A 110,764-nucleotide genomic window follows, 5' to 3' on the forward strand; every position below is an offset into this window, starting at 1 on the left:
GGACCTCATGCGTACCACTGCTTTACGCACAGCGCTTTCGGCCGTCTTGCTCGCTCTCGCCGCCGGCTGTGGCGGTACTGATACCCCACCAGCCGCGACCCCAACGACACCAACGGTTCAGGCGACGAGCTCGCCGATGCCAACACCGGCCGCGTCCCTGGCACGATCGGTCTTCGCGATCAAAGCACCAGACTCGCTCGGTGGCCGTAAGAAGCTCACCGACGCTACGCACACCCAGCTTGTCTCCCAGACAGAAGCGACGATCAAGTCAAGCAGCACGGGTCTCGCGACCGCTGTCGTTGGCTACTACGGCACCGCGGACCCGGCTAAGAACAAGATGTACATGTTCGGGGCGACGATGACGTTCACCGTCGACTCCTTCTCGTTCGCGCGCAGCCTCGCCGACATCACGAACACCGCCGGCAAACTGACCAATATCCAGAAACCGGCTCAAGGCGACCTGGGCGGCACGGCGGAGTGCGGGCAAGTCACGATCGAGAAGATGCCGACGGCGGTGTGCGGCTGGTACGTGGACAAGCACATGGTGTTTGTCATGTATTACAACCACCAAGTCGGCGACCTTGTCGCAGAGCTGCCTAAGCTGCGGGCCGAGATCGAAGTCGCTGCGTGACCAGAGCCTCGCGCGAGGCATGGTCAGCGAAACGAGTGGTTTCGGGGAGACGGTAGCGCGGGGCTAGCTCAAGGGTGAGCGCGACCGACGTGTCCAGGTCGATCAGATGCCCAGCGGAGACGAAGACAGGCTTGACGCCGGGCTGTGTGCGCACGGCACGGCCGACGACTTCGCCCTCGTGCACGAGATCGGCGGTCGCGCCACGCTGCGGCGCAGGTTCACTGAACGTCCCCACGAAGGCGGTCTTCCCCACGCCGAAAGCCGCGATCCCTGTCACCACCCCGAGATGGCAGGCCAGGCCGAACCGGCGCGGATGGGCGATGCCGTAACCGTCACACACGAAGACGTCGGGAGTGACCGTCAGTTTCTTCATCGCCTCTAGCAGGATGGGCACTTCGCGAAAGCCCAGAAGGCCTGGGATGTAAGGGAACTCGGCGGCTCCGGCGACGGTCACCAGCTCGGCCAGCTCCAGCGACGGGAACGCGAGCACGGCGATCGCCGCCACCAACCGGTCGTCACCGACGGCGTAGGACACGTCCACGCCGGCGACCAGCTCCGGCGGCCTTGCCAGCCCTGTGCTCACGTCAACCCGCTCGCGCAGCGACTCTTGCAACGCGACGGCTTCGCTCTCGTTCACAGCGCCAAACCTAGCGCGGCTCATGCGCCATCCTCTGCGCGGCCTTCGCTCCTGCGACGCGACGTCTTCGCCCTCGTTCTCATCGCGGCTCACGCATACGCAGCCTTCGCTCCTGCGACGCGACGTCTTCGCCCTCGTTCTCATCGCGGCTCACGCATACGCAGCCTTCGCTACCGCCTGTGCTTCCTATTGCGAGGTTCGTGTAGGCGCTTCATCGTGATCCACAGCCACGGGCGTGATCGACATCCCCGGAGGCGTGATCCACAGGCGGTTTGATCACGTCCCAGGGGATGTGGATCACGCGTCGGGGCAAGCACGGACGATGGCGGGTGAAAGTCGGCCGCCCGCGTGGGCGTGGTCAGTTAAGGTCAATCACGTGCGGGTGCTGGTGCTGAATTGTGGATCGTCCTCGGTCAAGTGGCGTCTGTTCGACGGCGAAGCCGCGCTGGCGGGTGGTCTCGTCGAGCGGGTCACCGACCACACGACGGCGCTGCGCCAGATTCTGGGCGAGGTCACTGACGTTCAAGCCGTCGGGCACCGCATGGTCCACGGTGGACTGCGGTTCAGCGCCCCGGCGCTCATTGACGACGAGGTCGTGGCCGCTGTTACCGAGCTGATTCCGCTGGCGCCGCTGCACAATCCGCCAAACCTGGCCGGGGTGAAGGTCGCCCGTGAGCTGATGCCCGGCATCCCTCAGGTCGCTGTCTTCGACACAGCGTTCCATCGCACGATCCCGCCCGTGAACGCGACCTACGCGATCGATGCGGCGACCGCGGCCGAGCACGGCATCGTGCGCTACGGCTTTCACGGCACGTCACATGCTTACGTATCAAGGAAAACCGCCGCCTTGCTCGGCAAGGATCCGGCTCACGTCAACGTGATCACCCTGCATCTCGGCAACGGCGCGAGTGCTTGCGCCGTCAAGGGTGGCCGCAGTTTCGCCACGTCCATGGGACTGTCGCCGTTGGAGGGACTCGTGATGGGCACCCGCAGCGGTGACATCGACCCGGCCATCGTCTTTCATTTGCACCGCGTCGCCGGGATGCCACTGGACGCTATCGAAACCATGCTCAATCGTCAGAGCGGACTGCGCGGTCTGTGCGGCGACAACGATATGCGGGAAGTCCTGAAGCGCAGAGAGTTTGGCGACGCCAGTGCCGCTTTGGCCTTCGACGTCTACACCGCCCGGATCAAGCAATACGTGGGGGCTTACTACGCCTTGCTTGGCCGGGTGGACGCGATCACGTTCACGGCCGGCGTCGGCGAAAATGCCCACGAGGTCAGGGTCGCCGCACTGTCCGGATTGGACAGACTGGGCGTCAGCGTTGAGCGTGACGGCAAGGGCGTGATCTCTCCACCGGGGGCCGCGGTAGCGGTCTGTGTCGTGCCCACTGACGAAGAGCAGGAGATCGCGACCCAGACCGCCGCCCTATTAGCGTGAGTGGTCGAGGACAATCTTGCCAAAGACGTCGCCACCGTTGAGGCGCTCAAAGGCGGCCCGTCCCTCGGTGAAGCCGTAGACACCGTCAACGATCGGGCTGATGCCCGTGCTCACGACCAAATCGAGCAGATCGGCGAGCTCCTGCCTAGTACCCATTGTTGATCCAATGATTTCTTGTTGCAGGAAGAAAACGCGGCGCAGGTCGACCGTGGCCTGGTGTCCTGAAGTGCTTCCGGACACGACGATGCGGCCACCGGGCTTCGTGCTCTTGACCGAGTGGTCAAACGTGGCCGCGCCGACGGTCTCGATCACGACATCCACCCGCTCGGGCAGCCGTGCACCGGACTCAAAAGCTTGGGCCCCAAGGGCTTCGACGCGCTCGCGCTTGTCGGCGTCGCGGGAGGTCACGTAGACACGAGCGCCCATGGCGTGGGCCAGAACGGTCGCGGCGGTGGCTACGCCACCTCCCGCTCCCTGCACCAGCACACTGCCTTCCTTGGGCAACCGCCCCCTGGTCACCAGCATCCTGTAGGCGGTCAGCCAAGCGGTGGGAAAGCAAGCGGCGTCGGTGAACGACATCCCGGCGGGCTTGGGCACGACATTGCGCTTGGGCACGGCAACCAGGTCGGCCAGCGTTCCCGGATGCTTCTCGGACAGGAGCGTCCGCTTTGGATCAAGGGTCTCGTCTTCACCCTCGCCGATGACGGCGTGCACCACTACCTCGTTGCCATTGGCGTCGATGCCCGCCGCGTCACAGCCCAGGATCATGGGGACCTGTTCCTCGCTGAGCCCGACCCCGCGCAGCGACCACAGATCGTGGTGGTTGAGCGCACTCGCCTTGACCTGAACGATGGTCCAGCCCTCGGGAACCTGCGGTTCGGGCCGCTCCCCGACCACGAGACCGGCCAGTGGGTCATCAGGGTTGATCGATGAAGCGTAGATCGCGCGCATCCCTGACGCTAACATTCGGCGGGCCCGTGCAACCCCTGGCACGGGTGTGACGTATATGGCGTGAGCTGAAGGGAGACCGCATGAGCTGGGAGTCTGATTTTGCCGAGTATTTCAGCGTCCGGGCTGTCTCATTACGCCGCGTCGCGTATGGGCTGTCCGGGGACTGGCACTTGGCTGAAGACCTGACTCAACACACGTTCTTGCAGCTGTATCGCCACTGGAAACGGCTGGATAAGTCGACGCTCGACGCCTATTCCAGGAAGACGCTCGTGAATGCGTTCCTATCGCACAAGCGGTCACGCAAGCGTGAGCAAATGATGGCTGAGGTGCCGGATCAGGCCGTGATGGCGGCGCAAAGCGCCGGTTTGGAGTTGCGGGAGGCACTAGACCTGCTGCCGCCCAAGCAACGCGCGCTGGTCGTGCTACGCCACCTGGAGGACATTTCCGTCGCTGAGGCTGCCGAGCTGCTGGGCATCGCTGAGGGAACGGTCAAGAGTCAAACCGCCCGCGGCCTGGACAAGTTGCGTGCCGCGCTACGGACACCAGCATTCAATGGGGACCAGTCATGAAAGATGATCTGCAACGTTTCGTTCAGGATGGCGAACCGCCCATGGGGCTAAACGCTAACGCCATCATCAGCAAGGGCCGCCGGCAACGGCACGTTCGCCTCGGCTTGGGCCTAGGCACGGGCGCTCTCGCCAGTGCGCTCGCCTTTTCCAGCATCTTTCTCCTGCTTCCGCCCGGCGGAGAGGGCACACCCCCGTTTGGCTTCCCCACGCCTTCGCCGTCGTCTTCTGGTGCGGTGTGTGCGCTGCCAGCGGTGATTTCGACAGCGTCGCCTGACCCCACCATTTCCGTGCCGCCGGGAAACACGGCAGACGAGCTGAAGATCCGGCCAACCTATGACTTCAAGGCCTGGGCCTCGGGCACGGGCAGCGACCTGAGCTGCTTCATGTATGGCTGGATGAAAACACAGCTGCCGCAGGCGGCCGCGGTGCCGGACAAGCCGTGGAATGGCGTGCCGCCTTACGGTTTCGCCGCGGTCACCTCGGATGGCAAGGTGCGCTACGAGTCAGAGACACACGTCGGGGGTGGGCGGTTGTTCGTGACCGTTTGCCACGAGTCGGACTTCCCCCGGCCAGCAGACGTGCCGCAGACCGGGTTCGCCCACCGCGTCGAGTCTTTCGATGACGGGGCCTTCTTGTTCTACGCGTGGACAGGCACCACGTTTTTCCAGGTCGCGGGCAGCAGCCCGGTCACTCCGGAGATGTTGCTGGGCTTGGTTCAAGCTCCCGAGATGGACGCCTTTAAGTAGCCTTCGTGGTTTGCAGGATGAGCGACGCGACCAGATCGGGGGCGTCGCTCATCGGCACATGCCCACAGTTGGGCAGTGTCTCGTGACGGGCCTCCGGCAGCTTCTCAGCGGCTCGGGAAGCTTGATGTGGCAAGAAAATCCAGTCCTTCGCTCCCCAGGCGACCGTCACAGGAACCGTTGGCGTCCCGCCGAACTGGTAGTCCACGGAAGCTTTGACGACGGACTGATAACCCTTGCCCCGCCGCATCGCTAGAGCGTCTTCGTAGACACGTTGCAGCGCAAGACGATCCGGGTAGGCAACGATGGGGCCGAAGGACAGCTTTCTGATCAGTGACGTGCGCAGCGCCACCTTCATGACCGGACCGGGCAGGAAAGTGTTGTAGCGCATGGAAGTCAGGATGCGCAGGGCGCGTCTGCGCTCGGGCTCGTTGTAGAAGCCAGCGGGCGAGAACGCGGTGGCCGAGGATACGAGGCCGGCAGCGGCGAGCTCGAGCGCGATGGCGCCGCCGAGACTGTTGCCGGCCACGTGCGGCTTGTCGAGCCCTTCCTGCGCGAAGTATTCCCCCACCCGGGCGACGGTCTCGGCCATGCCTTGGGGCATGCCACCGTCGGGCACCGGTGACTTGCCGAAGCCGGGCAGGTCGATCGCGATCACCTCGTGATGCGGGGCGAGAAGATCTAGTACCGGCTCCCACGCCTGCCACCGGTGCCCGATGCCGTGGATGAGCACTAGCGGCGTACCACTTCCCGCCTTGTGCGCGTTAACCAACACTGTGCCTCCCAAAGGACCGGCCGAGCCCACGCACTTCCTCTTCCATCTGCGGCACCAGGTCTTTACCCGCGCTGCGGGTGATGAGGCGGTCGCCCAAGCCGCTGAGCACCACGGTCCGCAGCGCTTGCATCAAGCCGATGGAACGGGGGATGAACACCCGCCGCTTGCGCTTTTCCAGCGCTTTGACGATCGCCGTGGCGCACTCTTCCACCGAGATTTCCACCGAAGCCGGCCACGGCATCTTCTTGCGCGCGTGGCGATAACTCGGCAGGTCTTCCTTGAAGCCGCGTACCAGATCGGTGTTGATCCAAATTGGATGCGCTGTGCCCACACCGATGCCCAGGTGTTTGGTTTCCAGCCGCAGCACGTTGCCGAACTGTTCCACGCCGGCCTTGGACGCGCAGTAGGCGGCCATTCCGGGCAGAGCGGTGAACGACGCGGCAGAGGCGATCAGCAGGGCATAACCCTTGCTGGTCTTCAGATGTGGCAGCGCCGCGCTGACGGTCCTGATGACGCCGTTGAGGTTGATGTCGATGGTGCGCACGATGGCCTCGACCGGGCATGTGTTCACGGTGCCGATGTTGGCCACGCCAGCGTTGGCCACGAGGTAGTCGATGCCGCCATAGGCCTCCACCGTGGACGCGACAGCCAGGTCAAGGCCGGCCTGATCGGTCACGTCACACTCGAACCAGTGCGCGTTGAGCTCTTGGCCCAATGCTTTCAGGCGCTCGGGCTCTAACCCAGCCAGCGCGACTTTAGCGCCTCTCGCGGCGGACAGTCTCGCGACCGCTTCACCAATGCCGCGGGCCGCGCCCGTGACGAAGACGGTCTTACCTTGCAGGGGTGAGTTCACGGCTCGCTCCAACGGGCGAATAGTCTTTGGCACGGAAACGCTTGAGCCGCAAGCGGAAAGTCGTGACGAATCCGGGCCACAGGGTCGAGTTGCGTCCAGTGGCGTCTAGATACCAGCTTTGGCAGCCGCCCGTGGACCACACGGTGCCTTCCATTTTGCGGTCCACTTCGAGCGAGTCGCGCAGCTGAGCGTCCGGAGTGGGCTCAATCGCGTGAATCTTGTTGCGCCGCATGTACTTCAGCGCCTTGATGATCTGGTTGAGCTGGCTCTCGATCTGGATGACGACCGAGGTGTGACCGAGTCCTGTGTTGGGCCCGAGCAGGAAGAACAGGTTAGGGAAACCAGCGACCGTGGTGCCGAGATAGGCCCGCATGGTCGGATCCCACCGCTCGGCCAGGGTCTTGCCGTCACGGCCGCGGATGTGGTGCATCACCGGCATATCCGTGACGTGAAAGCCCGTGCCCAGGATGATGGTGTCCGCTTGGTGCTCAGAACCGTCAGCGGCAACGACCCGGTCTGGCTTGATGTGCGTGATCGCCGACGCGACAAGGGAAACGTTTGGCTTGCTGAACGTCGGCCACCAGTCATTGGACAGCAGCACCCGCTTACAGCCCAGGACATACTTCGGCGTCAGCTTGGCTCTTGTCACCGGATCCTTGACGTCTTTCTTGAGCGTCGCGAGCGCGATCTTCTGGCCGAACTTGTTCACCCTCGGGTGGAAGAAGCCAACTCCCATGAGTTCCCGGGTCCAGTAAAGGACTCCCCGGGTCAGACGTTGTGCTCCGGGGACATGGCGGTAAACGAAACGCTCCGCTTTGGTGATGCGGCGCGACATCCGGCGCATCGTCCACGCCGGTGTCCGCTGAAACACGGTGACGTGACCGGCTTTGGGCTGAATCGCTGGTACGAACTGAATCGCTGACGCTCCCGTGCCCACGACAGCGACGTTCTTTCCCGTCAGGTCATAGTCGTGCTGCCAGCGGGCCGAATGAAACACCTTGCCCTGGAAGCTGTCGAGCCCAGGGATGTCGGGAATGGACGGTTCGCTCAGTGGACCGGTGGCCGAAATCAGCACGCGCGCACGGTATTCGCCCTGCGACGTTTGCAGCACCCACTGCTGCTCCGCCTCATCCCACGCGGCGTTGGTGATGGCGTGGCCACAGCGCACGTGCGGGCGTACACCCTGGTGGTCTGCGGTTTTCAGGAGATAGTCCCAGATCTCCTGCTGCCCGGAGAACGTGTCGGACCAGTTGGGGTTGAGGGCGAACGAAAACGAGTAGAGGTGCGAAGGCACGTCGCAGGCACAGCCTGGATAGGTATTGTCCCGCCACGTTCCGCCAATCTCGTCCGCCTTCTCAAACACGAGGAAGTCGGTAAACCCTTTCTGCCGCAAGCGGATGGCGGCACCGAGCCCGCCAAAGCCGGCCCCAATGATGGCGACATCGGTGTATGTCATACTCGCACTCCTCGAACGAGAACCCCGCCCCACGGATCAACTTCGGCCAGCCGCAGCGATATGCCGCCAAGCTTGACGACGCGCACCCCATTGCGCAGCAACGCCACCACCGCTTCGTGCGGCTGAATCCGCCCGCTGACATGAACCTTGCCGTCGACCGGCTCAACCCGCTCGGTCAGCTCGACATCGACTTCGTATTCGCCGTGCGCACTTTCCAGTAAGAGCTTCATGTCCGACGCTCGCCGTGGTCCAGACCGTCCCTCCCACGAGGGCCGGCGACGGCTGCGGAGCAGCTTCGGCGCCGCACGATAGGACAGCGCGAAGCACCTTCTTTTTCTCCGCGCGTCCCAAGCTCGCCGGTCATGGTGCCGCCCTTTCCGCCGGCGCCGCGAAGCTGGCCGGCATATCAGCTGCGGCTTTCACACCCTCGATGCCGTGCCATAGCAACGTGGTTAGGTAGTCGGTGAGGGCCTCGCGGCGCATGGGCCGGTTGCGTGCCATCCACCAGTCGCCCACGGTTTGCACGAGCCCGACGATCCCGACCGCCCATGGCTCGGCCGGCCCGGCGTCGAGCCCGAGGGCGCGCAGCCGGTCACCGATCACCCGCGACAGTCCAGTCGCGACAGTCTGCGAAGCGCCGTTGATGAGGTGATGCACGCCCGGGACGTCGGCTTTCATGAGGCAGCGGTAAAGCTCGGCCTGATCCTCGATCGCCCCGAGGTACGCGTCGATGGTGGCCGCGATCAGCTCCCGTTCCTCGCGAACGGACTCGATCGCCGGCGTCACGACCGCGAGCACCTGCTGTGCCACGAATTCACCGACCGCCAGCCAGAGCTGGGTTTTGTCCGCGAAATAGCGGTACAGCACCGGTTTGCTGACCCCGGCGACCTTAGCCACCTGGTCCATGTCCACCGAGGGTCCATAGTGGACAGCCGCCTCGATGGCGGCACCAATCAGCTCAAGCCGGCGATTCTCGCGATGCTCGGCCCATCTCTGTTTTCTGGCATTGACTTGCACGATACTTTTCGTAACAGTTACGAGAAGTAACGTCAAGGGAGGACGACATGATCCCTCGGGAGCAAACCGCGGAACGGCTGCTCCAGGTCTCACTGCGCAACCAGTACGACCCCCTGATAGACATTGATTGGGATGCCCCGCTCGACCCGGACAGGTTCTGGATTCCGCCCACGCGAAGCAGCCTTTATGGCACGTCCTTGTGGGACGGTCTCACCCACGCGCAGCGGGTGGAGCTGACCAAACACGAGGTGACCAGTGCCGCGTCGGCAGGGCTGTGGTTCGAAACGATCCTGATGGAGATGCTGATCAGGTTCTACTACGACGCCGACCCGACGACACAGCACGCGCAATACGCCCTGACCGAGGTCGCCGATGAGTGCCGGCACAGCATCATGTTCGGGCGGCTGATCTCGCGTGCGGGCACCCCGGTCTATCCACCGTCCAAAGTGGACCATGCGCTCGGCAAGTTCTTAAAAGCCACCGCTACTGGACCGCACATGTATGCGGCGATCCTCATCGCCGAGGAAATCCTCGACGCGTTCCAGCGTGAAATCATGAGCGACGAAACGCTACAGCCCTTGATCCGCATGGTTTCCCGGGTTCACGTGATCGAAGAAGCGCGTCACATCAAGTTCGCCCGCGAGGAACTGGTTCGCCAGGTCGAAGCGGCCGGACCGGTGCGCTTGGCTTACTCGCGCGTTGTCATCGCAAGAGCGGCATACTCCGTGGCCACCCGTCTCGTGCATCCCCAAGCCTACGAAGCGGTCGGCATCCCGGCAGCAGTCGGTTCCAAAGCCGCCCGAGCGAACCCACACTTCCGCTCCACCCTGAAATGGGCGGCCTCGCGCATCACGCCAACGTTATTGGAACTAGGCCTGATCGGCGGCCCCAGCCGTCTCCTATGGACCCGCGCCGGCCTGCTCTAACCCTGTCCCTACCCCGCCTGTCCCTACCCCGCCTGTCCCTACCCCGCCTGTCCCTACCCCGCCTGTCCGCCTCTGCCCCTGTCGGCCTTGCCCCTGTCGCTGTCCCCGCAACTGCAACTGCCCTGTGCCTGCCTCTTGCAACTGCCCCTGTCCCTGCCTGCCCTGCCCTACCTCTGTCCCCGCAACTGCAACGCCCCTGCCTGCCGGCATCGACGTTGCGCGGCGCGGCGCCTCGCTGCAGGGCTCTACTTGGAGCCTCACTTAGTCGTGATCCACAGCCCTACCCGAGATCCACATCCGTTGAGACGTGATCGAAAAGCGGTTTGATCACGTCTCACGGGATGTGGATCAGCAAAGGCCCGGGATGCGCGGAGAAATCAAAGCGCTCCGCGCCGTCCCATCGTGCGGCGCAGCAGGCAGGATCGCGCGGCGCAGCACGGCAGGGATGCGCGGACATGGCGGCCTCGCGGGAGGGACGGCCGAGACCACGACGGACGTCGGAAATAGAAAGGCTCTTAACGGGCCCGGATGACGCCTTCGCGGACCGCGGTGTCTGCCACGGCGGCCGCTACCGCGGGAGCTACCCGCGGATCGAGCGCGCTGGGCACGATCGCCTCTGGCGAAAGCTCACCCGACACGACCTCGGCGATCGCCGTCGCTGCGGCGATCTTCATGCCCTCGGTAATCCGGGTCGCGCCAGCGTCGAGTGCGCCACGGAAGATGCCCGGGAACGCCAGCACGTTGTTGATCTGATTGGGATAGTCGCTGCGTCCCGTCGCCACGATGGCCGCGTATTTGCGCGCGATGTCGGGATGCACCTCAGGCGTCGGGTTGGCGAGGGCGAAAATCATCGCACCGGGCGCCATGAGAGCCACGTGTTCTTCGGCGATCGTCCCGCCGGACACCCCGATCAGAACGTCGGCTCCGGCAAGAGCCACGCCGATGTCGCCGGTGCGCCCGCCGGGGTTGGTGATATCCGCCAGCGAGGCTTTGACCGAGTTCAGATCTGACCGTCCAGAGTGGACGATGCCTTTCGAGTCCACGACAACGATGTCGCCCACGCCAGCGGCCAGCAGAATCTTCGTCACGGCGACGCCGGCGGCACCGGCACCAGACACGACGATGCGGAGATCGACGAGCTTCCTGTCCAAAACGTGGGACGCGTTCTTCAGCGCCGCGAGCACGACAACAGCCGTGCCGTGCTGGTCGTCGTGGAACACCGGGATGTCGAGTTCTTCGATCAGCCGCTGCTCGATTTCGAAACAACGCGGTGCGGAAATGTCTTCGAGGTTGATCCCGCCGAAGCCGGGCGCGAGCGCCTTGACCGTGCGGATGATTTCCTCGGTGTCTTTGGTGTCAAGGCAAATCGGCACCGCGTCGACGCCGCCGAAACCCTTGAACAGAATGGCTTTGCCCTCCATGACGGGCAGTGCCGCTTTGGGGCCGATGTCACCGAGGCCAAGCACCGCGGTGCCGTCGGTGACGACCGCGACGGTGTGACCTACCCAGGTGTATTTGTGGACCAGCTCAGGCTGCGCGGCAATCGCCTCACACACGAGGGCTACGCCCGGGGTGTAGGCAAGCGACAGATCGTCTCGGGTGGACAGTGGCACGGTGCTGGAAACGGCCATCTTGCCGCCTTCGTGCCTTGCGAATGCCGGGTGTTCCACCCGCCAAACGATACGCCCGGAGCTTCGTAAAACAATCGAGCTGTGCAAGTGTTCACTTGCTGGGACGGAAAAATCGTGGATTCGGCCAGTACCGGCAGACCACCCGGCCGATCACCTCCGCTGCGCCAAACGTCCTGGAATCGTCCGTCGCGAATTCGTTGTCCCCTTGCACCCACCACCCGCCGTCATGTGGGCGGACTGCCCGTTTCACCACGAGGAGTCCGGGGCGTGCGCGAAAATGGGCCACGACGATGTCACCCGGCCTGATTGGACGCCCACCGTGACGCACGAGCAGCATGTCGCCGTGTCTGAGCGTGGGCACCATAGACGGCCCGTTAACCAGCACGGCGAAGAGCGGGAGTAGGGTCGGCACGGGATCATTGTGCCGTCAGATCTTTATGGAGGATCCTCATGAGCTTGTTCCGTCCAAGCATTGTCGCTAACGCACACTGCGACCTGCCTTGTGGCGTTTATGACCCGGCCCAGGCCCGCATCGAGGCTGAGTCGGTCAAAGCAATCTGCGAGAAGTACCAGGCGAACACGGACCCCGAGTTCCGTACCCGCGCCTTGATCATCAAGGAGCAGCGTTCAGAACTCGTCAAGCACCACCTTTGGGTGCTGTGGACCGACTACTTCAAGGCTCCGCACTTCGAGAAGTACCCGCAGCTGCACCAGCTGTTCAACGAGGCGACCAAGCTCGCGGGGGCCGGCGGCTCCAAGGGCCAGGCCGACCCAGCGGTCGCTGAGCAGCTCCTGTCGAAGATTGACGAGATCGCGAAGATCTTCTGGGAGACCAAGCAGGCATAACAAGCCAGTAACTGAGGCGGCCGGCAAGCGTATGCACCGGCCGCCTTGGTTTACGCTCGGTATTGGTGAGCCAGCAAATTATTCCGAGGGAACCGGCATCAGAGGTCGATGACGTGGTCGCCGTTACTGTGCCCGCTGATGGCGGATGGCTGGGCATACTGCGCACTGCGACCGCTGGCCTGGCCGCACGCCTCGGGTTCCCGGGCGACAAGATCGAAGATCTGCGCATAGCCGTCGATGAGGCATGCGCCATGCTGCTCGTGCTGACCCCCACTGACGGTGACCTGACGTGCCGGTTTGAGATAGGTGCCGAGACGCTGACCGCTGCCGTGTCCGCGCCGTTGCGCGAGGGTGCCAACCTTCCCGATCCGTCGTCGTTCGCCTGGCGGGTCATCCGCGGGCTGACCGCTGACGCGAGTGCCGGCCAGGTCAACGGCGTCGCGACGATCCGGCTAACGGCTGCCCTTCACAAATAGCGCCATCTATCTAAAGTGGACGCGTGACTGATGCCCCTCCTGCTCACAAGAGCGTCTTTCGTGGACTGTTAGCGCACTTTGCCTGGGAAGCGATCCTTTTCCTCCTGGTCGCGGTCGCCGCGGTGGGCACCTTCCTGCGCAGTGAGCCAGGAGCGTACTTCTGGCTCGCCCTAGCGACCGCTGGCGTGACGGCTAGCGCCTTGGCGCTGTCGTTTCGTACGGCGACACCGAACCTGGCCGTTCCCTCGATAGCCGCGCTGACAGCGGCGATTTACGCCGTGCTGTCCAGAGAGGACTGGCCCGGCATCGCCGCCGGTGCGATCGCGATCCTGGCCGCAGGAGTCCTCGGAGTGCTCCTCGGCGTCGTCGCTGGCCTCACCTCGGCTCCTGGTTGGGCGGTCTCGCTTGGCGGCATCGCGATCAGCTCTGCCGTTTTCATGAGTCTTGTCGGTACGCGTGGCGTCATCGTTCCGGCCGTCGGCCGCCCTGGCACCGCGACGGCTATTGGTTTTATGGCGATCTTTGTGATCGGGTCGCTGGCGGGTGGCGTGCTCTTCGCGATTCGGGCCGTCCGGCGAACCCTGAGCGCCAACCGCGTTAGTGAGGACCCAGCACATTTCCGGGTCAAGAAGCTCATCGGCGCCCTAGCCGGATTCACGGGTTCGAGTCTTCTCGCCGCCGTCGCCGGCCTCATGATGGCGGTCACTCAGGGCGGGGTCTTCGGCAACGCCAGCTGGCAGCCGCTGCTTGTGGCCGCTGCCGTCGTCTTGATGGGTGGCGTCAGTGTCTTTGGCCGCCGGGGTGGCATCGCGGGCGTGGTCCTGGCGACCATGCTGCTCGCGTTTCTTCCGATGGCACTGGGCTTGGAAGGGCCTTCTGAGTGGCGGCTGTTCGGCCTGCCTGCCGTGTTCATCTTCATCGGCCTGATCGTGGGCTTCGCCCTGGAGAAGATGGGCGGCCGCGAAGACTAGGCGAGCGCTTCGCTTGTCGGCTGGGCCATCAACGTCACGACGGTCGCGACCAGGACCGCCGCGAGGATCCAGCCGGCGAGGGTTAGCCCGCCAGTGATCATGTAGTACGCCGGTGCCGCCAGCAGCAACTCAAGCGCGAGTGCGATGCCGCGTGCCGCGAGCTTGCGCTTAGCCAGGGCGCGCGCCGTGAACGCCAGACCCGCCGTATAGGCCACGCAGAACACAGTGACGTAGATCGCCAGCGACTGGCTGTCAGCCGTGGAGAACAGGTCCCAATAGATCAGCAATGCGGCCAAGGCAGCGCCCGCGAGCGCCTGAGCAGCGAGCAGGCTAACGGCGATACGCAAGGTGGCGGGCATGGCGAACACGATAGATTGCCCAGCATGCGCGGGCTACTCGTGGTCAACCCGAAGGCCACCACCACCTCTGCGCGCACCCGGGACGTGCTGGTGGGTGCGCTGCGCAGCACGATGGACTTGACGGTCAGCTTCACTCGCCGCCGTGGGCACGGTCACGCCCTAGCCCTTGAGGCCGCGAAGGACGGGATCGACGTCGTGGTCGCGCTCGGCGGGGACGGGACCATCAACGAGGTGGTTAATGGCCTTATGGGGGTACCAGTTGAGCAGCGCCCCAAACTGGGTGTCGTCCCAGGAGGCTCGACCAACGTCTTCGTCCGCGCGCTCGGGCTGCCCCGTCACCCGGTCGAAGCGACTGGCGTGATCTTGGATTGTTTGCGCGATAACCGCAGCCGTGAGATCGGGCTCGGCCGAGCCGACGATCGCTACTTCACGTTTTGCGCAGGCATAGGCATCGATGCAGCCGTCACCCGCAGGGTGGAACGTGCTCGCCACAAAGGACGACGGGCCTCTCCAATGCTCTATGCGCGCTCATTCTTCCGTGAATACGCATTCGAGGCCTTCAATCGCACTCCCGCGCTGACGCTGGCTCCGGCCGGCGAAGAGCCGCTATCTGGGCTAGCCACCATCATCGTTCAGAACACGGCACCGTGGACTTATGTCGGCGACCGCCCCATTCAAGCCAGCCCAGAAGCGTCCTTTGACGAGGGTCTAGACGTGCTGGCGCTTAAGGCGATGCGCCCGCCGGGCACTATCCAGACGGTCACCAAAATGCTGTCCAAGCAGACCGACGGATACGGAAAACAGGTAGTGCTGCGACACGACTTGTCGGAGTTCGTCGTTAGCTCCACCACACCCCAGGCATTTCAGCTTGATGGCGATTATCTAGGCGACCGGGAAAAGGTGAAATTCAGCTCTGTTCCAGCGGCTCTCCGAGTAATCTGCTAAAGGAACAGGAAATACGCTGGAATCATTACATGGAGCCTTAGCGCGGTTACTCACCGTCGCAACCTTGGCCTCGGGGTAACGCCTGGTGATCCGGACAAAACGGCCGTGAGCTTGCTCACCCATCCGTCCTAATTTCTGGCACCCCCCTTGACATCGGCGGAGTTCGTGAAAGCATTCACAAGCGTACGAACACGAACTTCATTTGAGTAAGCGCGTCCAGGCTCTTGGTAGCGGTCCGTAATTATTCGATCGCATCCAAATCGCTTCCCACGCGTTCGCCATACAGAGAAGTCGAAACGTACTACAGACCACCAGTTAGCAATTCATTTACCGCGAAGCAACGTAAGAGGAGTGTGTCCCGCCATGGACTGGCGTCACCGTTCTGTCTGCCGTGATGAAGACCCGGAGCTGTTCTTCCCCATTGGGACGTCAGGCCCTGCGATTCTTCAGGTGGAGCAGGCCAAAGCGGTGTGCCGGCGTTGTTCGGTCAGCGACGAGTGCCTGAAGTGGGCCCTCGAATCAGGCCAAGACGCTGGTGTCTGGGGTGGGATGAGTGAAGAGGAACGGCGTGCACTCAAGCGCCGTGGCGGCCTCCGGGTTCGCCCCCAAACTGTGGGACTCTGAAGCTTCCCGCCACATCTACCGCGAAAAAATCGAGCAGGCCCCGGCTATGTCGCCGGGGCACTCTCGTTTTTAGACACTCTTTCAGCTTCCGTCCCTCCCCCTTTGACAAGCCCTTCCTTTTCGTGTCCGCTGTCACTCGCCGGCCGCTTCGCTTGTCTGTCAACGATCTTGGCGCGTGATCCACATCCCGACAGGAATGGCCGATTGGGCTGTGGATCACATGCGAATCCCTTGCACGGGCGAGCGGGCAGCGACGCTGAATAAAACGCAACGCGGACGAACGTCCAATGCGGAGCGGCGAAACTGGCCCTGACGCGGATGGCTAGGCGCGGGTGAGGAGGGCCGCGTCGATGCGGTCACAGATGAGCTGGGCCAGGGGCCAGGAGGCGCCGAGAGGCGGAGCCGAAAAGGCGGCTCCGGCGGAACGGGCCGAGGCGACCACGAGGTCGTAGAGCTTTCCGGGCGCGAGGAAGTAGGACGCCACCCCGACGCGGCCGGGCAGGCAGCGCACGGCCTCGGCGCCGGACGGGACGGCGCCAGCGGCATAGGCGACGCGGCACGGCACGTTTAGCCGTGCTGACAGCGCCGCTGCGACCTCGTCGATACCTGCCCTGGCAGAAGCGACACGGGTGCCGGCCGCCGCGAGGACGAGCGAATCAAACGGTTCAGCGGGAAGCCGCTTCACCAATGCGTCCACTAGCGCGGGTGATCCCAGGGTGTCCGTGATGGTGCAGTCGAAGCCAGAAACCTGAGCGGGCAAGTCAATCGAGCCGTGGTAGGCGTTGGTCAGCAGCAGCGGAACCACAACGGCCGGCTCGGTAAGAGAAGCCAGCACGGAAGCCGGTGATGGCGACGTGTGCTCCAGGAACGCGGTCCGCACGTCGAGCCCTGGACGGACCGCGGCAACGGTCCGCGCCAGGGCACGCGTCACGGAAGCAGCCCGTGGATCACGGGAGCCGTGCGCTACCAAGACAACGTGATCAGGCATGCAGGCCACATTCGGTCTTGTCGAACATCGCCCAGCGTCCGGCACGGGCGTCCTCACCCGGCAGGGTGCGCCGCGTGCACGGCCAGCAACCGACCGAACCGTAGCCCTGCTTGAGCAATTGGTTCACTGGCACGTTGTGGCGGGCGATGTAAGCGTCCACATCGGACTCGGTCCACGCGGCCAGCGGGTTGACCTTCACCTTGGAACGCGCGTATTCCCAGTGCACCACAGGCGTGCGGGCACGCGTCGGCGACTCATCGCGGCGCAGTCCAGCGGCCCAGGCGTCGTACCCCGAAAGGGCGTCTTCAAGGGGCTTGACCTTGCGCATCGCGCAGCAAGCGTCGGGGTCGCGGGAAAACAACCGCGGCCCGAATTCGCCGTCTTGCTGCCCGACCGTCTGCGGCGGCTGCACCGAGCGGACCGTCACCGGAATGCTGCGCGTCACCTGATCGCGGACGCGCAATGTCTCGGGGAAGTGCAATCCGGTGTCGAGGAAGACGACCTCGATGCCGGGCACGACACGGGAAGCGACGTGAGCCAGCACCGCGTCAGCGAAGGAACTCGTGACACAGAACTTCTCGCCGAACGTGCCCGCTGCCCACTCAATGATCTTCTCCGCGGACGAGCCTTCGAGGTCTTTGCCCGCCCGCGTTGCGATATCGATTAGTTCATCAGTCTCGACTAGCATGATCACTCCCCAGTAATCCAATGAACTTCACGGAAAAGACTCGACGGCACGCGCGGCACTCCCAGGCGCCATGCGTTTCCCCGTGCGGGAACAGGTTTTCGTCACCGCAATAGGGGCAGTAGTAGGGAACGAACCGGCCATCGGAGCTCACGTCAGGGCCTCCCTGCGGTCAGCCCTGCCGCGAGGCACTAGCCACCCTGCGACATTTGTGCCCTCGCGCAAGCGCCCGGTCATCGCAGTGCTTCTTCGTCAGCGCGCAGGACCCAGTCGGCAAAGGACTCGTGGAGGTCTTTGCGTTCGGCTAGGTAGCGCGTCGCCAGTCGCTCGGCATATTGCGGCAGCTCTGCCGCCGTTGTCTTCAGCCCGCGCAACTTGCGGCCAAAGCCGGGCGTCTGCCCCTGCGCCATCGACAGTCCCCCGCCGAGGTGCACTTGGAAGCCCTCGACCAGGTTGCCGTTGGCATCCTGAACGAGCTGTCCTTTAAGGCCAATATCTGCCACCTGGGTACGCGCGCACGCGTTCGGGCATCCATTAACGTTGATCGAGATCGACCCATCGATCGAGCCCAGTGTTTTCTCCAGGTGTGCGATCGTGGCTGCTGCTGTCGCTTTGGTCTCGACGATGGCGAGCTTGCAGTACTCAATTCCGGTGCAGGCCATCGTGTCCCGGCGCCACCCTGACGGACGGGCCTGCAGCCCGATCGCGTCCAATGCGGACACCAGTGAGTCGACCTTGTCGTCGGCGACGTCGAGCACGAGCAGTTTCTGGTACGGCGTGAGCCGCACCCGGTCAGAGCCGTGAGCCTCGGCGATGTCGGCGACCTGGTTCAGGATCGCTCCACTGACCCGGCCCGCAACCGCTGCCACACCAACGTAATTCAGCCCGTCGCGCTGCTTGTGCACGCCGATGTGATCGATCGTGTGCTTCGGCAGCTCCGGCGCGGGACCGTCCACAAGCGACCGCTTGAGGTATTCCTCCTCTAGCACCTGGCGGAACTTCTCCACACCCCAGTCGGCCACGAGGAACTTCAGCCTTGCACGGGCACGAAGGCGGCGGTAGCCGTAGTCGCGGAACACGCGGCAAACCGCGGCCCACACCTCAGGCACCTCAGCCAGCGGAACCCAAACGCCCAAACGCTTGGCCAGCATGGGATTCGTGGAAAGTCCCCCACCGACCCACAGGTCGAAGCCGGGACCGTGCTCGGGGTGCACGACACCGAGGAACGAGATGTCGTTCGCCTCGTAGGGAACGTCAGCCAGCCACGAGATCACGGACTTGAACTTGCGTGGCAGGTTCGACAGCGTTGGATCGCCCACGTAGGTGTCGACGATCTCCTGGATCGCCGGGGTCGGGTCGATCACTTCGTCTTTGCTGATCCCGGCGACGGGGCTGCCGAGAACGACGCGGGGCGTGTCGCCACACGCCTCCGTTGTGGACAGACGGACCGCCTCAAGCTCTTTCCAGATCTGGGGGACGTCCTCGACGCGTACCCAATGGTATTGAATGTTTTGGCGATCGGTGATGTCGGCGGTGTCCCGGGCGAAGCGCTCGGAGATGGAGGCGAGCACCCGCAGCTGCTGCAGGTCGAGCTGACCACCGTCGATGCGAACGCGAAGCATGAAGTATTCGTCGTCGAGCTCGTGCGGCTCGAGGATCGCGGTGCGGCCGCCATCGATGCCGGGCTTGCGCTGCGTGTAGAGGCCAAACCAGCGGAACCGGCCGCGCAGGTCAGCGGGGTCGATCGAGGCGAAACCGCGATGCGCATAGATGTTTTCGATGCGAGCCCGCACGTTGAGCGGGTTGTCGTCCTTTTTGCTGCGCTCGTTCGGGTTGAGCGGCTCGCGGTGACCGAGCGCCCACTGTCCTTCACCACGGCGGGTTTTTGGGGCTGCCATGTGCAGCGTCCCTTCTGAATGAGGGGACACGCATCGATCGCGCTAGAGATTTCTAAGCGTCATTGCTTCCGGCGCGAGATGCGCGCCCGATCGGATGAACGAACGGGGCGGCTGATCAGCCAGCCGGACAGATGGCGCTGCGGACACGGCCAAAGTCAACGTGACGACGCATCGTCAGCGCGACATGGTGGCCGGAAGTCATGTGAACACAATGCCACGGGCCTACGACATCAGGCCAGTGTGTCATCGCTCTCTCTTAGCTAGTGGGACGAAGAGCACAGCTTCAGTGCCGCCCCCATCACGGTTACGCAGCTCGATGGTTCCGCGAAGCTCTCCCGTGGTCAGAGTGCGGATGATCTGCAACCCGAGTCGCTTGTTTGTTGCCGGATTGAAGTCAGGAGGTAAACCGCGTCCGTTATCGGCCACGATCACATTGAGGTCTTTCTTTTGCCTGTCGACCTTGACGACGACCTCGCCGGCCTGGGAACCGCCCTCAAACCCGTGCTCAACAGCGTTAAGCAGCAGCTCGTTGAGCACCATGACCAGCGGTGTGGCGATCTCGGCCGGGAGCTGGCCGAAGCTGCCTTCACGTCTGGTGAACACGGGACTCTCGGGTGCCGCCACCTCCGCCGCGGCCGTCGCGACGCGGTCGACGATGCCGTCGAACTCGACGACTTCATCGGCGGACATGGATAGCGTCTCGTGCACGAGGGCGATGCTGGCGACGCGGCGCACGGATTCTTCAAGTGCGGCACGGGCTTCCGGCGCGGCGACTCGCCGGGCCTGGAGCCGGAGCAGCGCGGCAACCGTCTGGAGGTTGTTCTTCACCCGGTGGTGGATCTCGCGGATCGTCGCGTCCTTGGTGATCAGCGCCCGGTCGCGCCGCTTCACCTCGGTGATGTCACGGGCGAGCACCAGCGCTCCGATCGGGACACCCGCTGGCATGAGCGGCAACGCTCGCGTTAGGACGGTGGCGGTACGCGCTTCGACCTCTTTACGCGGTGGAGCGTCGCCCCTGAGCGCGGCCAGGATGCGGGCGGCGCACTCGGAGCCCTCCAGCGGGTCGTCGCTCAGGCGGTTGAACAGCGCCGCGAGATCCTCGCCCACGAGGCTCGCCGAGAAGCCAAGGCGCCTAATCGCGGACTGGGCGTTAGGGGACGCATAGGTGACCTTGCCCGTTGCGTCCAGGCGGATCAGCCCGTCGCCCACGCGTGGAGCCGAAGTGGTCTCACCCTCGTGCCGGGGCGGCGGGAACGTGCCGTCAGCGATCATCTGCGCTAGATCGTCTGCGGTAGTCAGGTAATTGAGTTCGAGCTGCGACGGTGTGCGTGCCGTGGACAGGTTCGTGTCCCGTCCCACCACCGCGACCACGTCCCCGGACTCACCGTCAGCGCTGCGTCTTCTGACAGGAACCGCCTCATGACGGGCGGGCGTGTCGCCGTACCAGACGGGATCGCCCTCGCGCCAAATCCGCCCCTGCGTCCGCGCCACCTCAAGGTGCGCGACCTCAGCGCCGTTGGCCAGCTTGCCGACCTGATCGTCCTGATAAGCCGTGGGTGCCGTGGTCGGGCGCACCTGCGCCACGCACACGTAGGCGCCATCGCCAGCCGGCACCCACAACAACAGGTCAGCGAACGACAGGTCGGAGATCAGTTGCCAATCACCGGCCAGCCGCTGGAGGTGGTCGATGTCGACCGGGCCGAGGCTCGTATGTTCCTCGACGAGTTCCTTCAGGGTCGACGGTTTCACCCTCACATTGTGGCAGTGACCTTCTTTAGTCCGCGTGGAGCATCTGGATCTTCGCCTTTCGCGAGCGCTAACGAGAGCGCCAGCTGCTGCAACGGCAGGATCTCCAGGAGCGGCGAGAACCGTTCGTCCACGCTGGGCACCGCTAGCGCGCCCCCTGGACCGACCGTGACCACGTCAGCCCGCTGATCGTGCAAGCGCTCCAGCACCGGCTTCATCGCCTCGCCACCGCGGCCGCTATTCACGAACGCGAGCACAGGCACGTCTGGGTCGGTCATGGCCAAGGGCCCGTGCAGGAGGTCGGCACCCGAAAAGGCCAGGGCCGGCAGGTAGGACGTTTCCATCAGCTTCAATGCCGCTTCGCGGGCTGAGGGGTACGAGTAGCCGCGCCCAGTAGTCACCATGCTGCGTGCGAAGCGGTAGCGCTGCGCTTGCGCGGTAGCGTCGTTGCTTTCCAGCGTCTGCCGGGCGAGCGCGGGGATCTCGGCGAATTCCTTGACCGGGACACTGCCACCGTTCTTGATGCCCTCAATAAGCAGCAGGAGCGCGAAAAGCTCTGCGGTGTAAGTCTTTGTGGCCGCGACCGCCCGCTCGTGCCCGGCGGACACGTCAATCGACAGCTCGGCCGTCTGCACGAGTGTCGACTCTGGATTGTTCGTCACGGCAAGCGTTAGCGCGCCCGACTCCCGCGCCACACGCAGCACCTCGGTCAGGTCAGGTGATCCACCGCTCTGCGAGACACCGACGACAAGGGCGTGCGACAAATCCGGGCGTGCCCCGAAGACAGTGATCGCGCTCGGGCTAGCGAGCCCGGCAGCGAGATTCAGCCGAATCTCCGACAGATACGTCCCGTAGAGCGCCGCGTGATCAGACGTCCCACGCGCGGTGAACACGACGTGCTGTGGCTTGTGCTCGATAACAGCCTTCGCGACCCTCTCGATCGCCGTGATGTGCGCTGGTTCCAGCAGCGTGGCGTAGACGTCGGGCTGCTCGGCAATGTCAGCGGCCATCCCGGCGCCGCGTTCATTTCTGTTTGTCACGTGCGCAGTCTTGCACGCTAAAGCGTGATTCAGCAAGTTATCGAGCACAAACGCGCACGACTCTCGCGCGATGACACCCTATTCGCACCGATCACGTGAGCGATCCCTGCCTTGCCAGGCGGGCCGTCCTGCCAGTCCCTTCCGGCGCGGTCCCGCCAACGCACCTGCCTGACGCCTGCTCCCTTTGGCGGACTTAGTCGTGATCCACATCCCCATTGCTGATCCACATCCCACGGGACGTGATCAAACCGCTCGTTGATCACGTCTCAATGGATGTCGATCACGCTCTGGGATGTGGATCACGACCAGGGCAACCAAGCGCCCCGGCAAATCAGCAATCCGGCAACGGGAGCGTGGCCGAAGCAACCGCCCGGAAAGCAAGCGCCCGGTCCTCCAGGCGGGAAGGACCGGGCGCTTGCGCGTTAACGGGTGAGCTATTCGGCCGGTGCCATGGCGGCTGTTTCGCGCAGCGGGACCTCTTTGACGAACCAAGCCAGCACGGGGATGAAGACCGCGAACGCCAGCGCCCACCAGAACAGCCCAGAGGTGCCAAAGGCGATCGCGTGCGTGATCGCTTCGCGCATGGGCGCCGGCAGGGCAGACAGCATCGCAGGATCAAAGCTGCCACCGCTCTGGGCGACCATGGCTGTCGCGGCGGGGCCGGAAGCCGCGATGTCTGCCTCCATGCGGGAGGTGAAGACGGCGCCAAACAGCGCCACCCCAAACGAACCGCCGATCGACCGGGCGAAGGTCGCCGTCGAGCTAGCCACGCCCATGTCCTTCATCTCGACACTGTTCTGCGAGATGAGCAGCGTGGTCTGCATGAGGAATCCCATGCCCAGCCCCAAAACCACCATGTAGATCGTGGACTCGACCTTGGAGGTGTCATTGTCCAAACGCGTCAAAAGCAGCATGGCCAGCACCATGATCGTGCCACCGATGATCGGGAAGATCCGGTAGCGGCCCGTCTTTGCGATGATCCGTCCAATCACGACGGAGGTCACCATGACGCCCAGCATCATCGGAAGCAGGAGCAGTCCGCTATTGGTCGCTGAGGCTCCCTGCACGGTCTGCTGATAGAGCGGCAGGAACGACACCGCCCCGAATAGGCCGAAGCCGACGAGGAAACCGATCGTGCTGACGAGGCTGAAGTTGCGGTCCTTGAACAGTTTCAAGGGCAGTACCGGTTCGGCGACGTTCATCTCCACGACGACGAACAGGATCGTGGTGATGACCCCGAGCGCGGCCAGGCCCAGAATCTGAGCGCTCAGCCAGGCGTATTCCTTGCCGCCCCACGTCGTGATCAGAACGATCGAGGTGATCGCGATGGCGAGCAGCCCGGCACCCAGCCAGTCAATCTTGTGCTCGGTCCGCTTGCGCGGCAGGTTCAGGAAGGCGATGAGGATGAACAGCGCGGCGCCGGCGATCGGGATGTTCATATAGAAGATCCAGCGCCAGGAGGCGTGGTCGGTGATGAGGCCGCCCACGAGTGGTCCGGCGATCATCGACAGGGCCATGATGCCAGCCATCTGGCCTTGGTATTTCCCACGTTCGCGCGGTGAGACGAGGTCGCCGATGATGGCGAACGCGCCCACCATGAGACCGCCAGCGCCCAGGCCCTGGAACGCCCGGAAGTAGATCAGCTGGCTCATCGGGTCGAGCATGTTGTTCAGCCAAGTGAACTCGCCCGCCGCGCCCGAGAGCATCGAGCCGAGGATGAACAGGACGATCGAGCTGAGGAAGATCCGCTTGCGGCCGTAGAGGTCGCCGAGCTTTCCCCAGATAGGCGTCGACACGGTGGTGCCCAAGACATAGGCGGTGACCACCCAGGACAGTTTGGACACTGCCTCAAGGCCGCCGAGCTCACCGAGAATCTTCGGCATCGCGGTGCCTACGACCATGTTGTCGAGCATCGCCAGCATCATGGCGAGCATCAGACCTGGTAGAACGATGTTTAGCTTGTTAGCTCCGGTGGAGCTTGAGGTTGGGGCTGCCTCAGCAACAGCGGTCACGGCTAGACTCCCTACGCTTACTTGCCGACCGGCTAGACGCCTTACTAGCCGTACGGTAAGCTACTTACTAACCGGCCGTCAAGTAGAAAAGGACGACCATGGCGGATGACACTCGCTCCCGGATCCAGGCGATCGCCCTCGACCTGTTCAGCGAACAGGGCTATGACGCGACCTCGCTGCGCGAGATCGCCGAGCGCTTAGGCGTCACCAAGGCCGCCCTCTACTACCACTTCAAGAGCAAAGAAGAGATCGTCGAGTCACTCACGAGTGACCATGTGAAAAGGCTCGACACCTTGCTCGAGTGGGCCGAGGGCAAAGAGCCAACGCAAGCGTTTCGCATCGAGTTTCTGCACCGCTATATGGACAACCTCAACGCCAGTCAGCACCTGAAGATCATGAAGTTCATCCAGCAGAACCAGCCCGCCATGAAAAACATGGCCAACGCCGCGAAATGGCGGGAGAGCCTGCACAAGATGGTCAGCGTGCTCGCTGGCGAGAAGGCCAGCCCGACCGAGCGCATGCGCATGGGGCTCGCGCTGTTCGGCTTGCACGCCTCAGCGATGCTGCTGCCAGAAGGTGAAGTGTCCGAACAGGACCGTCGTCAGGCCGCGCTCACGGTGGCGGAGGAACTCATAACTGGCAGCGCAGGCCGAGCAGACTGACACCGTCCATGGGCGACCAGTCAAGCGACGGTTCACGCACGAAACCCAGTCGTTTGTAGAGGCGCTGCGCATCGACGGCGAAGTCACGCACGCAGATGACTACCGCTTCGCAGCCAAGGTCAGCGGCGCGGGTCAGGCAGCCTCGCACGAGCGCTTCACCCACGCCCCGGCGCTGCGCTGACGGTGCGACGGCCAGCATCCGGAACTCGGCCTCCCCAGCACGCGAGAGCTCGGCGTATTCACTGCCAGGCAAGACGAAAAGCACGGCGCCCACGACAAGGCCGCCGTCCTCACAAACCAGGATCGTCCCCGCGTCGGCGCGCGACACCACATCGCGCAGCACGGGTTCATACGGGTGATCAGCGGAGGTCTGGCCGTCTCCGCGATAGGCGGCGACGGTGAGTTCACCGATCGCCGCGTAGTCGGGCTCAGACGCGACGCGTACCCGCAAATTATTCAATGATGGCAATGAGGTCGCCTTCCTGGACCACATCTCCCTCGTGCACCTTGACCGTCACGACGCCATCGGCTTCGGCGACGACCGGGATCTCCATCTTCATGGATTCGAGGATGACCAGGGTGTCGCCGTCTTCGACCGTGTCACCGTCGGACACGACGACCTTCCAGACGTTCGCCACCATCTCAGCACGGATCTCTTCAGCCATGGTGTGTATCCAACCACGGCCGTGTACGCGAGGACGGTTAACCCGGCTCGCGGCTAACTTCGACCTCGACGACCAGCTCGGATAGCTTGGCGCGCAGGCGAGCTACGAGTTCGGCGGGTGCGGTTTCGCGACCGCAGCAGCGGGCGACGAGTGCCTTTACTTCGGTTTCGATGCCATATTCCCGAAGGCAGGGCGAGCACTCATCAAGGTGCTGCTTGATGACCGTCCGCCGGTCTTCGGAGCACTCAAGATCGAGGTAGAGGTATACCTCTGTCAGGACTTCCCGACAGTTGACCTCGTCATGCGCGTCAGTCATTGATCGCCTCCCGGGAAAGGCCATGTTCGATGGCATATCCCTCAAGAAGCTTGCGCAGATTGCGGCGCCCGCGGTGCAGGCGTGACATGACCGTCCCGATCGGGGTACCCATGATGTCGGCGACCTCCTTGTAAGAGAAACCCTCCACATCAGCCAGGTACACCGCAAGACGGAACTCTTCAGGAAGTGACTGCAGCGCTTCCTTGACGTCGCTATCTGGCAGGCGCTCAAGCGCTTCAGTCTCTGCTGACTTCAGGCCCGATGACGTGTGTGACTCGGCCTCGGCGAGCTGCCAGTCCGTGATCTCGTCGGTCGGCGCCTGAACGGGCTGGCGCTGCTTCTTGCGGTACGAGTTGATGAAGGTGTTGGTCAAGATGCGGTAGAGCCACGCCTTGAGGTTGGTGCCTTCCTCGAACTGGTGGAAAGCGGCGAAGGCCTTAAGAAAGGTCTCCTGAACCAAGTCTTCGGCGTCGGCCGGGTTGCGCGTCATGCGCAGGGCGGCGGCATAGAGCTGGTCAACGAACGGCATCGCGTCACGCTCAAACCGGACGCTGCGCTCGTTTGCGCTCTCAGTGCTCGTCACTCGGGCAACCGCCTTCTGCGACCGAGGCGGCCGCTGAACCGAGGTTACCGAGGAGATCACGGGGGTCTCGACCCGGGGCGCCGGGAGTGCCGCGGGCCAGTCGGGGGCGCTGAGCAGCTTTTCTATCGTCTGGACGGCTGAGTTTTCCGCCCCTCGAGCCACACAGCGTGTTCCGGTTCGCACCATTGCCACCTCTCGCTAGCCTGAGCAGACCGTCGATCCGGTCAATGGAACACAGCCCAGCCTGCGAGCATTCCGAAGCGTGTCCTTGGTCACCCCAAGGAGGACAAGAACGTGACCACCGCGGCCGTCACGGCGTTAAGGTCTTTCCGCAGGTCATGGCGGGCGCCGGGGATGATGGTGACCTGAACTCCCTTTGTTGGAGAAGGGACACCAAACGGGTCGCTATCGCCATTGACGACCAATGTCGGCACCCCGGTCAAGAGCTCGCTGGCTCTTGACTTCTCCGGCTTGCCCGGTGCGTGCAACGGAAACGCGAGCGCCACGATTCCCACTGCTTTTGATAGAGCGGCCGTGCGGCAGGCGACCCGCGCGCCCGACGACCGTCCACCCACGACAAGCGGCACCTTCGGCTTCAACGCGGCCATGACGGCAAGCCAGGCTTCGTCGAGAGCGGGCGCTGGAGCGGGCGCGCGGCGCCCGGCGACACGGTAGGGCTGCGTCACCATCGCTACGGCGACTTTGTTCGCCAGGGCGGCCTCACGCACGGCGACCAGATCCGGCGCGTCCACGCCTCCGCCAGCACCATGACCTAGTGCCAGCAGGAGACGTGGCTTGCCTTTGGGTTCGAACCGCTCGACCATCGCATCACCGCGCGGCGTGGCAATCTTCATGACCTGTGATTACCAGCCTTCGCGGATTTTCAGCAGGAGGCGCGCACGGGCTCGCGTGTGATCAGCAGAGTGTTGCTGTCCATGCCCTCAAACGACTGAGCGGTCCGCTGTCCGGGAAGACGGCGGGCGACCAGCTCTCCGTTGGAGACGATCAATTCCGGGCCGGGAATGTGTTCTGTGAACGGCTTTTCGTCTGGCTGCTCATCTGTGCGCCAGGCGACGAGCATGGCCCGCCGTTCGCGGGCGGTCGTGCCGCCCCACACCCCGTGGCAGTCGCCGACGCTAAGCGCCCATGCCAAGCAAGCCCCGGCGACGGGGCAGCTGCCACACAGTCCAATCGCGACATCCGCCGGTGCCATCGGCACAGGGAAAAATGTCTCTGGATCAACGGTTTGGCACACACCCTTTGTGCGCCAGGCGTTGTCATGCTTTTCGGTCACGGCACGTACCAAACGCGGGTCGCGGCGAGCCGCTGCAACCTCTTGTGGACGTGGAACACGCGCCCGGGTCAAATTCCCCACCTCCCCCGTGGGTTTGACTACACATTTCGGTAGCCAAACTATTACTCCTGGTGCCGGCCACGCTGAGCGATCATTGCTGCTCAACAGTTCCGACGTTGTTGCTTACCGCATCTTGACTGACCGAGACAAGGGGTATCAAAGTTTTGGTGTCACAAACCGCACCTAATCGGTACATATCTCAAAACAAAGTTTCCTGATTCTTAACCAGAATTGGTGCAACCAAATCGGGCCCATCGTTTCGGACATTGCCGATGGCCTGGCCAACTGCCCGGATTTCGATGCGCGAAATGTATGAAGAATCAACAGGCAGCAACAGTTCTGGGCCGGCCTCAGCCGTTAGCCATTCCTCCCACCGATCCTCTTCCAGAAGCAGTGGCATTCGGTGATGCACCTTTGTCAATTCGCCAGCCGCCGGCATCGTGACGATCGTCGACGACAGGCCGTGCCGGTTATCGGCCCACAGCCCGGCGAACACCACCCCTTCGGGCAGCGTCATGAAGAACGGCTTCTTATCAACCCATTCAAACCAACCATCGGCTGGTACTAGACACCGCTTTTCGGCGAACGGACGGGCATAGGCACGGGCGGTCTGAAGGGTCTCGCTGCGGGCGTTAATCATCCGCGCGCCGGCCCGCGGGCTGTCAGCCCACGAGGGCAGCAGCCCCCAGCGGGCGACGCTAATGCGGCGCTGGCCCTCGGCAACCCGGACGATCGGGGCGGGATCGGTCGGGGCGAGGTTGTAATCCGGAGCGAGCACGTCATCGGTTTCATCGAAGGCTGCGAATAGTTTGCTGAGGTCAGCCGAAGACCTTGTTGTCGCATAACGCCCGCACATGGCCTCACCCTAGACTGTGGGGGTGACGACCAAGCTGGTGCCATGGAATGCCCCCACCGCTGGAATGCCGGTGAACACTGACGTTCGCCTGCCTGGATCGAAGTCCATTACAGCCAGGGCGCTGGTGATCGCGGCCGCTTCGGTCGGACCGTCCACTTTGCACGCTCCGTTACGCGCACGCGATACCGAACTGATGGCCGCTGGTCTTCGCGCGATGGGCGCGCATGTCTCCACAATGGACGATGAGCGCTGGGAGGTTCGCCCGCGCCCGCTGCACGGCCCGGCACATATCAACGCCGGGCTGGCCGGCACCGTGATGCGTTTCCTGCCACCACTCGCGGCACTCGCCAACGGCGAAGTGACCTTCGACGGAGATGAATACGCCCGCAAGCGGCCGATGGGGCCGCTGCTGAAAGCGTTGCGGGAGTTAGGTGTTAGCCGCATCGACGCGTCGGAGACCGACGGCATGCCGTTCACGATTTACGGCGAAGGCCGCGTTCGTGGCGGTGAGGTCGTCGTCGACGCGTCGAAGTCCAGTCAGCTCGTGTCCGGGCTGCTGCTTAGTGGCGCTGACTACGACGAGGGACTGATCGTCCGGCACGTCGGCAAGCCCGTGCCCAGTGCACCGCATCTGCGGATGACCGTGCAGATGTTGCGGGCCGCTGGGGCGGCGGTCGATGACAGCGTGGCGGATCTGTGGCAGGTGGCACCCGGGCGCCTGATGGGCCGCGCCTGGCAGATCGAGCCCGACCTATCCGGTGCGGCACCGTTCTTCGCCGCGGCACTCGTCACAGGTGGCCGCGTCACGCTCACCGGCTGGCCAACGAGCAGTGTGCAGCCCGTCGACCGCGTGCGCGAGCTGTTTACCGCCATGGGCGCCAAGGTAACCCGGGGCGAGGCGGGGCTGACCGTCGCCGGGACGGGCCAGATCCACGGGATCGACGCCACGCTGGGCGATGTCGGTGAGCTGACGCCAGTGATCGCCGCGCTCGCGACGCTCGCCGACGGGCCATCGAATATCCGTGGAGTGGGCCACATCCGCCACCACGAGACGGACCGCATCTCGGCGCTCGCGCACGAGCTGTCCGCGCTCGGTGCCGACATCACCGAACACGAAGACGGGCTGACCATTAAGCCGAGGCCGCTGAGCGGTGCTGTGTTCCAGACTTACGCCGACCACCGCATGGTGCACGCCGCTTCGGTGATCGGGCTGCGGGTGCCGGGCGTCAGTGTCGATGACGTTTCGTGCACCTCAAAAACTCTTCCGTCGTTTCCCAGTTTGTGGGAGTCGCTGGCCGGTAAACCTGAAAGCGGAGCGGAGGGCTGAGAGGCGAAAAAGCAGCGGGACTACGACGAGGACGACGTTCGGGTGCGTGCCACTCGAACGTCCCGTTCGCGTCCCCGCACGCGGACTCGCCCCCGCCACGATGACGCGGTCGTCGGCTTCGTGGTCGCGGTCGACCGGGGCCGCTACACCGTCGTGGTGGATGACGTCTATGTGACCGCCATGCGCGCACGCGAGCTTGGCCGCAAATCCGTCGTGGTCGGCGATGACGTGGCCCTCGTGGGAGACGTGTCCGGTGCTGACGGAGCGCTTGCCCGGATCGTGCGGATCGAGGAGCGCCGGTCCGTCCTGACCCGCACGGCAGACGATGACGACACCACTCCCGAGGGCCGTCTCGAACGCGTGGTCGTGGCCAACGCCGACCAGCTGGTCATCGTCAGCGCCCTGGCCGATCCGCCGCCGCGCACCGGGTTCATCGACCGTTGCCTAGTTGCCGCCTACGCCGCCGATATCGAGCCGTTGCTGTGCCTCACCAAGGCCGACCTAGCGGCGCCGGCGGAGATCCTCGACTACTACTCGACCCTCGAAGTACCACATGTCCTGATGGGACCGGACACGGAGCTGACGCCCTTGCTCAAAGAGCTGCGGGGAAAGGTCTCGGTCTTCGTCGGGCATTCGGGTGTGGGAAAGTCCACATTGGTCAACCGGCTCATCCCCAGCGCGCATCGGGCCGTGGGCGTGGTGAGCGCGATCGGCAAGGGACGGCACACGTCCACGAGCGCGGTGGCGTTGCGCCTGCCGGAGAAAAAAGAGTCGTGGATTATCGATACCCCCGGCGTGCGCAGTTTCGGCCTGGCCCATGTCTCAGCCGACGATGTCCTGCACGGCTTTCACGACCTCGTTGACGGCACGGCCGCGTGCCCGCCGATGTGTGAGCACCTCGGCGGAGAGTGCGCTTTGGACACTTGGGTGGCTGAGGGACACGCCGACGCGCGCAGGCTCGCAAGTTTCCGGCGCCTGCTCGCTTCGCGCGATCAGACGTCGACGTAACCGCCTGAGCGCCAGTAGACCCCGTCTTCCCGTGAGAGCAGTGCGGCATCGATGAGATAGCGCCGCAACGACACGGGATCGTGCTCGTAGAAGGCCCGCAGCACGGCATTGACCTCGACCTCTGTCATTCGCACGCCGGGCTCGAAGGCGGCGGCCAGATACTCCAAGAGGAGACGGCGTTTGCTCGCCTTTGCCGGGATGCTGACAATGCTGCCGTCATCGCGGATGAACGGTCTGAGAACCCGCGGTAGATCCATACCTGCGACCGTAGTATCCAGGGCAAGTGAGAATCGGCTAGGTTGTCGGCCATGGCCCGCCTTGATGACGACCTTGCGCTAGCCCATGTGCTGGCCGACACCGCTGACTCGATCGCGATGCAGCGGTTCAAGGCACTGGACCTCTACGTCGAGTCCAAACCAGACCTGAGTCCCGTTTCTGACGCCGACACCGCGGTGGAAAAGGCTTTGCGCGCGACCCTCGCCCGCACACGTTCCCGCGATGGCGTGCTCGGCGAAGAGTTCGGCAGCACGGGCGCTAACACCAACCGGCAATGGGTGATCGATCCCATCGATGGCACAAAGAACTACATCCGGGGAGTACCCATCTGGGCCACTCTGATTTCTTTGCTCGAAGGTGACACCCCTGTCGTCGGGCTCGTCTCGGCACCGGCGCTCGGACGGCGGTGGTGGGCGGCTCGTGGCCTAGGCGCCTTCGCTGGCCGCCATCAAGCCAACGCCAGCCCGATCAAGGTCTCGGGTGTGCGGCGCCTCGCGGACGCCTCCTTTTGCTATTCGTCCCTGGATGGCTGGGAGCAGACCGGGCGGTTGTCCTCGGTCCTCGATCTGATGCGCAAGACGTGGCGAAGCCGGGCTTATGGCGACTTTTACGGCTACATGCTGCTAGCCGAGGGCGCGCTCGACATCATGGTCGAGCCGGAGCTGATGCTGTGGGACATGGCCGCGCTCTATCCGATCGTCACCGAGGCTGGTGGCACCTTCTCTGATCTATCAGGGAGGGCCGGCGTCGGCGGTGGCTCAGCGGTCGCCACAAACGGACAGCTGCACACAGACGTGCTTGAGCGACTCACCCCTTCGGGTCTTCACGCTCTGTAATGAGAGTGATCCACGCAGTTACGCCGCTGGTGGGTGGGGCATAGTCGACCCGTAAGGGTTTAAGCTTCGGAGGTGTCTTCCTCAGGTTGGTGGTTTCTCGCTGCCATGATCGCCGCGTACGGCATCGCCAACCTGCTGCAATCCATCGCGGCGACGAGCACGAAGACCACCGAAACGCTTGACCCCGGTCTGCTCTTGCGCCTGTTTGGTAACCGAACGTATTTGGCCGGTCTGCTCTGCCAGATTTTCGGCTTCTTTTTTGCCCTCGCCGCGAGACGCGACTTGCCCCTGTTCCTAGTGCAGTCAGCCGTCACCGCGGGCTTATGCGTGACAGCCCTGCTCGGGGTGCTGTTGCTCAAGTGGAAGCTGCCCATAGCCGAGATCGCGCTTCTCACGCTGGTGGTGGTGGGCATTGGCGCGCTCGCGGGCGCCGCCGAGCCGTCGCGCGGCTCAGAGCTGGGCACCCTGGGCATCCTGCTTCTCGTCGTCGCGCTGGTGGTGATCGCGGGCTCCAGTGTCTTCGCGGCACGGCTCAAGGGCACGCTCGCCTCGGTCGTGCTCGGTTCCGTGGCGGGATTGTGCTTTTCCTCCGCCGCTATCGCGGCTCGCCCGCTCGCCGGCGCGCACACGATCATGGAGTTCCTGCTCAATCCGCTGCTCTATCTCGTGATCGCACACTCGCTGACCGGGCAGCTGCTGCTCGGCCTCGCGATGCAGCGCGGATCAACGAACGCGGCCGTGGCCGGGATGGACGCGGCTGGAGCCGTGCCCGCGGCGGTCATCGGGCTTGTTCTGCTGGGCGACCAAATCCGCCCCGGGATGGAATGGCTGGCCGCTGGCGGCTTCGTCGTCACCCTCGGCGCGGTCATCCTGCTGACGCGTTATGCCGAACCACAGCACGAACTCGTGGCAGAGCCAGCTCCTTTGCCGCTCAAATACCGGTCGGCCACGGTTCCTGGGCTCCCTGAACACGAGGCACGCGGCCTGGTCGAGATGCCCGCGGCGGCCGAGGCGTGCACTACTGGACGCACGCACGAGACGATCGCGCTGCCCTTTCCGCTCTCGCGCCCCGCGCCCGAGCCGGATCTGCTTGACGCCCTGACCGGCCCGACGCTCATCAGCGGCCACGCCGCCATCGCCGCCCAGCTCGCAACGGCTTCGGCGCAAGACGAGACGGCCGAGCACTCCGTCGTCAACGGCCGGTCCCCAGCTCACGACGTGACCGCGGAACACCCCGCGCTTAACGGACATTCGACCTACCTTCCTTCGCCCAACGGCAACGGCCACGGCTCCAACGGGCACTCCGTCCTTAATGGACAGTCCGCAGTCAATGGGCACGAAGCGCTTGACGAGCCGACCGCCGAATTCGCCCACACCGCCGGGAACGGGCACGTGACGAACGGCCACACAGGCGCCATCAACGGGCAGCGGCTGCCGCATCACTCGCCGGTCAACGCCGACTAATCCCAGCCGGGGCGGCTAAACGGGACTCCGGGACTTCACAAGCACGTAACCTTGTGCCTACGCTTCGATGGAAGCGCTCCCAATTCTGCCGCGCTAACGCTATGGCAAACGGGATGGGCGGGTGTTGCCGCACCCGCCCATCGGTCCGACCGCGTGCCATGGCATGGCCCGCGGCTTGCCCGGACAGGAGAATCGTAGTGTCCAAGAGAAAACTTGGGCTCATCCTTGCCGCCGTCCTCGCGGCATCAACGTTCAGTGCTATTCAGCCGGCCGCCGCCGCGCCGCCGTATAACTACGCCGAGGCACTACAGAAGTCGATCTGGTTCTACGAGGCGCAGCAGTCAGGCCCGAAACCCGCATGGAACAGGGTGTCCTGGCGCGGCAACAGTGCCGTGAACGACGGCAGCGACGTCGGCCTCAACCTGACCGGCGGCTGGTTCGACGCTGGCGACCACGTGAAGTTCGGCTTCCCGATGGCCAGCACGACGACCATGCTGGCGTGGGGCGCGGTCGAGTACCGCAGCGCCTACCAAGCCAGCGGCCAGCTCACGCACCTGCTGAACAACCTGCGTTTCGTCAACGACTACTTCATCAAGGCACACCCGGCACCAAGTGTCCTTTATGGACAGGTTGGCAGCGGCGGTCCTGACCACGCTTGGTGGGGACCAGCCGAGGTCATGAAGATGGCCCGGCCGTCGCACAAGATTGACGCGAGCTGCGGTGGCACGGATCTTGCCGCGGAAACCGCCGCCGCGATGGCGGCCAGCTCGATGGTTTTCCGGCCAACCGATCCGTCCTATGCGGACACTCTCGTCACGCACGCGACTCAGCTCTACTCGTTCGCTGACACGGTTCGTAAGAAGTACTCCGAGTGCATCACTGACGCCTCGTCCTTCTACAACTCGTGGAGTGGCTTCAACGATGAACTCGTGTGGGGCGCGATCTGGCTCTACCGGGCGACCAACCAGGCGAGCTACCTGACCAAAGCCCAGTCCTACTATGCCAACCTGGGCACCGAGCCGCAGTCTTCCACCCGCTCCTACAAGTGGACCCACGACTGGGACGACAAGTCCTACGGCTCCTATGTGCTGATGGCCAAGCTCACAGGACAGCAGCAGTACATCGACGACGCGAACCGCTGGCTCGACTATTGGACCGTTGGCGTCAACGGTGGGCGCATCACGTACTCCCCCGGGGGTCAAGCGTGGCTGCAACAGTGGGGATCACTGCGGTATAGCGCCAATACGGCCTGGATCGCTCTTCTGTATTCCGACTACGTCACCGACGCGACCCGCAAAGCCCGCTACCACGACTTTGGCGTCTCCCAGATCAACTACATCCTCGGGAGCAATCCGTCGAACCGTTCGTACATGATTGGTTTCGGTAACAATCCGCCGATCAACCCGCACCACCGGACCGGCCACGGCTCGTGGACGGACAGCCTGCAGAGCCCCACCAACAACCGCCACATCCTTTACGGTGCCTTGGTTGGCGGCCCTGGTGCCGCGAACGACACCTATGTGGACGATCGTGGCAACTTCCAGGCCAACGAGGTCGCCACCGACTACAACAGCGGACTGTCCTCGGCGCTGGTGCGCATGTATGCCGAATACGGCGGCACGCCGCTGGCCAACTTCCCGGTCACGGAACAGCCCGACGACGCTGAGATGTATGTCGAGTCCGGCCTCAACACGGCCAGCGGCAGCAACTTCACCGAGATCAAAGCGCTCGTCTACAACAAGTCGGCGTGGCCCGCTCGCGTGCTCAGCCAGGGCTCGTTCCGCTACTACTTCACCCTCGACGGCACGACCACGCCGTCGCAGATCTCGTTTAGCGCCGCCTACAACCAGTGCTCGACTCCCACCGGCCCCACCTTGGTAAGCGGAAACACTTACTACGTAACGATTTCGTGCGCAGGGCAGGCTATCGCACCGGCGGGCCAGTCCGACTGGCGGCGGGAAGTGCAGTTCCGCATCACGAGCTCCGGCACCTGGGACCCGGCCAACGACTGGTCCTACCAGGCCACGATGGGCCGAAACGCAAAGATCACCCTCTGGGATGGCGCCACCAAGGTTTGGGGTGACGCGCCAGGTGGTGGAGATGCCATCGCACCAACATCACCTGGTACTCCGACCGCCGGCACCATCACGTCAACCTGCGTGAACCTGTCGTGGAGCCCCGCCACCGACAACGTCGGCGTCACCGCCTACGACGTGTATCGCGGCACGGTGCTAGCCGGAACCACGGCGACCACATCGTTGCAGGTTTGCGGGCTGACACCGTCCACTTCGTACACGTTCACCGTGCGCGCACGGGACGCGGCTGGCAACGTGAGCTCAGCCTCGGGTCCGCTCACGGTCACGACGCTGGCCCCCGAACCCGATGCGGTCGCACCGACCGTGCCGGGAACCCCTGTGGCGTCAGCGATCACGTCCACATCAGCCACGCTGACGTGGACAGCTTCGACGGACAATGTTGGCGTGGTCGGCTACGACATCTTCACCGGCGGAACACAGGTCGGCACCTCAACGACCAACTCCTTCAATGCCACTGGTTTGACGCCTGCGACGGCTTACAGTTACACAGTCCGCGCACGTGACGCGGCGGGCAACCTGTCGGTCGTCTCCAGCCCCGGCACGTTCACGACACTGCCCACGGGCGGCGGCAGTTGCGACGTGTCCTATGTCGTGGAAAGCCAGTGGCCGGGCGCCTTTACCGGCAAGGTGGTCATCAAGAACACCGGAACGTCCACTATCAACGGCTGGACGCTACGGTTCGCCTTCCCCGCTAGCGGTCAGAGCGTCACCCAAGGCTGGTCGGCGACGTGGTCGCAGTCGGGAGCCAACGTTTCGGCCGTGAATCTGGACTGGAACCGTGTGCTCGCGCCGGGGTCTAGTACCCAAATTGGATTCAATGGCACCTGGTCTGGCACCAACCCGGAACCGGCGGCCTTCACCCTTAACAACGCACCTTGCACCATTAGCTAGTTTGTAAAACTTTGGCGGCGCTGGCTTTCTGAGCTAGCGCCACCTTCAGTTGTCGTGGTAAATATCTTCCACTGCTTCGCGATGCATGAAAATATCTCCCAACCCCCAGGAGAACCCATGCTCCGCATCCTCAAGCGCACCGCTATCGTGCTCGCCGGCACCACTGCCACCTTGCTCGCAGCTTTGGGCGGCCCAGCCGAAGCGGCCACGAAACTCACCCATTCCCAAGCCGCCACGCAGCTGCGCAACGCTGGAATCACCTGGTCGTCCAGCGGCAACTGCAGCGACCGCAACAACCCCACGTGCACCTCGTTTGAGCAGATCCGCCAGACCACGATCTCGGGGATCAAAACGCTCAAGAGCTCCAGCGGCTGTGCCATCAACGTCACCGGCGGCACCGAGACCGGTCACGCCGGCGGCACCTACAGCCATTGGAACGGCTGGAAAATCGACATCAGCAAGTACACCTGTGTCGGCAACTACATCCGCAACAACTTCACCTACGTTGGCTACATCTCCGGCTGGGGTTACCAATGGCGTTCAGGCGCTGGCAACCTCTACACCGATGAAGGCAACCACTGGGACATCTTGTATTACAACTGCGGCGGCTGCTGACCGTCCATAGTGGAGGGCCGCCACGTGAGCGGCCCTCCACCGCTCTCAGGTCGCGCAGATGATGTAGACGCGCGACCACCAGTTGCTGGCTTGCCCATTGCCTTCTTCAATGGCGACAACGACACCCTGGGTGAGATCGGCCGACGGGTAGATGCCGCCATAGATGACCTCGCCCTGGCCGCCGTCGATCATTCCGCCGAGGCCGTGGACCTTCTTGGTGCCGTTGCAGGCCACCCCAATCGCGTCGTCGGAGGAGTCGACCGGTGCCGAGGGGACAGACTTAAGTTCCAGTCCAGGCAACGGATTCGCGCAGACACCGTAGGCGAGGATCGTCCAGTTACCGGCGAATCCGGTCTCGTCTTCATAACCGGTCGCGGTAACACTGGTCAGCCCGGCGTTGGGATAGAACTCATCGATGATGACCTGGCCATCCCCGTTGAGAATCCTTGCTCCCGCACTGATCAGCTGCCTGCTGCCGGTGCATGTCGCCGTGGCTGACTTGAAGTCCGCTGAGCCAGACGCCGCGGAGAAACTGATGTATTCCAAGCCGGCCGGGGCGTTGCCGCAAATGGCATAGGCGTGCACGCGCCAGTTCCCCGCATACGTGCCGTGCTCCACCGCGGTCGCCACGAAGTCGTCGGTGTTTCCCAGCGCCTGCAAGCGGTTGAAGTGCACGAGCCGGCCGCCGCCTTCGAGGAAGCCACCGCCACCAAGCACCCGTGTGCCGTCGTCGCACGACGCGGTCGCTGACTTCTCCGATACGGAGTCAAGCGCGCTCTGGGCGCTTTTGAGTTCCATGCCGCCAACGGCTGACGCTGGCGTGGGTGCCAGCAGAGCCGCGGCCCCAGCCACGAAAGCGGCGAGCATGAGCCGTGATCGCATTGCGTTCTCCCATCTGTTGAAGCGTGTGCCAGATAGGAGACGGCTAGCTAGCCGGGGACAACACTTTTTCTCTAAGGTTCATTGCCATGGATCTGGAGGAGGCCTACAGGCTTTACGCTGACCGCCTCTTTACCTATGCCAGAGGCATTCTGGGCGATCACGACAGCGCCGCCGACGCCGTGCACGACACATTCGTGCTGGCCAGTCAGCGGTCGGGACAACTGCGTGATCCGGACCGGCTCATGTCGTGGCTCTACACGATCACGCGTCGCGAGGCGTTGCGGCACCTGCGCCGGCGCAGCCGGATCTTTCCTGTCGAGACACTTCCACCGGTGCCGCATGAGGATTCATTGTCAGATCTACGTCACGCTGAGCTAAGCGAATTGGTGTGGGCCGCCTACGGCGGACTTGTGGACAACGACCGCGAGATCATCGAACTGTCCGTGCGGCACGGACTGTCCTCAACGGACATTGCGACTGTCCTGGACATTTCTATCAAGCATGCAAATGCCCGGATCGCCCGCGCCCGGGCGCAGGTGAGCATTTGCCTTGGCGTCTTACTTGTCGCTCGCGCACCCCGGGTCTGCGAACCGCTCGCGGAACTCCTCGGCGACTGGGACGGCAAGCTCACCCCTTTGCTGCGCAAGCGATTGCACCGGCACATCGACAGTTGCGTGACCTGCAGCGGCCAGCGCCAGCGGCGCATGGATCCGGCTGCGATCCTTTCCGGGTACGCCGCGACGCCGTTCCTCGTCTACGTTGAGTCTTCCCGGCCACCCGCCCCGCCAAGGCGCGTGGGCAAATATGTCTTAGGCGCGACCGTCGTCGTGCTCCTCATCGGCATTCCGGCCGCACTGGCCCGTCCGCAATCGCCTCGCCCACCGGACATGCCAACCTCGATGACGAGTCTCGGCCCGTCTGCCGAAGCCACCAGCCGGCCTAGCGCGCTGCCACCCGTGCAGCCGTCGGCGCAGCCATCTCCTGATAAACCATCGCCCAAGCCGCCCGCCGCCTTCAACGTGACCGCGGGCATCGGCCTCAGGTGCCTATCCAACGGGCACTATTCGCTGACCGTCCAGGCGACATCCAACAGCCCAATCACTCAAGCGATCCTGTTGTGGCAAGCGGGTTCCGGGCCGATCTACTTCGACACGATGGACATCAAACCGTCCAAAGTGGAGGCCTCCGGCTCCGGCAGCGGACTGTCGTCGCTGAAAATCACGTGGTGGATAAAGGCGAATGGCGCTGATGGGTCCGTAGACCGCACCAGCGCCATCACTGAGAACAATCCCTGTGCCTAGCCGTTCGGGAACAGGGTGGCGAAGTCAGCGAAGGCCATCGCTACGTCTGACTGTGCCCAGAACCGGTGGTAGTTGAACGATGGTGCCGGACCGCCGTTGAGGAAGGTTTGCACCTTCGGGAAGTCCGGGTCGGCGCGGTAGAACGAGCGGATGTCCAGGAAGCTCTTGCCAGCGGCGACGATGTCACCGTTAGGCATGTCCCCGGTCCACGTGGACGGAACGTAGAGGCCCTGGCCCGTGCTCGAATTGTAAACGTCATCGAAGCGGGCGTAGTCGTTGCGCGTCTCCGTGGTGGAGATGCCCTTTGACTCAGCCTTCGTGTAAAGCGCGTCGATGATCGCCTTGCCCATGTTCTTGGCGGCCGTGTTGCCGGACTTAGCCGCGTAGAACAAAAGCGTGCGCGCCAAGGAGCCGGCGACGCCGACGTCCTGGCCCGTGCTCGTGACCGTCACGTGCAGGTTGGTGTTAGCGACCGGTGCCGACGGGTTCCACGTCGCCGGAGCACCCGTCCACGCCAGCTCGCTGGGCACCGCGAAGTTCGAGCCACTCGCGGTGGTGTTCGCGATCGCCCACGGCACCCACTTGTCGAGCAGTGCCTTAGCGGTCGTGTTGCCCGTGGCGTAGTAGAGCTCGGCCACGCGCTGCATCGACCAGACCTGCATACCGAACCACTGGTTCGATGGCGGATCATGGTAAACCGGCTTCACGTCATAGAACATGCCGTAGAACGTCGGTGTCCCCGCGGGAGGCTGGTTGTAGGCACCTTCCCAGCTGTTCGTCGCCCCGCCAGCGATGCCGCCCTCAGCGGACTGCAGCCAGGTGTAGAACTCCAGCTGCCGGTTGAAACTGTTCGTCCAGTCGGCGTTCGCGTTGGGAGACAACGGCTTGAGCGAGTTCACTTGCGTCAGCGCGTATGCGGCCATCGGGTTCTGGTAACCGAAGTGGTTGTGGCTAGAGCCAATGCGCCACGACCACGCCGAGGTGAGCCCGCCACCCCACGCGTAGTACCAAGACATCAGGTAATGCGCCGAGTCGCGTCCCGTACCAGCTGGGCAGGTTGAGGCGCCAACGCAGTTGCCAATGCGCTTGAAGTACTTGTCGAACATCGCGTAACGCAGGTAGTCACCCATCTTCGCCGCTTTGGCGATGGTGGAAGCGATCTGCGACTGCTGGCCCTGCTCGGTGGCCCATTGCAGCGCCCAGTAGGCGGCCTGAATGGCACGAGCGTCAGCGTCTGGCGCGTTGGTGTACTTCCACTGCGGCGCCGGTGCGCTGCTCTCCTTGATGAACAAGTCGAGGTAGCCGTTCGGCCCGCCGAAGCCGAGGTTGTCACAAGATGGCTGTGGCACGGTCTCCCACACCGACTCCTGCGGTCCTCTTTGGAACGTGTTGATGTAGGCAGGCCTGGTGGTGCCGTTGCCGCAACGGCCGAAGCCATAGGTGTTGTCGACGTCGAGCAGCCAGTGCATGCCGTAGATGTTGCCGTTGCCATAGGTGCTCGTCAGCTCACTGCGCAGTGGGTCAACGCCCACGGGCACACTGGGCTGCAGCTGGCTCGGGTAGGACGAGGGCTGGTTGAACTCAGCCGCATACTGAGGCGTGCCCGCGGCACCGGCGTTGGGCTGGTCCGTCGCGGACGGGATGATGTATTGCTCCATCGTCGTCCACGCTTGGTTGAACCGGGTCCAGTCCTGCGTGTGGCGGCCGTAGTAGGCCTCAAGCCAGAGCCAGTAGCTAAACGCCTCACTGGTCGTCTCGTGACCGTGGTCCGGTGCCTCGACGATCAGCGTTTCGATCGAGTGGTAAGGCACTCCCTCAGGCGAGAAGTAGCCGTTGGCGGGTGCCTTCATCTTGTTGTACTGCTCCAGGAAGCGTGCCGCGTACACGTTTCCGTCGTTCTCCGATTCCGTCGCCGTGATCGTGGCGGCGGTGTATCCGGTCGCGCTGGCCAGAATCGTCGCGCTGCCAGCCAGTGTGTCGGTGTCATCGGCTGCCGCGATGGTCGCGGTCTGGTTGGTGTTCCAGTTCGCCGTCGTGAACGTCAGCGTCGCCGGGCTGACCGTGATGTCGGTGTCGCCCGCGCTGCGCGCGAGAGCCACGATGACATTGGCCGTCGGGGCCGCCGAAAGCTTGACCCCCACCGTCGTAGAGCCCGCCTCGGGAACACTTACCGCCGAGGAGGTGACTTGAATAGACGGTGCCATTGACGGATCGACCACGACGGTGACTTGTGCCGTCGCCGTGCCGCCTTGGTTGTCGGTCGCCTTGGCCTGGAACACATATGTGCCCACCGGCAGCGCCGTCACACTGTGCGAGTAAGGCGATGCGGTGTCCGTGGACAGCAGCAGGCCGTCGCGGTAGAACTCCACTTTGGACACCGAGCCCGGTGCCGCGTCCGTCGCCGTCGCGTTGATGGCGAAGGAGGCGGGTGCCGTGTAGTGCGTGTTGTTGGCCGGGCTGGTGATGCTCACGGTCGGTGGCGTGTTAGCGCCCGTGCAGGGGACGCCGTTGATCGTGAACGCGTTCGGGTTACCAGTGAAACTGCCCGTCCACTTGCCATTGAAACCAATCGACGTCTGACCGCCGGTCCCGATGGTGCCGTTCCACGGCATGTTCGTCGCCGTCAGGGCTGTGGTGCCGGACCAGTTCGCCGACCAGCCTGACGTGAACGTCTGTCCACTCGGGAGGGTAAAGCCCAGCGACCAGCTGGTCCATGGGTCACCAACGTTTTTGATCGTGACGCTGGCAGTGAATCCACCCGTGGTCGGACCCTCGGTCCACGGGTTAGCGCCATACACGACTTCACATGCGGTCGCGGCGTGTGCTGGCCCCGCTTGGACGATGCCAATCGATACCAGGAGGCCGGTGATAGCCAGGACCGCGCGTTTCCTTGAGAACACAAAGAACTCCTCGCGCAAAGGGGAACGGGTTCTGCCCTACCCGTCGCGCGCGCTGGCTCCGGCCTCAGTGTGTCATGGAAGCGCTCCCACTGTCTACTTGCGAGCGCGATGAGTCGCGATCATTCCGGCCAGCATGACCGCGGCCCCAAGGAAAGTGAGCGCCTCATCAGCCCGGTAGCCCAAAAGCTTGATCGCGCCAACGAAGGCCACCACCGCGAGCAGACAGACAACCGCCTCAACGAGCGTGATTCCGCCTTGCTGATCAGGCGGGCCGAGCCGAAACAGCGTCTTTCGCCTGCGCTCGCGGTCTTCCTCGGGGCCGTTCATCGTGACCTGCATCGTGCCTCCTCGATACGACGGAAAGCACAAACCGGGGTGCCCTGTTTAACGGGCACCCCGGTCAGGTGTTACGTGATGTCCCGCTTCCGGGTGATCAAAGTGCCGATGACACCAAAGAACAGGCCGTAGCCGATAAGGACGAGCAGGCCGACCCACCACTTTGGCGCCGCCACGATGCCAGCGCCCATGAACGCGTCCGGCGAGATCATGACTTGCGAGGCGACGGAGGGCCAGCCGACCATGGCCTGGATGACCCAGTCCTTCTTGATCAGGTATTCGTAGACCAGGAACGCCGCGATCTGAACCGCTTGCGAGCCAATGACATAGGCCACGGCCCCGACGACCACAGCCGCGATCTGGCTGCGCAGAAGCACACCCAGGCCAACGCCAAGAATCCCCCACAGCACGAACGCCAGCAGGTTCATCAAAATGGGCCGTTGCACTTGCCATTCGCCCAGCTGAGCGCCGTATCCCTGGGAAGCGAGATAGGCCGCCCCACCACCAACGGAAACCGCGGTCGTAACCGCCCAGATGATGACCGAGAAGAACCCGATGGCGGCGAACTTCGCCAGGATCACCTTGGTGCGCTGCGGCGTCGTCAAGAACGTCGTCGTCGCCGTCTGATGGAAGAACTCGTTCGTCATCAAAATGGCGCCAAGAAGCATGATGAACAGCAGGATGAAGAACTGGCCCGACGTGTAAATCTGGGTCGCACCGTCGATCAGGATCTTGTCGATGTCGCGCGAGGCGAGGATCTCCTGCCGCATCCGCTCGTATTCCTCCGGCGGAACCTCCGAGGCCGGCGGCAACATCTGCTCCATCGGCATCTTCGCCGACCTCAGCCGGTCGCCTGTGTAACCAAACGTCCAGATGAGCAACATGAGGACGTTGAAGGCAAGGATGCTCAGCGCAAAGATCCACCACACATTGGTGGTGCGGATCTTCATCAACTCACTGCGGATCAGCCTCATCGGATAGCCGCCTTTCCCGCAGTCAGCTCCAGGAACACATCTTCAAGGTCGCGTCGCTCAGCCACGAGCTCGTGCAGCTCGACACCGGCCCGCAGGGCCGCGGCTCCCACCTCAGGGGCGGAAACGCCACTGAGCATGAGCACGCCATTGTCCTTGGAGAACTTGGCGTCTGGGCCCAGTGCCGCGACAAGCTTGTCGGCGTCGGGAGTCCGGACGCGAACTTGCTCGCTTGTGGACATTCCCTTCACTACGTCGTCGACCGCACCCTGAGCGACCAGCTTTCCGCTAGCGATGATCACGACATCGTCAGCGAGCTGTTCCATCTCACCCAGCAGGTGACTGGACACGAGCACGGTCCGGCCCTCGCTGGCGAAATGCCTGAGGAGATCACGCATCCAGCGAATGCCTTCAGGGTCAAGACCATTGGCTGGCTCGTCGAGGATAAGCGCGCTTGGGTTGCCGAGCATCGCGCTCGCGATTCCCAAACGCTGGCGCATGCCGAGCGAGTAGCCCCGGAACTTGCGCTTAGCGGCAGGGGTCAGACCCACTAGCTCCAGCATTTCGTCGGCGCGAGTCAACGGCAGCCCGGCAGCCGCGCACTGAATGCGCAGGTGATTACGGCCGCTGCGTCCCTTGTGCGCACTGGACGCTTCCAAGATCGCACCAACATGGCGGATGGGGTCAGCAAGATCGGCATAGCGTTGCCCGCTGATCGTCGCCGCACCCGAGGTGGGGGTCACCAGGTTGAGAACCATACGAAGAGTGGTGGTCTTACCTGCGCCGTTGGGGCCCAGGAAGCCGGTAACCCGGCCAGGCTGGACCGTGAACGACAGATCATCAACGGCTCGAACCCGCCCATAATGTTTGGTCAGGCCCGAGACGACGATCTGCCCGTCTGCGGTTGAGGTCATGCAGGGCAGGCTACCTGCTTAGTCAACCTCCTGCGGCGGAGCAGACTTCAGTGCCTCAGAGTGCAATATGGCATTCTGCGGTTCTACCGATCATCGACAGGCCTATCCATACTGAGAAAAAGTGGCGGCCCCCGGTGCCAGCCAGGTGCCGCCAGAGGTCTCACCCCTTGCGAGGAGGGTTATGACCGTGTGCCCGCTATCGTCTCGCAATCTCCACCCTCCTCGCAATGGCCGATCACGGAGGGATATGGAAGGAGATGAAGGTCTTCTACCGCGGGGAATTCGCGATCATTACCGATCAGGTGTATGAGTCATTTTCCCCTGTGCACCAATGGTTCCGGCTAAACGAACTGCAGACGATCCACATTGTGCTGGGCAAGTCAGATTCGCTGTCCCCAGCGCTCATTGGCGCGGCGGCACCCATCGCCGTGGTGACCTGGCAAGTCTCGGGCTCAGGCATGGTCGCCGCCATGGCCCTGGGTGTCTTGGCTGTCTCTTCTGGACTGTCGCGAGGCTGCCTGCGTGGCCGGGAGCATCCCCACGAGCTGCGCGCTCTGCACCAGGGGAAGATGGTTTGCCTCTTACGAACGACAGACACACGCACCCTTGGCCAGATCAGACGGGCTTTGATCAGGGCCATCGAAGGCTGACAAAGATTGTCACTGGCGTGTCCTGCCGCACCCGGTTGGGTGGGTGTAATCTCCTCCACTAGCTGCCATATGTCGTTTTGCTATTGCGCGATCTGCGGGAGCTAGTGGAGACGAAGGTCCGGCGATGATCTTCAAGAAGGCTGAATATGACCTCAGGTGAATCGCCGGCGGTCGCTCGGCGGCGGCTTCGACTCGCGTTGCGGAAGGCACGCGAGGATGTCGGCTTCACTCAAGGCCAGGTCGCCTATGCCCTCGATTGGTCACTGTCCAAAGTGCAGCGAATCGAGAGCGGAGACGTCGCCGTCTCGACCACCGATCTACTCGCTCTCCTTTCCTACCTTGGCATTGACGATGCCCAGGAAAAGTCGCAGTTGCAGGAGATCGCGAAGCGATCCCGCCGCAAGGGCTGGTGGGATGAGCCCGAGATCCGCGAGCACCTGAATTCCGCGACGCTGCAATATCTCGCGTTTGAGAACGAAGCGACCATGATCCGGCACTTCCACCCGACGTTGTTGCCTGGGCTCGTGCAGACGCCTGAATATGCCCGCCACATCATTGACTTTTGGCAAGACGAACTCAGCGAAGATATCCGGGCGGTCCGCCTTGAGGTGCGCATGCGCCGCCGTAAACAGGTGCTCGACCGGCCCGATCCGCCGGATTACCTTCTCGTGCTTGACGAATCGGTGCTGCTGCGTAGCGTCGGCAGCCCTCAGATCATGGCCGATCAGCTCGATGAGCTGGTGACACTCATGAACCGTCCAAACTTCACGGCACGGATCGTGCCGTTAGCCGCAGGCGCTCAGCTAGCGATGCTTAACCCCTTCATCGTGATCGACCTCGGCGACGAAGAAAACGCCATCCTCTATCGCGAGGCTTATCTCAAGGATGAGGTGGAACAAGCGCCGGACAAAATCCGGCTCTATCGCGGCCGCTTCGAAGACCTCTGGCAGGCGGCACTTACGCCAGAACAATCAATGGAACTCATTCGCCAGCACACCAAGGCGATGCGCCAGCGTGTTGGGGAATCCGGCTGAGGGACGCCAGGGCCGGCCATGAAAGGACACCAGTGACAACAGAACAGGCCGACGCGACAGGGTGGCTGCGCAGCACCTACTGCGAATCGAGCGCGTGCTTTGAGGTGAAGCGCGCAAACGCGGGCGTCGTCATTAGAAACTCGACCTACCCAGAGGGGCCGGTCTTACCGATATCGATGCCTTCATGGCGAGCGTTCATCGCGGGGGTGCGCGCTGGCGACTTCGATTCCTGAGTGACCACAACGTAACTGGCTGTGCCATTCACGCTGACAGGCCTTGTCACTGCGGTGTCGCGTCCATAACTCTTGAGGGGCAGACACACCTTGGGGGGTGGACAGGTTGAAGGCTGTGCCAGAAGATCTCGACTTCCGCAGGAGCACCTTCTGCGAGTCAAACGCCTGTGTTGAAGTAGCCGAGATGGACACGGACATCGTGGTCCGCCAATCTGAGCATCCCGATCGGCCGCTGGTGCTCAGCCGGCCGGAGTGGGAGGCCTTCAGATCGGGGCTGCTCGCGGGAGAATTCGACTTCTAGCAAGGAAACCATCGGCAGCCATGCCGGTGGTTTCACCTCGCGCGGCGATGTCGCTCCTTTGTGGACAGGTCTGGACTAGCCAATATCCGAACGGATGATGTATGGTCACCCCTAGCGGCGGACCTGCTGGCAAAACTGCTAGCCCTCCACCGCAGTGGTAGCACTCAAGAAACGGGTGCACCGGCTCGTATGGATGGACCTTCTTAACGGCGCCTACTTGCGCTTGGTCCCCACACGATTGGGAGCAAACAATGGCTCCGGTTCAAACCTCCTGCACCTCTGTGTCCATCGCGGACCATATGCCCATGGCTGCCCGTCTTGCCCGTTCCTTTGCCGGACGTGGCGAGGATCTCGATGATCTCACCCAGGTCGCCATGCTTGGCCTGGTGAAAGCCGCCAAACGGTTCGACCCCGAGCGTGGGGTCTCCTTCGCGCAGTACGCCTACCCCTGCATCCTCGGCGAGCTGAAGAAGCACTTCCGCGACTCTGCCTGGAGTCTTCACTTGACTCGCCGCATGCAAGAGCTGCACCTGCAGGTCAACAAGGCCACGGCCGCCCTGACCCAGCAGCTCGGACGCACGCCGGCTCCGGCCGACATCGCGACGCACCTCGGACTGACCGAAGAAGAAGTGCATGAAGGCCTCAATTGCGCCGCCGCGTACCAGACACGCTCTTTGGAAAGCCCGGTCTCCAGTGACGGCACCACGGCTGAGCTGGGCCAGCTCATTGGCAAGCACGACGAGCACCTTGAGTCGGTGCCCGACCGCTATGCCCTGCGCAAGCACATCAAAGAGCTGCCGGAGCGGGAGCAGAAGATCCTCCACTTGCGCTTCTTCGGCGACCTGACCCAGGGACAGATCGCCGAGAAGCTGGGCATTTCGCAGATGCACGTTTCGCGGCTGCTCTCCCAAAGCATCACCATCCTGCGGGGGCGGATGCTCGCCGAAGTCTGACATCACAAACTTGGCTGTACTTGTGCAAGAAAAGGACAGCCGATCGGATATTTTTGACGAACTCGTTTCGGAAACCTTGCGGACCCGTGTCTGGGAGTTCTAGCGTCTGATCACGCTCACCTCCAGAGAAACGAGTCCCTCGATGTCACAGAACATCGCACAACGTGCGGCCGCACTGGGGGTCGCATCGGCTGTGCTTCTCGGTGTGGCAGCCGCCCAGCCGGCGGCTGCCACATCTGGCACACCGACAGCTGTCACCCGGGCGGCGCTGGACCCGGCACTGTCCGCGGGACGGGGCGCGAGTGTTCGCTTCCTTGAACAAGAAGCGGAAAAGGCGGCGACCAACGGAACGGTGATCGGCCCAGAGCGGGCGGCGTATACGTTGCCGTCAGAGGCTTCGGGACGGTCGGCCGTCAAGCTCGCACCAGGACAGCATGTTGAGTTCACGTTGCCGAAGGCGGCGAACGCGATCACTGTCCGGTACAGCATTCCCGACGCCCCCAATGGCGGAGGCATCAAGGCGCCACTGGACGTCACCGTGAACGGTGGAGCACGCAGGACAATGACTCTGACGTCGGAGTATGCGTGGCTCTACAACCAATACCCGTTCTCCAATGACCCGAACGCCGATCTGCTCCATCCTGATTGGTGGGTCACCGAGTGTGCCTGCGTTCCGGCATCTACGACGCCGGCACCGGTTTTCGCCAAGCCCTTCCGCCCCAGCCACTTCTATGACGAGCAGCGTCTGTGGCTCGGCAAGAGCGCCAAGGCGGGAGACAAGGTTCGGCTCACCGTCCCAGCGGGAAGCAATGCCGCATGGACGGTTATCGACCTGCTCGACTCGGAACTCGTTGGAGCGCCACACCTTAACCCGCTTGCGGCCAACGTGTGGTTCTTCGGTGCTGACCCGACGGGCAAGCGCGACTCGGCGGACGCGATCGACCGGGCCATCGCTTTCGCGAAACGCCACCAGCTCAAGGTCTACCTTCCGCCAGGCACCTACCAGGTGAACCGGCACATCGTCGTCGATAACGTGACGATCGAAGGCGCCGGGAACTGGTACACGATCATCAAGGGCAAGCAAATCACGCTGCCCGAGCCGTTGCCGGATGGCTCCGTGCACACGGGCGTTGGCTTCTATGGCAAGTACGCCGCGGACGGTGGCAGCAGCAACGTGCACCTGTCCGGGTTCGCCATCGAGGGTGACGTTCGCGAGCGCATCGATGACGATCAGGTGAATGGCATCGGTGGTGCGATGAGCGACTCCACTATCGACGGCCTCTACATTCACCACACCAAAGTTGGCCTGTGGTTCGACGGTCCGATGACGAACGTCAAGGTCACGAACAACATCATCGTGGACCAGATCGGCGATGGGCTGAACTTCCACACCGGCGTCACCAACTCGGTGGCCGCCAACAACTTCATCCGCAACACCGGGGACGATGCCCTCGCGATGTGGTCACACAACGTGGAAAACGCGAACAACACGTTTGACCACAACACCATTCAGACGCCGGTGCTCGCTAATGGCATCGCGATCTACGGTGGCAAGGACATCACCCTGTCGGCAAACCTGATCGCCGACCCGATTCGTGAAGGCAGTGCGATTCACCTCGGGTCACGGTTCAGCGCCACGCCTTTCGCCGGAACCATCGCGGTGAAGGACAACACCACTGTCCGGGCTGGAACGTTCGAGCTGAACTGGAACATCGGCCTGGGTGCCCTGTGGATATTCGCCCTAGAGCGCAGCATCGAGGCGAATATCGAGGTCACTGGGGATCACTTCCTCGACAACACGTACAACGCGATCATGATGGTCTCCGACTGGCCGGTGAAAGACCTGTACTCCATTACGAACGTTCACTTCAAGGACGTGCGTGTGGACGGGACGGGCACGTCAGTGGTCAGCGCACGAGTCAAGGGGTCAGCGACGTTCGAAAATGTCGACGCCAGAAACGTTGGTGCCGTTGGCATCAACAACTGCGGCGCCTTCAACTGGCTGCCCACAGGCTCGGAGTTCGCACTGATCGATCTCGGGGGCAATGACGGAGGCGGAACCACGGGACCATGGTTCGGCTCCTGGCAACTCCCGAACACCATCACTTGTGATGACCGGCCGCCGGTGGTCGTGCCGCCGGCTCCAGCACCGTGGTGAGGTAACACCGCAAGAGCCCGGTTCGGATCACCCGAGCCGGGCTTTTACATGCGTGCCAAGGAAGTTGAGGAAGCCCTCCTGATCGGGATCGTCCGGCGTCGGCTGCACGATCAGGCTGGTCGCCCCGGCATCGGCCCACCGCCGCAAGGACGCCGCGAACTCATCAGCGTCACCGGTCGCGCAACGCTCGGCCAAAGAGTCGTAGCCCCACCCCACCCGTTCACGCTCCAGGCGGGCAGCGGCGTCAGGACCCGACGCGCCATGGATGTAGACCACGATCGGCAAATCTCCGGCCATCTCCCGCACCGCACGAGTCTGAGCGGGTGTCGTCCCTCCACTTAGGATGATGCCGTCGGCCGCTTCGGCGCACAGCGCAAGCGTTTTCGGGCCCAGACCGCCGGCCCAAATCGCCGGAGGTTCCGCTGGTGGCCAGTCCAGCTTGACGTTATCGAGCGTGACGTAGTTTCCGCTTACGGTGACGGGCTCGCCGCGCAACAAGGCACGCAGAGCGTGCAGGGATTCGCGCAGCAGCGTTAGCGGTGACGCGGCTCGTGCCCCCACTTGCCCCATCCACGATTGCACCCCGTGCCCGACGGCGATGTGCACCCGGCCGGGGAAAAGCCGGTGCAGGGTCGCGGTTTCCATCGCCGTCAGCGCGACGTTGCGCAGCGGGACGGGCAAAAGGCCAACGCCCACTTGAATTTCTTTCGTCCACGCGAGCGCTGGTCCCGCCGCCGCGATGCCGCTCTCTAGGAAGCAGTCCTCCCAGAGCCACAGTTCATCCAGGCCAGACTGGTCGGCGGCGACGGCGAACGACTTCAGCCGCTCCGGAGGCAACTGCGGGATGAACACGGCACCGAGTTTCGTCATGGTGCCCATTGTCAGCGATTGGCCGGTTGTCAGGGGGTGGGCTTATTCTCGGCAGTTATGAGTCTGGTTACAGCTGGTGTCGAACAGGAGCTTGAGCGCTATCGCGTGGAGCTGACCGGATATTGCTACCGGATGCTCGGTTCTGGCTTTGAAGCTGAAGACGCTGTCCAGGAGACCATGGTCCGGGCATGGAAGAATTTCGAGCGGTTTGAGGGCCGGTCTGCCCTGCGCTCCTGGCTATACCGCATCGCGACGAATGTCTGCCTCGACATGCTCGGCAGCGCACAACGCCGCGCTCGCCCGATGGAGCTTGGGCCGGCGTCCAACTCTCCGAACAGCATTGGCCCCACCTCACCCGAGGTCACCCCGCTCGCCGAAAACGTCTGGCTCGGGCCCGTGCCCGATAGCCGGGTGCTGCCCGAGACGAGCGATCCGGCCGACATGGCGGTGGCGCGCGAGACGGTCCGCCTGGCGTTTGTGGCCGCATTGCAGCACCTGCCGGCCAAGCAGCGGGCCGTGCTGATTCTGCGCGAGGTGCTGGCCTGGTCGGCTCAAGAGGTCGCCGAGCTGCTTGACACGACGGTCGCGTCGGTCAACAGCGCTTTGCAGCGCGCTCGCACCACGATCGCCGAGATCAGCCAGACCCCGGCCGAGACGCTCAAGCCGCTCGACAAAGACCAGCTCTCGCTGCTCGCGCGTTATGTCGACGCGTTCGAGCGCTACGACATGGATTCCCTAGCCACGCTGCTGCACGAAGACGCCACGCTGTCCATGCCGCCGCTGGCGCTTTGGTTCCGTGGCATCGCCAACATCCGCGATTGGATGCTCGGCACCGGAAATGGTTGCCAGGGCTCCAAACTGGTGCCGACAGTCGCGAATGGACTGCCGGCCTTCGGCCAATACCGCACGACGGGGCCGTGGGCGCTTATCGTCCTGGAGATCTCAAATGGCCGCATCGCCGGGGTGAACAACTTCCTCGACGTCGATCGTGTTTTCCCGCTGTTTGGCCTGCCCATGGAGTATGACCCCGCCCAGGCCAGTAAGGCTAAGGAGCAGTATCAGCTTTGGGCAGGCGGCTTCAATGCGTAGGAAGCTGTTGTGGCGAAGCGCGATCAGCTGCAGGCGGGCAAGCGCGTCGACGATCACTAGGTCGGGCTGATCGACGGCACCAACGTCGCATTCAACGAAGGGCCTCCGGTCGCCATCGAGAAGATCGATAAGCTGTTCGCACAGCTTGGGGATGTCCTCGCGGCGCACCGGAGGCAGGATCACCAGCTGCGCATCTTTATCCACACTGATTAGACGGGTCAGGCGATGCAAACTCATCGGTGCGAGATCTGGTGGGCTCGCCTTGATCAGCTTCTGCCCGCTCACCTGGCGATCCTGACGCCGGTTGAGCTTGAACGGCGGGAAAAACTGCACCGGCCAGCTGACCGCGAACGTTCCGCGCTCGGCGCCGCCCTGCTGCGCATCGCCGCCGGGGAGACGCTGGGGATTTCACCGCAGGACGTGCGAGTCCAGCGGCACTGCCCGACCTGCGCCAGCGAGTCGCACGGGCGTCCGTCCATTCCCGAGCTGCACGTTTCAGTGACGCACTCGGGGCAGTGGGCGGGGGTAGCTGTCACAGCCGCGGGCCCGGTCGGCCTAGATGTGGAAGAGGCTTCGGAGCGGCTGGAGTTCACGCCGATGCTGCGGATGGTCCTGTCCCCCAGCGAGCCGCCTCCGCCAGACCGCGATGGCTTCTTCGTCTACTGGACCCGCAAGGAAGCCATCCTCAAGGCGACCGGTGATGGCCTGCGTGAGTCGATGACCAAACTGACCGTCTCAGCGCCGGGCGAGTCACCTCGGCTGATCGATGCCGCCGGGCGCCCAGATCTGGTGGAGCTAACACAGCTCCACGATCTGACGCCCGGCGCGGGATATCCGGCCGCCGCAGCCGTGTTATCCCCATTCCCCTTATTAGTGAAGCAACGGTTTCTTACAGCTGAGTGACCCTGATCGCGTCGGCGATGACGAGACCGGTGCCCGCTGTCCACCTGCTCACGGCGATGACGTTGTAGTCGCCTGCCGCGAGGTTGAACGTGCCTATCGTTCGCCAAGTCCCGCCGCCGGACCGCTGGTCAACATAAACCGTTTGATTACCAGAGGTCGTGACGACGATGTAAGGCGCGGCGGTGTTGTAGCCGGGCAGAGCCGGATACCACACGTCGACCCGGTAGTTGGCCGTGGCGGGGAGATTGAACTTGTACCAGGCGGCGTCGCTGGCTGAAACCGGCTCGGCGTACCGGTAGTCCGCACCGTACTTCTGCGACGAGTACGTTGACGTGCCCCAGTTCGCTGACGCGCTGAACCGTCCCGCAGTGCCGTTGTCCACAATGGACGACGGTCCGGTCGGGCAGCCGTTGTCACTGGTCAGGTACTTCGAGTAGTAAGACCCCGGATAGGGCGCCAGCGAGACTCCGTTGATGCGGATCGTCTGCCCGACCCCGTTCAAGAGTTGCTCGTAGTGCTGGTGCGGTCCGCTTGAGTTACCTGTTGAGCCGGTGGTGCCGATCTGCTGTCCTTGTGCGACAGCGGCACCGTGGGCGACAGAGAACGCCGACAGGTGGAAGTAGTACGTTTTCCAGCCCGCTCCGTGGTCTATGACGATGTAGTTTCCGGCTCCGTTCGCCTCCCAATAGCGGAAAGCGGTGCCTGACGCGGAAGCCAAAACGGGTGCGCCGTTGGTGGCTCCGCCATCACTGCGCACGAAGTCGAGCGCCAGCCTGACCTCGGCCGAGTGATGTGAGTAAGTCCAGGTCTCACCGCAACGGAACGGTGCTTTGAAGTTGGGTGCCGCCATCGCTGGAGTGGACACGACGAACAGTCCACCTAAGACAGCGAGCAGGACGACCGCGAAACTTCGCAGCATTTTGTTTATATTCACGATTGCCTCCCGAAGTGGAAGCGCTTAGTGGGCACATCATGTGCTTGCACTTCGGGCCAAGGTGAACCCCTTCGGAGCCAACCGAAAGAGCCTGGTCAGATGCTGCGAATACACTTCACAGGCGCCGACCTGATGCGCACGAGGATCGCGTCCGCGCCCGATCCCATGTGGGAACTGACGCTGAGTTTGCATCAGTTGCGCAGCCCGAGTTCCCCTGTTTTCCGGGAGTGGCGGCGCAGCACACTGAAGCGATTACACAGCACAGGCGGGCTTGACTTGCTGCTGTCGCTGGTTCCGCAAACCGGCTATTTTCCGGACTTTCTCACCCCGGCCGAGTCGGGCAAAGGTTTCGGTGCGGCGCTCGATGCGATCCTGTCGACACCGAAAACCCGTCTGGCACATGAACTTTCGCTGCTGACACCCGCTAAGCCCGCGCCCAGCTGGGCCAAACAGCTCGCGGCCGGCGATCTCGACATTCTGCGGAAACTGGCCGAGGTGCTGCAGGTTTACTACGCGGCGGCGATCGAGCCCTACCTGACGGAGATCAGGGCCAGTGTTCAGATCGACCGCTCACGGCGTACCAGAAGCTTGGCTGATGGCGGATATGAACAGCTGCTGGCAGATATGCGCCCTACCTTGCGCTGGCACGGCTCAGTTATTGAAGCCGACTACCCGGGCGAGCAAATCTGTTACCTGAATGGCCGCGGCCTGCTGTTTGTTCCTTCGTTCTTCTGCTGGGGCAAGCCGATTACGTTGCGGGACAAGAGTTTGCCGCCGGTTCTAGTGTGCCCCGTTGACCGCGATGCCCGGTTCATGGCGCTGAACCTGTCCTCGCCTGCCCGCCGCACCAGGGAACCGCTGGCGGCGCTGGTCGGGCGCACGCGTGCGGCGGTGCTGACCACGATCGGCGACGGCTGCACGACCGGCGAGATCGCGCGGCGGCTGGACGTTTCGCTCGCCACGGCGAGTGAGCACGCGACGGTGCTACGTCAGGCCGGCCTAGTCGCCAGTGTCCGGGATGGAAACTCAACCGTGCACGTGTTAACACCGCTGGCCAGCACCCTCCTAACCGGACTGTAAGAATTTTACGGTGCGTTTGAACAATCCGTTAACTATTGACATGACATTTGTCGATGGCTCAAGATGTGGCACCAAACGTTGCACCTTCCCCTTCAGGAGGAACTCATGGTGCGCAAAATGGTCGCCTTGGCCGCCGCCATCGGCGGAATCATCATCCTCATCCCCGGCGTCGCCCATGCCAGCACGGACTACGGGCCAGCCGCCTGGGTGCCGGCCCACTCGGCGAACTACACCGTGGCCAATCGCGAGAGCAGCCACAACATCAACTACGTGGTCATCCACACCACACAGGGGTCCTACAACGGGACCATCAGCTGGATCCAGAACCCAGCCTCGCAGGTCAGCGCGCACTACGTCGTGAAGTCGTCCAATGGCGCCGTCACGCAAATGGTGCGGGAGAAGGACATCGCGTGGCACGCGGGCAACTGGACCTACAACACCCAGTCGATCGGCATCGAGCATGAGGGCTGGGTCGAGCAAGACGGCTGGTACACCGAGGCTTTGTATCAATCCTCGGCGGCCATCGTCCGCAGTGTGACCGCGAAGTATGGCATTCCGCGCGACCGTGCTCACATCATCGGGCACAACGAGGTTCCGGGTGCGACGCACACCGACCCCGGACCACGCTGGAACTGGTCTTACTTCATGTCACTGGTCAACGGCACCACACCGCCCACATGGACGTCCACTGTGGACAACACCACCGCGGGCCGGTTCAGTGCTTCGGCGAACTGGCTGACGTCGTCCTACTCGTCGCAGAAGCACGGCGCTGACTACCGTTACGCGGAGCCAGTTTCGGCTAGCGATGGCGCCTGGTACAAGTTCAACATCCCGGCGACGGCGAGCTACCGCGTGGACGTCTGGTATCCAGCTTTGCCCGGCTACAACACGGCGGCTCCCTACATCGTCGTGACGCCAAGCGGTAACCAGGTCGTATACGTCGACCAGAGATCGGGTGGCGGCACTTGGCGCAGCCTCGGCACTTTCACCCTCGCGGGCGGCGACTACAACGCGGTTGCCGTCAGCAGATGGACGAGCGGAACGGGATTGGTCATCGCTGACGCCGTCCGGCTGACGCGCGTCTAACCCGTCGTGCCAGGTGGGTTATGCCCACCTGGCACTATTGCCCGCATGCGGGTGATGACGTGGAACGTGTGGTGGCGCTTTAACGACTGGCAGCAACGGAGCAAGGCCATCCTCGAAGTGCTGCGCGCGGAACAGCCAGACATCGTTGGTTTTCAAGAAGCATGGGCCGACGAGGGTACTCATCTAGCCGCCTGGCTGGCCGCGGAGCTCAGCATGCACGCCGCTTTTTTCGCCCCCTCCGATCAGCAAACGTGGACTAAGCGCGTTGACGATCCCGGTGCCCGCTATGGCGCCGCGTTCCTGAGCCGCTGGCCGATCCGGGCTGAACAAGGCGCTGACCTCGTGCAGGATCCGAGCCGCCCGATATTCAGTGTTCTGATTGACGCTCCTCATGCGACAGTTCCCGTAGTGAATACGCATTTGAGTGCGCTTCCCTATGGCGGAACAGCCCTGCGCTTGGCACAGCTGGAGCAAGTGGCGCAACACGTTGCCGCACTTCCGGTTACGAATCATCCACCGGTGGTGCTTGGTGACTTCAACGCCGAGCCCGAGTCAGATGAAGTGCGCCGCTTCGGTGGCCTCCTGACCGAGCCGTTCTTGCCGGGACAGGTGTTTCTGGACACCTGGCGCTATGCCCCGCACGGCGATCCGGGCTTCACCTGGAGCCGCGAGAACCCTTATGTGGAAAGGGGAATCGAGCCAAGCATGCGTATCGATTACATTCACGTGGTGCCCCGCTGGGATGCACCAGGCCATGTCCGCTCCGTGCGGCTCGCCGCCAACGCGCCCGTCGATGGTGTGTGGCCGAGCGACCACTTTGCGGTGGTGGCCGAACTATCAGAAAGCTAGTCAATGGACTTGATCAAAATTAGTAAGACACTGTCCTATGTGCTGCGTCATCGCCCGGACAGCATCGGGCTCACCCTCACTCCTGACGGATGGGCCGACATCGACGTCCTGTTGAAAGCCCTTGCCGCACATGGCAAACTTGTCAGCAGGTCACAGCTCATGCGGGTCGTTGCGGAAAACGACAAGCAGCGATTCGCCGTTGAGGGCAATCGGATCCGTGCCAGCCAAGGACACTCGGTCGACGTGGAGCTGGGATACTCATCGGCCGCGCCGCCGGCTGTGCTTTACCACGGTACGGCGGTGCGGCACCTGGGTTCAATCTTCGCCGAAGGTCTCGTGCGCGGACGCCGGCATCACGTTCACCTGTCAGCCGACACCGCGACCGCGCGAAAAGTCGGTTCCCGGCATGGGAAACCGGCTGTCCTGACGGTCTCCGCTTTGGACATGGCCTCAGCAGGGCACGAATTTTTCGTTAGTGCCAACGGGGTTTGGCTGACGTCCGCGGTGCCGCCAGAGTTCATTCAGCTCGCAGAGTGATCAGTGTGATCTCACTGGGGGCGAACACTCGCAACGGCGGGCCCCAGAACCCGGTGCCCCGGCTCGTGTAAAGCTGCGTGCGCTCACCGTGCCGGCTCAGCCCCGCGACGGAAGGCTGGTCCAGCTTCACGAACAAGTTGAACGGCCAGATCTGGCCGCCATGCGTGTGCCCTGAGATCTGCAGATCGATTCCGTGCGCCACGGCTTGCGGGATCTGTTTCGGCTGGTGTGCCAGCAGCAAAACGGGAAGCTCCGGATCGGCGCCAGCCAGAGCGGCGGCGTGGTCTTGGCTGTGGCCAGTGCCGGTGTGCGCGGCGGTGTAGTCATCCACGCCAGCGATCACGAGCGTGTCACCGCCACGCTGCACGGTCAGGTGCCGGTTGTGCAGCTGTTCCCAGCCCATTTCCTGCATGTAGTCGAGCCAGCCTTGGGCGTCGCCGAAGTATTCATGGTTGCCCGTCACGTAAGCACGGGTCAGCTTCGCTTTGATGTCACCGAGCGGTGCCGCTTGCTCGCGGCGCTGAACGGCTGTCCCGTCAGCGATATCGCCGGTGTGGCAAACGATGTCCGCGTCCAGTTCGTTGACTGCTTCTGTCACGCGAGCGGACCACTTCGCCCGGTCGATGGGGCCGTAGTGCGTGTCTGTCAGCAGCACGATCTTCGTGCCGTCGAGTCCACGGCCCAGTCGCGGCAACGTAATGTCGACCCGCTTGACCCGTGGGACGCGCATCGCCTCAACGTAACCCCAGACGACCAGTCCACTCGCGACAGTCACCACGGCAAGAGCCACACCACGGGCGGCGTTCTCGACCCCGGCAAAGTTCAGCACGAGTTTGCCGATGCTGGCGATCACTGACCATGTGAAGAACACCCAGATCACGCCAAGTGTCGTGTCACCGATGCGGGCCGCCCAGTCGCGCCGCCTGCCGTGACCGTAGAACATCATCACCGGCATGGCGATCGCCGCACCGCCGAAGATCAGGCCACCGAGCACCTCGACGGGTGCGGGCCAGTCGGGCGCACCGATCAGCGTCCACCACGGAACGCCGAACAGCAGCCCAGCGACCCCGATGAGAAAGACCGGAAAGATCAACAGCCGCAACGACTGGCGCGCCGGTGGCGCCTGCACCGCTTCACTGGCAGACATGAAGGCAAGTATGCGCCGGAAAGCTGAACGTCAGCCAAATCTGACGTTCAGCTTTCAGCGTCACACCACGATGAACTCGACCCGGCGGTTAACAGCCCGGTCCGCTGCCGAGTTCTCCTGAACCTTGGGCCGGCTCTCGCCAAACCCTGCCGACGTCAGCCGCTGCGGATCGATCCCGAGCGCTACTAGCGCATCGAGCACGGTCTTGGCCCGTGCCTCACTGAGGACCTGATTCGCCTGCGGCGTCCCGTTGCTGTCGGTATGCCCTTCGATGCGAACCTTCGCCGTCGGGTTGTCCTTCAAGATCGCCGCTGCTTCGGCGACAGCGGCTTGGCCCTGCGGGGTCAGCGTCGCGCTGTCGTCTTCGAACGTGATCTGCGGCAGCTCGGACAGCCTGCGCTGAGTGACCTCAGGCTTGACCTCCAGCGTGCTCGTGACCCTGCCAGGCGCGACTTGGGCGGCAGCGGTCTCGGCCGCCGTCTTGATCGCGGCCGACTCGACCTTGCCGGTCATCGTGATCGCGCCTTCGCTGAGCTCGATCGTCACGTTGTCAGCGCTCGGTCCGAGTGCCGTGACGATCGCATCGAGCAGGGCCGCTTGACCGTCTCTGGATACCGACGTGCCATTCACGCGGACCGTCGCCTTTGGCAGCGGCTGTTTTGGTGGCTCTTCGGGGGCGGAGGCAGAGACCACGCGCACCCCTTCTAGGCCTTCGACAACCGCTTTCGCCTTTTCAAGATCATTTTTTGTGGGTACTAGGAGAGTTCCGTCACGCCCCATGAAGCTCACCTTGACCCCGCTCAAGCCTGCTTGCTGAAGAGCGGCGTTGGAGCGCTGGGTCAGATTGTCCTCAATGGAGTGACGGTTCGGAATCCCTTGAGCCAGCCCGATCACGGCCAGCCCCACGATGCTGACAGCAAGTGCCGCCCAGCGACTCTTAGTCACTGCCGTCCCTCATCCCGTCCAGCCACCAGGCGCCGGGTCAGGTCCTCGAACCCTTCCTCGTCACCGTCAGCGAGCAACTGCGCCTGCCGCGCCCACGTCACGAGACTCGGCGCGAAGTTCAGCCCACGGGCCTCGATTGCGTCGCGCAAGGTGGCCTCATCAGTAGCCGCCAACTGCGCGAACGACCGAATCCCAGCGCTACGCAACGCCTCGCCCATCTTCGGCCCGATGCCTTCAATACGCTCAAGATCCTCGTCCACGACGTCATCCGGCTCCACAGCCGCCGCAGCTACCGGCACCACCACAACCGCTGTGTCTTCCACTTCCGCAACCGGCTCTGGTTCCGGCTCTGGTTCCGGTTCCGGTTCCGGTTCCGGCGCTGGCTCTGGTTCCGGCTCTGGTTCTGGCTCTGGCTCTGGTTCCGGCTCTGGTTCCGGCTCTGGCTCGGGCTCTGGTTCCGGTTCCGGTTCCGGTTCCGGCTCGGGTTCTGGCTCTGGCTCGGGTTCGGGTTCCGGTTCCGGTTCCGGCTCGGGTTCGGGTTCCGGTTCCGGTTCCGGCTCGGGTTCCGGTTCCGGCTCGGGTTCCGGTTCCGGCTCGGGCTCTGGTTCCGGCTCGGGTGTCGGTTCGGGTTCCGCGACCGGTTCGGGATCGAGTTCCGGCTCAGGGGCAGGTTCTGGATCCGGGGCGGGGGCGGGGATGGGTGCTGCGAGGACCGCCACCGGGGCTGCGGCCGATGCGGGGGCCGCTGCCGTGGCGACCGTCACCTGGCGGCGCCACACGCCCCAGATGAGCCAGCCGACCAGGATGCCCAAGATGAAGGCCGCCGCAATTATTAGAATTGACTGGCCAATGAACCAAGCCACCGATTTAACCTTCCGCTGCGATGCCGGCGAATGTGCTGTCCGTCGTGCGGCGCCGAAGCTGCTTTCGCAGCCGTCACCGGGCCGGAAGCTTTCCACATCTGTTCCCGCTTGGCGATAAGCCAAATGGACAACCAGCACGTTGGGAGATCATCCACATTGTCCGGTAACGCCTCACCTCCTCGCCCGGCCGCCGCTGACCTGCGCGCGGACTGCTCGCAGTGTTTCGCGCTGTGTTGTGCGGCACCCGCGTTCGCCAAATCGGCTGACTTCGCCATCAATAAACCGGCCGGGCAGCCGTGCCCGAATCTCAAGGATGACTTCCGGTGCGGGATCCACGATCGGTTGCGGGAGTCTGGCTTTCCGGGGTGTGTCGTCTTCGACTGTTCGGGTGCCGGGCAGAAGGTGGCTCAGGTGACTTTCGGGGGCCGTGATTGGCGAAGCCATCCGGAGACGGCCCGCGAGATGTTCGAGGTGTTCTCGGTTATGCGCCAACTGCACGAACTCACGGCGTACCTTCTGGAGTGTTTGGACTTGAACCCAAACGATGGCGAGACTTCGGCGGCGCTCGATGCGATCGTGGCGGTGACCTATGGCAAGCCGGCCGAGGTGCTCACTGCGGACGTCGCCAAGTATCGGCAACGGGTCAACGAATTGACTACGCGCGCAAGCAAAAAGGTCCGCCGCGGTGGTGGTGTGGACATGCGGGGCAAGGATCTCATGGGCGCGAGCCTTAAAGGTGCTGACTTGCGTGGGGCTAGTTTGCGCGGTGCGTACTTGATTGGTGCCGACTTGCGGAACGCCGATCTGAGGCTGGCTGACGTGATTGGTGCGGATTTCCGCAACGCCAATCTTCGCGGAGCTAACCTGACTACTTCGATTTTCCTTACACAGCAACAACTTGACGCTGCCTCTGGAGACGGGCGGACCAAGATCCCGGAGCGATTGCACCTTCCTCCGCATTGGAATGTCGGTGGCGGGGGCTAGGCGCTGGGCTTTTCGCCTGCACCACAAGGATTTCTGGCCTAATCTTCGCTTCGGGTTTCCGCATCCGGATCATGATTGGATGCTTGGGGTTTTTGTCGGTGGCGGGGTCTAGTCTTGTTGCTGTGGGCGGGGTTGATGAGGCGGCTGTTGAGGAGCTGATCGCTGCCGTTCGTTGCGCCGCAATGGCCGATGCCCGAGTTCTTAAAGCGGTCGCTGCTGTCGAGGATGCTTTGCCCGCTCGTGAGTTCGCCCCGATGGAGATCGCCGCCGCAGTCGCTTGGTCGCGCCAAGCCGCCGCTTCACGACTTGCCTTCGCACACGAATTTCTCAGGCTGCGCAACGTTTTCAGCGCATTGGCAACCGGCGAGATCGACCTGCCGAAGGCTCGCGTGTTCTGCGAAGAGACCTCAGTGCTGCCCTCAGCGAAAGCAGAGCGGGTCTGCGCCATTCTTCTCCCCCAAGCCCCATTGTTGACGACCGGACAGTTGCGCGCCAAACTTATGCGCCTCGTCCTCGGCGAAGATCCCGATGCGGCAACATCGCGGCACAACGAGAAGGTTGCCTCACGACGGCTGGTTTTCGAGCCCGATCGTGACGGCTGCGCAAATCTGCTCGGCCTCGACCTGCCCACCGACAAAGCCCGCGCGGCCGCCGACGCGGTGCACGCGCACGCCCGGCTTGCCAGCGCCTTCGGCAGCAAACGCACCATGGGCCAACTCCGCGCCGATGCCTTCCTCAACCTGTTGACAGGCAAGCCTTCCAGCGGCCGAGGCGGCAGCGTCGAACTGACCGCCTCGCTGCAAACCCTCGCCAAGCTCGCCGAAACTCCTGGCGAGCTAGCCGGTTACGGCCCAGTGATCGCAGACATAGCCCGCAAAGTCGCCGCGCAGCAAGAAAAAGCGTGCTGGACCTATACCGTGCATGACACAGAGTCGGGCGAGGTGTTCCACGGCACCACCCGCTCCCGGCCCTCCACTTCGGACTGCCAGCACAAGCGCCGCTCGATCCTAGGGGACCGTCTCAACGCGCCGTCCGCACACGCACACGTGGCAAGCCCCGGGGAAGAAAAGCGCCCTTCAACCGGGACAGGCAGAGCCGAGCCTGGGCTGGACCGACGGCGGGCAACAGCGCAGGTCGCCCGGATCGTGCGGGCCAGAGACCGGCGATGCCGCGCTCCGGGATGCCGAGTGCCGGCATCACGATGCGACTTGGACCATCGCCAAGATTGGGCGAAGGGCGGCCGCACCGAGGCAGGCAATCTTGTTGCGCTATGCCGCTTCCATCATCGCGCCAAACGCGAAGGAGGCTGGCGCTATTTGAGCACAAAACGCGGCACGTATGTTTGGCGCAGCCCGCTGGGCAGCATCTACACGGTCGGCCCGGAGCCGCCGTGATCAAGCGCAGAGCTCCAGCGCGGCCCATCGACGAGAGCAGCGATGTATTCCGTCGCTTCTTCCGGCTTCAGTGCCTTGGCGCGGATCCGGTCGAAGATCTCCGCGTAGTGCGTTAGCTCCTGGCGCTTGTCGAGGAACAGGCCACCGCCGGCGTTCTCGATATACACGATGCTTGATCCGTCGGTCTCGAGGAAGTCCAGGATCGCGAACGTTCCTTCCATTCCCGCATGGGCGCCAGCCTCGAACGGGAGCAGATGCAGCGTCACGTTGGGTAATGCTGACGCGGCCACGAGGTGGCGCATTTGCTTGCGCATGACTTCGTCGCCGCCGACCGGCCGGCTGAGGACCGCTTCGTCGAGCACGACCTCCAGCGAGAGCGGATCTTCGGCACGGATGAGCACTTCCTGGCGTCCAATCCGGATGCGCAGGCGCGCCGCGATCTTCTCGGGATCGGCGCCAGGATCCGCCGCGCGAAAGAGGGCCAGGGCGTATTCCGGCGTTTGCAGGAGCCCCGGAACGTTCTGATGTTCATATGTGCGAATGCGGGTCGCGGTTTGCTCGTTGCCCACATAGGAGCTGACCAGCACATTGTTGTAAGGGTGCCACCAGCTGCGTTCCCGGTCACGGCGCCGGGCATCGCGGGCCATCTCGGCCACCGCCTCGGCCTCCGGGCCTGTCACGCCATAGATCCCTAGGAGATCACGGACGTCACGCCAGCTCAGCGAGCTTTGCCCGGTCTCGATTCGCGAGATCTTGGAACGCGAGCATTCCATGAGCTCTGCGACTTGCTCCAGCGTTAGGCCTTGCTGCTCTCGCATTTCGCGAAGCGTCAGCCCAATTCTTCGGCTCCGCAAAAGGGAGCCACGTCGACCAGCCACGATGCGCACCTCCTCGGCGCGTAGTGGCGTGCGCCGAGCATCCACCGCAAGGAGTTTCGCCCTGCCGCCCGAGTCTACCGGCCGAGCCGCGTCATAGAAGCTAGGTAGACCACTCCCATTGGTATGACCAGGCCCACTATTCACCACATTGGACATCCGACGCGCAGCGGTTTCACGTGCTGTGGCATCCCGATGCCCGCCTCGCAGGCCGAAGTGCGAGAACGTGGACCGGCCGAAATCTGTGCGGAGTGTGCGAAGTCGTTCAGGCAAACACGCGACGACGGATCTAAGGGCCGGTGACACTGGCGATGGCGACCGTGCCAAGGATCCAGGCGTCAGTGGTGTTTGTTGCCGTGACGTCGCCGGGCGCGGCAGGGATCTTGCCCGTGAAGCAGCGAGTGTCAACGCCGAAGGTGTTCCAGCCAGCCGCGGTGCCATCAGCGCGGCTGGCCGCGATGTTCGTGGCATCGCCGCCGCCGGCCGGCTGGCCGCCAACCTTCAGCTGATCGCCGGACAAACCGCGGTCGCCTTCCCAGCCAACAAAGGCGAACCTGGCTTCAGCGCCAGGGCGTCCGTAGATCGCCGTAGAGATCGACTGAGTCCCGCGCATAGGCACGAAACCGTCAAGGACGGTTACTGTCCGTAGTGGACCTCCGTCCTCGACGACGATCACGAGGGCCCATCCGCCATAGGAGCCAGGGCCAGAGGCGAAGGCACCGTGATCCACGGCGACCCACCACGATCCGCCCGAACTTCCTCGCACGAGCGCGGTCACGTCGGCTGACGCCTGGTAGGCAGGCTGCGTGAAATCCGCCCCCGAAACACGGTCGATCCTTTGAGCATCAACCGATTGATAAGCATTTTTCCCTGGTACCAGAAGATGCGCTCTTGAAAGTGAAGGCGCGGGACCACTCCCCGACCAATACAGGCCGGCCCATGCGACTTTCCCGCGAACCGCGATCGTGGCACCGCTGACCCATGAATGAGCGGGCGTGCCCTGAGGCGCGGCTGGATCGGCATATCCCGTCATGTGATAGTCGCCGTTGTTGATCCCGCCGAGCAGCGAGCCGCCGTATCGCGCGCTTAAGCAGCCGAGCATCAGCAAAGGGCACGTCATCAGGGTGTTACCACCGGTCACGACTGTCGCGGGCAGTTGGGCGGCGAAGGTCGCGGATAGTCCCGCGGGCTGCATCTTGCCAAGCGCTGTCGCACTCGTCGCGGTGGCATGCGGGGCCGTGAGCCGAACCCGCAGCACACCGTCGGAGGCCGTGCCCGAGACGTTGACGGGAACAAACGAGCGGCTCGTCTGTCCCGCCGGCAACGACGCTCTGGCGCATTTGAACTCGGTCGGCACACTCGTGTTGGCACAGGTCCATCCGTCGCCAGGCGCGCCGGTTCGCAAGCTGACGCCGGCCGGGACGGTAATCATTGCGGTTAAGGGACCGGTGTCCACAGCGCGCCGTTGGGACAAGCCGCGCGGTCCAAACGCGACAGTCTTGCCCCGGTTGATAACGCTGAGGGCTAGCGCGCCAGGGCGTCCCCGGACGAGCCCGCTAACGGGCACCAGCGTCACCTCAAGGCTGGTCGACTCTGGTGTGGCCGGCGGTGGTGGGGTGACACCAGGCGGCGCGACTGACGCGCTGGGCTGAGCAGGCGGTGTCACAACGGGGGCCGTGGGCCGGGGCGGATCAACCCCGGGTGCGGCAGGCGTAACCGGCGAGGACTGCGAGGACAGCACCAAGGCCAGCGCCACAAGTCCCGCGAGCACAGCCGTGGCGGCCACTGCCTGTGACGACCGGCGCTTGGCGATCCGGCGAATGGGTGTCCACCACGTGACCATCGGCAGCGCCACAGTCTGTGTCCCCGCGGCGAAGTAGCCGCTGACGGAACCAGCCAGCAAAGCCGGGCCCAGCAGGCCGCGCAGTCCGGCGTTGACATCATTCAACTCAACGAAGAGCAGGTGACAGCGGGCGCAATCGTCGAGGTGTGCCTCGGTTGAGGCTCGATCGCGGCTGGAAAGTCCACTTCGGACATACGCGCCGAGACGGCTGACGACCAGGCGGCACTCTTCGTCAGGGTCCTCAAGGAGGTGTTCTTGCAGGTACTGCTGACGTAAGCCTTCCCGTGCGCGGTAGGCCAGCGCGGCAACGCCGTTGGGACTGATTCCCAGTATCGGGGCGACCGTCGCGGGCCGTTCTTGCTCGACTTCGGTGTGCCACAGCACGGTCTGCCAGCGCTCGGGCAGTTTGGCGAAGGCCCGGGAGATCAGCGTTAGTTCCAGCTTTTCCACTGCCGTGTCGACAAACGGCACGCCAGGCTCGTGATTGGACAGATTATCGGTGACCTGAAGTTTCCTGGCCCTCTTCACGCTCTCGTAGAACAGATGCCGCACCGTGGTCAGCAAATAGGGCCGGAACGCGACGTCAGGCCCGCCACCAGAACGCAGGATGCTAAGCATCCGGGCGAACGATTCGGCCACGAGATCGTCAACGTCGGCGGCATCACGGGAGAGTCCACGCGCCATCCGGCGGGCGGCGTCGACGTGCCGCCGGTAGAGCACGTCAAACGCGGCGGCATCGCCACCGCGAACCGCCGCGATTAGCTCGGCATCGCCATTAACACCTGCGGCGCCGTCATTTTCATCTGTCATCGCACAGCCAGAACATCGAGGGTTGTCACGGGACTTAACGTGGAAATCGCTCAGATGTTACTGTCGCACATTCGACAATTTGAATATTGAACCTGGCCAATAGTCTGTCCTCTGCTGACTACAAGCCAGGAGGATGTCATGCGCTGGAACACCCGGATCGCCGCCGGAGTGGCCGCACTTTTGCTCCTAGGAACAATTCACGGCTGGCCGGTGCGGTCTGTGCACGCGGCGATCGTGCCCAGTGGATTCCAGGAGCAGATCGTCTTCGCTGGGTTGAGTCAGCCAACGAACATCGAGTTCGCCGCGGACGGCCGCGTATTCGTCGCCGAAAAGGGCGGCGTCATCAAGGTTTTCGACAACATCGCCGATCCCACCGCGACAGTGTTCGCCAATCTTTCGGCCAACACACACAATGTCTGGGATCGCGGCATGCTCGGCCTGGCGCTAGCGCCGAACTTTCCGGCCGACCCGTGGGTGTATGTGCTCTACGCCTACGACGCCCCGCCAGGACAGACCGCACCCTATTGGAATGACAACTGTGACACCGTGGCCGGCGGAGCCAACGGTGGCAAATGTGTGGTCACCGCACGGCTATCTCGCTTGCAGGCCAACGGCAATGTGATGACAGGCAGCGAGCAGGTGCTCATTCAGGACTGGTGCCAGCAGTACCCTTCGCACTCGATTGGCGACTTGCGGTTCGGCCCCGATGGCAAGCTTTATGTGACCAGTGGAGATGGCGCGAGCTTCAGCGCCACCGACTATGGCCAGCTCGGCAGCCCGCCCAACCCGTGCGCCGATCCGGCGAATGAGGGCGGGGCATTGCGGTCGCAGGATGTCCGGTCCGCCGCGGACGCGACACAGCTCAGTGGGACGGTCCTGCGCCTCGAACCGTCAACGGGAGCAGCGGCGGCAGGCAACGCCAACATTGGCTCAGCGGATCTAAACACCCGGCGCATCGTGGCGATGGGGTTGCGCAATCCGTTCCGGTTCACCATTCGCCCGGGAACTAACGAGGTCTGGATTGGCGATGTGGGCTGGACGACATGGGAAGACGTCGAGCGCTTGGTGAACCCGACGGCGGCACCGCCCAACTTTGGCTGGCCCTGTTACGAAGGCGCTGCCCGTAACTCCAGCTATGACAACGCCAATCTTCCGCTATGTGAGTCGCTTTACAGCGGTGCCGGGCAGACCGCGCCGTATTACACCTACAACCACAGCGCCGCTGTCGTGCCAGGCGAAACTTGTGGCACCGGTGGCGATTCGGTGTCGGGTATGGCTTTCTACCCGGCCAGTGGCGGTTCTTATCCAGCCGAGTACCAAGGGGCACTGTTCTTCGCGGATAACTCCCGTGGCTGCATCTGGGCGATGAAACCGTCAGCTCCAGGGGGTTTGCCGGCCACGGGCAACATCTCCGCCTTCGTGCAGCAGGCCGCCAGCGTGGTTGACCTGGCGATAGGCCCGGGAAGCGAACTGTACTATGTGGACCTCGGCGGGACCGTGCGGCGTCTTCGTTACTTCCCCGCTAACCAGCCCCCAGTAGCGAACATCGCGGCCGCTCCGGTCACCGGTCCTGCCCCGCTCACGGTCACCTTCGATGGTGCCGGTTCAATGGATGCCGATCCTGCTGATCAGGGACGCCTTACCTACCAATGGGATTTCACGAACGATGGATCGTGGGACGCCACCACACCGGCCACCAGTTTCACGTACTCGTCGGGCGGCACGTTCACGGCACGGCTTCGGGTCACCGACACGCTCGGCGCTTTCGATGACGAGACGGTGACGATTCAGCCGGGAAGCTCCGCTCCCGCCGCCTTCATAGATACACCAACCGCTGGCACGACTTGGAAGGTTGGCGATTCGCTTTCGTTCAGTGGCCACGCGACCGATCCTCAGCAGGGCACGCTTCCGGCGTCGGCCTTGTCCTGGGAGCTGCGGTTGCAGCACTGCTCCACGCCGACCAGCTGTCACACGCACGTTCTGCAAAGCTGGACAGGGACAGTGTCGGGATCGTTCATCGCACCGGATCACGAGTATCCGTCCTATGTGGAGCTAGCCCTGACAGCCACTGATGCCACCAACCTGACGAGCACGGTGGTCCGGCGCCTCGATCCGCAGACGGTTCAGCTGACGTTCACGGGCAACCCCAACGGGGTGAGCCTGAGCGTCGGATCCTTTACCGGCCCGGCACCCTTTACCCGCCAGGTGATTCAGGGCTCCACCATTACGGTCAGCGCACCGAGCAGCTACACCGCGGGTCTGCAGAAGTACAAGTTCGACCGCTGGTCTGACGGTGGCGCGCAAACCCATGTGATCACGGCACCAACCGCGAACACGACTTACACGGCGATCTACAAGCCGTGCTTGCTCATCCTTTGCTAGAGCCGCAACGCTTCGAGCAGTTTCGTCAGCGTGGCCTTCGTCGCACGGAGGTCCTGGGCGCGGGAGGTAGTCGCTAGCCAGAGCACGGCTTCGTTCATCGCACCGGAGAGCAGATGCGTCAACGGAGCGATCGGTTGCCGTGCCATGGTCCCCGCGTCCATGAGTGCTTCGAGGATGTCGGCGAGTTGGCGCTCGGACGCGGCCTCGTCCAGCGCGCGCCACTCGTTCCAGCCGAGCACCGCTGGGCCGTCGATCAGCATGATCTGCTGAATCTCGGGATCGGTGCTGACGTCAAGGAAGGCGTGACAGCCCGCGACGAGCTGATCCCACAGGTCGTCGTGCGCCTCGGCGGCCTCAGCGACACGTTGCCCGACTTCCTGTTGCACCTCGGCCAAGACCGCGCGGAAGACATCGGCTTTACTCGGGAAGTGGTGGTACAGGGCGCCTTTGGTGACCCCCGCCGCGTTAACTAGCTCCGCCAAACCCACTTGGGGGTACCCGGAAGCCGCGAACAAACGACGCGCTTCCCGCAGCAGTGCCTGCCGCGTCTGGTCTCGTTGCTCCGCTCTTGTGGCCACGATCTCACTCTCTCAGCCGTTGACATACCAATGGTACGCGACTAGCGTCAGTTCACATACCGATGGTATGTGAAGGAGTAAGACAATGAACCTGACCAGCTTCTATCCCGTCATCGCCACCACGAAGGTCGCCGAGTCGCGTGACTTCTACACCGGCTTACTCGGCTTCGAAGTGACGTTTGAAGCGGATTGGTATGTCAGCCTGCGGCGTGGCAGCTATGAGCTGGCACTACTCGATCACACGCACCCGACGATCCCCGAGGGATTCCGGCGGCCCGTCCAGGGGCTCGTGCTGAACTTCGAGGTTGAAGATGTCGACGCGCAGTGGCAGCGGCTCGTGGTCGAGCACGGTCTCAAGCCCGAGCTGGAGCTGCGCGACGAGGACTTCGGCCAGCGCCACTTCATCGTGGCCGACCCGAGTGGCGTGCTGATCGATGTCATCACGCCCATCGAGCCGACTAGTGAATTCGCCGCACAATATGCAGCAGGTACTCCTTCCGATTGAGCGGGTCGGGGCCGATCCGGGCACGGGACGAGGGTGCGCCTTTGACGGGCTGATAGTGGTCGAACGCGGTTTCGAGCACGCCCTCGCCCCGGGTCAGCCCCGGCAATTGCTGTTGCAGCTCATGCACATTGGCGGCCGGCACATGACCATCCACAAACGACACAGCCCCACGCGGAATGGGAGCCTGGACGGACGCCCGCGATCGGGCCAGCACCGGCAGCACTTGCGGGTACAGCTCGGCAGGCAGCTCTAGCGACAGGCTGTGCACCGGCTCGAAGACACGGGTTCCCGCTTGCCGCAACGCAGTCATGAGCACCAGCGGAGTGAGATTGCGGAAGTCGCCAGCCGTGCTGGACATGCTCTTGTCAAACGTTCCGTGTGAGTGACTTTGGCGCGCCCAGTAGCCGGCGTGCGTCATCGTGACCGTGCAGTCGGTCACGCTCCAGCCATGGAGGCCTTGCTCAAGGGTCTGAAACACCGACTCCTCAACGGCTTTGAAGAACGCTGGAGGCATCGACCCTGGTTCGACTCCGAGCTGGAAGTTGTTGCCCGTGCCGGGTTCACTGGGCGTGACGCGCAGCCCCACCGTGGCAAGGAACGGGTTGGGGGCAACCGCTATGAACTCGGCTGCTTCCCCAGTACCCACTAGTTTTTCAATGCATATCGTGGTTGTTTCCCGAAAGGTCACGTCGACGCCGAAGTCACGGGCGAGCGTGGTTTGAATGACTTCCTTCTGCACCTCGCCGTAAAGGGACAGGGAAAGTTCTTGCCGCTGCTCGTCTTGGCGCAGATTGATGAGCGGATCCTGTTCAGCCAGCTGGGTCAGCGCGACGTGAAGCGCACCCTTGGCCGATGCGGGCACAGGCACCACAACGGTTTCCAGCGACGGTGGGGTGAAGAACCGGGCAACGGACGTCTCGGGTGAGACGCCGATGAAATCGCCGATCCTGACTTCGCTTAGCCCATACAGCTTAGCGATCTGCCCAGCCTCAGCAGCCGACCGCGACACAGCACCGCCCCGGTCGAAGACCTCCATGGCCGTCACCTTTTCCGCGTGACCGTTGCCGAAGGCGACCCGGTCCCGGACACGGATCGTCCCGGCGAACAGCCGCACATAGGCGATCTTCTCGCCTGAGTCACCCCGCTCCACTTTGAACACCACGCCCGAGAGCGGAGCGTTCGCGTCACCGGGGAGAGAAGGCAGGAACTCTTTGATCCCAGCCGTCAGGGCGCCGACTCCGGCGCCGGTGATGGCTGAGCCAAGGTAGACGGGATGCACAACGGCCTGCTTCGTCTGCGCCGCAAGCGCTTGACGCAGCCGCTGCGGCGAGACGTCCTCGCGAACGGCAGCCGCCAACAGCTCATCGTCTCGCAACGTCAGCACGTCGAGCAGATCAGCACGCGTCGCCGTGGCCATCGGCACCGTCGCCAGCGACAGGCGTTCCAGCAACGACGCGTCGCGCGCACCGACACGGTCGATCTTGTTGATGAAAATGAGGGTGGGCAGGCGCAAGCGCTGCAGCGCACGCATGAGGACGCGGGTCTGCGCCTGCACACCCTCCACAGCGGACACCACGAGCACGGCACCGTCGAGCACTTGGAGCACGCGCTCCACCTCAGCGATGAAATCGGGGTGGCCAGGCGTATCGATGAGGTTGACAGTCAAGTCATCGATCGCGAAGGAGGCCACCGCCGATTTGATCGTGATGCCGCGTTCACGTTCCAGAGCGAGGGAATCGGTCAGCGTGCTGCCGTCATCGACACTTCCGAGCTCGCCAATGACCCCGCCAGCGAAGAGCAGGCGTTCGGTCAGGCTCGTCTTACCGGCGTCGACGTGCGCCAGAATACCTAGGTTCAGCGTTGTCACTAAGCGTCATGTCCTTTGACTGGGCGGTCATTGCGGTAAGGGACATAGACGCTTCGCGCATTGCTTTCTCCTTCGCACTCGATGAGGGCTCAGTGGAACATTGGCGCCGGCCATCCAGCAACTGGTTTATGCCGCGGCATAGCGGCTGAGCACGAGCGAGCCACCAGGCAGGGCTCGCGACTCGAGCAATCGCAAGGGCAAGCGACCGTTGAATATCTTCGTGCCATCGCCGAGGAACGAGGGGCCAACCATGAGGTGCAGCTCGTCCACCAGTCCTTGGAGCAGCAAATCGTTCCACATGGTCCGGCTGCCGAAGACGATGATGTCCTTGCCCTGCTTGGCTTTCAGCTCAGTGAGCGTTGTCACCGCGTCAGACCGCTTGACGATGGCCGTGTTCTCCCAGGGTGCTATCTGGTCTGAGGTCAGACTGTCCGAGACGACGAGCTTGTCGATGGCGTTATTGAGACGGGATATCTCCCGCTCGACCGGCGGCCTTGACGCGTCGTCGGCCACTGCTGGCCAGTACCTCCTGAAGAGGTCAAACGAGTTGCGGCCGAGCAGCAACGTGCCGGCGGCACGCAGCCGCCCGGCGTTGTAGTGGTCGAAGTCTTCGTGAAAGGGCAACGCCATCACGTCTCCACCGGGACCATCATAGAAACCGTCGGCCGAGATGATGTTGGCGACGATGAGCTTGCGCATGGTGTTTCTCCTCTGTCGTTAGGTGCGATTCAAAGAGGTAGAGACAGCGCACGGGCGAAATTCATCGCCCTCAGTCAAGATCTTTTGGCAAGCCGAACCACACGGGCAGTTCCGGGTCGAGAAACGCGCTGAGCTGCGCGACTTTCCCGTCGCGGAAAGAGAGCACCGTGATCGAGCCGAGCCGGAACTCCTCACCTTGCAGCTGATAGCAGGCGAAGCCGGGCTGTCCGTTCACTTCGCGTGGACGCAGCCGCCACGGGGTGGCGAACACCCGCTCGCGGAAGAACCGCGCGACCGCGGCACGGCCGTCGAACCAAGCGGGAAGCGGCGGCATGGTGAACTTCGCGTCCTGGGCGAGCAGGCTCACGAGCGTATCCACATCAGCCCGCTCCCATGCCGCGACGAAGCTCTCAAGGAGCTGCCGCTGGCCAGATTCGCCGAGCGCGGCTAGCTCCGCCCGCTGACTGACCATCGGCACACGCTCCTGCACCGACTTTCGCGCCCGCTGAAGCGCGCTGTTGACGGAAGCTGTTGTGGTATCAAGCATTTCAGCGGTCTCGGCGGCGGAATAGGCGAGCACATCGCGCAGGATGAGGACGGCTCGCTGAGTACCAGGTAGGTGTTGTAAGGCCGCGGCGAAGGCGAGCTCGATGCCTTCACGCTGGGCATAGCGCACGGCCGGGCCTGGTTCTTCGGCCGGAACGTCATCTGGCCACGGCTCGAACCAGATCGGTCCCGAGACAGGCTCACCAAGGTCGCTTGTGGACTCGCGGGACGGCCCGTAATCCGGCGACAGCATGCGCATCGGGCGCCGGGCGAGCATCCGCAAACAAGTGTTGGTGCAGATGCGGTAGAGCCACGTGCGCAGGGAGCTACGCCCTTCGAAACCCGAGAGCCCGCGCCAGGCGTTGAGCAATGACTCCTGCAGCGCGTCCTCGGCGTCCTGCAACGAGCCGAGCATGCGATAGCAGTGTGCCTTCAGCTCGCCTCGATAGCCGGCGACCGCTTCCCCGAATTCCACCTCGCGCACGGCCCCAGAGTAGTGGACTTGCTATGGCGCCATTATTGCGCCATAGTGGTGCCATGGACCTAAAGCCGTACGTCGACAGTGTGCGCGCTGAACTCATGATCGCCGCGGCGGCCGGTGGAGACGACGCTCGCGCGCTCGCCGAGCGCCTTGTCGCACCACTGGAGTCCGCGATCCGGCTCACGCTGCTCAGCGCCCTGTCCAACGCCGCTGACGAGATCACCCGCGAGCTGGCTCCTGGCTCCGTTGACCTGCGCCTGCGCGGTCTCGACCCAAGCTTCGTCGTGGCACTGCCACAGGCCGAGCAGTGGGACGAGGAGCCACGCGGTGCCACCATGGCGCCACCTGTAGACGAAGAAGGCGCCACCGCACGGATCAACTTCCGTCCGCCCGAGCATCTCAAAGCGCGGATCGACGAGGCGGCTGGCCGCGAAGGTCTGTCCGTTAACGCTTGGCTCGTGCGGGCTGTCTCCGGCGTCCTCAACAACGTCCGGCCGGGACGGCACTCTTCCGGCGGCGCCCAGTCCTACACCGGCTGGGTCCGGTAGAGACAAGGAGACCGTGCCATGCCTGCCTTTGACACACCTCAGGCGATTACTGCCACCGTCGACATTATCGCCGGGGACATCCGCCTCATCGCGAGCGACCGTAAAGACACCATTGTGGATATCGGGCCCCGGGATCCGGCCAACGACACCGACGTTCAGGCGGCGGAGTCGCTGCGCGTCGACTTCAGCGATGGCAAGCTCACCATCAAGTCTGCTAAGCGCTTTCAGAACATGTTCACCAGCCGGCCAGGGGTCGTCAATGTCACCGTTGAACTGCCCACCGGGTCAGATGTGCGTGGCACCACGGCTTCTGGAGACGTGCTGTGCGAGGGCCGCGTGGGGCAGTGCCAGCTCAAGACCACGCACGGCGACGTCGAGGTCAACCAGGCCGAAGCGGTTCACCTGAGCACGATGCACGGTCAAGTCATGGTGCTGCGCGTCGCGGGCGACAGCAACGTTGTCGGATCGGGCGAGCTTCGCATCGAAGAGATCGGTGGCAAAGCGTCCATCAAGAATCTCAACGGTGACAGCTGGATTGGCAAGGTCGCCGGCAACGTGTCGCTGAATTCCGCGCACGGCAACATTTCCGTCGACAAGGCCGGGTCGAATCTCACTGCCCGCACGGCTTTCGGCAACGTACGCGTGGGGGACGTGACCCGCGGCTCGATCGTGCTCCAGTCCGCCTCGGGTGACTTGGAAGTGGGCATCCACCAAGGCACAGCCGCATGGCTGGAAGTGAGGTCCTCCATCGGGGTCGTGACCAACACGCTGGAGGCGACGGACCGTCCCGAAGGCACCCAGGAAACCGCCGAGATCCGTGCCCGCACGTTCGACGGCAACATCACCATCCGACGCGCTGAATAGAGGTGACCACCCCATGACACAAGCCGCGATCAAAACAACCGGCCTGCGCAAGTCCTTTGGCAGCAACCAGGTGCTCAAGGGCATCGACTTGGAAGTCGCAGAAGGCACCATCTTCGCCTTGCTCGGCCCCAACGGCGCGGGCAAGACCACGATGGTCCACATTCTGTCCACCTTGATTCGCGCCGACGCGGGCCTCGGCACGGTCGCCGGGCACGATCTGGCCAAAGAGCCTGACGCGGTCCGCGATGCGATCGGCGTGACGGGACAGTTCTCCGCTGTCGACAACTTCCTCAACGGGGAAGAGAACCTGATGCTGATGGCCGACCTCAGGCATCTCAGCAAAGCCAACGGCCGCAAGCGAACCGCCGAGTTGCTGAGCCGGTTCGATCTCGTGGAGGCCGCCCGCAAACCGGTCGCCACCTATTCCGGAGGCATGCGCCGCAGGCTCGACCTGGCCATGACGCTGGTGAGCAGCCCGCGCATCATCTTCCTCGACGAGCCGACCACGGGGCTCGATCCGCGCAGCCGGCGGACCATGTGGCAGATCATCCGCGAGCTCGTCGCCGACGGGGTGACCATCTTTCTGACGACTCAATATCTGGAAGAGGCCGATGAGCTAGCGGACCGCATCGCCTTGCTCGACCACGGCCGGCTCATCGCGGAAGGGACTCCGGCCGAGCTAAAGCGGATGATCCCCGGCGGTCACATCAGCCTGGAATTCGCCAGCGTCGAACAGCTGCAAGCAGCCTCGGCGATGCTTGGCGGATCGCAAAAGGACACCGATGCCCTCACGCTGCAGGTGCCCAGCGACGGCGGCGTGGGATCGATTCGCGATCTGCTCGACCGTCTTGACCGCGGCCGGGTCGACGTCTCCTCGCTAACCGTGCACACACCTGACCTTGACGATGTCTTCCTGGCCTTGACCGGTCAGCCCGATGGCGAAAGGGCCACCGTCTCATGAGCACCCTCAGCTATGCCGTTCGCGACTCCACGACTATGTTGCGGCGCAACCTCAAGCACATCCTGCGTTATCCCGTCATGCCTCTCATGCTCATCGGCATTCCGGTCATCTTCCTGCTCCTTTTTGTGTACGTCTTAGGCGGCACCCTGGGAGCCGGACTTGGAGGTGCCTCCGGCCGGGCGGAATATGCCAGCTACGTGACGCCCGGGATTCTGCTCATCACGGTCGCTGGGGCGGCACAGGGAACCGCGATCTCGGTGGCGATGGATATGGCTGAAGGCATCATCGCGCGTTTCCGCACGATGGCGATCTTCCGCCCTTCTGTCCTAACGGGACACGTGATCGGCAGCTTCATCCAGACGATGGCTGGGCTCGCCATCATCGTCGGCGTAGCGATGCTCATCGGCTTTCGTCCCAACGCTACCGCGATCGAGTGGCTGGCGGCCGCCGGCATGCTCGCGATGATTAGCTTCGCCGTCATCTGGTTCTCCGTGGCCTGCGGTCTGGTCACGAAAAGTGTTGAGGCGGCTAGCAATCTGCCGATGCCGCTGATCCTGCTTCCGTTCCTCGGCAGCGGTTTCGTGCCGACCGACTCGATGCCGTCAGGTGTCGCGGCGTTCGCCGACTATCAGCCCTTCACCCCCGTGATGGAAACCGTGCGCGGTCTCTTGCTCGGCACCGGGATCGGCCACAACGCTTGGCTGGCCGTGGCGTGGTCGGTGGGGATCACGGTCGTGTGCTACCTGTGGGCCAAGAAGCTCTACAACCGCGACCCTATTCGCTAAAAACTTCTGTATCGCGTGCAACGCGACACCCCGGATCTGTGTGTTGAGTCATGTGAAAATATTGATCGCGGCTCTCGCGGTGACCAGCATGTTCGCCGACGTCGACGCGCCAACGTTTCCCAGGCCAGGTGGCGGTCCCGTCGCCATTCACTCCTACCAGGACCCACTCGGCGACTTCCCGCGAACATGGCTCCTGAACACCATCACCGGGTGCTACGAAGAACTCCCGTTCCAGACAGCGACGGTCTCCCCCGATGGGAAGACCGTCGCTGTCATCAAAGACGACGGCACAGTGCCCGAGCTTGGCGTGGTTGGCCGGGCCGCTTGGCAGCGCCACGGGGAAGCCGCGGTGCGCTGGCCGGGCGTGCCGAACGCGGGAACGGTGCAATTCTCGCCCGATGGCAAGGCTCTCCTGACCTATGAGCGACGCGAAAGCTTTGTCATCCACCGCTTTGACCTGTCCACGGGCGTCACCACGTCCACGGTTGTGCCTACGGACCTGTATTACACACCGTTCTGGGCTGCTGACTCGACCCGTTACCTCATCAACGTCGAAAGCCCTGGGCCTCTGGCGCAGATGCAATACCTGAACCCCGACGGCACGCTTGGTCCTCCTTTCTCCGCAGAGGGCGGTGTGGTCCGTGGCTATTCGCCCTCGCGAAAGCACGTCATCATCGAACCCCCGCTGCCGATGGAGCCTGGCGAGCCCGCTGATTGGCACTTCGCCAAGGTAGTGGACGTCCACAGTGGACGGATCGTCAACCGCATCCCCTCAGCACAGCCTGTTCTCGGGGTGCCTCAAACATCACCACTGCTCGGCTGGTACGACGACCGGCATGTGATCCGTTATGCGCCAACGTCACCAGAGACCACCATCGAGGTCGTCAACATCTTCACTATGCGGGTGCTCAAACGAGTACCGGCCGCTGGTTTGCATCCGCTGAGTTATAGCGACGTGCGCTCCTCGGCTGGGCTTAGTCCTTTCGCGAAACTGGCCGCTTTCTAAAGGCTAGTAAGCATTTCCTCGCAACTTCGCACCACGATGCGGGCAGCGCGGCGTTGGCGGGCAGACAGCTGAGGGTCATCAGCTTGCTCCTGCCAGCGCCGCAACGCGACGACGCCACGCTGAAACAGCTCGTCGGAGGGCACTTCTTGGTCCAGGCCAAGGCGGGCAGCCGTGCTCGGGCCATCGCCACCGGCGAGCCGGCGGGCCTCCTTCGCCAGTGGAGAAGCGAACCCGATGCTGGAGTTGCGCAACGAGGCCAGGAGCCGAAGCTCACGGAACTCATGTGCGCTCGCGAGGACCCGCTCGAACTGAGCCGCGAGCTCGGCCGGTGGCGGATCGTCTTCCATCAGCGCTTCGAGCGCGATCAGGGCGGATCGTGATTTGAGCAGATCCCTGCGCTCGATCACGTGATAGTTCAAAACCTCTTGTAGCTCGGGCAAACCACTGCGGCGAATGAGTTCACTCGCGAGATCGGCCCGGGTATGGGTCCCCGTGCGAACGAGAGCGCTCGCGAGACGAAGACCGTGTATTCCCAATCGATTAAGGACATCTCGGCGCTGTCCATATCCAGTTGGTGGGAAGAATTCGTTGCCCACGAACCGGTCCGCCGACAGCAGAACGTCATCCAGATCCTCCCGGGGCATGGTGGCCAGCGAGGCCAGCAACTCAAAGTCGTCTTCGGACAGCGAAAGACCCGCCTGTGCTAACAGTCCGCTGACGGCGACAATAGTGACGGTGACAGAGTTCGCGCTTGGCTCGCGGGACAGGGCACGGGCGAGCTGCCGGGCACTCACGAGCGCGTCAACGCGGCCGCCGCCGACCTCGTCGGCTCGCGACAGCACCCCAATCACGTCAACCGGTGCCGCCCTCGTAACCGCGGAGACGCCAAGCGTCATCTCCAGCGGCTGAAAGTCAGTGGCGTCAAGGTAAAGCAACGCGTCCACCTGCGGCGGCAAACAGTCCGGCTTGGAGTCCACGAGCGAGAGATGCCGCAAGACCCGCGACGGCCAGCTGACGACCACTTCCTCGGCACCGTCAGCCCACTGGCCGCACGCCCAAGCACCATCCGCGCCGCGGGCGAGCGATAGTTCCTGCCGCGTCCCGTCGCTGTAGTGCGCCATCATGCCGACGGCGGCGCCGTCTTCGTAGCGGGTGAAGGTCTGCCCGATGTCGAGCGGGGCGACGCGGTCGCCGAGGAACGTGTTAATCAGCGTCGACTTGCCACACTTCGGCCCTCCGGCGACCCCGACCCGCAGTGGCTCGCCGAGCCGGTCGAACAGCGGCTGAATCCGTCCCGCGCCATACACTTCAGCCGCCTCGTTCAGCAGCGTCCACACCATCTCATCGAGTGCGGTCATGACGCCGGCCCCAGGGTCACCCGCGTCAGTGCCTGTGCCCGTGCGTAAAGCGTGGCAAGCTCCCTGATCTGCGAGGAACGCTCCACGCCGAGAGCATCAGCGGCATATTTGGCCCGCCGGAACGATCGCACGATTTCCTCCTGCAACTCCTCGGTGACGGCGGTGAAGTGATCGCGTAGTACCCGCTGAATCTGGCGGGCCGTGTCGCGGCATTCCTTGCTGAAGCGCAGAAAGAAGTCGTCCACACTGCGCTGGGCGGCCGACTTCGCGGTGGCTTGCCGCCGCTTTCGCACGGACCGGCCTTCGTCCACAATGGCCTTTCCGCCAAAGAGGGCGCCCGCTCCCACCGACAACGGGTTGATGAGGGCAAGCCCCGCCAGGCTTGTCGCCAGCCCGATGATCAGCACGCCACCGTAGGACCCACGCATGCCCGCGAACAGTTTCTGGGTCAGCGTGAACTTCTCCGCTTGCGGCATCTCCATAGCTGGCAACCGGCCCGGCAATTCGTCGGGCATCTTGACTTGCCAGTGGGGCAAGGCATCCACGTGATAGCCGTATGCCATGAACGGCTCCGCGACCCGGCGGCTGATCAGATCACAGCGCTGAAACATCCACTCGTAGTTGACTTCAGCTGCCGTGAGCAGATTCTCCGCGAGCCATTCGGCGAACGTGTCCCAATCCGCGACGGGGTCGGCGCTGTCAAACGCTTCGTCCACGGTCATGAGAATTTGCCTCGTGCGATCGCGCAAGTCGTATTCGAGGTCTGACATCAAGTCGGCCATCTCGTCGGCTAGGACGTTTTGCCAGCGAGTGTTGCAGCGGCGCAGATCCTCGACCGCCCGCTGAGCGTCACGTAAGTCCACCGTGGACACTTCAGCGTTGAGCGGGCCGGACAGCTGCTCGATCACCCGCTGTGCCAGCACGGCGGCGCTGGCCCGGATCGCCTCCTCCGGCTGTGACAGATGCGCGAGCAAGGCGGGAAACCCGGACTCGGCGTTGCCGGCCTGATCGTTGGCGCGTGCGGCTTGCATCCGCAACGGTGCCGACACCGGAATCACGCCCGCTGCCACACCAGCGTCAGCGAGATGACGCCGGTTGCGTTCGGCGATGGTGCGCCAGTCGGGGGCGATGTCAGTCTTCGTCAAGACGACCAGGACTTTGCCGTGGATGCGGGCGAGCCGCCGCACGAGGTCGATCTCGGCGGCGACGAGTTCGCGGGACGCGTCCGAAACCACCAGGGCGACATCGGCTTCCAGCTGGGCGAGCGGGGCGTCACCGGGCGCGTCGATGAGCACCATGCCGGAGGCGAGCAGCGCCCGCGGCACACCGACTTCCGTGAACCCCGGCAGAACCGTCGCCGTCATTGACTTTTCGGCATGCCGAACGACCGTTGCCGCCCCCGGCGCACAGACGTCAGCGTTGAGGAGCGCGTTGATCAGCTGGCTTTTTCCCTGCCGTGGGGCTCCCGTGACGAGCACGCGCAATTCGTTGCTCAGGAACTGAGCGCGCTTGCGCTCCACCTTCTCGGCGAGTTCGGGGCTGCCGTGCATGGCGCACAGCCGCACCGTCTCGTCGAGCACCGGCATCCAGACGGCTGGCGTTTCGAGGGCCGGCACGCCGGGCCGCGCATGTGAGGCACGCAAATGACGCGGTCCGGCGTGTAGGCGAGGCATCGCTTTCAGAGCAAGCCATCCGTGAGGCCGAGCAGTCCCCCACCGGTCGAGGCGTGGGCGTGACCGCCAGCGGACAGGTCCAGGCCGATGGTTCCGGTGACACTGCTGACGGTGCCGAGGGTGCTGTCCAAGGTCCCGTCAACGGTTGCGGTCAGGTCCTCGGTCAGCCCGCCAGTGAGGCCACTGACCGTGTCTGTAAGACCGCCCGTCAGGCCGTTTGTCAGACCGCCGTTGAGAAGGCCGCTCGTGAGGTCACCGTTGAGCACGGTTGCGCTTCCGCCGGTGAGGTCGCCGGTCACACCGCCCGTGAGATCGCCGGTTAGGTCCCCCGTTACCGAACCAGTCAGTCCGCCGGTCAGGGACGTCACCGAGTCGAGCGGCAGGCCGTTTCCCAGTCCGCCGGTGGGCAGCGCGTCGAGGGTGTGGAACACGTCGAGGTTCGACGCCACCGGGTCGACCGTGATGGCCCCGAGGGCGGCGACGTTGACGTCGGCGCTCGCGGAGTGAGTCGTCGTGGGAATCGGCAGGTGCTGGATGAGCTGCTGCAGCTGCCCAGCCGCCGCGGCCGGGTCGACCGGAAGCGCGCCCAGGTCGAGCGTGTTCACCGGAGCTGGCAAGAGTCCCTGCACCGGAGTTAGATCCACCACCAGCGGGATGACGTCCTGCACGTCGGCAGGGGTCAGGTCGCCAAGCCGTGCGTCTTGCAAGGCGCCCTCGGGATCTAGCTCAAATGCCAGGCGGGCATCCTGATTGGTGATCAGGTTGAGCACGAAATCGTGGAGCGTTGGGGTTGAGTCCATTTCGGACGATCTCCTCAGTGCGGTATCGGAATCAGTTGCGGGGAAAACGTAGGCAGCCGGTCCCTAGCCGGGCATCGGGGATCAACCCCCTTTCGCCATCAAGTCCCACGGTCGCGGCATTAGGGGCTTAGGGGACGCGTCGGCGCAAAGTTAGGGGGCTATTCGGCCGACCACATGTGATACGAAAAGTGGACCCCGCGCGATTACCTCTTGTGGAAGGAACGCGCCCGATGCCTTATGCCCTCGGAATCGACCTGGCCGGCGACCGCCTAACCGCAGCGATGACCCGTTTCACCAGCAACTCTTGGACCAAGCCGGAGATCTTCCGGCCAGCCGAATACCCCTTCGCTGGCTGTGTTGACCGAGTTGGCGATGAGGTGCCGGTGATCGTGTCTGGGCGCCCATATCCGGCGCACTGGCTCGTCGCCGAACTGGTGATCTGGCTGTTACAACAGGTAACCGCAGGTCGTGCCGAGCAGCTCGTCATCAGTCATCCGGGCGGCTGGGGGACTTACCGCCGGTTCCTGCTCAGTGAAGCTTTGCGGGAAGTGGAGCTGCCTGATGCCGTGTTGGTGGCGCAACCAGTGGCCGCGGCGACGCAAAGCCAAGGCACCGTTGGGGTTTACACACCCCGCAGCACCGCGGTCGTGCGCGGGGGCGAGTTGCTCGCCTGCCACGATTCCTGCGATCTGGCCGAACCCACCGAACGATCGCTCGCCCGCACGGTGAAATCCGTTGGCCTGCGCCTCGATCAGTTGCAGCGGGTCCTTGTCGTGGGCGGCGAAGAGTTCAGCGGCTTTCCGTGCCCAGTGGACCGTTTCGTCGAGCCGGCCGCCGGCGCCGCCGTGCTCGCTAGCCGCGCGGTGCGCCCTGTTGAGGTCACCGCCACACCACGCCGTCGCGAGGGTGGTCCCGTCGCGCCACGGCCACCGGTGACCGTCACCAGTCTTAGCCTCCCCAAGAAACGCGTGCTGCAGTTAGGACGAAAGTGATCCCTCCCGGCAATGCCAGCTTCGCTATTCAGGCGCCAGGTGGTTATGGCAAGAGCACATTGCTGCGTACGCTGACCGCTGACTTGCTCATCGACGACGCTCACAAGCTTTCCGCGCCACGGCTTAACGAAGTGCGGGAGCTGGTGCAGCGCAAGGAACAGCGGGTGATCGTGGCTTACCGTCCGTGGCCCCGCAATGCCGCTCTGACGGAGCTGACCGAGGTGCTGAAGCGGGAAGCGCCGCCGCTGCTTCTGGGACCGCTGAACGCGATTCAGGCAGCGCAGTGTTTGGGGTCAGACCCACCGGAAGCGTTGACACGGTTTGTTTTGGAGCAGACTCATGGCGTACCACGCTATGTCAGTTATCTAGCACGAGCCATCCGGGAGCATGGCTTTTCCGGTGCGGTGCCTCCGGCGGCCCTCATGCAGTTCGCTGCCGACTTCGAGGAACTCGACGCGGACCTATGGCGCCTGCTCCTGGCGGTCGCGGCCGGAACGAGTGTTTCGACGACCGCCCTGTGCCCGCTGCTTTCCCTTGAACCACAACAACTTAATGACTTGCTCGCGGCGGCGCGGGCAACGGGCTTGCTCAGCCCCAGCGGGACATTGCCACCGCTGGCACGTCAGGCACTCGTCACGCTCAGCCCACCGTCGCACCGCGACAATGTGTGGCGTCAGCTGTTGCAAACCCGCTTGCGGCAAGGCAGTCCGGTGCTCCCGGTCGTTCGTTCCATCAAAACCATCACCGGTGGGTACCCGGTGGAAGCGCTCGAAGCCGCCGGCGAGGAAGCGCTGACGGTCGATCCGGCGCTCGCGGCGGAATTGTTCGGCGCCGCAACCCTTTCGGGCCGGCCCGCGACGGGCCGGCAGGCCAAAGCCGCGGCGCTCGCCGGAGACCTCAGGCACGCCTTGCAGTTCGCTGATAGTCTCGTCGCCGCCAGCGACTCCGCGGACCGATCCGACGGCCTTGTCTCTGTGGCCATAGCCCTGGCCCATCGCGGTCAGCATGAGCGCAGCGCCGCGATGTTCCAGTGGGCCGGTGCCGACGCGTTCGCGGCCATCGCGAAAGCCGCGATCGGCCAGCCAGAGCAACTCGATGCCACGCCTGCCGTCGCGGCCACGACGACTGTTGCCGGCGCGGCAAGCCTGATGGCGCGCGGAGTCCGTGAGACGCTGACCGGCTCACCGGCGCTGGCACTGTCCGCCTTCATGCAGTCGGCTGCCTTGCTGGAACCGGCTGGGCGCACCGTTTTGCTGCCCGACAGTCCAGCGGCCCTAGCCGCGCTCACGGCTATCCACAGCAGCGAACTCGGCATCGCCGAGTCGGTGTTGGACAACGCGCTGACCGCAGGCGTTGGTGCGCAACTGCTCGTGGCCCGGCATCACCTGCTGCACGCATGGGTGCTGATGCTGCGCGGGAAGACCGCTGAGGCGAAACAGGAACTCTCCCGGACTCTGGCGAGCCGGGCACGACTGGAGCCCCGCGAGGCGCTGTTTGCCGCCGGTCTTGAGGCTGGAATCGCCCGGCGCGACAGCGATACCGCCGGGCTTCAGCACGCTTGGCCGTTGGCTCACACGGCACTGTTCCAGCACCCCGTCGACCTGTTCACGCTTCTGCCATTGGGCGAGCTTGCCATCGCCGCGGCCCGGCTTGGCAAGCTGAGCCACGTCGGCTCGTTCCTTGAGGACGCCGATCAGCTCTTAAGCAAACTAGGCAATCCTCCTTTGTGGACCCTCTACTGGAACTGGAACCGGCTGCACGCCTCGATTCTCGCCGAGGATCATGCCTCGATGCGTGAGCACCTCACGGCGCTGACACGCCAGCGTCACCACGACTTCGCCTCCGTGCTCGCCTCAGCCGCTGAGTGCTGGGTGAGTCTGCTCGGCGGCAGAGTCGACGCGGCAGTCGTGGCAGACAGCGCACAGCGCTTGCACGCCGTGGGGCTCAGCTGGGACGGTGCCCGGCTGGCCGGCCAAGCCGCCATTCGCACGACCGACCGCCGTGACATGACGGAATTGCTCGACTGCGCACGTGTCATGCAGGGCAAGCCAACGGGACGCGACGACGGACCGCTCAGTGAACGTGAGCAAGAAGTCGCCGGCCTCGTGCTCGCTGGCCTGACCTATAAACAGATCGGTGATCACCTGTTCATCTCGGCGAAGACGGTGGAACATCACGTCGCCCGGATGCGTCAACGGCTCAACTGCGGCAGCCGTGCCGAACTCCTGGCCCGCTTGCGCGCCATGGAGACCAGCCGTGCGCGCGTGCCACAGCAACGCCAGCGCGCCTAGAGTGTCCTCATGCGAGTGGCAGCGGCACAGATAGCACCAGTGTGGGGTGACAGCGCCGCGACGGCGGTGCGTGCCACCGAGTGGATCGGCAAAGCGGCGGCCGCGGGGGCGGGTCTCGTGGTGTTTCCCGAGACGTTCCTGCCCGGCTATCCGTTCTGGATCGAGCACACCAACGGTGCCGTGTTCGACGACCCCGGGCAGAAGGCCGCCTACGCGTTCTATCTCGATGCCGCGGTCACTTTGGACGGGCCGGAACTGTCCCGGATCACTGAAGCCGCGCGAGACCACAAAGTCTTCACCTACCTTGGCATCGCCGAGCGAGCTGACAGCAAGGGCACGGTCTTCGCGACGCTCGTCGCGATCGATCCCGTCAAAGGCATCGTCAGCGCCCACCGCAAAGTTCAGCCCACGTTCGAGGAGCGGCTGGTGTGGGGTGCGGGCGACGGTCACGGACTGCGGACGCATCAGACCGGCGACATCCGCGTAGGCGGGCTCAACTGCTGGGAGAACTGGATGCCGCTGGCACGCCAGTCGCTTTACGCGCAGGGCATGGATTTACATGTCGCCGTGTGGCCCGGGTCGGTCGGCCTAACCAAGGACATCACGCGCTTCATCGCCCTGGAAGGCCGTTGTTACGTGGTCTCCGCCGGTGGACTGCTCACGATCGATGACATTTCGCGCGGCTTCCCGCTCTATGCCGCCATCGCGGACAGCCGCTCGTGGTGGCGCAGTGGCGGCTCCGCCATAGCCGGACCCGACGGACAGTGGATCGTGGAACCGGTGGCACGCGAGGAACGCTTGGTGCTAGCCGACATCGACCCTGCCATCGTCAGTGGAGCCAGGCAGAACTTCGACCCCGCCGGGCACTACAGCCGGCCCGACGTCTTCTCGCTATCTGTCGACCGCAGACGCCTGCGTTCGGTGTCCTATCAGGAATAGAGACTCGGCAGAAGCGGACGCAATGCCTTGAGCAGAGCCTTTGAATCACCGAAGAACGCCGCGTCAGCCTGCTCAACAACCTCTATCGCGGCGACCGCGACGCGTTTGCCGCTCTTGGTGATCTGCAACCGTTTCATTCGCGTGTCCACCGTGTCGGCGACCCGGTTCAGCAGGCCTTTGGCTTCAAGCCGGCCAAGCACCTGAGAGGTCATCTTGACGTCGGTGCCAGCCTGCTGAGCCAGCTCCAGCTGGTTGGGCTGGTGCCCTTGGGAATCGAGCCACCACAGACAGGCCAGCAACACGAACTGAACGTGCGTGAGGTCAAACGGTGTGAGCACGCGCGCCATCTCGCGTTGCCAGCGCAGAGTCACGTGCCACAGCTGAAATCCTGGGCTTTGCTCGGGTCCTTCCAGCACCGTCAGTCCTTCTCCGCCAGCGTGGCCAGCGCACGCATCGCCCCCGGCAAACCGGCCGCGATCTTCTTGCCGATGATCCGTCCAAAGAGGAAGGACGAGGGACCGGTAATCTTGACGCTGTGCGTGAAGCGGGCACCGGTGCCCGACTGCTCGATCCGGTGCGCGAACGTCATTTTCGCCAGCGGCAAGCTGCTCGTGTCAGTGAACGACATGTTCTCGATGACGTCTTGGAGTTCGAAGCGTACTTTGGGGCCGCCGGCCGGTTTCAGGATTCCCTTGGTGCCATTGGCAAACGGGCCGCCAATCGTGGCGCTCTCGACGTCGTGATCCCATTGAGCCCATGTCTCTGGAACGGCATAGCGAGCCCACAGCTGAGCCGGGCTCGCCGCCGTGATCTCGGTATGAGTGAAGGAGAACATCAGTAGCCTCACATAGTCTACGGGCAGATAGTCTGCCCGTAGACTATCATCATTTGAGCTACGACTCCAAAGACTTGCGGTACCCCACCGTGGGCAGACCGCCCACGCCCCAGTCTTCGAGCTCCACCTCGTTGATCACGACGAACGTGGTGGCAGGGTTTTTGTTCAGCACGTCGACGAGCAGTTGCGTGACGCCCTTGATGATTTCGGCCTTCTGCGCGGCCGTCGCGCCCTCACGTGTGATCTTTACGTTGACATATGGCATGACAGCTCAGGCCCTTCCAGTGACGTAGCCGCCGTCCACGCGCAACACGTGGCCGGTAGTGAACTCCGCGCCGGCAAGGTAAAGCACGGCACCCGTGGTCTCAGCGACCTCACCGATCCGTTTCATCAGCGCGATTCCGCCGAACGAGTCAACCTCGGAGCGATCGTGCAGCGGGGTCCGGATGACGCCGGGAGCGACCGTGTTGACCCGGATGTTGTCAGCAGCGAGCTCGGCGGCCAGGCTGATGGTCAGGGCATGCACTCCGCCTTTGCTCACCAGCGGCGCCGACGCGGGAAAACCGGCGATCGCGTGGTCGACCAGCACCGTGCCTATGTTGATGATGCTCCCGCCCCTGCCTTGCGACTTCATCTGGCGTACCACCGACTGCGTCACCAGAAAGGTGCCCTTCAGATTTCCGCGAAGATAGCCATCGAGCTCCTCTTCGCTCACGTCGACGAAAGCCTTGGGCGCGAAGTCGCCCGCGTTGTTGACCAGCATGTCGACGCCACCGAAGCGATCCACCGCCGTGCGCACGAGCGTGTCGCCGGTCTCGCGTGAGCCGATGTCACCGGCCACGTAAGCGACTTGACCGGGCACCCCAAGGGAAGCCGCGGCTTGAACGAGTTTGGTTTGGTCGCGTCCGTTGAGCACCACATTGGCGCCCCGATGCACGAAGGCACGAGCCAGGTCAAGACCGATGCCACTGGAGGATCCGGTGATGACGACGGTTTGGTTCTTGGTCATGAAGCGAACGTATGGCCGCCCACCCTTATAGGTCCAAGACGAAGTTACCAGGGTTTTGATAATCTCCGCTTATGGACGTGGAGCTCCGCGATCTCGAACTGCTCGACGCGATCGCCACCAACGGCACGATGACCGCCGCGGCAGACCGGCTCTATGTCAGCCAGCCCGCGCTAAGCCAGCGGCTCACCAAACTCGAAGAACGTTTGGGCGTCAGGCTTTTCGACCGCGAAGGGCGTCGCCTCGTTCCCAATCAAGCCGGCCGGCGCATGCTGACCGCGGCCCGGCAGGTGCTCACGGAACTCAACGCGGCCACGCGCGAGGTGCGCGAGATCCGTGATGGCCGCGACCGGCGAGTGCGGTTCACTCCACAGTGCAGCACCGCTCTGCAGTGGCTACCGGCCGTCATCCGCGGTTTCCGCGAGCGCTTTCCCGGCTCAGAAGTCCGCATCGAGACGGTGCCTAATGACGAACCCATTCCCGCACTGCTCAGCGAGCGCATCGACGTAGCCCTCGTCACCAAACTGGACCGGCAAATGGACAGTGTTGACCTGACACCACTTTTCGAAGACGAGATGGTCGCCGTGGTCGCGGCTGCGCACCCGTGGACCAAACTCAAGCACGTCACCGCGCGGCACTTCGACGACGCTGACCTTATCCTCTACGACATCTATGACCAGACGCGGATTCCAGCGACCGCTTTACCTATCCCTCATGGCGCACGGCCGGGCCGCATCACCACCGTTCCCGTCATTACCGATCTCGTGATCGAGATGGTGGCGGGCGGGGAAGGCATTTCCGTGCTGCCCAAGTGGATCGCCGCGCCATACATCGAGAACCGTCCGGTCGCGACGGTTCAGATTGGCGCCAAACCCCTTACCCGCACCTGGTTTTGCGCGACGCGCCGCGGCGAACAGCCCGCTCACATCACGGGCTTCGCCGCTGAACTAGCCCATCACCTGAAGCGGTCCTGATCTTCCGTCAGGCCACCTTGTGCAGCTTGTCAGGATTGCGCACCACGTAGAGCTCGGCGAGCTTGCCGTCGCGGATCGCGATCGCCACGAGGTGCGGCTGGCCATTCATCGTTACCAGGACAGCCGGATTACCGTTCGCCTCAATGAATTCAAGCCCTTCCACGGGGAACTGATTGAGCAGTCCCGTGAGATAACGCGAGACATGGTCGATGCCGGTGACCGGCTTAAGCGCGGCCGAAAGTTTGCCGCCACCGTCGGCGTAAACAACGACATCCTGAGCCAGCATGGAAGTCAGGCCAGCGAAGTCCCCTTTGGCTGCCGCCGCGAGGAAGCTCTCCAAGAGTCGCGTGTGCTCAGCGGGAGAACTCTCAAACCGGTCAACACCGCTGATGCGGTTCTGCGCCCGGTGAAACAGCTGCCGGGCGCTGTCCACGCTGACGCTAAGGATCTCCGCGATCTCGGCGTAGGGCATGTCAAAAGCGGTCCGCAGCACATAAACGCCACGCTCGGGCGGAGTGAGCCGTTCCATGAGGCGCATCGTCGCCAGTGACAGCGACTCACGCTGCTCGGCTGTCTCAAGTGGACCCAGCTGGCCCCGGCCAGCCGGAACCGGCTCGGGAAGCCAAGGCCCGTAATAGGATTCACGCCGTACGCGCGCTGACTTGAGATGGTCGAGTGCGAGCCGGGTCACCACCGTCGTCAGGAAGGCGGCAGGCTCAGCGATCCCGGTGCGGTCGGTTTGCAGCCAGCGGATCGCCGCTTCTTCCACCACGTCTTCGGCGTCCCAGGCACTGCCGAGCAAACGGTAGGCGACGCCGAGGAGCCGCGGTCTGTGCCGCTGAAACTCCTCAGCCGCTTCATCTTGACTACTCACATCATGACCCTACTGCTTACCCAGCAAGCCTTCGGTCCAGGAGCGGTAGCCGGGACGCCAGTCCAGCAGCAGTCGCGCTCGCGTGTTGTCCGCTCCGCGCAGCTGATTGAAGAAAGCCACGCCGAAGCTGCCAGCGGCCAAACGGGCCAGCCAGACGGGCACTCTGCGGGGCTCGGGCGCTCCTAGCGCGGCCGCGAACGCGGGCAGCCACTCCGAAACGGGTGCTGGATCGTCGTCGACGATATTTAGTGCACCGGTGACAGGCTTGTCCAACGCGGTCAAAACGGCCATCGCCGCATCGCGTGTGTGTGTGAAGGAGAACACAGCATTTCCTTGGCCCACCATCGGCACTTTGCCAGCGAGGACGTCGGTGTGAACCGAGCCACCCTCAGCGTAGGCCGTGCCGGGACCATAGAGGTGCCCGAACCGCAGCACCAGCCCGTTTGCCTGAGCTGTGCGGCTCTCCAGCGCCAGCAGCGCTTGAACGGCCGGGCGAAAAGCCTTTGGCCCGTCTGTCCACAATGGAGTGTCCTCGCCCGCCAAGCCCTCGTCTGGCGTGTAGCCAAACGCGACGCCCTGCGAGATCACCCTGGTGACTCCGGCCTTTTCCGCGGCGTCCAGCAGGTTGCGGGTGCCTTCGGTGCGCAGCCGGTTGGTGAGCGCGAATTGCTCGTCAAACCGCCGCGGGTTCAAGCGACCGGGAATGGCGGTCATCACATGGACCACCGCGTCAGGCCTAGCCGTGCCCACGGCACGGGAGATGGCCTCGCGATCCAGGCCATTGGCGACGACCACCTCATGGCCTAGCGAATGTGAGCGCGGACGCGAGATGAGACCCACCACCTCGTGACCTGCTCCTTGCAAAACTGGAACGAGCTGACGGCCGAGCACACCGGTCGAGCCCGCGACGAGAACGCGCATTGTCTGCCTCCTTCGATTGCCTCTGCTGACAACCTGACGAGACAGCACGGCCGCGGCGTGACAGCCGCGGCCGTGACCCGAGCCATAAGATTTGTAGCGTTATGCCCCCACGTAGGTCGCGAGGTGCTGACCGGTCAGGGTTTCGCGGGCGGCGACAAGTTTCGCGGGCGTGCCCTCGAAGACCACCTTTCCGCCATCGTGACCCGCGCCCGGGCCAAGGTCGATGATCCAGTCAGCCCGGGCCATGACAGCCAGGTGATGCTCGATCACGATCACGGATTTGCCCGAGTCGACTAGGCGGTCGAGCAACTTGAGCAGTTGCTCGACGTCGGCGAGGTGCAGGCCGGTCGTCGGCTCGTCGAGCACATAGATGCCGCCCTTTTCCGCCATGTGGATCGCCAGTTTGAGCCGCTGCCGCTCGCCTCCGGACAGGGTGGTCAGGGGCTGGCCGAGGCTCAGATAGCCCAAGCCGACATCGGCCATGCGGCCCAGGATCGCATGTGCCGCTGGGGTTTTCGCCAGACCGGCGGCGAAATACTCCTGGGCTTCGACGACTGACATCGCGAGTACTTGACTGATGTCCTTGCCGCCGAGCTTGTATTCGAGGACGGCCGCTTGGAACCGCTTGCCCTCACACTCCTCGCACACCGTCGCGACCCCAGCCATCATCGCCAGGTCGGTGTAGATCACGCCATTGCCGTTGCAGTTCGGGCAGGCGCCCGCGGAGTTGGCGCTAAACAACGCTGGCTTGACGCCGTTAGCCTTCGCGAAGGCGGCCCGGATCGGGTCAAGCAGACCGGTGTAGGTCGCGGGATTGCTGCGCCGCGACCCCCGTATCGCCGTCTGGTCCACTGACACGACACCCGCGCTCTTCGGGATCGAGCCGTGAATGAGCGAACTCTTCCCTGACCCGGCGACTCCGGTCACGACGCACAGCACGCCCAACGGAACGTCAACGCTCACGTCGTTGAGGTTGTGCCGCGTCGCGTTACGAATGGGCAGCGTGCCCTTCGGCTCGCGTGGCTTCGCCTTGAGCGTCGCCCGATAGTCCAGATGACGGCCCGTCAGCGTGTCGCTGGCACGCAACTCGGCGACGCTGCCCTCGAAACACACGACGCCCCCGGCACTCCCCGCGCCCGGGCCCAGATCGACCACGTGGTCAGCGATCGCGATCGTCTCGGGCTTGTGCTCGACCACGAGCACCGTGTTTCCCTTGTCGCGCAAGCGAAGCAGCAGACCGTTCATCCGCTCGATGTCGTGCGGATGCAGCCCGACCGTTGGCTCGTCGAAGATGTAGGACACATCGGTGAGACTTGAGCCCAGGTGACGGATCATCTTGGTGCGCTGGGCCTCACCGCCGGACAGGGTGCCCGAGGGGCGATCGAGACTGAGATAGCCGAGTCCAATCTCGACAAACGAGTCGAGCGTCTGCTGCAGCGTCAGGAGAAGCGGGGCGACTGACCGGTCTTTGATGTTACGCACCCAGTCGGCGAGGTCGCTGATCTGCATCGCGCACGCCTCAGCGATGTTGACACCGTCGATGCGCGAGTCAAGGGCCGCCTTGTTGAGCCGGCTGCCACCGCACTCGGGACACGCCGTGAACGTCACCGCACGCTCGACGAAGGCCCTGATGTGCGGCTGCAACGCCTCCTTGTCCTTCTGCAGGAACGACTTTTGCACGCGGGGGACGAGTCCCTCGTACGACATATTGATGTTCTCGATTTTGACTTTGACCGGCTCTTTGTAGAGGAAGTCTTGTAGTTCCTGCTCGGTGTAATCGCGGATGGGCTTGTCGGGATTGAGGAATCCGGATGCCGTGAAGAGGCGCACCTGCCAGCCGTCGGCGTTGTAACCCGGGATGGTGATGGCGCCTTCCGCGAGGGACTTGTCGCGGTCGAACAGCTCGTCAAGGTCGATGTCGGTCTTGGTGCCCATGCCTTCACAGGACGGGCACGCGCCAGCTGGCAAGTTGAAGCTGTAGTGAAACGACGGCCCCGCGCTGGGCTCTCCCAAGCGGCTGAACACGATGCGCAGCATGGCGTTGGCGTCGGTCGCGGTGCCGACCGTGGATCGGGAGTTGGCTCCCATGCGTTCCTGGTCGACGATGATGGCTGTGGTGAGCCCGGCGAGCAGGTCGACGTCGGGACGCGACTGGCTCGGCATGAAACCCTGCACGAAGGCGCTATAAGTCTCGTTGATGAGCCGCTGCGACTCAGCCGCGATCGTGCCGAAAACGAGCGAACTCTTCCCAGAGCCCGAAACTCCGGTAAACACCGTGAGCCGGCGCTTGGGGATCTCGACGCTAACGTCCTTCAGATTGTTTTCACGGGCACCTTGGACCTTGATCAGGTCATGACTGTCTGCGGCATGCACCCGGCGAGACTAGACTAGGGGACCGACAGTTCGGCCTATGCTGGTTTGGTGAAGCCCGGGGAGCTCAAGCACCTGCGGCGCGCGCGTGACCTCATCGACAGGGAATACGCGCGGCCGCTGGACGTGCCTGCCTTGGCCAGGGCGGCCTTCATGTCTCCAGCGCACTTCTCCCGGCAATTTCGTGCCGCCTACGGCGAGACCCCCTACAGCTACCTGATGACCCGGCGGATCGAGCGCGCCAAGGCGCTGCTGCGCCGTGGCGACCTGAGCGTTACGGACGTTTGCATGGCCGTCGGCTGTACTTCCCTGGGTTCGTTCAGCACCCGTTTCACCGAGCTGGTCGGAGAGTCACCGAGCGCCTACCGGGCACGCGGTCACGCTGAGTCCGCCATCGTCCCGGGTTGCTGGACCAAACACGTTTCCCGACCGAGCAGGAACCGAGAAGCCCAGGTCAGTTCAGCCTTGTAACGTTCGCCTCATGGACCTTTCCGTGACACACATGTTCCTGGAAGTCGATGACCACGAAGCGGCGCTTGCCTTCTACCGCGACGCGCTGGGCCTAGAGGTTCGTCAAGACGTCTCCTTCGAAGGCGCCCGCTGGCTGACCGTCGGGCCGAAGTCGCAGCCGGATTTCGGCATCGTGCTGCAGACCGCCGGAGTCGCCCGCCCGGACGAAGACGCACAGGCCCTGCGTGAGCTGCTTGCCAAAGGATCGCTGTCGGGCATCGTGCTCGAAACCGCCAACGTCGACGCGATGTTCGACCAGATCCAGGCCAGCGGTGCCGACGTGCTCCAAGAGCCGATGGACCAAGCCTTTGGCAAGCGGGACTGCGCGTTTCGCGACCCGGCCGGCAACGAAGTGCGAATCACCCAGCGGTGAATACCTCCGGCAGCGGCTTGTGGTGCAGGATCACCAGGCTCGCGACGGCCCGGGTCAAGGCGACGTAAAGACGGTTCATCCCACGGGGCTCGGCGGCCACGATGTCGGCGGGCTCCACCAGGATCACCCGGTCGTATTCCAGTCCCTTGACCTGGCTCACCGGAACCGCCCCCAGCTCTTGAGCCACGTGATCGGCGGCGATAACGGTCGCCTCACCTCTTGCCTCGCGAACCGCCGCGGCCAGATCGTCCACGTGACGGATCTCAAGTGTTCCTCCGGGACGGAAGCTGCGCGTGGGCTCGATTCCCGGCGCTAGCGCGAGGGCGGCGAAGTCAGCGATCGTCTGTGGCACCCGGTAACCCGTTGGCAGATCGAGTGTCCTGAGCTGCCGCTTGCCTAACCGCTTCACCAACTCCGGCCACGTCTCGACAGCCAGCGGATGCGTCGCCTGCCCAAGGTCGCCCACGATCGTCATCGACGCGTGCGCGGCACGGCGGGCGATCATCCGGCACTCCATGGGCGACAGGTCCTGTGCCTCGTCGAGGATGACGTGCAGATAGACGTCATCGGTTGGCGCGTCTGGTTCCGCGACCGGCAAAGGCTCCGCGAGCACCGGAACGAAGGCCTCCTCGCCGTGCGGGTCGAATCCATCGACCCAGCTCACCACCTTGTGACCCTCGCGCAAAATAATCGCGGCGGCCCAGCGCTGCGCCGCCCAGTACCCATTGTTGTCAATGGATTGGCCGGAATTCGCGATGGGCGTGGGAAGCCCGGGCGCGAACAGCTGCCAGCCATCGTTGAGGCTCCAGCTCACCACAAAGGTCTCGGCCAGACGGGCACCACTTTTGAGCTCCCGCAGCTGCCATTCGCTTTGCGTGACTTTCGGTTTCTCAGGCGTACCAAGGATGTCCGCCAGCTCGTCGAGCAAAGGGACGTCGTCGACCGTCCATTCGCCGTTCTGCGCTGGCAAGACGTCTTGCGGCGTCAGTTGCGGCCACCACGCCTTCAGGAAGCTTTCCGGGATCTCCTTGCCATCCAACAGTTCTGAGAGCACCGTGGCCGCGATGGCACGCGCACCGTTGGGCTTGATGCCCTGTGCCTCACAACGCTTCCTGACCTCGGCGCGGGCACCTGCCAAGTCCTCGGCCTTGAGGGTGCTCAAGCGGTCTGGCACGCCCGGCGGGGTGTCCCACGCCAGATCTGTCAGCACGCGCACCATTCCCAAGCCGCCCTTGACCTTTGCCACCTTGGCGGAGTCACGCCTGGTCGCGGTGACGCCCTCGAACAGCTCACCGATCGCTCGCAAGTGGACACTGTCCTCACCGAGACCTGGCAGCACCCGCCCGATGTAGTCGGTGAAGACCGTGGACGGTCCTACGACAAGGATCCGGCCGTCGGCGAACCTGCCGCGGTCGGTGTAGAGGAGGTAGGCCGCCCGGTGCAAAGCGACCTGTGTCTTGCCGGTGCCTGGGCCACCCGTGATGAGGGTGACGCCATGCGCGGGTGCGCGGATCGCCTCATCCTGCTCGCGCTGAATCGTGGTGACGATGTCGCGCATGTGCTCACCGCGCTCGCGCGTCAGCGACGCGAGCAGAGCGCCCTCGCCGACCACGCCCTCGATGTCCTTGCTGGACAACACATCGTCATCGAGGCCGACGACTTTCGGGCCTTCACAGATGATGACACGACGGCGATCCACGCCGAGCGGCTCGCCCGTGGTCGCACGGTAGAACGGCGCGGCCGCCGGTGCGCGCCAGTCCACGACCAGTGGCTCGCGATCCTCGTCTCGCACGCCTAGGCGGCCAATGCGATACGTGTCACCGTCATCGAAGTCGAGCCGGCCGAAAACGAGGCCCTCCTCCTGACCATCCAGATCCGATAGCTGAGCGGCGGCGCGCAGAACCATCGCGTCGCGCTCGACCAGTCCCGTGAGCGGGCCTGAGGTGGCTCTGCCGTGGCCTTCGCTCTTGAGCGTCCTGGCCTGTGCCCGCATGACTTCCAAGCGCTCGTAGACCCTGTCGACGACTTGTTGTTCGACGGCGATTTGCATTTCTACGTCAGACACACTGCTCCCCGGGTTGCGTACCTGTGCTCGGACGACATTACGGGCCGGTCCGGACTACAAGATCGGTATCTGGGGTGATTTATCCGGGTTGCATAGCCTGTATACTGAAACAGAGAGCTGAGGTGTTCACGTCCCCGGCTCTTTTCTGTATCTACTTTGGTTCCTGCTAACAGCGTTGCGCTGCATGAGCTTTCGGCAACGTCACTGCCACCGCGGCGCTGACAGCTTCGCTAACGACGGCACGGATCTTTCAAGTTCGCTCACCAAGACGCACAGCGACTTTAAACGCCTTGGCTTTCGGCAGCAGGGCCGGTGTGTCGCACCGGTCTTGCAGTTGTCAATGAGTGGCGAGACACTTCATGCCGGCGATGCCGATCGCGAGTTCGCGGCCAGACTTTCCCAGCACCGCAACAGAATTGATGTCTCCGGTGTAGGCGACTTCCGCTGCGGTTTCGCACAGTTGCCTAGCGGTCTCGGTGGCCTCATCATCAAGCGCGGTCTGGATGACGACCGAAGTGCACTGGCCTTGAACCTTCACGCTGTCCACTTTGGACGGCTGGAGATACTGCTTGATCGTTTCTGCCGCCGTGCCGCAGGCATCCTGAACTGACGCCGGGACCGAAGCTGCCGGTTTCTCAGCTGGACGGCCCGGCTCTGAGCACGCGGCAAGAAGGCTGATAGTCAAAAGGATGGCGGCGTAAGGCATGCGCACGAGAGGTAGCTCCTGATTCGAGTTCTAAAGCGGAGAGGTAGCGGTCATGAGCCACAACCCGGTTGGCAGGCGGTAACCAACCTCGGGGTCGTGATAGCGCTGGAGCAGACGGTTCACCCCGTCGAGCGCGGCTTGCTGCTGTCCTGGCGAGGCCGCACGGTATGCCGACCCTGCCGGCCCAATGTCGATAAGCCACTCCGCGACGTCTGTTGCGCACAGCTCCACGTCGTGCGACACGAGACTGAGGTCAGCGAAACCCCGCGTCGGCCAGGACACGCTTGACATAGGCGGGATCCGCGAAGGCGAACGGCCCGGGCTCCGCTCCCACCGGCAGTGGCGGCAACGCACCCACATGCGGGGCGACGCCGAGCACTGTCGCGGAAAGCCAGGGATTAGCGGCACTAGCCCGAAACACCGTCGCGGCCAGCCGGCCACCAGGACGCATCAGCTCCCGAATGTTTCGCAGTCCCGCAACAGGATCTGGTAACAGCATCAACGTCATGCGCGAGAAGACCGCGTCAAATGGCGACCCGGCAACGGGACCCGGAGCTTCGATGTCGGCGTCCACAAAGGTGAGTCCGGGGAACCGTTGCGTGGCAGCGGCCACCATCGCCTCAGACAGGTCAAGGCCGACAGCCAGCCCACCGGGCATCACCATGGCTGCCAGCTCCGCTGTGGTGCCACCACATCCGCAACCCACGTCTAGTACGCGTTCGCCCGGCTCCAGGCGCAGCGCCTCCAATGCCACCTTGCCCAGCGGGCGGCCAAGCGCGTCGTGCCGGTCGGCCTGACGAATCCAGCCTTGCGCCGCGCGCGCCCAGAAGTCGGCGTTGCGCGCCCTGAGTTCGGCGATGTCAGCCATTAGAACGGCATCTCCGCACCGGTGACCGTCATCGAGCTGAAGGCCGCGGCCTTGCTCGCGTCGAAGCTTTCGTTCTGGGCAGCGAGACCAGCGGCGCGCATGAGCCGCTCGGATTGGAAGCGCCGGAACGCCTGCTCGTCTTGCCAAATGTTGATGATGCGCCAGCCACCGTCGACCGGGCCCGCGACGTGAGCGATAAGGCCAGGCGGCCGGTCCGGCCCCAAATGTTGCTCCACCATGCGGTATTCAGCCTCGCTGATACCTGGCATCTCCTGCACAACCCCGAATAGCATGATCACTCCTATTTGATAGAGTTATGCTCTATCCAATAGAGCACTACACTACGGCCGTGGTTGTCAAGCGGCGATATGACTCCTCTCGGCGAAACGAGCAAGCCCGCCAGACCAGGCGAGCGGTGCTGACCGCCGCTGCCAAGCTGTTCGTCGATCCGGGTTATGCGGCAACTCCCCTGACGGCCATCGCGGCCGAAGCAGGGGTCGCCGTGCAGACGGTGTACGCGGCCTTTGGCAGCAAGCGTCAGCTGCTCTCGGAACTGGTTGATGTGACGATCGCCGGAGACGACGAACCGGTGCCGCTCCCGGACCGTCCATTCGTGACGGAGATCAGAGCGTTGGCCGATCCACGGGCGAAACTCGCGCGCTATGCCCAGCACCTGTCCGAAACACACGCCCGCCAAACCGACGTCATGATCGCGCTCGCCGGTGCGGCAACGGCCGATCCAGATGCCGCCGAGATCTGGCAAAAACAGGTCGACGACCGGCTCCGGGGAATGGCCATGTTCGGCGCTGAGCTGCTCGCCACCGGCCAGCTGCGCGCCGAGCACGACACCGACAGCGTCGCCGATATCCTTTGGCTAGCAATGGATTTCCGCAACTATGACTGGCTGGTTCGGCGGCGCGGCTGGCCGGTAGAACGCTTCGAACGCTGGTATGTTGAGACGGTGTCCGCCGCGCTGCTCCCCTAGAGCTGCGCGAGGACTTTCAGAATCGCGGCTTCTTCCCGGGCGGGGTCAGCCACGGGGCGGATAGTCGCGGCGATCTCATCCGCGCCCGCGAGGTGAAGAGCCACCAGTCGCTGGCGAATCTCCTCTTCGTCGCCGTAGATGTAAACCTCGCGGATCAGCTCGTCGCTCAACTGCCCCTGCGCGGTAAGCGGGAAACCCGCCTCGCGGAACATCTTTCCGTACGTCGGCAGCGACGAGTAACGGGAAAAGACCTCCTGCGCGACCCGCCGCACGGTCCCAAAGTCTCTGGTGAGCACGACGGACGCCGCGACGATCAAAGGTGGCCGTGGGCGTCCGGCTATCTGGGCACCCTCTTCCAATGCGGGCCGGGCGACCGAGCGCACATACGAAGGCCCAGCCCAAATAAGCATGGCGCCGTCAGCGATCTCGCCGGCCAGGCGCAGCATGTTCTTACGCAGCGCGGCCAGGACGATCGGTGGCCTCGGGGGCGTCAACATGGGCGGAAGACTGGCGTGCACTTGGTAGTGCACACCGTCGAGGTCGACATGGCCGTCCCACAGCATTCCGCGCAGCACGGCCACATATTCGCGCAGGTGCGCCAGAGGCTTGCCGAACGCAATGCCGTAGCGGCCCGTTATCTCCGCCTGATGACTCGCTCCGATGCCCAGGCGAAAACGCCCCGGCGCCAGTTCTGCCGCGACAAGGGCTTCGTTTGCCCGTGCCAGCGGATGAGTGGGGTACGTGATGGCGATGCCGCTAGCCAGCCCAATAGTGGACGTGCGGGCGGCCGCCGCGGTGACGATGCTCAGCCCGTCCGGGCCTACCGGCCAGGAAGGAACCCAAGCGGTGCCCACACCCGCTGCTTCCGCCCGCGAAATCGCCGCCAGCACCCCACTAACCGGAGGAGGAAACGTAACTATCCCAACCGGAATGGCAGAACCCATGGCTCGCAGTGTTTCATGCGGGACGAGCGACGTCGATACGTTCGGGGGCACTGTCCAAACGCGACTGGAACGGTACCCGGTCGAACAGGAACCGGCTGTAGGTGATCCTGCCGTTGACGACGGTGACACACTCCGCGCCGGGCGCGTCCTTTACCGGGACGGTCTCGGTGTCGTACATGACCAGCGCGGTCCTATCGTCGCCAAAAGCGGCGATCATCTTGGTACTGAGCAGGATCTGCACGAAGGGTTCCAGGAACGCGCGATACGCGCCAGCGCCTTCGATCCTGCCAGCAGGGGCGTCGCAGATGATGTCCTGCGCGATGAAGCTCATCGCGCGGTCGAGATCCTTGCCTGTCCACGCCTGGTGGTAGGCCAGCGCTGTGTCCAAAGCTGAGCTGTTGTTGCCAGTCATGAGGATTCCTCTCCAATCACGAGCTCTCGCGCTCGTTCCATGTAGGTTGAGACACCACTTCCACGGCGAACGGAACGGTGAAGGAGCCGCCCGTGATCCAGGCCACACTCGAGCGTGCCCGCGCCGGTGACGGTGAGGCGTTCCGCGAACTCACCGAGCCCTACCGAGGCGAGCTGCACCTGCACTGCTACCGCATCCTCGGCTCGCTGACCGACGCCGACGACCTGGTTCAGGAAACGCTGCTGGCCGCTTGGCGGGGACTGGACGGTTATGAAGGCCGGGCGTCGCTGCGCGCATGGCTTTACCGGATCGCCACCAACCGCTGCCTCAACGCCATCCGCGATAGCAAACGCCGCGCGCCTACGGAGCCTGTCGCGCCGTTTACCCCGCCCGAGCCCACCCGCCGTGACGAGATCACGTGGCTGCAGCCCTACCCGGACACGCTTTTGGAACAAATCCCAGACATCGATCCCGGGCCGGAAGCGCGCTACCACGGCCGGGAAACCGTCGAGCTAGCGTTCATAACTGCCTTGCAGCATCTGCCACCACGCCAAACCGCGACGCTGGTACTACGCGACGTGCTCGGCTACACCAATGCCGAAGTGGCCGAGATGCTCGACACCACGCCGATCGCTGTCAAAGGCACCCTGCAACGCGCCAGGGCGGCTCTCGATCAGCACCGTGGCCAAGCGGCGCCAGCCCGGACTGACGTGACCGGCGAGCGCGATCTGGCGCGACGCTTCGCCGACGCGTTCACCACCGACGACATCGACGCTGTAGTCAAACTGCTGACCGACGACGCTTGGCTAGCTATGCCACCCGCCCCGCAGCAGTACTACGGTCACACGGCGATCGCCGAGTTCCTTCGCACCAGCGCCATCTGGCGAGCCGGGCGCCGCTTCCACCTCGTCCCGGTCTCCGCCAACCGGCAGCCTGCCTTCGCTTGGTATTTCGACGGCACCGGTGCCGGACTGATCGTGCTGTCCACCGACGGTGACCGCATCGCCCGGATCACCAGCTTTCTGGACAGCACCCTCATCCCACGCTTCGAATAGCAGCCGCACACGATTAAGGGCACCTATCCAACCGGATAGGTGCCCTTAAATTTTGTAGCGGGGACAGGATTTGAACCTGCGACCTCTGGGTTATGAGCCCAGTGAGGGGGCAGACATCCCACGCTCAAGTTCACGTTTTCCCAGCTTAACATGTACGCGACATGCCGCCATATGCCGTCAGATGACGCCTCCTGGTGGCAGGTCCACCCCGCTGTGACCCCACCACGCCATTCATGGTTATGAGTATTCACAAATCTTGATGACCGACATTCATTGATGTATGTCGACTACGGTCCGCCGCACCTCTGTCGAAATTCATCGAAGCTCTACAATTATTTGTGAAGACTTTAGTCGCCGAATCCATAGAGATATGTCGAACTCTTCTCACGCAGTGTCTTCGACCGCCTGCGCGAAGAGGTCATCCATAAGACCGGGGTTGTCGTAGTCCTCGGACAGCGAGTGCTCAATCTCCGAGAAAGCATCTACGCCCAGCGCCGACAAGCTGAACGGGTCGATGGCCACACCTCGCTTCGGGTCATACGTGGTGTACCGGTTCGTGTACTTGCCGATGGTCAAGGCGATGACGTGAGCCACCCCAGCCGCCACGAGCAGGTTCCTTGCCCATTCCATCGAGGATCCCGTGGTCGTGAAGTCGTCGAACACGATCACGGTCTTGCCTTCGAGCCTGCCCCGATACCTGCTGCCGAGGTGGACTGTCTGGATCTGGTTCGCGATGGAGATCGGGGACCGTCGGCCGTCTCGCTTGGCCTTGTATCTCTCCAAGCTTGTGTCGGGCGCGTCAACTGCGCGCACCAGCAGGTCGTCCCTGTAGTAGCCATGCACCATTGACGCCGCCGGCTTGACGAATTGCTCGAGTTCCTCGCTCAGCTTCCCGACCTTGCTGCTCGGGTAAACGCAGAAGAGCGCGCCTTTCGGAAGCATCCCTTCGACATAGAGGCTCGAGACAGCGTGGAGCGTAAGCATGTCGCTTGCGCTGTTCCCACCGACCGAGATGCTTCTGTGCCGGGTAAACACGTCCTGCAACGTGAAAGATCTTCTCGGCGGGTCTGCGGGCAACGTGGCGTTGGCCGGAAGCATGGATCGCAGCGAGAGCCTGCGATCCGGATCGTCGTAGCTGAAGGAGAACCGCGGCTCCTGCATCAACAACTGCGACGCGTATGACGGAATGTCGTCCGGCGTTTCGACCGCGAGACATTGACTACGCTTTGGCCCGGCCCACTCCGCGTGCAGGTAAAACACGCCCGCATTGATCGCCGTCAGCCAATCCCACCTGCTGCTCCCGATTGAAAGCAGCTCATGGTGCTCAACATTCAGTCCGTCCGCGACAGCGTCCATCCAGATATCAGAGCCGCGAGCCTTGGGTTCACGAAGGTCTGCCTTTTGAACGTGGAGGTCGGGACTCGGGTATCCGTGCTGCGCACAGAGGGTCGCCACGTCCATCGGGTCGGTCGTGAGAATGCAGATCTCTAGATCATTCTCTTTGACCCACGCAAGGACAGCCTTGAGCTCGTTCGTCACCGTGCTCCCGCGGTGGAAAAGCGTCTTGTAATCGAAGACGATCGCCTTGAGCGTCATGGTGCTTCCTCGATTGCTCGCGCCAGTCGGATTGTCAGCCGGTTGATGTCTTCGCGGGTGATCTCCCGGAGGCGTAGTTCTCGTTCGAGGAGGTGCTCCACGAGCGCGAGGCCGTTGGTGGGCTTGTCCATCTCCTCGCAGAGAGCGCGGAAAAGGTGGTCCAGGCGACGGCGCCCGGCATCGTCGAAGATCTCCACGGTCTCGCCGACAACCTGCTCAGCTACGAGCCGAGCGAGGTTTCCCGCCCCCTCGAACATGAGCCCCACCGTCGGTCGAGAGTACTTCGCTGCGAAGCGGACGGTATGCGCCGTGCCGCCGGCGGCGGTGCCGTCGGCGGCGACCACTATGTTCGCCAGACCGGCCTGAAGGCGGTTTCGTGCGACGAAGTAGTGCTTCCTGTAATGGTCGTCGGGCAGGTACTCGCTCACGACTGCGCCGCCTGACGCGATGATGTGGTGCCGAATCTCGGTGGTCTCTGCCGGGAAGATGACGTTGATGCCGTGGCCGAGGAAGGCCACATTCGTCACGTTGTCCCGTAGGGCGAAGCGGTGAGCGGCGGCATCAATGCCGTTGGCGAGCCCGGACACGACGGTGATGGGATATGCGGCAATCGTGCGGACGACGGCCTCTGTCGCCTTCACCCCCAGCGCCGAGGGTTCTCGCGTTCCCACCACGGCCACAAAGGGGCCGCCGTCGAGCACCTCCGGACGGCCTTGGACGAAGAGCCAGCGCGGGCCATCTGGTATCGAGCGCAGCCGAGGAGGGACGTCGTCCGGCCCGAGTAGGACGATCGAGCGTTCGTGGAGGCGGTCGAGTTCATCGCGACCATCTGCGAGCAGGTCCTTGCGATCCTCGGCAAGGACCTCGGCCAGCCGGACGGCGCCGGGAATCTTCACTGCTTGCAGAAACGCGAGCGTGCGGGCGCTGTCGTCTTCTAGTAAGAGCCCGAGGTTGCGACCGAGGTGGGTGACCAGGTCGGAGAGTCCCTTGCTTCCCAGCCCGTGAACTTTTCCAAGCGCGAGCAACGACGGGCCGAAGGGCGTGGTTGCCTGAGCGTGACGAAGGGCCGCGGTGCTGCCGACCTCAAATCCAGGCAGCACTCCTTGGGGCGACTCCGCCCCGTCCAAACGCGCTCTGTCAGGCACTATGCGTTCCGTTCCGTGATTGGCCGCGTGTGCTCCTCGGCGGTCTCAGCCTACGCGCGGATGGTGGTTGGAAAGCCGATGCGCTCACTGGCGCCGTTCTAGCTTCTTCACGGACCCGGCGCTGTCAGAGCTGCCCCCTACCCTGAGCAAGATGCTCATCGTGGAGTCCGACCCGAGCTACGGGCGAACATCCGGAATATTTCTAGGTCGATTTTTGAGATTTCCCGTTGCGGTCGGCACGCGTGCTAGAGTAGCGTGGTTACCAACGGCGACGAGATGAGGAGGTGCACGTGGAGGCGAACGCGGCGATGCTGACGCTGGCACGCGAGTCTCGTGGTCTCCGCCAAGGCGAGCTCGCCGAGGCGATGGCTGAGCGACTGGGCGAACCAGTCTCACAGGGCTATGTCAGCAAGGCAGAAGCTGGGCGCCTACCGGTTACCGACGATCGACTCCAAGCCATCTCCAACGTATTGCACTACCCCGCCGAGATGCTGTGCTCCGAGCCGGATGCCAACAGCGTCGGCGTCGGACTCATGCACCACCGCAAGAAGGCATCCCTCGGAGCTCTAACCTTGCGCCGGATCCACGCCCAGGTGACATTCAGCCGTTCGCACGTACAGAACCTGCTGGCACTGGTCGACGATTTCCATCATGAATTCGACCGCTACGTGCTGACTGACGAGGACAGCCCGTCCGAGATCGCGCAGCGCGTCCGCCGCGACTGGGGACTCGGAGACAAGCCGGTCGGCAACCTGGTGGCCGCGATTGAAGCAGCGGGCGGGATCGTGCTCGAGCGGGACTTTGCCACGCGCGAACTGGATGCCATCAGCCAGTGGCCGCAAGACCGGGTTCCCATGATGCTTCTCAATCCGGATGCACCCGCGGACCGATTCCGTTTCAGCCTGGCGCACGAATTGGGTCACTTACTCATGCATCACGAGCCAGGCTCCACACCGCTTCAAGAGCGCCAGGCCGACGAGTTTGCAAGCGCTCTGCTGATGCCGGCTTCGGCCATCAGGCATGAACTTCGTCAAGGCACTGTCGATTTAGGACGGCTCGCGGAACTCAAACCGGTCTGGGGCGCATCCATGTCGGCGCTCGCCCGCCGTGCACTCGATCTGCGGGCGCTTAGCGAATGGCGATACCGCGATCTGATGGTCGAGTACTCCATTCTTGGCTTCCGCCAACAGGAACCAGTCTCCATCAGCTCAGAGCATCCATCTAAGTTTCGCAATATAATCGTGGATCTCATGAAGCTCCGCGGTTGCGACCTCGATCAGCTTGCGGTTACCGCCGGGTTATTCGAGGACGAGTTCGAAAAGCTTTACCTGACAGTGCCGTCACATTAGTCCCCAGCGGGACCGCCTGATAGAGGTGCGAAGATGACGCAAGACCCTGTGCCGCCGTCTCCGCGACGGCCGGCGTGGGACCAGGACCGCTCGGCGCTGCCTCCTGCAGCCCAGCACCTGAAAGGCAAGATGTTCCATCTCATGCGGGCCAGGGGTGTCGATGCAATCCCCAGCCCCTTGAACGGGTCGGCAACCGGCTTCGCGTTTGTGGGCGGGCCGGGCGAAAAGGGAGTCAGCCGCCTCGCTCATGCCGCGGGCGTGTGCGTTGTGGTCGACGTAGCTCACTACGAGGCGCAGATGGCATCCGCCGAAACGCCTCTGTTCTACACAGAGCCGGAAGGTTTCTTCGGTCATGATCCCTTTTATGACGACATCATCGCTCGAGGGGCGGATCTCGTAGCCATCCCCGCAGGCTACGTAGAAGCCGAGGACTCAGAGGCGCTTAAGGCTGTGCGGGACGCGGCCAACGCTGTCTCCCGTGATGACGTGGTCGTAGTCGTTGCTGTGGACGTGACTTGGCTGCGGGATAACCGCGTCGGCCAGCTCATCGCGATCCTGCGGACGATCCGGCACCCGGTCGGCCTGGCGTTGGGCGGGCAGTACAACCCGACGGACGGCTACGTAACGACGCTCAGCAATCTACGTCGCGTCTATCGGGAGCTTCCGCATGTGGGACCGTGGCGTACCGATCAGGTGAATGCGCTGGATGCGATGGCCCACGGGGCGCTGTTCGCTGGAATTGGGGCTAGTGGCAGCCTTCGCCACCTCGTGCCGCCGAAGGAGAAGACCTTCTTTTCCAGCAAGAAGCCGTCGGTCTTCGTGCCGGAGCTCATGGACTACTTCAGTGCCGACAAGCTGGCCAGGCTCTGGGCAAACGCCGATCCCATGACCTGCTCGTGCCGGATTTGCCGTGGAGGTCCGCTCGACCGATTCGACAGCGAGGAACCCGAGGCAAAGCACGAGGCTGCTCTGCACAACCTCGCGTGCTGGGTGCAATGGTGGGATGAGCTTCGGGCCGTCTCTCCCGATCTACGGCCGAGTTGGCTTGATCGGTTGCTCACCCGGGTGGGCAAGGCTTATGAGGATGAGAACATCCGCATCCAGCAGGCCAAGGCGTTCATTCCCTCGCCAACCCTGGCCAAACTGATCAAGCTGGCGGTAGCGGCTCTGGCCAACGAAGCGCCTGTTCAAACGCCTGTTCTGTGAACTGCCAGGCAGCTACTGTGTGACGCCTGTGGACGTGTGGCGCCGGGTCGAGGATCATCTCGGCCCTGCCGCCAAGATTGTTGACAGCGACGCCGACGCCGAATTTTCGCGCAGCCGCTCGCATATCATCCTGATCAGACGGTGTCCGCGGCAGCCACATGATCCTCGCAGCAAATGGCGCGAACCGACCTGCAAGTTCCAGACCTGTTCGCCAGCTTTTCGCGGGCACTACCGCAAGGTCCACACGCAGCGGCCTGACTGCCTCGCGAACTACGTCGCCTCCGATACGGCTCACCGCGCCCTTGCACAGGCGGTCTATCCGCCGCTGCTCGCGCGGCATAAGCACGTGCACGGGCACAGGCATACCAATCGGCAGTGACATAAGGGTCTCAAGCTGATCGGAGGACTGGATGCTTGAGCAGCCGACGCCACAACGGCGGCGCATCTCTTCGGCATCGATCCGGTAGGCCAGCACAACCTGCGTGCCCAGTAGATGGAACTTCGCGAACGTCGCCTCGTCCGGCACAAGATCATGTATTGCATGCTTGGCAGTTAGGATCGCTTCTGACGTCAGGCCGTACGTCGCTGCGCTGGTCACACGATCACCTATTCCGTTATTCATGCTTGGCCAGCCGTTGCGCCCACGTCTGGGACCTGCCCGGCGCAACCCTTCTGCGACTTGATCGGAAACTCTTTCTACCATCGCGACGGCAACCAGAGGAACCCTCCAGTCCTCCATTAGCACCCTGCGGCATTCGCCCCGTAAGCACTATTACATCTTGTTGACCTTGAATCTCCGTGTTGTCCACGCCGTGAGTTCCCACATCTGACACCCTCATTCGTGAATCCGATGCGCACGGGCGGATTGCGCCCATTGTTCGGGCGCTCTAGCGGGAGTCAAGGCCCCTGCGGGGGCGCTGCGCTCCTTGACTCCCGCTGGCGAGCGCCCGAATCTCTGGGCACTCTCCGCCCGTGCTGCCTCGGGACTACGACAGGCTGACGAGGCGGTCGCGGTAACTGCGGATGGTCTCGCTGAGTTGTTTCGGGTCTGTGCCGCTGGTGACGAGCTCGTCGAGTTCGCCGAGGAGGTCGTAGATCTGGCGGCGCATGATCCGTGCGGCTTCGGCGGCTTCGGAGTCGACGGATTCGAGCATCGACGTAACGCGGCGGGAGATCTCGACGCTGCGTTCGTCTGCCGTGGTGGCGCCGTCTTCGGGCAGGGTGAGGCCGGCGACCTGCCGGTAATGGCGGGGTTCAACATCGCCAATGGGCGCCTGGCCGCGTAGCCAGCGCACAAGCCGGACCCGATCGATCACGATCTCGGGGGTGATTTGGATCTGGTCGTCGCTGTCGTCGTCGGGCATGAGCAGGCTCTCCGGTGGCACGCCGAGCACGTAGGCCAGGCGGAGCCATTCGTCGATCGTGGCCGGGGCTTTGCGCCGTGATGCCTCGATGTTCATCAGCACGGTGTGGGTCATCGCGGAGTCGGCGTAGCGGGCGGCGGTGTCCTCGGCTGTGAGGCGCTGCCGTCGGCGCTCGCGCCGGATCGCCTCGCCCGATATCACCCCTGCTGTCCGACTCATCAGTCGCCCCTCACCTGGCTACTTACGATTTTCGTAAGTTTTGCTTCTCTTCTCGACAAGGTCAGCTTAGCACCGCCATTGTTGCTTCCCACAGGGGTAAGCGGCGCTTACCGAATCAGTAAGTGACGAGGTGAGAACAGTGCAGGCAGGACTGAGCCGGGACCGGATGTGGACCCACGAGGAGACCGCCGCGTATCTGGGGGTCGAGGTGCAGACGCTGTACTTCCTCAACCACAAGGGCAAAGGCCCCCGCTACTACAAGGTCGGCCGCTACTGCCGCTACCGCCCGGCCGAGGTCGACGCGTGGCTGGAGTCGCAATGCGCCAGCCGATGACCACCGCCCCGGCCGGGTTCCGGCTGCACTACGTGGACGACTCCGGATCGCACGCATCCGGCCTAGTCTCCTTCACCTGGCTCCAGCTCGACCCCGAATATTGGGCCGCCGCCGAGCAGACCTGGCTGGCATTCCGCCGCGACCTCTACACCCGGTATCGCATCCCGGCGTCCCGGCCGCTACACGCCACCGACCTGGCCGGTGGCCGCCGCAGCCCGTCCCTCGATCCCGGCTGGGACGCCTCCGAGCACGGCGCGGACGTGATCGTGCGGGCCCTGGAGGCGATCGGCGCGCTGGCCGGGATCGCGGTCGGGACGGTGTTCACCCGCATCGGGTCCGACGGGTTCCATGCCGCCAAGTCCGGGCTCTACCGGCGCCTGACCGATCTGCTCGACGGCGACCTGCGCCAGCGCGGACAGCACGGTCTGGTGGTGATGGACGGCGACGGCTCGGACCCGAGCTACGCCGCAGCGCACCGGGCGCTCCCGGTTTCGCGACGGTTGATCGAGGCTCCGGTGTTCCGGCTCTCTGAGACCGACCAGTGGGTGCAGATGGCCGACATCGCGGCGTGGACCGGGTTCCAGGCGTTGCGCCGGCGCCGGGTTCACGGCCGCAAGCTGTGGGGCTGGTATCGGTCCCGGCTCGGGCACCTCGACCTGTTCGGCGGGCCGCGCGAGCTGTAAACGCAGCAGGACCTGCACATCCACGAGCGTGGGGCAGGTCCGCGCCGCCACCGTAGCACTCCATCGCCCACCTCGGGCAACCCGTTTTCCCTGACTAGCCCACCGCCACAAGGCGGCCGGGCCGACCTTTCACACCCTTCGACGCTCGAAACATCCCCATTTGTACTGGAAGGAACTCCTCTCATGGCACCTCTGCTCTCCCCGAACGGTGACGGCCGCTACCAGGTCCGCTGGACCGAAGACGGCAGGCCGCGCACCCGTGTGTTCACCTCCGCCGCCGACGCGCGCCGCTTCCACGCCATGCGCGTCGCCGAGCCGGTCACCCCGACCCTCGCCGAGGTGATCGAGAAATGGGCCGGGCAGACCGCCTACGCCGAGGCCACCCACAGGCGGATCAAGCACACCCGCGAACAGCTGGTCCAGCCGTTCTTCGGCGACACCCCGATCGAGTCGATCACTCGGGACCAGGTCCGCCACTGGGTCAGCTGGCTACTCAAAGATCGGCAGCTCAGTGCTTCCACGGTGCGCCAGCACTTCTGCGTCCTGCGGGCAGCAATGGCGTGGGCGGTGGACGCCCTGCTCATCACGGACAGCCCGTGCGCCCAGATCCCGCTGCCGCGCGTGCCACGCGCACAGCGGGCGATGGCTTTGACCAGGATCGCCGCGCCGAAGCTGGTCGCCCGCAAGGCGCCCGGACACCAGCGCGACTGCGGAGCCCTGGCCGACCTGCGCCGGGCACTGGCCGGCACAGGCACCGCCGAGGAGCTCACCGGATTCCTGCGCGGCCTGGACCTCGCCGCCGACCTCGACTAACACCCTTCGCTTCCGCACGGCCCGCCCGTCTGGCCACACCCCCTTACCCCTCAACATGTTTGGAGCAACACCACCATGTCCAACGGCTGGGTCGAACCCTTCACCACTGCCTCCGGCGACACCCGCTACCGCGCCCGGTACCTCGACCGCCGCGGCAAGCAGCAGACCGAGAACACCTACGCCAAGAAGCGCCAGGCCAAGCGAGCCGCCACCGCTGCGGCGGTCAAGGCCCGCTCCGGGGCCAACACCGACTTCGCCCTGGGCAAGCAGAAGTTCTCCACCTACGTCCTGGAGACGTGGCTGCCCAACCACATCATCGAGATCTCCACCCTCCAGGGCTACACCGGAATGATCAACAAACACTTGCTGCCGTGGTTCGGCGAGATGCGGCTGATCGACATCAACGCGCAGACCGTCCGTGAATGGATCACCCACCTGCAAACGTTGCAGCCCAAGCTTTCCGCCAAATATCTCTACAACCTGAAGAACTGCCTCAGCGCGATCTTCAGCACCGCGGTCAACGACGAGATCCTGCCCGCCCATCCGGTCCACGGCGTGAAGACACCGACCGTGGCGGCGAAGGTCGTGAAGGTCATCACCCCGGAGCAGTTCGACGTCCTCTACGACGAGCTGCCCTACGGCGACATGCAGCTGCTAGTCGAGACCGACATCGAGACCGGGCTGCGGTGGAGCGAGCTGATCGACCTGCGGCCCCGGGACTTCTCCCACGGCTACACCCGCATCACCGTGACCCACGCCGCCGTCGAGGTCTCCACCAAGTTCACCGTCGACGGCTCCCGCTTCGTGCTCAAGGAGTACCCGAAAGACGGCGAGCATCGGGTCGTCCAGATCACCCAGCAGCTCGCGGCCAAGCTCGCCCACCACGTCGAAGTCAACCAGATCGGCGACGACGACCTCATGTTCGAGTACATCGAACCGCCGGCCCGACCCAAGCCGGTCAAGGTAGTCCCCGACCCGGAGACTCTGGGCTGGACCGAACCCAACGCCAAAGGCCGCATCTACCAGCACGGCACCAAAACCGCGTACACCGCGGCACCGTGCCGCTGCCAGTTCTGCCGCGACGCGATGTCGATCTACCGGGCCGAACGCCGCGCGGCGGGCAAGGACCGCGCGCCGAAACCGCCGACGCGCCAGCAGCGCGAGAAGCACATCACCAAGGACTGGTTCCGCAACAACGTGTGGAAGCCAGCCTTACGCAAGGCCAAGCTCGGTATCCACGTCCGGGTCCACGACCTGCGCCACGCCCACGCCTCCTGGCTGCTCGCCGGAGGCACCAACATCAACGTCGTCAAGGAACGCCTCGGACACGGCAGCATCAAGACCACCGAGCGCTACCTGCACAGCCTGCCCGACGCCCAGGATGAAGCCGTTGACGCGTTCGCCTCGATCCGCAACAGGAGCAAACGTCGTTAGGGCAGCAGAGGGTTGCGCAAGGAAGTGACCTCGCACAACCCTCTTCACTCAGTTCCCCGGTCAGGCTCATCCCTTGGGGTGCAACGCTCTGAGCGCTCTGATGATCGCCGGGCGCTGCTGTGGCGTGGTGCCACGAAGAACCAGAACGTAGACGGTCACCGTGGAGATCTGCCGCATCGCCGCCAGCGCAAGGACGCTCCAGACCAGCAGCTCGGTCATGCCTGATCCTCGGATGTGCTTGCCCAGTAGGCCAGCCAGGCGTGGCTGACCTTGCTGTGGGAGGACAGGCGAGTCAGCATGGCGTCGCCTTCCGGTTGCTCCGGCATAGTCGTGCTGCGTAGAGCAGCATTGACGTCCCCAGGTCCAGGTTGATCCACAATGGAGTATGTGGCGTGAGCGTCAGTGCGGTCGACCGTGCATTCGGGCATCCCGAACAG

At 63.8% G+C, this 110,764-nt stretch carries 114 protein-coding genes, 1 tRNA gene and 2 pseudogenes (1 of these 117 running past the window's edge); 53 read left to right on the forward strand and 64 right to left on the reverse strand.

What is annotated here, in order from left to right:
• Positions 1 to 7 precede the first annotated feature (7 nt).
• Positions 8 to 631: a hypothetical protein gene (locus A3E1_RS0132695; protein WP_157631885.1), complete on the forward strand. Its 624-nt coding sequence runs from the start codon at positions 8 to 10 to the stop codon at positions 629 to 631.
• On the opposite strand, the gene A3E1_RS0132700 is transcribed toward A3E1_RS0132695, so the two are convergent.
• On the reverse strand, positions 597 to 1,292 hold the full coding sequence (locus tag A3E1_RS0132700; RefSeq protein WP_020525044.1) for an endonuclease V: 696 nt from the start codon (positions 1,290 to 1,292) through the stop codon (positions 597 to 599). The two genes, A3E1_RS0132695 and A3E1_RS0132700, sit on opposite strands and share 35 nt — an antisense overlap.
• Positions 1,293 to 1,590: 298 nt before the next feature.
• Between A3E1_RS0132700 and A3E1_RS0132705 the strand changes: the two genes are divergently transcribed.
• Positions 1,591 to 2,709, forward strand: coding sequence for an acetate/propionate family kinase (locus A3E1_RS0132705; protein ID WP_020525045.1), 1,119 nt, complete (start codon positions 1,591 to 1,593; stop codon positions 2,707 to 2,709).
• Here the strand turns inward: A3E1_RS0132705 and A3E1_RS0132710 are convergent.
• Complete coding sequence (locus tag A3E1_RS0132710; RefSeq protein ID WP_020525046.1) at positions 2,701 to 3,660, reverse strand: zinc-binding dehydrogenase; 960 nt, start codon at positions 3,658 to 3,660, stop codon at positions 2,701 to 2,703. The genes A3E1_RS0132705 and A3E1_RS0132710 overlap by 9 nt on opposite strands.
• 80 nt (positions 3,661 to 3,740) lie before the next feature.
• Here A3E1_RS0132710 and A3E1_RS0132715 point away from each other — a divergent pair, with 80 nt between their 5' ends.
• Positions 3,741 to 4,229 (forward strand): SigE family RNA polymerase sigma factor, encoded by a 489-nt coding sequence (locus tag A3E1_RS0132715; protein WP_020525047.1) that lies wholly within the window; start codon positions 3,741 to 3,743, stop codon positions 4,227 to 4,229.
• Positions 4,226 to 4,975, forward strand: a complete 750-nt coding sequence (locus A3E1_RS0132720) for a hypothetical protein (RefSeq protein WP_020525048.1) — start codon at positions 4,226 to 4,228, stop codon at positions 4,973 to 4,975. The genes A3E1_RS0132715 and A3E1_RS0132720 overlap by 4 nt, the downstream gene beginning before the upstream one ends.
• Here the strand turns inward: A3E1_RS0132720 and A3E1_RS0132725 are convergent.
• The 5 genes from A3E1_RS0132725 to A3E1_RS0132745 all read right to left on the reverse strand — a co-directional run bounded on the left by A3E1_RS0132725 (position 4,968) and on the right by A3E1_RS0132745 (position 9,073).
• The gene (locus tag A3E1_RS0132725) at positions 4,968 to 5,747 is read right to left on the reverse strand and encodes an alpha/beta fold hydrolase (protein WP_026209060.1); all 780 of its coding nucleotides are present in this window, start codon (positions 5,745 to 5,747) and stop codon (positions 4,968 to 4,970) included. The genes A3E1_RS0132720 and A3E1_RS0132725 overlap by 8 nt on opposite strands.
• The gene (locus A3E1_RS0132730; RefSeq protein WP_020525050.1) at positions 5,737 to 6,600 is read right to left on the reverse strand and encodes an SDR family oxidoreductase; all 864 of its coding nucleotides are present in this window, start codon (positions 6,598 to 6,600) and stop codon (positions 5,737 to 5,739) included. The genes A3E1_RS0132725 and A3E1_RS0132730 overlap by 11 nt, the downstream gene beginning before the upstream one ends.
• Positions 6,578 to 8,056 carry a flavin-containing monooxygenase gene (locus tag A3E1_RS0132735; RefSeq protein WP_020525051.1) on the reverse strand — a complete coding sequence of 493 codons (1,479 nt, stop codon included), beginning with the start codon at positions 8,054 to 8,056 and terminating at the stop codon, positions 6,578 to 6,580. The genes A3E1_RS0132730 and A3E1_RS0132735 overlap by 23 nt, the downstream gene beginning before the upstream one ends.
• Complete coding sequence (locus A3E1_RS43285) at positions 8,053 to 8,286, reverse strand: DUF4873 domain-containing protein (RefSeq protein ID WP_020525052.1); 234 nt, start codon at positions 8,284 to 8,286, stop codon at positions 8,053 to 8,055. Before A3E1_RS43285 ends, A3E1_RS0132735 begins: the two co-directional genes overlap by 4 nt.
• Before the next feature lie 130 nt (positions 8,287 to 8,416).
• Entirely contained in the window at positions 8,417 to 9,073 is a 657-nt protein-coding gene (locus A3E1_RS0132745) for a TetR family transcriptional regulator (RefSeq protein ID WP_020525053.1), read from the reverse strand.
• 47 nt (positions 9,074 to 9,120) lie between these two features.
• Here A3E1_RS0132745 and A3E1_RS0132750 point away from each other — a divergent pair, with 47 nt between their 5' ends.
• Complete coding sequence (locus A3E1_RS0132750) at positions 9,121 to 9,999, forward strand: AurF N-oxygenase family protein (protein WP_020525054.1); 879 nt, start codon at positions 9,121 to 9,123, stop codon at positions 9,997 to 9,999.
• Between the two features lie 515 nt (positions 10,000 to 10,514).
• Here the strand turns inward: A3E1_RS0132750 and A3E1_RS0132755 are convergent.
• Both A3E1_RS0132755 and A3E1_RS0132760 read right to left on the reverse strand, forming a co-directional pair.
• Positions 10,515 to 11,630 carry an NAD(P)-dependent malic enzyme gene (locus A3E1_RS0132755; protein ID WP_020525055.1) on the reverse strand — a complete coding sequence of 372 codons (1,116 nt, stop codon included), beginning with the start codon at positions 11,628 to 11,630 and terminating at the stop codon, positions 10,515 to 10,517.
• A 91-nt stretch (positions 11,631 to 11,721) separates the two neighbouring features.
• A complete protein-coding gene (locus tag A3E1_RS0132760; RefSeq protein WP_020525056.1) occupies positions 11,722 to 12,042 on the reverse strand; it encodes a S24/S26 family peptidase in 321 nt (106 codons plus the stop codon).
• Between the two features lie 38 nt (positions 12,043 to 12,080).
• On the opposite strand from A3E1_RS0132760, the gene sodN reads away from it, so the two are divergent.
• The 3 genes from sodN to A3E1_RS0132775 all read left to right on the forward strand — a co-directional run bounded on the left by sodN (position 12,081) and on the right by A3E1_RS0132775 (position 13,923).
• On the forward strand, positions 12,081 to 12,476 hold the full coding sequence (sodN, locus tag A3E1_RS0132765) for a superoxide dismutase, Ni (protein WP_020525057.1): 396 nt from the start codon (positions 12,081 to 12,083) through the stop codon (positions 12,474 to 12,476).
• 77 nt (positions 12,477 to 12,553) lie between these two features.
• On the forward strand, positions 12,554 to 12,952 hold the full coding sequence (locus A3E1_RS0132770) for an anti-sigma regulatory factor (RefSeq protein WP_051105227.1): 399 nt from the start codon (positions 12,554 to 12,556) through the stop codon (positions 12,950 to 12,952).
• A 23-nt stretch (positions 12,953 to 12,975) separates the two neighbouring features.
• Positions 12,976 to 13,923, forward strand: a complete 948-nt coding sequence (locus A3E1_RS0132775) for an ABC transporter permease (protein ID WP_020525059.1) — start codon at positions 12,976 to 12,978, stop codon at positions 13,921 to 13,923.
• Here A3E1_RS0132775 and A3E1_RS43290 read toward each other — a convergent pair.
• Entirely contained in the window at positions 13,920 to 14,282 is a 363-nt protein-coding gene (locus tag A3E1_RS43290) for a hypothetical protein (RefSeq protein ID WP_040392607.1), read from the reverse strand. The genes A3E1_RS0132775 and A3E1_RS43290 overlap by 4 nt on opposite strands.
• A gap of 24 nt (positions 14,283 to 14,306) precedes the next feature.
• On the opposite strand from A3E1_RS43290, the gene A3E1_RS0132785 reads away from it, so the two are divergent.
• Together A3E1_RS0132785 and A3E1_RS0132790 are read left to right on the forward strand one after the other, a co-directional pair.
• Entirely contained in the window at positions 14,307 to 15,227 is a 921-nt protein-coding gene (locus tag A3E1_RS0132785) for a diacylglycerol/lipid kinase family protein (RefSeq protein ID WP_020525061.1), read from the forward strand.
• 363 nt (positions 15,228 to 15,590) lie between these two features.
• Positions 15,591 to 15,851 carry a WhiB family transcriptional regulator gene (locus tag A3E1_RS0132790; protein ID WP_020525062.1) on the forward strand — a complete coding sequence of 87 codons (261 nt, stop codon included), beginning with the start codon at positions 15,591 to 15,593 and terminating at the stop codon, positions 15,849 to 15,851.
• Positions 15,852 to 16,173: 322 nt separating this feature from the next.
• Here the strand turns inward: A3E1_RS0132790 and A3E1_RS0132795 are convergent, their stop codons facing one another.
• The 6 genes from A3E1_RS0132795 to A3E1_RS0132820 all read right to left on the reverse strand — a co-directional run bounded on the left by A3E1_RS0132795 (position 16,174) and on the right by A3E1_RS0132820 (position 24,142).
• Positions 16,174 to 16,839 carry a sirohydrochlorin chelatase gene (locus tag A3E1_RS0132795; protein ID WP_020525063.1) on the reverse strand — a complete coding sequence of 222 codons (666 nt, stop codon included), beginning with the start codon at positions 16,837 to 16,839 and terminating at the stop codon, positions 16,174 to 16,176.
• A complete protein-coding gene (locus A3E1_RS0132800) occupies positions 16,832 to 17,527 on the reverse strand; it encodes a phosphoadenylyl-sulfate reductase (protein WP_051105228.1) in 696 nt (231 codons plus the stop codon). The genes A3E1_RS0132795 and A3E1_RS0132800 overlap by 8 nt, the downstream gene beginning before the upstream one ends.
• Before the next feature lie 230 nt (positions 17,528 to 17,757).
• Positions 17,758 to 19,422: a nitrite/sulfite reductase gene (locus A3E1_RS0132805; protein ID WP_020525065.1), complete on the reverse strand. Its 1,665-nt coding sequence runs from the start codon at positions 19,420 to 19,422 to the stop codon at positions 17,758 to 17,760.
• A gap of 243 nt (positions 19,423 to 19,665) precedes the next feature.
• A complete protein-coding gene (locus A3E1_RS0132810) occupies positions 19,666 to 21,171 on the reverse strand; it encodes a sensor histidine kinase (protein ID WP_020525066.1) in 1,506 nt (501 codons plus the stop codon).
• Positions 21,172 to 21,173: 2 nt separating this feature from the next.
• Positions 21,174 to 22,178: an SIS domain-containing protein gene (locus A3E1_RS0132815; RefSeq protein WP_020525067.1), complete on the reverse strand. Its 1,005-nt coding sequence runs from the start codon at positions 22,176 to 22,178 to the stop codon at positions 21,174 to 21,176.
• 464 nt (positions 22,179 to 22,642) lie between these two features.
• Entirely contained in the window at positions 22,643 to 24,142 is a 1,500-nt protein-coding gene (locus A3E1_RS0132820; RefSeq protein WP_020525068.1) for an MDR family MFS transporter, read from the reverse strand.
• A 176-nt stretch (positions 24,143 to 24,318) separates the two neighbouring features.
• On the opposite strand from A3E1_RS0132820, the gene A3E1_RS0132825 reads away from it, so the two are divergent.
• Entirely contained in the window at positions 24,319 to 24,882 is a 564-nt protein-coding gene (locus tag A3E1_RS0132825) for a TetR/AcrR family transcriptional regulator (RefSeq protein WP_020525069.1), read from the forward strand.
• Here A3E1_RS0132825 and A3E1_RS0132830 read toward each other — a convergent pair.
• The 7 genes and pseudogenes from A3E1_RS0132830 to A3E1_RS0132860 form a co-directional block, all read right to left on the reverse strand.
• Entirely contained in the window at positions 24,851 to 25,375 is a 525-nt protein-coding gene (locus A3E1_RS0132830; protein ID WP_051105221.1) for a GNAT family N-acetyltransferase, read from the reverse strand. The genes A3E1_RS0132825 and A3E1_RS0132830 overlap by 32 nt on opposite strands.
• Positions 25,335 to 25,547, reverse strand: coding sequence for a biotin/lipoyl-binding carrier protein (locus A3E1_RS0132835; RefSeq protein WP_020525071.1), 213 nt, complete (start codon positions 25,545 to 25,547; stop codon positions 25,335 to 25,337). Before A3E1_RS0132835 ends, A3E1_RS0132830 begins: the two co-directional genes overlap by 41 nt.
• 37 nt (positions 25,548 to 25,584) lie before the next feature.
• Positions 25,585 to 25,863 carry a mycothiol system anti-sigma-R factor gene (gene rsrA / locus A3E1_RS0132840; RefSeq protein WP_020525072.1) on the reverse strand — a complete coding sequence of 93 codons (279 nt, stop codon included), beginning with the start codon at positions 25,861 to 25,863 and terminating at the stop codon, positions 25,585 to 25,587.
• Positions 25,856 to 26,506, reverse strand: coding sequence for a sigma-70 family RNA polymerase sigma factor (locus tag A3E1_RS0132845; RefSeq protein WP_407637406.1), 651 nt, complete (start codon positions 26,504 to 26,506; stop codon positions 25,856 to 25,858). Before A3E1_RS0132845 ends, rsrA begins: the two co-directional genes overlap by 8 nt.
• Before the next feature lie 212 nt (positions 26,507 to 26,718).
• Positions 26,719 to 27,300, reverse strand: a complete 582-nt coding sequence (locus A3E1_RS0132850) for an alpha/beta hydrolase family protein (protein ID WP_020525074.1) — start codon at positions 27,298 to 27,300, stop codon at positions 26,719 to 26,721.
• 182 nt (positions 27,301 to 27,482) lie between these two features.
• Positions 27,483 to 27,812, reverse strand: a pseudogene (locus tag A3E1_RS48655) (WhiB family transcriptional regulator); the annotation flags it as partial.
• Between the two features lie 187 nt (positions 27,813 to 27,999).
• Positions 28,000 to 28,656: an SOS response-associated peptidase gene (locus A3E1_RS0132860; protein WP_020525076.1), complete on the reverse strand. Its 657-nt coding sequence runs from the start codon at positions 28,654 to 28,656 to the stop codon at positions 28,000 to 28,002.
• Positions 28,657 to 28,720: 64 nt separating this feature from the next.
• Here A3E1_RS0132860 and aroA point away from each other — a divergent pair, with 64 nt between their 5' ends.
• Positions 28,721 to 29,983: a 3-phosphoshikimate 1-carboxyvinyltransferase gene (aroA, locus tag A3E1_RS0132865; protein WP_020525077.1), complete on the forward strand. Its 1,263-nt coding sequence runs from the start codon at positions 28,721 to 28,723 to the stop codon at positions 29,981 to 29,983.
• A 120-nt stretch (positions 29,984 to 30,103) separates the two neighbouring features.
• Positions 30,104 to 30,991: a ribosome small subunit-dependent GTPase A gene (rsgA, locus tag A3E1_RS43300; protein ID WP_020525078.1), complete on the forward strand. Its 888-nt coding sequence runs from the start codon at positions 30,104 to 30,106 to the stop codon at positions 30,989 to 30,991.
• Here the strand turns inward: rsgA and A3E1_RS0132875 are convergent.
• Complete coding sequence (locus A3E1_RS0132875) at positions 30,976 to 31,248, reverse strand: DUF2087 domain-containing protein (protein WP_020525079.1); 273 nt, start codon at positions 31,246 to 31,248, stop codon at positions 30,976 to 30,978. The genes rsgA and A3E1_RS0132875 overlap by 16 nt on opposite strands.
• Before the next feature lie 51 nt (positions 31,249 to 31,299).
• Between A3E1_RS0132875 and hisN the strand changes: the two genes are divergently transcribed.
• From hisN to A3E1_RS0132895, 4 genes and pseudogenes are all read left to right on the forward strand, one after another.
• On the forward strand, positions 31,300 to 32,103 hold the full coding sequence (gene hisN / locus A3E1_RS0132880; protein ID WP_020525080.1) for a histidinol-phosphatase: 804 nt from the start codon (positions 31,300 to 31,302) through the stop codon (positions 32,101 to 32,103).
• 105 nt (positions 32,104 to 32,208) lie between these two features.
• A pseudogene (locus tag A3E1_RS46480) lies at positions 32,209 to 33,129 on the forward strand (hypothetical protein); the annotation flags it as partial.
• Between the two features lie 596 nt (positions 33,130 to 33,725).
• Positions 33,726 to 36,554 (forward strand): glycoside hydrolase family 9 protein, encoded by a 2,829-nt coding sequence (locus A3E1_RS0132890; RefSeq protein WP_026209067.1) that lies wholly within the window; start codon positions 33,726 to 33,728, stop codon positions 36,552 to 36,554.
• Between the two features lie 117 nt (positions 36,555 to 36,671).
• Positions 36,672 to 37,169 carry a hypothetical protein gene (locus A3E1_RS0132895; RefSeq protein WP_020525083.1) on the forward strand — a complete coding sequence of 166 codons (498 nt, stop codon included), beginning with the start codon at positions 36,672 to 36,674 and terminating at the stop codon, positions 37,167 to 37,169.
• Between the two features lie 45 nt (positions 37,170 to 37,214).
• Here A3E1_RS0132895 and A3E1_RS0132900 read toward each other — a convergent pair whose 3' ends face one another.
• Positions 37,215 to 38,051, reverse strand: a complete 837-nt coding sequence (locus A3E1_RS0132900; RefSeq protein WP_020525084.1) for a hypothetical protein — start codon at positions 38,049 to 38,051, stop codon at positions 37,215 to 37,217.
• A gap of 86 nt (positions 38,052 to 38,137) precedes the next feature.
• Here A3E1_RS0132900 and A3E1_RS45340 point away from each other — a divergent pair, with 86 nt between their 5' ends.
• Positions 38,138 to 39,352 (forward strand): sigma-70 family RNA polymerase sigma factor, encoded by a 1,215-nt coding sequence (locus A3E1_RS45340; RefSeq protein WP_051105223.1) that lies wholly within the window; start codon positions 38,138 to 38,140, stop codon positions 39,350 to 39,352.
• Here the strand turns inward: A3E1_RS45340 and A3E1_RS0132910 are convergent.
• From A3E1_RS0132910 to A3E1_RS0132925, 4 genes are all read right to left on the reverse strand, one after another.
• Entirely contained in the window at positions 39,349 to 42,252 is a 2,904-nt protein-coding gene (locus tag A3E1_RS0132910; RefSeq protein WP_020525085.1) for a glycoside hydrolase family 48 protein, read from the reverse strand. The genes A3E1_RS45340 and A3E1_RS0132910 overlap by 4 nt on opposite strands.
• Positions 42,253 to 42,345: 93 nt before the next feature.
• A complete protein-coding gene (locus tag A3E1_RS0132915; RefSeq protein ID WP_020525086.1) occupies positions 42,346 to 42,591 on the reverse strand; it encodes a hypothetical protein in 246 nt (81 codons plus the stop codon).
• Between the two features lie 68 nt (positions 42,592 to 42,659).
• Positions 42,660 to 43,562, reverse strand: coding sequence for an ABC transporter permease (locus A3E1_RS0132920; protein WP_020525087.1), 903 nt, complete (start codon positions 43,560 to 43,562; stop codon positions 42,660 to 42,662).
• Positions 43,559 to 44,473, reverse strand: a complete 915-nt coding sequence (locus A3E1_RS0132925; protein ID WP_020525088.1) for an ABC transporter ATP-binding protein — start codon at positions 44,471 to 44,473, stop codon at positions 43,559 to 43,561. Before A3E1_RS0132925 ends, A3E1_RS0132920 begins: the two co-directional genes overlap by 4 nt.
• Positions 44,474 to 44,700: 227 nt before the next feature.
• On the opposite strand from A3E1_RS0132925, the gene A3E1_RS0132930 reads away from it, so the two are divergent.
• The 6 genes from A3E1_RS0132930 (at position 44,701) to A3E1_RS0132955 (ending at position 49,802) form a co-directional block, all read left to right on the forward strand.
• Positions 44,701 to 45,123, forward strand: coding sequence for a DUF6232 family protein (locus tag A3E1_RS0132930; protein WP_157631887.1), 423 nt, complete (start codon positions 44,701 to 44,703; stop codon positions 45,121 to 45,123).
• 146 nt (positions 45,124 to 45,269) lie between these two features.
• A complete protein-coding gene (locus A3E1_RS43315) occupies positions 45,270 to 46,157 on the forward strand; it encodes a helix-turn-helix domain-containing protein (RefSeq protein ID WP_020525090.1) in 888 nt (295 codons plus the stop codon).
• A 32-nt stretch (positions 46,158 to 46,189) separates the two neighbouring features.
• Entirely contained in the window at positions 46,190 to 46,390 is a 201-nt protein-coding gene (locus A3E1_RS49265; protein ID WP_026209068.1) for a DUF397 domain-containing protein, read from the forward strand.
• 115 nt (positions 46,391 to 46,505) lie between these two features.
• Entirely contained in the window at positions 46,506 to 46,691 is a 186-nt protein-coding gene (locus tag A3E1_RS43320; RefSeq protein WP_020525091.1) for a DUF397 domain-containing protein, read from the forward strand.
• A gap of 251 nt (positions 46,692 to 46,942) precedes the next feature.
• Positions 46,943 to 47,644 (forward strand): SigB/SigF/SigG family RNA polymerase sigma factor, encoded by a 702-nt coding sequence (locus A3E1_RS0132950; protein ID WP_040392532.1) that lies wholly within the window; start codon positions 46,943 to 46,945, stop codon positions 47,642 to 47,644.
• A gap of 142 nt (positions 47,645 to 47,786) precedes the next feature.
• Complete coding sequence (locus A3E1_RS0132955; RefSeq protein WP_020525093.1) at positions 47,787 to 49,802, forward strand: glycosyl hydrolase family 28-related protein; 2,016 nt, start codon at positions 47,787 to 47,789, stop codon at positions 49,800 to 49,802.
• A gap of 27 nt (positions 49,803 to 49,829) precedes the next feature.
• On the opposite strand, the gene A3E1_RS0132960 is transcribed toward A3E1_RS0132955, so the two are convergent.
• The gene (locus tag A3E1_RS0132960) at positions 49,830 to 50,672 is read right to left on the reverse strand and encodes an LLM class flavin-dependent oxidoreductase (RefSeq protein ID WP_026209070.1); all 843 of its coding nucleotides are present in this window, start codon (positions 50,670 to 50,672) and stop codon (positions 49,830 to 49,832) included.
• A 57-nt stretch (positions 50,673 to 50,729) separates the two neighbouring features.
• Here A3E1_RS0132960 and A3E1_RS43325 point away from each other — a divergent pair, with 57 nt between their 5' ends.
• Both A3E1_RS43325 and A3E1_RS43330 read left to right on the forward strand, forming a co-directional pair.
• Positions 50,730 to 51,761, forward strand: a complete 1,032-nt coding sequence (locus A3E1_RS43325; RefSeq protein ID WP_020525095.1) for a sigma-70 family RNA polymerase sigma factor — start codon at positions 50,730 to 50,732, stop codon at positions 51,759 to 51,761.
• 225 nt (positions 51,762 to 51,986) lie between these two features.
• Positions 51,987 to 52,664 (forward strand): 4'-phosphopantetheinyl transferase family protein, encoded by a 678-nt coding sequence (locus tag A3E1_RS43330; protein ID WP_020525096.1) that lies wholly within the window; start codon positions 51,987 to 51,989, stop codon positions 52,662 to 52,664.
• Here the strand turns inward: A3E1_RS43330 and A3E1_RS46495 are convergent.
• Complete coding sequence (locus A3E1_RS46495) at positions 52,651 to 53,598, reverse strand: golvesin C-terminal-like domain-containing protein (RefSeq protein ID WP_245571517.1); 948 nt, start codon at positions 53,596 to 53,598, stop codon at positions 52,651 to 52,653. The genes A3E1_RS43330 and A3E1_RS46495 overlap by 14 nt on opposite strands.
• Positions 53,599 to 53,697: 99 nt before the next feature.
• Here A3E1_RS46495 and A3E1_RS0132980 point away from each other — a divergent pair, with 99 nt between their 5' ends.
• The 4 genes from A3E1_RS0132980 to A3E1_RS0132995 all read left to right on the forward strand — a co-directional run bounded on the left by A3E1_RS0132980 (position 53,698) and on the right by A3E1_RS0132995 (position 57,150).
• The gene (locus A3E1_RS0132980; RefSeq protein WP_020525098.1) at positions 53,698 to 54,678 is read left to right on the forward strand and encodes an ArsR/SmtB family transcription factor; all 981 of its coding nucleotides are present in this window, start codon (positions 53,698 to 53,700) and stop codon (positions 54,676 to 54,678) included.
• A gap of 105 nt (positions 54,679 to 54,783) precedes the next feature.
• Entirely contained in the window at positions 54,784 to 55,764 is a 981-nt protein-coding gene (locus tag A3E1_RS0132985) for a golvesin C-terminal-like domain-containing protein (protein ID WP_157631888.1), read from the forward strand.
• Positions 55,765 to 55,809: 45 nt separating this feature from the next.
• Positions 55,810 to 56,613: an endonuclease/exonuclease/phosphatase family protein gene (locus A3E1_RS0132990; protein ID WP_020525100.1), complete on the forward strand. Its 804-nt coding sequence runs from the start codon at positions 55,810 to 55,812 to the stop codon at positions 56,611 to 56,613.
• Between the two features lie 3 nt (positions 56,614 to 56,616).
• The gene (locus A3E1_RS0132995; protein WP_020525101.1) at positions 56,617 to 57,150 is read left to right on the forward strand and encodes an RNA 2'-phosphotransferase; all 534 of its coding nucleotides are present in this window, start codon (positions 56,617 to 56,619) and stop codon (positions 57,148 to 57,150) included.
• Here the strand turns inward: A3E1_RS0132995 and A3E1_RS0133000 are convergent.
• The 3 genes from A3E1_RS0133000 to A3E1_RS46500 are packed head-to-tail and all read right to left on the reverse strand — an operon-like array spanning position 57,131 to position 60,105.
• Positions 57,131 to 58,297 carry a metallophosphoesterase gene (locus A3E1_RS0133000; protein WP_020525102.1) on the reverse strand — a complete coding sequence of 389 codons (1,167 nt, stop codon included), beginning with the start codon at positions 58,295 to 58,297 and terminating at the stop codon, positions 57,131 to 57,133. The genes A3E1_RS0132995 and A3E1_RS0133000 overlap by 20 nt on opposite strands.
• 60 nt (positions 58,298 to 58,357) lie before the next feature.
• Positions 58,358 to 59,242 carry an OmpA family protein gene (locus tag A3E1_RS45345; protein WP_020525103.1) on the reverse strand — a complete coding sequence of 295 codons (885 nt, stop codon included), beginning with the start codon at positions 59,240 to 59,242 and terminating at the stop codon, positions 58,358 to 58,360.
• A complete protein-coding gene (locus tag A3E1_RS46500) occupies positions 59,239 to 60,105 on the reverse strand; it encodes a helix-hairpin-helix domain-containing protein (protein WP_083929741.1) in 867 nt (288 codons plus the stop codon). The genes A3E1_RS45345 and A3E1_RS46500 overlap by 4 nt, the downstream gene beginning before the upstream one ends.
• A gap of 411 nt (positions 60,106 to 60,516) precedes the next feature.
• On the opposite strand from A3E1_RS46500, the gene A3E1_RS0133015 reads away from it, so the two are divergent.
• On the forward strand, positions 60,517 to 61,089 hold the full coding sequence (locus A3E1_RS0133015) for a pentapeptide repeat-containing protein (protein ID WP_245571519.1): 573 nt from the start codon (positions 60,517 to 60,519) through the stop codon (positions 61,087 to 61,089).
• Positions 61,090 to 61,271: 182 nt separating this feature from the next.
• Positions 61,272 to 62,483: an HNH endonuclease signature motif containing protein gene (locus A3E1_RS0133020; RefSeq protein WP_020525105.1), complete on the forward strand. Its 1,212-nt coding sequence runs from the start codon at positions 61,272 to 61,274 to the stop codon at positions 62,481 to 62,483.
• Here A3E1_RS0133020 and A3E1_RS43350 read toward each other — a convergent pair.
• The gene (locus A3E1_RS43350) at positions 62,456 to 63,361 is read right to left on the reverse strand and encodes a helix-turn-helix domain-containing protein (RefSeq protein ID WP_051105230.1); all 906 of its coding nucleotides are present in this window, start codon (positions 63,359 to 63,361) and stop codon (positions 62,456 to 62,458) included. The genes A3E1_RS0133020 and A3E1_RS43350 overlap by 28 nt on opposite strands.
• Positions 63,362 to 63,647: 286 nt before the next feature.
• Entirely contained in the window at positions 63,648 to 66,011 is a 2,364-nt protein-coding gene (locus A3E1_RS45350) for a sigma-70 family RNA polymerase sigma factor (RefSeq protein WP_020525107.1), read from the reverse strand.
• 138 nt (positions 66,012 to 66,149) lie between these two features.
• Here A3E1_RS45350 and A3E1_RS0133035 point away from each other — a divergent pair, with 138 nt between their 5' ends.
• Positions 66,150 to 68,393: a PQQ-dependent sugar dehydrogenase gene (locus A3E1_RS0133035; RefSeq protein ID WP_020525108.1), complete on the forward strand. Its 2,244-nt coding sequence runs from the start codon at positions 66,150 to 66,152 to the stop codon at positions 68,391 to 68,393.
• Here the strand turns inward: A3E1_RS0133035 and A3E1_RS0133040 are convergent.
• Complete coding sequence (locus A3E1_RS0133040; protein ID WP_020525109.1) at positions 68,390 to 68,971, reverse strand: TetR/AcrR family transcriptional regulator; 582 nt, start codon at positions 68,969 to 68,971, stop codon at positions 68,390 to 68,392. The genes A3E1_RS0133035 and A3E1_RS0133040 overlap by 4 nt on opposite strands.
• An 85-nt stretch (positions 68,972 to 69,056) precedes the next feature.
• Between A3E1_RS0133040 and A3E1_RS0133045 the strand changes: the two genes are divergently transcribed.
• A complete protein-coding gene (locus A3E1_RS0133045; protein ID WP_020525110.1) occupies positions 69,057 to 69,476 on the forward strand; it encodes a VOC family protein in 420 nt (139 codons plus the stop codon).
• Here the strand turns inward: A3E1_RS0133045 and A3E1_RS0133050 are convergent.
• The 3 genes from A3E1_RS0133050 to A3E1_RS0133060 form a co-directional block, all read right to left on the reverse strand.
• Positions 69,430 to 71,343: an elongation factor G gene (locus A3E1_RS0133050; protein ID WP_020525111.1), complete on the reverse strand. Its 1,914-nt coding sequence runs from the start codon at positions 71,341 to 71,343 to the stop codon at positions 69,430 to 69,432. The genes A3E1_RS0133045 and A3E1_RS0133050 overlap by 47 nt on opposite strands.
• 126 nt (positions 71,344 to 71,469) lie before the next feature.
• Positions 71,470 to 72,042, reverse strand: coding sequence for a dihydrofolate reductase family protein (locus A3E1_RS0133055; RefSeq protein ID WP_020525112.1), 573 nt, complete (start codon positions 72,040 to 72,042; stop codon positions 71,470 to 71,472).
• 70 nt (positions 72,043 to 72,112) lie between these two features.
• Positions 72,113 to 73,072 (reverse strand): sigma-70 family RNA polymerase sigma factor, encoded by a 960-nt coding sequence (locus A3E1_RS0133060; protein ID WP_020525113.1) that lies wholly within the window; start codon positions 73,070 to 73,072, stop codon positions 72,113 to 72,115.
• Between the two features lie 53 nt (positions 73,073 to 73,125).
• On the opposite strand from A3E1_RS0133060, the gene A3E1_RS0133065 reads away from it, so the two are divergent.
• The 5 genes from A3E1_RS0133065 to A3E1_RS0133085 are packed head-to-tail and all read left to right on the forward strand — an operon-like array spanning position 73,126 to position 77,233.
• Entirely contained in the window at positions 73,126 to 73,617 is a 492-nt protein-coding gene (locus tag A3E1_RS0133065) for a hypothetical protein (protein ID WP_020525114.1), read from the forward strand.
• An 18-nt stretch (positions 73,618 to 73,635) separates the two neighbouring features.
• Entirely contained in the window at positions 73,636 to 74,481 is an 846-nt protein-coding gene (locus A3E1_RS0133070; protein WP_020525115.1) for a DUF4097 family beta strand repeat-containing protein, read from the forward strand.
• A gap of 13 nt (positions 74,482 to 74,494) precedes the next feature.
• Positions 74,495 to 75,442, forward strand: a complete 948-nt coding sequence (locus tag A3E1_RS0133075; RefSeq protein WP_020525116.1) for a daunorubicin resistance protein DrrA family ABC transporter ATP-binding protein — start codon at positions 74,495 to 74,497, stop codon at positions 75,440 to 75,442.
• Positions 75,439 to 76,227, forward strand: a complete 789-nt coding sequence (locus tag A3E1_RS0133080) for an ABC transporter permease (protein ID WP_020525117.1) — start codon at positions 75,439 to 75,441, stop codon at positions 76,225 to 76,227. Before A3E1_RS0133075 ends, A3E1_RS0133080 begins: the two co-directional genes overlap by 4 nt.
• Positions 76,228 to 76,279: 52 nt before the next feature.
• Positions 76,280 to 77,233, forward strand: a complete 954-nt coding sequence (locus A3E1_RS0133085; protein ID WP_020525118.1) for a TolB-like translocation protein — start codon at positions 76,280 to 76,282, stop codon at positions 77,231 to 77,233.
• Here the strand turns inward: A3E1_RS0133085 and A3E1_RS0133090 are convergent.
• From A3E1_RS0133090 to A3E1_RS47505, 3 genes are read right to left on the reverse strand one after another with little or no spacing between them, the layout of a single operon-like run.
• On the reverse strand, positions 77,230 to 78,591 hold the full coding sequence (locus A3E1_RS0133090) for a P-loop NTPase family protein (RefSeq protein WP_020525119.1): 1,362 nt from the start codon (positions 78,589 to 78,591) through the stop codon (positions 77,230 to 77,232). The two genes, A3E1_RS0133085 and A3E1_RS0133090, sit on opposite strands and share 4 nt — an antisense overlap.
• A complete protein-coding gene (locus tag A3E1_RS0133095) occupies positions 78,588 to 80,264 on the reverse strand; it encodes a GTPase (protein ID WP_169454481.1) in 1,677 nt (558 codons plus the stop codon). Before A3E1_RS0133095 ends, A3E1_RS0133090 begins: the two co-directional genes overlap by 4 nt.
• Before the next feature lie 5 nt (positions 80,265 to 80,269).
• Positions 80,270 to 81,064, reverse strand: coding sequence for an IniB N-terminal domain-containing protein (locus A3E1_RS47505; RefSeq protein WP_020525121.1), 795 nt, complete (start codon positions 81,062 to 81,064; stop codon positions 80,270 to 80,272).
• Between the two features lie 230 nt (positions 81,065 to 81,294).
• On the opposite strand from A3E1_RS47505, the gene A3E1_RS0133105 reads away from it, so the two are divergent.
• From A3E1_RS0133105 to A3E1_RS0133115, 3 genes are read left to right on the forward strand one after another with little or no spacing between them, the layout of a single operon-like run.
• Complete coding sequence (locus A3E1_RS0133105; RefSeq protein ID WP_020525122.1) at positions 81,295 to 82,056, forward strand: hypothetical protein; 762 nt, start codon at positions 81,295 to 81,297, stop codon at positions 82,054 to 82,056.
• A complete protein-coding gene (locus A3E1_RS43360; protein ID WP_020525123.1) occupies positions 82,053 to 84,347 on the forward strand; it encodes a helix-turn-helix transcriptional regulator in 2,295 nt (764 codons plus the stop codon). Before A3E1_RS0133105 ends, A3E1_RS43360 begins: the two co-directional genes overlap by 4 nt.
• A gap of 9 nt (positions 84,348 to 84,356) precedes the next feature.
• Positions 84,357 to 85,286 carry a carbon-nitrogen hydrolase family protein gene (locus A3E1_RS0133115; protein ID WP_026209072.1) on the forward strand — a complete coding sequence of 310 codons (930 nt, stop codon included), beginning with the start codon at positions 84,357 to 84,359 and terminating at the stop codon, positions 85,284 to 85,286.
• On the opposite strand, the gene A3E1_RS0133120 is transcribed toward A3E1_RS0133115, so the two are convergent.
• From A3E1_RS0133120 to A3E1_RS0133135, 4 genes are read right to left on the reverse strand one after another with little or no spacing between them, the layout of a single operon-like run.
• Positions 85,277 to 85,702, reverse strand: coding sequence for a MarR family winged helix-turn-helix transcriptional regulator (locus A3E1_RS0133120; RefSeq protein ID WP_020525125.1), 426 nt, complete (start codon positions 85,700 to 85,702; stop codon positions 85,277 to 85,279). The genes A3E1_RS0133115 and A3E1_RS0133120 overlap by 10 nt on opposite strands.
• Before the next feature lie 2 nt (positions 85,703 to 85,704).
• Positions 85,705 to 86,121, reverse strand: a complete 417-nt coding sequence (locus A3E1_RS0133125; RefSeq protein ID WP_020525126.1) for an SRPBCC family protein — start codon at positions 86,119 to 86,121, stop codon at positions 85,705 to 85,707.
• A 58-nt stretch (positions 86,122 to 86,179) separates the two neighbouring features.
• On the reverse strand, positions 86,180 to 86,386 hold the full coding sequence (locus tag A3E1_RS0133130; protein ID WP_020525127.1) for a tautomerase family protein: 207 nt from the start codon (positions 86,384 to 86,386) through the stop codon (positions 86,180 to 86,182).
• Between the two features lie 6 nt (positions 86,387 to 86,392).
• Positions 86,393 to 87,130: an SDR family NAD(P)-dependent oxidoreductase gene (locus A3E1_RS0133135; RefSeq protein ID WP_020525128.1), complete on the reverse strand. Its 738-nt coding sequence runs from the start codon at positions 87,128 to 87,130 to the stop codon at positions 86,393 to 86,395.
• A 71-nt stretch (positions 87,131 to 87,201) separates the two neighbouring features.
• Here A3E1_RS0133135 and A3E1_RS0133140 point away from each other — a divergent pair, with 71 nt between their 5' ends.
• The gene (locus A3E1_RS0133140) at positions 87,202 to 88,101 is read left to right on the forward strand and encodes a LysR family transcriptional regulator (RefSeq protein WP_020525129.1); all 900 of its coding nucleotides are present in this window, start codon (positions 87,202 to 87,204) and stop codon (positions 88,099 to 88,101) included.
• A 7-nt stretch (positions 88,102 to 88,108) separates the two neighbouring features.
• Here A3E1_RS0133140 and sigJ read toward each other — a convergent pair whose 3' ends face one another.
• From sigJ to A3E1_RS0133155, 3 genes are all read right to left on the reverse strand, one after another.
• Positions 88,109 to 88,975: an RNA polymerase sigma factor SigJ gene (gene sigJ, locus A3E1_RS0133145; RefSeq protein ID WP_020525130.1), complete on the reverse strand. Its 867-nt coding sequence runs from the start codon at positions 88,973 to 88,975 to the stop codon at positions 88,109 to 88,111.
• Positions 88,976 to 88,984: 9 nt separating this feature from the next.
• Positions 88,985 to 89,896: an NAD-dependent epimerase/dehydratase family protein gene (locus A3E1_RS0133150; RefSeq protein WP_020525131.1), complete on the reverse strand. Its 912-nt coding sequence runs from the start codon at positions 89,894 to 89,896 to the stop codon at positions 88,985 to 88,987.
• 99 nt (positions 89,897 to 89,995) lie between these two features.
• Positions 89,996 to 92,269, reverse strand: coding sequence for an ATP-binding cassette domain-containing protein (locus tag A3E1_RS0133155; protein WP_020525132.1), 2,274 nt, complete (start codon positions 92,267 to 92,269; stop codon positions 89,996 to 89,998).
• A 48-nt stretch (positions 92,270 to 92,317) separates the two neighbouring features.
• On the opposite strand from A3E1_RS0133155, the gene A3E1_RS0133160 reads away from it, so the two are divergent.
• Together A3E1_RS0133160 and A3E1_RS0133165 are read left to right on the forward strand one after the other, a co-directional pair.
• The gene (locus tag A3E1_RS0133160) at positions 92,318 to 92,737 is read left to right on the forward strand and encodes a helix-turn-helix transcriptional regulator (protein ID WP_020525133.1); all 420 of its coding nucleotides are present in this window, start codon (positions 92,318 to 92,320) and stop codon (positions 92,735 to 92,737) included.
• Positions 92,738 to 92,747: 10 nt separating this feature from the next.
• On the forward strand, positions 92,748 to 93,149 hold the full coding sequence (locus tag A3E1_RS0133165) for a VOC family protein (protein ID WP_020525134.1): 402 nt from the start codon (positions 92,748 to 92,750) through the stop codon (positions 93,147 to 93,149).
• Here A3E1_RS0133165 and A3E1_RS0133170 read toward each other — a convergent pair.
• The 5 genes from A3E1_RS0133170 to A3E1_RS43370 form a co-directional block, all read right to left on the reverse strand.
• Complete coding sequence (locus tag A3E1_RS0133170) at positions 93,136 to 95,214, reverse strand: HelD family protein (RefSeq protein WP_040392544.1); 2,079 nt, start codon at positions 95,212 to 95,214, stop codon at positions 93,136 to 93,138. The genes A3E1_RS0133165 and A3E1_RS0133170 overlap by 14 nt on opposite strands.
• Before the next feature lie 337 nt (positions 95,215 to 95,551).
• A complete protein-coding gene (locus A3E1_RS0133175) occupies positions 95,552 to 95,926 on the reverse strand; it encodes a hypothetical protein (RefSeq protein ID WP_026209073.1) in 375 nt (124 codons plus the stop codon).
• Between the two features lie 24 nt (positions 95,927 to 95,950).
• Positions 95,951 to 96,211, reverse strand: a complete 261-nt coding sequence (locus tag A3E1_RS45355) for a hypothetical protein (protein WP_157631890.1) — start codon at positions 96,209 to 96,211, stop codon at positions 95,951 to 95,953.
• Positions 96,174 to 96,788 (reverse strand): class I SAM-dependent methyltransferase, encoded by a 615-nt coding sequence (locus A3E1_RS43365; RefSeq protein WP_020525138.1) that lies wholly within the window; start codon positions 96,786 to 96,788, stop codon positions 96,174 to 96,176. Before A3E1_RS43365 ends, A3E1_RS45355 begins: the two co-directional genes overlap by 38 nt.
• A complete protein-coding gene (locus A3E1_RS43370; RefSeq protein ID WP_157631891.1) occupies positions 96,788 to 97,081 on the reverse strand; it encodes a hypothetical protein in 294 nt (97 codons plus the stop codon). The genes A3E1_RS43365 and A3E1_RS43370 overlap by 1 nt, the downstream gene beginning before the upstream one ends.
• Positions 97,082 to 97,137: 56 nt before the next feature.
• On the opposite strand from A3E1_RS43370, the gene A3E1_RS0133190 reads away from it, so the two are divergent.
• On the forward strand, positions 97,138 to 97,773 hold the full coding sequence (locus A3E1_RS0133190; RefSeq protein WP_026209074.1) for a TetR/AcrR family transcriptional regulator: 636 nt from the start codon (positions 97,138 to 97,140) through the stop codon (positions 97,771 to 97,773).
• Here A3E1_RS0133190 and A3E1_RS0133195 read toward each other — a convergent pair.
• A complete protein-coding gene (locus A3E1_RS0133195; protein ID WP_026209075.1) occupies positions 97,770 to 98,717 on the reverse strand; it encodes an LLM class flavin-dependent oxidoreductase in 948 nt (315 codons plus the stop codon). The two genes, A3E1_RS0133190 and A3E1_RS0133195, sit on opposite strands and share 4 nt — an antisense overlap.
• A gap of 13 nt (positions 98,718 to 98,730) precedes the next feature.
• The gene (locus A3E1_RS0133200) at positions 98,731 to 99,129 is read right to left on the reverse strand and encodes a nuclear transport factor 2 family protein (protein ID WP_020525142.1); all 399 of its coding nucleotides are present in this window, start codon (positions 99,127 to 99,129) and stop codon (positions 98,731 to 98,733) included.
• A gap of 92 nt (positions 99,130 to 99,221) precedes the next feature.
• Here A3E1_RS0133200 and A3E1_RS0133205 point away from each other — a divergent pair, with 92 nt between their 5' ends.
• Positions 99,222 to 100,184: an RNA polymerase subunit sigma-70 gene (locus A3E1_RS0133205; RefSeq protein WP_020525143.1), complete on the forward strand. Its 963-nt coding sequence runs from the start codon at positions 99,222 to 99,224 to the stop codon at positions 100,182 to 100,184.
• Positions 100,185 to 100,239: 55 nt separating this feature from the next.
• Here the strand turns inward: A3E1_RS0133205 and A3E1_RS47510 are convergent.
• From A3E1_RS47510 to A3E1_RS45360, 3 genes are all read right to left on the reverse strand, one after another.
• Positions 100,240 to 100,330: transfer RNA gene (locus tag A3E1_RS47510), tRNA-Leu, on the reverse strand.
• 238 nt (positions 100,331 to 100,568) lie between these two features.
• A complete protein-coding gene (locus A3E1_RS0133210; RefSeq protein ID WP_020525144.1) occupies positions 100,569 to 101,780 on the reverse strand; it encodes a hypothetical protein in 1,212 nt (403 codons plus the stop codon).
• Entirely contained in the window at positions 101,777 to 102,907 is a 1,131-nt protein-coding gene (locus A3E1_RS45360) for a DNA-processing protein DprA (RefSeq protein ID WP_169454483.1), read from the reverse strand. The genes A3E1_RS0133210 and A3E1_RS45360 overlap by 4 nt, the downstream gene beginning before the upstream one ends.
• 308 nt (positions 102,908 to 103,215) lie before the next feature.
• Between A3E1_RS45360 and A3E1_RS43380 the strand changes: the two genes are divergently transcribed.
• Together A3E1_RS43380 and A3E1_RS45365 are read left to right on the forward strand one after the other, a co-directional pair.
• Positions 103,216 to 104,274 carry a helix-turn-helix domain-containing protein gene (locus A3E1_RS43380; protein ID WP_020525146.1) on the forward strand — a complete coding sequence of 353 codons (1,059 nt, stop codon included), beginning with the start codon at positions 103,216 to 103,218 and terminating at the stop codon, positions 104,272 to 104,274.
• A gap of 48 nt (positions 104,275 to 104,322) precedes the next feature.
• On the forward strand, positions 104,323 to 105,480 hold the full coding sequence (locus A3E1_RS45365) for a hypothetical protein (protein ID WP_157631892.1): 1,158 nt from the start codon (positions 104,323 to 104,325) through the stop codon (positions 105,478 to 105,480).
• On the opposite strand, the gene A3E1_RS47515 is transcribed toward A3E1_RS45365, so the two are convergent.
• On the reverse strand, positions 105,422 to 106,078 hold the full coding sequence (locus tag A3E1_RS47515) for a hypothetical protein (RefSeq protein ID WP_157631893.1): 657 nt from the start codon (positions 106,076 to 106,078) through the stop codon (positions 105,422 to 105,424). The two genes, A3E1_RS45365 and A3E1_RS47515, sit on opposite strands and share 59 nt — an antisense overlap.
• A 388-nt stretch (positions 106,079 to 106,466) precedes the next feature.
• Entirely contained in the window at positions 106,467 to 107,063 is a 597-nt protein-coding gene (locus A3E1_RS0133235) for a hypothetical protein (protein ID WP_157631894.1), read from the reverse strand.
• Positions 107,064 to 107,193: 130 nt separating this feature from the next.
• Here A3E1_RS0133235 and A3E1_RS46510 point away from each other — a divergent pair, with 130 nt between their 5' ends.
• The 4 genes from A3E1_RS46510 (at position 107,194) to A3E1_RS0133255 (ending at position 110,327) form a co-directional block, all read left to right on the forward strand.
• On the forward strand, positions 107,194 to 107,397 hold the full coding sequence (locus tag A3E1_RS46510) for a helix-turn-helix transcriptional regulator (protein WP_245571521.1): 204 nt from the start codon (positions 107,194 to 107,196) through the stop codon (positions 107,395 to 107,397).
• A complete protein-coding gene (locus tag A3E1_RS43390) occupies positions 107,367 to 108,080 on the forward strand; it encodes a hypothetical protein (RefSeq protein WP_157631895.1) in 714 nt (237 codons plus the stop codon). The genes A3E1_RS46510 and A3E1_RS43390 overlap by 31 nt, the downstream gene beginning before the upstream one ends.
• A gap of 183 nt (positions 108,081 to 108,263) precedes the next feature.
• Entirely contained in the window at positions 108,264 to 108,893 is a 630-nt protein-coding gene (locus tag A3E1_RS0133250) for a phage integrase SAM-like domain-containing protein (protein ID WP_020525152.1), read from the forward strand.
• Positions 108,894 to 108,968: 75 nt separating this feature from the next.
• Positions 108,969 to 110,327, forward strand: coding sequence for a tyrosine-type recombinase/integrase (locus A3E1_RS0133255; protein ID WP_020525153.1), 1,359 nt, complete (start codon positions 108,969 to 108,971; stop codon positions 110,325 to 110,327).
• A gap of 66 nt (positions 110,328 to 110,393) precedes the next feature.
• Here the strand turns inward: A3E1_RS0133255 and A3E1_RS47520 are convergent, their stop codons facing one another.
• Entirely contained in the window at positions 110,394 to 110,546 is a 153-nt protein-coding gene (locus A3E1_RS47520; protein WP_020525154.1) for a hypothetical protein, read from the reverse strand.
• Positions 110,543 to 110,764: the final stretch of a hypothetical protein gene (locus A3E1_RS0133265; RefSeq protein ID WP_020525155.1), read on the reverse strand. The gene runs 819 nt beyond the window's last position; the window shows 222 of its 1,041 coding nt (coding positions 820-1,041); its start codon lies beyond the right edge, outside the window; its stop codon occupies positions 110,543 to 110,545. Before A3E1_RS0133265 ends, A3E1_RS47520 begins: the two co-directional genes overlap by 4 nt.

This window comes from Catelliglobosispora koreensis DSM 44566 (assembly GCF_000379685.1).
In the GTDB taxonomy this organism is placed as follows: domain Bacteria; phylum Actinomycetota; class Actinomycetes; order Mycobacteriales; family Micromonosporaceae; genus Catelliglobosispora; species Catelliglobosispora koreensis.

What these genes read in the sequence shown, in the direction of transcription:
- A3E1_RS43285 (WP_020525052.1), bottom strand. Translation starts at nt 8,286, where the DNA reads ATGAAGCTCTTACTGGAAAGTGCGCACGGCGAATACGAAGTCGATGTC.
- A3E1_RS0133045 (WP_020525110.1), top strand. Translation starts at nt 69,057, where the DNA reads ATGAACCTGACCAGCTTCTATCCCGTCATCGCCACCACGAAGGTCGCC.
- A3E1_RS0133195 (WP_026209075.1), bottom strand. Translation starts at nt 98,717, where the DNA reads ATGGGTTCTGCCATTCCGGTTGGGATAGTTACGTTTCCTCCTCCGGTT.
- A3E1_RS0133210 (WP_020525144.1), bottom strand. Translation starts at nt 101,780, where the DNA reads ATGACGCTCAAGGCGATCGTCTTCGATTACAAGACGCTTTTCCACCGC.
- A3E1_RS0133055 (WP_020525112.1), bottom strand. Translation starts at nt 72,042, where the DNA reads ATGCGCAAGCTCATCGTCGCCAACATCATCTCGGCCGACGGTTTCTAT.
- A3E1_RS0132915 (WP_020525086.1), bottom strand. Translation starts at nt 42,591, where the DNA reads ATGCAGGTCACGATGAACGGCCCCGAGGAAGACCGCGAGCGCAGGCGA.
- A3E1_RS0132875 (WP_020525079.1), bottom strand. Translation starts at nt 31,248, where the DNA reads ATGGATCTACCGCGGGTTCTCAGACCGTTCATCCGCGATGACGGCAGC.
- A3E1_RS0133255 (WP_020525153.1), top strand. Translation starts at nt 108,969, where the DNA reads ATGTCCAACGGCTGGGTCGAACCCTTCACCACTGCCTCCGGCGACACC.
- A3E1_RS0132955 (WP_020525093.1), top strand. Translation starts at nt 47,787, where the DNA reads ATGTCACAGAACATCGCACAACGTGCGGCCGCACTGGGGGTCGCATCG.
- A3E1_RS45340 (WP_051105223.1), top strand. Translation starts at nt 38,138, where the DNA reads ATGGATCTGGAGGAGGCCTACAGGCTTTACGCTGACCGCCTCTTTACC.
- A3E1_RS0132960 (WP_026209070.1), bottom strand. Translation starts at nt 50,672, where the DNA reads ATGACGAAACTCGGTGCCGTGTTCATCCCGCAGTTGCCTCCGGAGCGG.
- A3E1_RS0133065 (WP_020525114.1), top strand. Translation starts at nt 73,126, where the DNA reads ATGGACCTAAAGCCGTACGTCGACAGTGTGCGCGCTGAACTCATGATC.
- A3E1_RS0132990 (WP_020525100.1), top strand. Translation starts at nt 55,810, where the DNA reads ATGCGGGTGATGACGTGGAACGTGTGGTGGCGCTTTAACGACTGGCAG.
- A3E1_RS0133105 (WP_020525122.1), top strand. Translation starts at nt 81,295, where the DNA reads ATGCCTTATGCCCTCGGAATCGACCTGGCCGGCGACCGCCTAACCGCA.
- A3E1_RS0132705 (WP_020525045.1), top strand. Translation starts at nt 1,591, where the DNA reads ATGGCGGGTGAAAGTCGGCCGCCCGCGTGGGCGTGGTCAGTTAAGGTC.
- A3E1_RS0133125 (WP_020525126.1), bottom strand. Translation starts at nt 86,121, where the DNA reads ATGTTCTCCTTCACTCATACCGAGATCACGGCGGCGAGCCCGGCTCAG.
- aroA (WP_020525077.1), top strand. Translation starts at nt 28,721, where the DNA reads ATGCCGGTGAACACTGACGTTCGCCTGCCTGGATCGAAGTCCATTACA.
- A3E1_RS43330 (WP_020525096.1), top strand. Translation starts at nt 51,987, where the DNA reads ATGCAAACTCATCGGTGCGAGATCTGGTGGGCTCGCCTTGATCAGCTT.
- A3E1_RS0132795 (WP_020525063.1), bottom strand. Translation starts at nt 16,839, where the DNA reads ATGCCTGATCACGTTGTCTTGGTAGCGCACGGCTCCCGTGATCCACGG.
- A3E1_RS0133200 (WP_020525142.1), bottom strand. Translation starts at nt 99,129, where the DNA reads ATGACTGGCAACAACAGCTCAGCTTTGGACACAGCGCTGGCCTACCAC.
- A3E1_RS43370 (WP_157631891.1), bottom strand. Translation starts at nt 97,081, where the DNA reads ATGCTATTCGGGGTTGTGCAGGAGATGCCAGGTATCAGCGAGGCTGAA.
- A3E1_RS0132800 (WP_051105228.1), bottom strand. Translation starts at nt 17,527, where the DNA reads ATGCTAGTCGAGACTGATGAACTAATCGATATCGCAACGCGGGCGGGC.
- sodN (WP_020525057.1), top strand. Translation starts at nt 12,081, where the DNA reads ATGAGCTTGTTCCGTCCAAGCATTGTCGCTAACGCACACTGCGACCTG.
- A3E1_RS0132860 (WP_020525076.1), bottom strand. Translation starts at nt 28,656, where the DNA reads ATGTGCGGGCGTTATGCGACAACAAGGTCTTCGGCTGACCTCAGCAAA.
- A3E1_RS0132895 (WP_020525083.1), top strand. Translation starts at nt 36,672, where the DNA reads ATGCTCCGCATCCTCAAGCGCACCGCTATCGTGCTCGCCGGCACCACT.
- A3E1_RS0132930 (WP_157631887.1), top strand. Translation starts at nt 44,701, where the DNA reads ATGGCCGATCACGGAGGGATATGGAAGGAGATGAAGGTCTTCTACCGC.
- A3E1_RS0133135 (WP_020525128.1), bottom strand. Translation starts at nt 87,130, where the DNA reads ATGACCAAGAACCAAACCGTCGTCATCACCGGATCCTCCAGTGGCATC.
- A3E1_RS43290 (WP_040392607.1), bottom strand. Translation starts at nt 14,282, where the DNA reads ATGCCCGCCACCTTGCGTATCGCCGTTAGCCTGCTCGCTGCTCAGGCG.
- A3E1_RS0132785 (WP_020525061.1), top strand. Translation starts at nt 14,307, where the DNA reads ATGCGCGGGCTACTCGTGGTCAACCCGAAGGCCACCACCACCTCTGCG.
- A3E1_RS0132735 (WP_020525051.1), bottom strand. Translation starts at nt 8,056, where the DNA reads ATGACATACACCGATGTCGCCATCATTGGGGCCGGCTTTGGCGGGCTC.
- A3E1_RS0132695 (WP_157631885.1), top strand. Translation starts at nt 8, where the DNA reads ATGCGTACCACTGCTTTACGCACAGCGCTTTCGGCCGTCTTGCTCGCT.
- hisN (WP_020525080.1), top strand. Translation starts at nt 31,300, where the DNA reads ATGGCCCGCCTTGATGACGACCTTGCGCTAGCCCATGTGCTGGCCGAC.
- A3E1_RS43325 (WP_020525095.1), top strand. Translation starts at nt 50,730, where the DNA reads ATGAGTCTGGTTACAGCTGGTGTCGAACAGGAGCTTGAGCGCTATCGC.
- A3E1_RS45355 (WP_157631890.1), bottom strand. Translation starts at nt 96,211, where the DNA reads ATGTCAAGCGTGTCCTGGCCGACGCGGGGTTTCGCTGACCTCAGTCTC.
- A3E1_RS43315 (WP_020525090.1), top strand. Translation starts at nt 45,270, where the DNA reads ATGACCTCAGGTGAATCGCCGGCGGTCGCTCGGCGGCGGCTTCGACTC.
- A3E1_RS0132920 (WP_020525087.1), bottom strand. Translation starts at nt 43,562, where the DNA reads ATGAGGCTGATCCGCAGTGAGTTGATGAAGATCCGCACCACCAATGTG.
- A3E1_RS0132700 (WP_020525044.1), bottom strand. Translation starts at nt 1,292, where the DNA reads ATGAGCCGCGCTAGGTTTGGCGCTGTGAACGAGAGCGAAGCCGTCGCG.
- A3E1_RS0132715 (WP_020525047.1), top strand. Translation starts at nt 3,741, where the DNA reads ATGAGCTGGGAGTCTGATTTTGCCGAGTATTTCAGCGTCCGGGCTGTC.
- A3E1_RS0133020 (WP_020525105.1), top strand. Translation starts at nt 61,272, where the DNA reads ATGGCCGATGCCCGAGTTCTTAAAGCGGTCGCTGCTGTCGAGGATGCT.
- A3E1_RS0132950 (WP_040392532.1), top strand. Translation starts at nt 46,943, where the DNA reads ATGGCTCCGGTTCAAACCTCCTGCACCTCTGTGTCCATCGCGGACCAT.
- A3E1_RS0133075 (WP_020525116.1), top strand. Translation starts at nt 74,495, where the DNA reads ATGACACAAGCCGCGATCAAAACAACCGGCCTGCGCAAGTCCTTTGGC.
- A3E1_RS0133115 (WP_026209072.1), top strand. Translation starts at nt 84,357, where the DNA reads ATGCGAGTGGCAGCGGCACAGATAGCACCAGTGTGGGGTGACAGCGCC.
- A3E1_RS0133095 (WP_169454481.1), bottom strand. Translation starts at nt 80,264, where the DNA reads ATGCCTCGCCTACACGCCGGACCGCGTCATTTGCGTGCCTCACATGCG.
- A3E1_RS0132850 (WP_020525074.1), bottom strand. Translation starts at nt 27,300, where the DNA reads ATGAAGATTGCCACGCCGCGCGGTGATGCGATGGTCGAGCGGTTCGAA.
- A3E1_RS0132830 (WP_051105221.1), bottom strand. Translation starts at nt 25,375, where the DNA reads ATGTGGTCCAGGAAGGCGACCTCATTGCCATCATTGAATAATTTGCGG.
- A3E1_RS0133140 (WP_020525129.1), top strand. Translation starts at nt 87,202, where the DNA reads ATGGACGTGGAGCTCCGCGATCTCGAACTGCTCGACGCGATCGCCACC.
- A3E1_RS0132750 (WP_020525054.1), top strand. Translation starts at nt 9,121, where the DNA reads ATGATCCCTCGGGAGCAAACCGCGGAACGGCTGCTCCAGGTCTCACTG.
- A3E1_RS0133000 (WP_020525102.1), bottom strand. Translation starts at nt 58,297, where the DNA reads ATGTCTGCCAGTGAAGCGGTGCAGGCGCCACCGGCGCGCCAGTCGTTG.
- A3E1_RS0132925 (WP_020525088.1), bottom strand. Translation starts at nt 44,473, where the DNA reads ATGACCTCAACCGCAGACGGGCAGATCGTCGTCTCGGGCCTGACCAAA.
- rsrA (WP_020525072.1), bottom strand. Translation starts at nt 25,863, where the DNA reads ATGACTGACGCGCATGACGAGGTCAACTGTCGGGAAGTCCTGACAGAG.
- A3E1_RS0133035 (WP_020525108.1), top strand. Translation starts at nt 66,150, where the DNA reads ATGCGCTGGAACACCCGGATCGCCGCCGGAGTGGCCGCACTTTTGCTC.
- A3E1_RS0133165 (WP_020525134.1), top strand. Translation starts at nt 92,748, where the DNA reads ATGGACCTTTCCGTGACACACATGTTCCTGGAAGTCGATGACCACGAA.
- A3E1_RS0132825 (WP_020525069.1), top strand. Translation starts at nt 24,319, where the DNA reads ATGGCGGATGACACTCGCTCCCGGATCCAGGCGATCGCCCTCGACCTG.
- A3E1_RS0132720 (WP_020525048.1), top strand. Translation starts at nt 4,226, where the DNA reads ATGAAAGATGATCTGCAACGTTTCGTTCAGGATGGCGAACCGCCCATG.
- A3E1_RS43365 (WP_020525138.1), bottom strand. Translation starts at nt 96,788, where the DNA reads ATGGCTGACATCGCCGAACTCAGGGCGCGCAACGCCGACTTCTGGGCG.
- A3E1_RS0132985 (WP_157631888.1), top strand. Translation starts at nt 54,784, where the DNA reads ATGGTGCGCAAAATGGTCGCCTTGGCCGCCGCCATCGGCGGAATCATC.
- A3E1_RS0132805 (WP_020525065.1), bottom strand. Translation starts at nt 19,422, where the DNA reads ATGGCAGCCCCAAAAACCCGCCGTGGTGAAGGACAGTGGGCGCTCGGT.
- A3E1_RS0132995 (WP_020525101.1), top strand. Translation starts at nt 56,617, where the DNA reads ATGGACTTGATCAAAATTAGTAAGACACTGTCCTATGTGCTGCGTCAT.
- A3E1_RS0132815 (WP_020525067.1), bottom strand. Translation starts at nt 22,178, where the DNA reads ATGGCCGCTGACATTGCCGAGCAGCCCGACGTCTACGCCACGCTGCTG.
- A3E1_RS0133130 (WP_020525127.1), bottom strand. Translation starts at nt 86,386, where the DNA reads ATGCCATATGTCAACGTAAAGATCACACGTGAGGGCGCGACGGCCGCG.
- A3E1_RS0132710 (WP_020525046.1), bottom strand. Translation starts at nt 3,660, where the DNA reads ATGCGCGCGATCTACGCTTCATCGATCAACCCTGATGACCCACTGGCC.
- A3E1_RS0133080 (WP_020525117.1), top strand. Translation starts at nt 75,439, where the DNA reads ATGAGCACCCTCAGCTATGCCGTTCGCGACTCCACGACTATGTTGCGG.
- A3E1_RS0132790 (WP_020525062.1), top strand. Translation starts at nt 15,591, where the DNA reads ATGGACTGGCGTCACCGTTCTGTCTGCCGTGATGAAGACCCGGAGCTG.
- A3E1_RS0132980 (WP_020525098.1), top strand. Translation starts at nt 53,698, where the DNA reads ATGCTGCGAATACACTTCACAGGCGCCGACCTGATGCGCACGAGGATC.
- A3E1_RS0133150 (WP_020525131.1), bottom strand. Translation starts at nt 89,896, where the DNA reads ATGCGCGTTCTCGTCGCGGGCTCGACCGGTGTGCTCGGCCGTCAGCTC.
- A3E1_RS0133070 (WP_020525115.1), top strand. Translation starts at nt 73,636, where the DNA reads ATGCCTGCCTTTGACACACCTCAGGCGATTACTGCCACCGTCGACATT.
- A3E1_RS0133250 (WP_020525152.1), top strand. Translation starts at nt 108,264, where the DNA reads ATGGCACCTCTGCTCTCCCCGAACGGTGACGGCCGCTACCAGGTCCGC.
- A3E1_RS0132900 (WP_020525084.1), bottom strand. Translation starts at nt 38,051, where the DNA reads ATGCGATCACGGCTCATGCTCGCCGCTTTCGTGGCTGGGGCCGCGGCT.
- A3E1_RS47520 (WP_020525154.1), bottom strand. Translation starts at nt 110,546, where the DNA reads ATGACCGAGCTGCTGGTCTGGAGCGTCCTTGCGCTGGCGGCGATGCGG.
- A3E1_RS0133235 (WP_157631894.1), bottom strand. Translation starts at nt 107,063, where the DNA reads ATGAGTCGGACAGCAGGGGTGATATCGGGCGAGGCGATCCGGCGCGAG.
- A3E1_RS45350 (WP_020525107.1), bottom strand. Translation starts at nt 66,011, where the DNA reads ATGACAGATGAAAATGACGGCGCCGCAGGTGTTAATGGCGATGCCGAG.
- A3E1_RS0132835 (WP_020525071.1), bottom strand. Translation starts at nt 25,547, where the DNA reads ATGGCTGAAGAGATCCGTGCTGAGATGGTGGCGAACGTCTGGAAGGTC.
- A3E1_RS47505 (WP_020525121.1), bottom strand. Translation starts at nt 81,064, where the DNA reads ATGGACTCAACCCCAACGCTCCACGATTTCGTGCTCAACCTGATCACC.
- A3E1_RS0132820 (WP_020525068.1), bottom strand. Translation starts at nt 24,142, where the DNA reads ATGCTCGCCATGATGCTGGCGATGCTCGACAACATGGTCGTAGGCACC.
- A3E1_RS0132890 (WP_026209067.1), top strand. Translation starts at nt 33,726, where the DNA reads ATGGCATGGCCCGCGGCTTGCCCGGACAGGAGAATCGTAGTGTCCAAG.
- A3E1_RS0132755 (WP_020525055.1), bottom strand. Translation starts at nt 11,630, where the DNA reads ATGGCCGTTTCCAGCACCGTGCCACTGTCCACCCGAGACGATCTGTCG.
- A3E1_RS0133090 (WP_020525119.1), bottom strand. Translation starts at nt 78,591, where the DNA reads ATGACCGCACTCGATGAGATGGTGTGGACGCTGCTGAACGAGGCGGCT.